110 protein-coding genes (2 of these 110 running past the window's edge) are annotated in these 111646 nt (G+C 68.4%); 62 read left to right on the forward strand and 48 right to left on the reverse strand.

The window, feature by feature from the left end; translation table 11 throughout:
- Window positions 1-1315 carry the 5' portion of an ABC-F family ATP-binding cassette domain-containing protein gene (locus ASF87_RS09480; protein WP_056375635.1) on the reverse strand. The gene continues 377 nt to the left of window position 1, outside the view, so 1315 of the gene's 1692 nt are visible here — the first part of the coding sequence; its start codon is at window positions 1313-1315; its stop codon lies off the left edge, out of view.
- 496 nt (window positions 1316-1811) lie between these two features.
- Here ASF87_RS09480 and ASF87_RS09485 point away from each other — a divergent pair, with 496 nt between their 5' ends.
- From ASF87_RS09485 to ASF87_RS09510, 6 genes are all read left to right on the forward strand, one after another.
- On the forward strand, window positions 1812-2432 hold the full coding sequence (locus ASF87_RS09485) for a VanZ family protein (protein ID WP_056375636.1): 621 nt from the start codon (window positions 1812-1814) through the stop codon (window positions 2430-2432).
- 165 nt (window positions 2433-2597) lie between these two features.
- Window positions 2598-3329 carry an ABC transporter ATP-binding protein gene (locus ASF87_RS09490; RefSeq protein WP_056375637.1) on the forward strand — a complete coding sequence of 244 codons (732 nt, stop codon included), beginning with the start codon at window positions 2598-2600 and terminating at the stop codon, window positions 3327-3329.
- Entirely contained in the window at window positions 3329-4153 is an 825-nt protein-coding gene (locus ASF87_RS09495; RefSeq protein ID WP_056375638.1) for a hypothetical protein, read from the forward strand. Before ASF87_RS09490 ends, ASF87_RS09495 begins: the two co-directional genes overlap by 1 nt.
- A gap of 41 nt (window positions 4154-4194) precedes the next feature.
- Window positions 4195-5421, forward strand: coding sequence for a serine hydrolase domain-containing protein (locus ASF87_RS09500; RefSeq protein ID WP_056375639.1), 1227 nt, complete (start codon window positions 4195-4197; stop codon window positions 5419-5421).
- Between the two features lie 68 nt (window positions 5422-5489).
- Entirely contained in the window at window positions 5490-6725 is a 1236-nt protein-coding gene (locus tag ASF87_RS09505) for a sensor histidine kinase (protein WP_162238679.1), read from the forward strand.
- Window positions 6722-7381: a response regulator gene (locus ASF87_RS09510; protein WP_056375641.1), complete on the forward strand. Its 660-nt coding sequence runs from the start codon at window positions 6722-6724 to the stop codon at window positions 7379-7381. The genes ASF87_RS09505 and ASF87_RS09510 overlap by 4 nt, the downstream gene beginning before the upstream one ends.
- A gap of 70 nt (window positions 7382-7451) precedes the next feature.
- Here the strand turns inward: ASF87_RS09510 and ASF87_RS09515 are convergent, their stop codons facing one another.
- A complete protein-coding gene (locus tag ASF87_RS09515; RefSeq protein ID WP_162238680.1) occupies window positions 7452-7892 on the reverse strand; it encodes a GNAT family N-acetyltransferase in 441 nt (146 codons plus the stop codon).
- A 31-nt stretch (window positions 7893-7923) separates the two neighbouring features.
- Between ASF87_RS09515 and ASF87_RS18125 the strand changes: the two genes are divergently transcribed.
- On the forward strand, window positions 7924-8046 hold the full coding sequence (locus tag ASF87_RS18125; RefSeq protein ID WP_268776058.1) for a hypothetical protein: 123 nt from the start codon (window positions 7924-7926) through the stop codon (window positions 8044-8046).
- A gap of 39 nt (window positions 8047-8085) precedes the next feature.
- Here ASF87_RS18125 and ASF87_RS09520 read toward each other — a convergent pair whose 3' ends face one another.
- The gene (locus ASF87_RS09520) at window positions 8086-8763 is read right to left on the reverse strand and encodes a response regulator transcription factor (protein WP_200933718.1); all 678 of its coding nucleotides are present in this window, start codon (window positions 8761-8763) and stop codon (window positions 8086-8088) included.
- On the reverse strand, window positions 8738-10030 hold the full coding sequence (locus tag ASF87_RS09525) for an ATP-binding protein (protein ID WP_082508821.1): 1293 nt from the start codon (window positions 10028-10030) through the stop codon (window positions 8738-8740). Before ASF87_RS09525 ends, ASF87_RS09520 begins: the two co-directional genes overlap by 26 nt.
- 114 nt (window positions 10031-10144) lie before the next feature.
- Between ASF87_RS09525 and ASF87_RS09530 the strand changes: the two genes are divergently transcribed.
- Together ASF87_RS09530 and ASF87_RS09535 are read left to right on the forward strand one after the other, a co-directional pair.
- Complete coding sequence (locus tag ASF87_RS09530) at window positions 10145-11689, forward strand: PspC domain-containing protein (RefSeq protein WP_056375644.1); 1545 nt, start codon at window positions 10145-10147, stop codon at window positions 11687-11689.
- Window positions 11686-12051, forward strand: coding sequence for a hypothetical protein (locus tag ASF87_RS09535; protein WP_200933719.1), 366 nt, complete (start codon window positions 11686-11688; stop codon window positions 12049-12051). The genes ASF87_RS09530 and ASF87_RS09535 overlap by 4 nt, the downstream gene beginning before the upstream one ends.
- 116 nt (window positions 12052-12167) lie before the next feature.
- On the opposite strand, the gene ASF87_RS09540 is transcribed toward ASF87_RS09535, so the two are convergent.
- From ASF87_RS09540 to ASF87_RS09550, 3 genes are read right to left on the reverse strand one after another with little or no spacing between them, the layout of a single operon-like run.
- On the reverse strand, window positions 12168-13388 hold the full coding sequence (locus ASF87_RS09540) for an acyl-CoA dehydrogenase family protein (RefSeq protein WP_056375645.1): 1221 nt from the start codon (window positions 13386-13388) through the stop codon (window positions 12168-12170).
- A complete protein-coding gene (locus tag ASF87_RS09545) occupies window positions 13388-14614 on the reverse strand; it encodes an acyl-CoA dehydrogenase family protein (RefSeq protein WP_056375646.1) in 1227 nt (408 codons plus the stop codon). The genes ASF87_RS09540 and ASF87_RS09545 overlap by 1 nt, the downstream gene beginning before the upstream one ends.
- Window positions 14611-16101, reverse strand: a complete 1491-nt coding sequence (locus tag ASF87_RS09550) for an LLM class flavin-dependent oxidoreductase (protein ID WP_082508822.1) — start codon at window positions 16099-16101, stop codon at window positions 14611-14613. The genes ASF87_RS09545 and ASF87_RS09550 overlap by 4 nt, the downstream gene beginning before the upstream one ends.
- A gap of 182 nt (window positions 16102-16283) precedes the next feature.
- Here ASF87_RS09550 and ASF87_RS09555 point away from each other — a divergent pair, with 182 nt between their 5' ends.
- From ASF87_RS09555 to ASF87_RS17790, 4 genes are all read left to right on the forward strand, one after another.
- Complete coding sequence (locus tag ASF87_RS09555) at window positions 16284-17624, forward strand: ABC transporter substrate-binding protein (protein ID WP_056375647.1); 1341 nt, start codon at window positions 16284-16286, stop codon at window positions 17622-17624.
- Window positions 17617-18543 (forward strand): carbohydrate ABC transporter permease, encoded by a 927-nt coding sequence (locus ASF87_RS09560; RefSeq protein WP_082508823.1) that lies wholly within the window; start codon window positions 17617-17619, stop codon window positions 18541-18543. The genes ASF87_RS09555 and ASF87_RS09560 overlap by 8 nt, the downstream gene beginning before the upstream one ends.
- Entirely contained in the window at window positions 18536-19354 is an 819-nt protein-coding gene (locus tag ASF87_RS09565; protein WP_056375648.1) for a carbohydrate ABC transporter permease, read from the forward strand. Before ASF87_RS09560 ends, ASF87_RS09565 begins: the two co-directional genes overlap by 8 nt.
- Window positions 19355-19491: 137 nt before the next feature.
- Window positions 19492-21126, forward strand: coding sequence for an Ig-like domain-containing protein (locus ASF87_RS17790; protein ID WP_162238681.1), 1635 nt, complete (start codon window positions 19492-19494; stop codon window positions 21124-21126).
- A gap of 66 nt (window positions 21127-21192) precedes the next feature.
- On the opposite strand, the gene ASF87_RS09575 is transcribed toward ASF87_RS17790, so the two are convergent.
- Complete coding sequence (locus ASF87_RS09575) at window positions 21193-21735, reverse strand: hypothetical protein (protein ID WP_056375650.1); 543 nt, start codon at window positions 21733-21735, stop codon at window positions 21193-21195.
- 154 nt (window positions 21736-21889) lie between these two features.
- Here ASF87_RS09575 and ASF87_RS09580 point away from each other — a divergent pair, with 154 nt between their 5' ends.
- Both ASF87_RS09580 and ASF87_RS09585 read left to right on the forward strand, forming a co-directional pair.
- Window positions 21890-23113 carry a sensor histidine kinase gene (locus ASF87_RS09580; RefSeq protein WP_056375651.1) on the forward strand — a complete coding sequence of 408 codons (1224 nt, stop codon included), beginning with the start codon at window positions 21890-21892 and terminating at the stop codon, window positions 23111-23113.
- A complete protein-coding gene (locus tag ASF87_RS09585; RefSeq protein WP_042538906.1) occupies window positions 23110-23712 on the forward strand; it encodes a response regulator transcription factor in 603 nt (200 codons plus the stop codon). The genes ASF87_RS09580 and ASF87_RS09585 overlap by 4 nt, the downstream gene beginning before the upstream one ends.
- Window positions 23713-23919: 207 nt before the next feature.
- Here ASF87_RS09585 and ASF87_RS09590 read toward each other — a convergent pair whose 3' ends face one another.
- Both ASF87_RS09590 and ASF87_RS09595 read right to left on the reverse strand, forming a co-directional pair.
- Window positions 23920-24603 carry a cation transporter gene (locus tag ASF87_RS09590; protein WP_056376440.1) on the reverse strand — a complete coding sequence of 228 codons (684 nt, stop codon included), beginning with the start codon at window positions 24601-24603 and terminating at the stop codon, window positions 23920-23922.
- Window positions 24603-24935 carry an ArsR/SmtB family transcription factor gene (locus ASF87_RS09595; protein WP_157550041.1) on the reverse strand — a complete coding sequence of 111 codons (333 nt, stop codon included), beginning with the start codon at window positions 24933-24935 and terminating at the stop codon, window positions 24603-24605. Before ASF87_RS09595 ends, ASF87_RS09590 begins: the two co-directional genes overlap by 1 nt.
- Before the next feature lie 119 nt (window positions 24936-25054).
- On the opposite strand from ASF87_RS09595, the gene ASF87_RS09600 reads away from it, so the two are divergent.
- Window positions 25055-25531, forward strand: coding sequence for a GNAT family N-acetyltransferase (locus ASF87_RS09600; RefSeq protein WP_056375653.1), 477 nt, complete (start codon window positions 25055-25057; stop codon window positions 25529-25531).
- Between the two features lie 6 nt (window positions 25532-25537).
- Here ASF87_RS09600 and treZ read toward each other — a convergent pair whose 3' ends face one another.
- From treZ to ASF87_RS09620, 4 genes are read right to left on the reverse strand one after another with little or no spacing between them, the layout of a single operon-like run.
- Window positions 25538-27295, reverse strand: a complete 1758-nt coding sequence (treZ, locus tag ASF87_RS09605) for a malto-oligosyltrehalose trehalohydrolase (protein ID WP_056375654.1) — start codon at window positions 27293-27295, stop codon at window positions 25538-25540.
- Entirely contained in the window at window positions 27292-29640 is a 2349-nt protein-coding gene (gene treY, locus ASF87_RS09610) for a malto-oligosyltrehalose synthase (RefSeq protein WP_056375655.1), read from the reverse strand. The genes treZ and treY overlap by 4 nt, the downstream gene beginning before the upstream one ends.
- Window positions 29637-31847, reverse strand: a complete 2211-nt coding sequence (gene glgX / locus ASF87_RS09615) for a glycogen debranching protein GlgX (RefSeq protein WP_056375656.1) — start codon at window positions 31845-31847, stop codon at window positions 29637-29639. Before glgX ends, treY begins: the two co-directional genes overlap by 4 nt.
- On the reverse strand, window positions 31844-32128 hold the full coding sequence (locus ASF87_RS09620; protein WP_056375657.1) for a hypothetical protein: 285 nt from the start codon (window positions 32126-32128) through the stop codon (window positions 31844-31846). Before ASF87_RS09620 ends, glgX begins: the two co-directional genes overlap by 4 nt.
- 177 nt (window positions 32129-32305) lie before the next feature.
- Here ASF87_RS09620 and thrC point away from each other — a divergent pair, with 177 nt between their 5' ends.
- Complete coding sequence (thrC, locus tag ASF87_RS09625) at window positions 32306-33709, forward strand: threonine synthase (RefSeq protein ID WP_056376441.1); 1404 nt, start codon at window positions 32306-32308, stop codon at window positions 33707-33709.
- Window positions 33710-33817: 108 nt separating this feature from the next.
- Here the strand turns inward: thrC and ASF87_RS09630 are convergent, their stop codons facing one another.
- From ASF87_RS09630 to ASF87_RS09645, 4 genes are all read right to left on the reverse strand, one after another.
- Complete coding sequence (locus ASF87_RS09630) at window positions 33818-34228, reverse strand: VOC family protein (protein WP_056375658.1); 411 nt, start codon at window positions 34226-34228, stop codon at window positions 33818-33820.
- A gap of 95 nt (window positions 34229-34323) precedes the next feature.
- Window positions 34324-34590 (reverse strand): thioredoxin domain-containing protein, encoded by a 267-nt coding sequence (locus ASF87_RS09635; protein WP_056375659.1) that lies wholly within the window; start codon window positions 34588-34590, stop codon window positions 34324-34326.
- A gap of 62 nt (window positions 34591-34652) precedes the next feature.
- Entirely contained in the window at window positions 34653-35051 is a 399-nt protein-coding gene (locus ASF87_RS09640; RefSeq protein WP_056375660.1) for a DUF1801 domain-containing protein, read from the reverse strand.
- A 38-nt stretch (window positions 35052-35089) separates the two neighbouring features.
- Window positions 35090-36100 carry an FUSC family protein gene (locus tag ASF87_RS09645; RefSeq protein WP_056375661.1) on the reverse strand — a complete coding sequence of 337 codons (1011 nt, stop codon included), beginning with the start codon at window positions 36098-36100 and terminating at the stop codon, window positions 35090-35092.
- 98 nt (window positions 36101-36198) lie between these two features.
- Between ASF87_RS09645 and ASF87_RS09650 the strand changes: the two genes are divergently transcribed.
- Both ASF87_RS09650 and ASF87_RS09655 read left to right on the forward strand, forming a co-directional pair.
- Window positions 36199-37542 (forward strand): M20/M25/M40 family metallo-hydrolase, encoded by a 1344-nt coding sequence (locus tag ASF87_RS09650; protein ID WP_056375662.1) that lies wholly within the window; start codon window positions 36199-36201, stop codon window positions 37540-37542.
- A gap of 58 nt (window positions 37543-37600) precedes the next feature.
- Window positions 37601-39055: an MFS transporter gene (locus ASF87_RS09655; RefSeq protein ID WP_056375663.1), complete on the forward strand. Its 1455-nt coding sequence runs from the start codon at window positions 37601-37603 to the stop codon at window positions 39053-39055.
- Window positions 39056-39057: 2 nt separating this feature from the next.
- Here the strand turns inward: ASF87_RS09655 and ASF87_RS09660 are convergent, their stop codons facing one another.
- From ASF87_RS09660 to ASF87_RS09680, 5 genes are all read right to left on the reverse strand, one after another.
- Window positions 39058-39873 carry an acyl-CoA thioester hydrolase/BAAT C-terminal domain-containing protein gene (locus ASF87_RS09660; protein WP_056375664.1) on the reverse strand — a complete coding sequence of 272 codons (816 nt, stop codon included), beginning with the start codon at window positions 39871-39873 and terminating at the stop codon, window positions 39058-39060.
- Window positions 39874-39890: 17 nt separating this feature from the next.
- Window positions 39891-40148, reverse strand: a complete 258-nt coding sequence (locus ASF87_RS09665) for a hypothetical protein (RefSeq protein WP_056376442.1) — start codon at window positions 40146-40148, stop codon at window positions 39891-39893.
- A 157-nt stretch (window positions 40149-40305) separates the two neighbouring features.
- A complete protein-coding gene (locus ASF87_RS09670; RefSeq protein ID WP_056375665.1) occupies window positions 40306-41475 on the reverse strand; it encodes an RtcB family protein in 1170 nt (389 codons plus the stop codon).
- Between the two features lie 276 nt (window positions 41476-41751).
- Window positions 41752-42156 (reverse strand): VOC family protein, encoded by a 405-nt coding sequence (locus tag ASF87_RS09675; RefSeq protein WP_056375666.1) that lies wholly within the window; start codon window positions 42154-42156, stop codon window positions 41752-41754.
- Between the two features lie 33 nt (window positions 42157-42189).
- Window positions 42190-42957: a siderophore-interacting protein gene (locus tag ASF87_RS09680; protein WP_056375667.1), complete on the reverse strand. Its 768-nt coding sequence runs from the start codon at window positions 42955-42957 to the stop codon at window positions 42190-42192.
- 102 nt (window positions 42958-43059) lie between these two features.
- Between ASF87_RS09680 and ASF87_RS09685 the strand changes: the two genes are divergently transcribed.
- From ASF87_RS09685 to ASF87_RS09700, 4 genes are read left to right on the forward strand one after another with little or no spacing between them, the layout of a single operon-like run.
- Complete coding sequence (locus ASF87_RS09685; RefSeq protein ID WP_056375668.1) at window positions 43060-44052, forward strand: siderophore ABC transporter substrate-binding protein; 993 nt, start codon at window positions 43060-43062, stop codon at window positions 44050-44052.
- Window positions 44053-44104: 52 nt separating this feature from the next.
- The gene (locus ASF87_RS09690) at window positions 44105-45094 is read left to right on the forward strand and encodes an iron chelate uptake ABC transporter family permease subunit (RefSeq protein WP_056375669.1); all 990 of its coding nucleotides are present in this window, start codon (window positions 44105-44107) and stop codon (window positions 45092-45094) included.
- The gene (locus ASF87_RS09695) at window positions 45087-46112 is read left to right on the forward strand and encodes an iron chelate uptake ABC transporter family permease subunit (protein WP_056375670.1); all 1026 of its coding nucleotides are present in this window, start codon (window positions 45087-45089) and stop codon (window positions 46110-46112) included. Before ASF87_RS09690 ends, ASF87_RS09695 begins: the two co-directional genes overlap by 8 nt.
- Window positions 46109-46864, forward strand: coding sequence for an iron ABC transporter ATP-binding protein (locus ASF87_RS09700; protein ID WP_056375671.1), 756 nt, complete (start codon window positions 46109-46111; stop codon window positions 46862-46864). The genes ASF87_RS09695 and ASF87_RS09700 overlap by 4 nt, the downstream gene beginning before the upstream one ends.
- Window positions 46865-46867: 3 nt before the next feature.
- Here ASF87_RS09700 and ASF87_RS09705 read toward each other — a convergent pair whose 3' ends face one another.
- From ASF87_RS09705 to ASF87_RS09715, 3 genes are read right to left on the reverse strand one after another with little or no spacing between them, the layout of a single operon-like run.
- Window positions 46868-47065: a hypothetical protein gene (locus ASF87_RS09705; RefSeq protein ID WP_056375672.1), complete on the reverse strand. Its 198-nt coding sequence runs from the start codon at window positions 47063-47065 to the stop codon at window positions 46868-46870.
- Window positions 47066-47102: 37 nt separating this feature from the next.
- Window positions 47103-48062 carry a DNA-3-methyladenine glycosylase family protein gene (locus ASF87_RS09710; protein WP_056375673.1) on the reverse strand — a complete coding sequence of 320 codons (960 nt, stop codon included), beginning with the start codon at window positions 48060-48062 and terminating at the stop codon, window positions 47103-47105.
- A gap of 35 nt (window positions 48063-48097) precedes the next feature.
- Window positions 48098-48802, reverse strand: a complete 705-nt coding sequence (locus ASF87_RS09715; protein WP_042538945.1) for a winged helix-turn-helix domain-containing protein — start codon at window positions 48800-48802, stop codon at window positions 48098-48100.
- Between the two features lie 329 nt (window positions 48803-49131).
- Between ASF87_RS09715 and ASF87_RS09720 the strand changes: the two genes are divergently transcribed.
- The 5 genes from ASF87_RS09720 to ASF87_RS09740 all read left to right on the forward strand — a co-directional run bounded on the left by ASF87_RS09720 (window position 49132) and on the right by ASF87_RS09740 (window position 56068).
- On the forward strand, window positions 49132-49440 hold the full coding sequence (locus ASF87_RS09720; RefSeq protein WP_056375674.1) for a GNAT family N-acetyltransferase: 309 nt from the start codon (window positions 49132-49134) through the stop codon (window positions 49438-49440).
- A 52-nt stretch (window positions 49441-49492) separates the two neighbouring features.
- Window positions 49493-49960, forward strand: coding sequence for a DIP1984 family protein (locus ASF87_RS09725; protein ID WP_056375675.1), 468 nt, complete (start codon window positions 49493-49495; stop codon window positions 49958-49960).
- 329 nt (window positions 49961-50289) lie between these two features.
- Window positions 50290-51735, forward strand: coding sequence for an MFS transporter (locus ASF87_RS09730; protein WP_056376443.1), 1446 nt, complete (start codon window positions 50290-50292; stop codon window positions 51733-51735).
- A 109-nt stretch (window positions 51736-51844) separates the two neighbouring features.
- Window positions 51845-52999: an exonuclease SbcCD subunit D gene (locus tag ASF87_RS09735; protein ID WP_056375676.1), complete on the forward strand. Its 1155-nt coding sequence runs from the start codon at window positions 51845-51847 to the stop codon at window positions 52997-52999.
- A gap of 72 nt (window positions 53000-53071) precedes the next feature.
- Window positions 53072-56068, forward strand: coding sequence for an AAA family ATPase (locus tag ASF87_RS09740; protein ID WP_056375677.1), 2997 nt, complete (start codon window positions 53072-53074; stop codon window positions 56066-56068).
- Between the two features lie 48 nt (window positions 56069-56116).
- Here the strand turns inward: ASF87_RS09740 and ASF87_RS09745 are convergent, their stop codons facing one another.
- On the reverse strand, window positions 56117-56674 hold the full coding sequence (locus ASF87_RS09745; RefSeq protein ID WP_042539416.1) for a phosphorylase family protein: 558 nt from the start codon (window positions 56672-56674) through the stop codon (window positions 56117-56119).
- A 112-nt stretch (window positions 56675-56786) separates the two neighbouring features.
- Between ASF87_RS09745 and nadE the strand changes: the two genes are divergently transcribed.
- The 3 genes from nadE to ASF87_RS09760 all read left to right on the forward strand — a co-directional run bounded on the left by nadE (window position 56787) and on the right by ASF87_RS09760 (window position 61949).
- The gene (gene nadE / locus ASF87_RS09750) at window positions 56787-57605 is read left to right on the forward strand and encodes an ammonia-dependent NAD(+) synthetase (protein ID WP_042538954.1); all 819 of its coding nucleotides are present in this window, start codon (window positions 56787-56789) and stop codon (window positions 57603-57605) included.
- Between the two features lie 71 nt (window positions 57606-57676).
- The gene (locus tag ASF87_RS09755; protein ID WP_082508824.1) at window positions 57677-61147 is read left to right on the forward strand and encodes a TM0106 family RecB-like putative nuclease; all 3471 of its coding nucleotides are present in this window, start codon (window positions 57677-57679) and stop codon (window positions 61145-61147) included.
- 34 nt (window positions 61148-61181) lie between these two features.
- Entirely contained in the window at window positions 61182-61949 is a 768-nt protein-coding gene (locus ASF87_RS09760; protein ID WP_235558917.1) for a hypothetical protein, read from the forward strand.
- Window positions 61950-62013: 64 nt separating this feature from the next.
- Here the strand turns inward: ASF87_RS09760 and ASF87_RS09765 are convergent, their stop codons facing one another.
- Both ASF87_RS09765 and ASF87_RS09770 read right to left on the reverse strand, forming a co-directional pair.
- Window positions 62014-63042, reverse strand: coding sequence for a methionine synthase (locus ASF87_RS09765; RefSeq protein ID WP_056376446.1), 1029 nt, complete (start codon window positions 63040-63042; stop codon window positions 62014-62016).
- A 20-nt stretch (window positions 63043-63062) separates the two neighbouring features.
- Complete coding sequence (locus ASF87_RS09770) at window positions 63063-64097, reverse strand: putative oxygenase MesX (RefSeq protein WP_056375678.1); 1035 nt, start codon at window positions 64095-64097, stop codon at window positions 63063-63065.
- A gap of 119 nt (window positions 64098-64216) precedes the next feature.
- On the opposite strand from ASF87_RS09770, the gene ASF87_RS09775 reads away from it, so the two are divergent.
- Complete coding sequence (locus ASF87_RS09775; protein ID WP_042538960.1) at window positions 64217-65158, forward strand: LysR family transcriptional regulator; 942 nt, start codon at window positions 64217-64219, stop codon at window positions 65156-65158.
- Between the two features lie 29 nt (window positions 65159-65187).
- Here the strand turns inward: ASF87_RS09775 and upp are convergent, their stop codons facing one another.
- Window positions 65188-65820: a uracil phosphoribosyltransferase gene (gene upp, locus ASF87_RS09780; protein WP_042538962.1), complete on the reverse strand. Its 633-nt coding sequence runs from the start codon at window positions 65818-65820 to the stop codon at window positions 65188-65190.
- A gap of 82 nt (window positions 65821-65902) precedes the next feature.
- On the opposite strand from upp, the gene ASF87_RS09785 reads away from it, so the two are divergent.
- A complete protein-coding gene (locus ASF87_RS09785) occupies window positions 65903-66358 on the forward strand; it encodes a nucleoside deaminase (protein WP_056375679.1) in 456 nt (151 codons plus the stop codon).
- Between the two features lie 21 nt (window positions 66359-66379).
- Here the strand turns inward: ASF87_RS09785 and ASF87_RS09790 are convergent, their stop codons facing one another.
- Window positions 66380-67351: a cation diffusion facilitator family transporter gene (locus ASF87_RS09790; protein WP_042538967.1), complete on the reverse strand. Its 972-nt coding sequence runs from the start codon at window positions 67349-67351 to the stop codon at window positions 66380-66382.
- 60 nt (window positions 67352-67411) lie between these two features.
- Between ASF87_RS09790 and proC the strand changes: the two genes are divergently transcribed.
- Both proC and ASF87_RS09800 read left to right on the forward strand, forming a co-directional pair.
- Entirely contained in the window at window positions 67412-68251 is an 840-nt protein-coding gene (proC, locus tag ASF87_RS09795; RefSeq protein ID WP_056375680.1) for a pyrroline-5-carboxylate reductase, read from the forward strand.
- A 1-nt stretch (window position 68252) separates the two neighbouring features.
- A complete protein-coding gene (locus ASF87_RS09800; RefSeq protein ID WP_056375681.1) occupies window positions 68253-68540 on the forward strand; it encodes a DUF1905 domain-containing protein in 288 nt (95 codons plus the stop codon).
- A gap of 17 nt (window positions 68541-68557) precedes the next feature.
- On the opposite strand, the gene ASF87_RS09805 is transcribed toward ASF87_RS09800, so the two are convergent.
- A complete protein-coding gene (locus tag ASF87_RS09805) occupies window positions 68558-69229 on the reverse strand; it encodes a potassium channel family protein (RefSeq protein WP_042538973.1) in 672 nt (223 codons plus the stop codon).
- Complete coding sequence (locus tag ASF87_RS09810) at window positions 69222-70652, reverse strand: TrkH family potassium uptake protein (RefSeq protein WP_056375682.1); 1431 nt, start codon at window positions 70650-70652, stop codon at window positions 69222-69224. Before ASF87_RS09810 ends, ASF87_RS09805 begins: the two co-directional genes overlap by 8 nt.
- Window positions 70653-70755: 103 nt before the next feature.
- Here ASF87_RS09810 and ASF87_RS09815 point away from each other — a divergent pair, with 103 nt between their 5' ends.
- The 8 genes from ASF87_RS09815 to ASF87_RS09845 all read left to right on the forward strand — a co-directional run bounded on the left by ASF87_RS09815 (window position 70756) and on the right by ASF87_RS09845 (window position 74505).
- Window positions 70756-71172, forward strand: coding sequence for an ArsR/SmtB family transcription factor (locus ASF87_RS09815; RefSeq protein WP_042539424.1), 417 nt, complete (start codon window positions 70756-70758; stop codon window positions 71170-71172).
- Between the two features lie 267 nt (window positions 71173-71439).
- Complete coding sequence (locus ASF87_RS09820) at window positions 71440-72366, forward strand: cyclase family protein (protein ID WP_056375683.1); 927 nt, start codon at window positions 71440-71442, stop codon at window positions 72364-72366.
- 77 nt (window positions 72367-72443) lie between these two features.
- A complete protein-coding gene (locus ASF87_RS09825; RefSeq protein ID WP_042538977.1) occupies window positions 72444-72635 on the forward strand; it encodes a helix-turn-helix domain-containing protein in 192 nt (63 codons plus the stop codon).
- A 136-nt stretch (window positions 72636-72771) separates the two neighbouring features.
- Complete coding sequence (locus tag ASF87_RS17505) at window positions 72772-72870, forward strand: 30S ribosomal protein bS22 (protein WP_003792170.1); 99 nt, start codon at window positions 72772-72774, stop codon at window positions 72868-72870.
- 81 nt (window positions 72871-72951) lie between these two features.
- Window positions 72952-73254 (forward strand): rhodanese-like domain-containing protein, encoded by a 303-nt coding sequence (locus ASF87_RS09830; protein WP_042538979.1) that lies wholly within the window; start codon window positions 72952-72954, stop codon window positions 73252-73254.
- Window positions 73251-73541 carry a glutaredoxin family protein gene (locus ASF87_RS09835; RefSeq protein WP_056375684.1) on the forward strand — a complete coding sequence of 97 codons (291 nt, stop codon included), beginning with the start codon at window positions 73251-73253 and terminating at the stop codon, window positions 73539-73541. Before ASF87_RS09830 ends, ASF87_RS09835 begins: the two co-directional genes overlap by 4 nt.
- Window positions 73538-73837 carry a Dabb family protein gene (locus ASF87_RS09840; protein WP_056375685.1) on the forward strand — a complete coding sequence of 100 codons (300 nt, stop codon included), beginning with the start codon at window positions 73538-73540 and terminating at the stop codon, window positions 73835-73837. Before ASF87_RS09835 ends, ASF87_RS09840 begins: the two co-directional genes overlap by 4 nt.
- A gap of 44 nt (window positions 73838-73881) precedes the next feature.
- Window positions 73882-74505 carry a 4'-phosphopantetheinyl transferase family protein gene (locus ASF87_RS09845; RefSeq protein WP_056375686.1) on the forward strand — a complete coding sequence of 208 codons (624 nt, stop codon included), beginning with the start codon at window positions 73882-73884 and terminating at the stop codon, window positions 74503-74505.
- A gap of 44 nt (window positions 74506-74549) precedes the next feature.
- Here the strand turns inward: ASF87_RS09845 and ASF87_RS09850 are convergent, their stop codons facing one another.
- From ASF87_RS09850 to ASF87_RS09860, 3 genes are read right to left on the reverse strand one after another with little or no spacing between them, the layout of a single operon-like run.
- The gene (locus tag ASF87_RS09850; protein WP_056375687.1) at window positions 74550-75857 is read right to left on the reverse strand and encodes a M1 family metallopeptidase; all 1308 of its coding nucleotides are present in this window, start codon (window positions 75855-75857) and stop codon (window positions 74550-74552) included.
- Entirely contained in the window at window positions 75854-79783 is a 3930-nt protein-coding gene (locus ASF87_RS09855; RefSeq protein WP_082508825.1) for a Pls/PosA family non-ribosomal peptide synthetase, read from the reverse strand. Before ASF87_RS09855 ends, ASF87_RS09850 begins: the two co-directional genes overlap by 4 nt.
- Window positions 79773-80543 carry a hypothetical protein gene (locus ASF87_RS09860; protein ID WP_056375689.1) on the reverse strand — a complete coding sequence of 257 codons (771 nt, stop codon included), beginning with the start codon at window positions 80541-80543 and terminating at the stop codon, window positions 79773-79775. Before ASF87_RS09860 ends, ASF87_RS09855 begins: the two co-directional genes overlap by 11 nt.
- Window positions 80544-80779: 236 nt before the next feature.
- Here ASF87_RS09860 and ASF87_RS09865 point away from each other — a divergent pair, with 236 nt between their 5' ends.
- The 3 genes from ASF87_RS09865 to ASF87_RS09875 are packed head-to-tail and all read left to right on the forward strand — an operon-like array spanning window position 80780 to window position 83179.
- The gene (locus ASF87_RS09865; protein WP_056375690.1) at window positions 80780-81595 is read left to right on the forward strand and encodes a transporter substrate-binding domain-containing protein; all 816 of its coding nucleotides are present in this window, start codon (window positions 80780-80782) and stop codon (window positions 81593-81595) included.
- A 34-nt stretch (window positions 81596-81629) separates the two neighbouring features.
- Entirely contained in the window at window positions 81630-82427 is a 798-nt protein-coding gene (locus ASF87_RS09870; RefSeq protein WP_056375691.1) for an amino acid ABC transporter permease, read from the forward strand.
- Window positions 82424-83179: an amino acid ABC transporter ATP-binding protein gene (locus ASF87_RS09875; protein ID WP_056375692.1), complete on the forward strand. Its 756-nt coding sequence runs from the start codon at window positions 82424-82426 to the stop codon at window positions 83177-83179. The genes ASF87_RS09870 and ASF87_RS09875 overlap by 4 nt, the downstream gene beginning before the upstream one ends.
- An 85-nt stretch (window positions 83180-83264) precedes the next feature.
- Here ASF87_RS09875 and ASF87_RS09880 read toward each other — a convergent pair whose 3' ends face one another.
- From ASF87_RS09880 to ASF87_RS09900, 5 genes are all read right to left on the reverse strand, one after another.
- On the reverse strand, window positions 83265-83444 hold the full coding sequence (locus tag ASF87_RS09880) for a YegP family protein (protein WP_042538996.1): 180 nt from the start codon (window positions 83442-83444) through the stop codon (window positions 83265-83267).
- Between the two features lie 86 nt (window positions 83445-83530).
- Window positions 83531-84610 (reverse strand): ABC transporter ATP-binding protein, encoded by a 1080-nt coding sequence (locus ASF87_RS09885; RefSeq protein ID WP_056375693.1) that lies wholly within the window; start codon window positions 84608-84610, stop codon window positions 83531-83533.
- Window positions 84607-85401: an ABC transporter permease gene (locus ASF87_RS09890; protein WP_056375694.1), complete on the reverse strand. Its 795-nt coding sequence runs from the start codon at window positions 85399-85401 to the stop codon at window positions 84607-84609. The genes ASF87_RS09885 and ASF87_RS09890 overlap by 4 nt, the downstream gene beginning before the upstream one ends.
- Window positions 85398-86345, reverse strand: a complete 948-nt coding sequence (locus ASF87_RS09895; protein ID WP_235558918.1) for an ABC transporter permease — start codon at window positions 86343-86345, stop codon at window positions 85398-85400. The genes ASF87_RS09890 and ASF87_RS09895 overlap by 4 nt, the downstream gene beginning before the upstream one ends.
- Window positions 86342-87481 (reverse strand): ABC transporter substrate-binding protein, encoded by a 1140-nt coding sequence (locus ASF87_RS09900; protein ID WP_056375696.1) that lies wholly within the window; start codon window positions 87479-87481, stop codon window positions 86342-86344. Before ASF87_RS09900 ends, ASF87_RS09895 begins: the two co-directional genes overlap by 4 nt.
- A 169-nt stretch (window positions 87482-87650) precedes the next feature.
- Between ASF87_RS09900 and ASF87_RS09905 the strand changes: the two genes are divergently transcribed.
- A complete protein-coding gene (locus ASF87_RS09905) occupies window positions 87651-88481 on the forward strand; it encodes a sulfite exporter TauE/SafE family protein (RefSeq protein ID WP_056375697.1) in 831 nt (276 codons plus the stop codon).
- 335 nt (window positions 88482-88816) lie between these two features.
- Here the strand turns inward: ASF87_RS09905 and aspS are convergent, their stop codons facing one another.
- Entirely contained in the window at window positions 88817-90598 is a 1782-nt protein-coding gene (aspS, locus tag ASF87_RS09910; RefSeq protein WP_056375698.1) for an aspartate--tRNA ligase, read from the reverse strand.
- Window positions 90599-90727: 129 nt separating this feature from the next.
- On the opposite strand from aspS, the gene ASF87_RS09915 reads away from it, so the two are divergent.
- Both ASF87_RS09915 and ASF87_RS09920 read left to right on the forward strand, forming a co-directional pair.
- Window positions 90728-91102, forward strand: coding sequence for a DUF5684 domain-containing protein (locus ASF87_RS09915; protein ID WP_042539011.1), 375 nt, complete (start codon window positions 90728-90730; stop codon window positions 91100-91102).
- 1 nt (window position 91103) lies between these two features.
- The gene (locus ASF87_RS09920) at window positions 91104-91733 is read left to right on the forward strand and encodes a histidine phosphatase family protein (protein WP_056375699.1); all 630 of its coding nucleotides are present in this window, start codon (window positions 91104-91106) and stop codon (window positions 91731-91733) included.
- Between the two features lie 88 nt (window positions 91734-91821).
- Here the strand turns inward: ASF87_RS09920 and ASF87_RS09925 are convergent, their stop codons facing one another.
- Window positions 91822-92721 carry an NAD(P)/FAD-dependent oxidoreductase gene (locus ASF87_RS09925; RefSeq protein ID WP_056375700.1) on the reverse strand — a complete coding sequence of 300 codons (900 nt, stop codon included), beginning with the start codon at window positions 92719-92721 and terminating at the stop codon, window positions 91822-91824.
- A 60-nt stretch (window positions 92722-92781) separates the two neighbouring features.
- Here ASF87_RS09925 and ASF87_RS09930 point away from each other — a divergent pair, with 60 nt between their 5' ends.
- The 5 genes from ASF87_RS09930 (at window position 92782) to ccsB (ending at window position 97504) form a co-directional block, all read left to right on the forward strand.
- Window positions 92782-93186: a MerR family transcriptional regulator gene (locus ASF87_RS09930; protein ID WP_056375701.1), complete on the forward strand. Its 405-nt coding sequence runs from the start codon at window positions 92782-92784 to the stop codon at window positions 93184-93186.
- Between the two features lie 64 nt (window positions 93187-93250).
- Window positions 93251-93904, forward strand: a complete 654-nt coding sequence (locus tag ASF87_RS09935) for a TlpA family protein disulfide reductase (RefSeq protein ID WP_056375702.1) — start codon at window positions 93251-93253, stop codon at window positions 93902-93904.
- 16 nt (window positions 93905-93920) lie between these two features.
- Window positions 93921-94697, forward strand: coding sequence for a cytochrome c biogenesis CcdA family protein (locus ASF87_RS09940; protein ID WP_056375703.1), 777 nt, complete (start codon window positions 93921-93923; stop codon window positions 94695-94697).
- A 28-nt stretch (window positions 94698-94725) separates the two neighbouring features.
- A complete protein-coding gene (gene resB / locus ASF87_RS09945; RefSeq protein ID WP_056375704.1) occupies window positions 94726-96510 on the forward strand; it encodes a cytochrome c biogenesis protein ResB in 1785 nt (594 codons plus the stop codon).
- Between the two features lie 4 nt (window positions 96511-96514).
- On the forward strand, window positions 96515-97504 hold the full coding sequence (gene ccsB / locus ASF87_RS09950) for a c-type cytochrome biogenesis protein CcsB (RefSeq protein ID WP_056375705.1): 990 nt from the start codon (window positions 96515-96517) through the stop codon (window positions 97502-97504).
- 15 nt (window positions 97505-97519) lie between these two features.
- Here ccsB and ASF87_RS09955 read toward each other — a convergent pair whose 3' ends face one another.
- The 3 genes from ASF87_RS09955 to ASF87_RS09965 form a co-directional block, all read right to left on the reverse strand.
- Window positions 97520-98116 carry a 2'-5' RNA ligase family protein gene (locus ASF87_RS09955; RefSeq protein WP_235558919.1) on the reverse strand — a complete coding sequence of 199 codons (597 nt, stop codon included), beginning with the start codon at window positions 98114-98116 and terminating at the stop codon, window positions 97520-97522.
- Between the two features lie 163 nt (window positions 98117-98279).
- On the reverse strand, window positions 98280-100163 hold the full coding sequence (locus ASF87_RS09960; protein WP_056375706.1) for a YhgE/Pip domain-containing protein: 1884 nt from the start codon (window positions 100161-100163) through the stop codon (window positions 98280-98282).
- Window positions 100160-102961, reverse strand: coding sequence for an MMPL family transporter (locus ASF87_RS09965; protein ID WP_056375707.1), 2802 nt, complete (start codon window positions 102959-102961; stop codon window positions 100160-100162). Before ASF87_RS09965 ends, ASF87_RS09960 begins: the two co-directional genes overlap by 4 nt.
- Window positions 102962-103082: 121 nt before the next feature.
- On the opposite strand from ASF87_RS09965, the gene ASF87_RS09970 reads away from it, so the two are divergent.
- The gene (locus ASF87_RS09970; protein ID WP_056375708.1) at window positions 103083-103706 is read left to right on the forward strand and encodes a TetR/AcrR family transcriptional regulator; all 624 of its coding nucleotides are present in this window, start codon (window positions 103083-103085) and stop codon (window positions 103704-103706) included.
- 9 nt (window positions 103707-103715) lie between these two features.
- Here ASF87_RS09970 and ASF87_RS09975 read toward each other — a convergent pair whose 3' ends face one another.
- Together ASF87_RS09975 and ASF87_RS09980 are read right to left on the reverse strand one after the other, a co-directional pair.
- Window positions 103716-104693 carry an o-succinylbenzoate synthase gene (locus ASF87_RS09975; protein WP_056375709.1) on the reverse strand — a complete coding sequence of 326 codons (978 nt, stop codon included), beginning with the start codon at window positions 104691-104693 and terminating at the stop codon, window positions 103716-103718.
- Between the two features lie 58 nt (window positions 104694-104751).
- Window positions 104752-105771, reverse strand: a complete 1020-nt coding sequence (locus ASF87_RS09980) for a GNAT family N-acetyltransferase (RefSeq protein WP_056375710.1) — start codon at window positions 105769-105771, stop codon at window positions 104752-104754.
- A gap of 113 nt (window positions 105772-105884) precedes the next feature.
- Here ASF87_RS09980 and ASF87_RS09985 point away from each other — a divergent pair, with 113 nt between their 5' ends.
- The 7 genes from ASF87_RS09985 to ASF87_RS10015 form a co-directional block, all read left to right on the forward strand.
- Window positions 105885-106217 (forward strand): PadR family transcriptional regulator, encoded by a 333-nt coding sequence (locus ASF87_RS09985; protein WP_042539035.1) that lies wholly within the window; start codon window positions 105885-105887, stop codon window positions 106215-106217.
- 1 nt (window position 106218) lies between these two features.
- A complete protein-coding gene (locus ASF87_RS09990; protein ID WP_056375711.1) occupies window positions 106219-107178 on the forward strand; it encodes a permease prefix domain 1-containing protein in 960 nt (319 codons plus the stop codon).
- A gap of 79 nt (window positions 107179-107257) precedes the next feature.
- Entirely contained in the window at window positions 107258-108169 is a 912-nt protein-coding gene (locus ASF87_RS09995) for a 1,4-dihydroxy-2-naphthoyl-CoA synthase (RefSeq protein WP_042539039.1), read from the forward strand.
- Window positions 108170-108185: 16 nt separating this feature from the next.
- Window positions 108186-109343 (forward strand): AMP-binding protein, encoded by a 1158-nt coding sequence (locus ASF87_RS10000; protein ID WP_056375712.1) that lies wholly within the window; start codon window positions 108186-108188, stop codon window positions 109341-109343.
- A 42-nt stretch (window positions 109344-109385) separates the two neighbouring features.
- A complete protein-coding gene (locus ASF87_RS10005) occupies window positions 109386-110177 on the forward strand; it encodes a class I SAM-dependent methyltransferase (protein ID WP_056375713.1) in 792 nt (263 codons plus the stop codon).
- Window positions 110178-110241: 64 nt separating this feature from the next.
- A complete protein-coding gene (locus tag ASF87_RS10010) occupies window positions 110242-111417 on the forward strand; it encodes a sensor histidine kinase (RefSeq protein ID WP_056375714.1) in 1176 nt (391 codons plus the stop codon).
- Window positions 111414-111646 carry the start of a response regulator gene (locus ASF87_RS10015; protein ID WP_056375715.1) on the forward strand. It continues 403 nt past the right edge of the window, so only the first 233 of its 636 coding nucleotides appear in the window; it begins with the start codon at window positions 111414-111416; its stop codon lies off the right edge, out of view. The genes ASF87_RS10010 and ASF87_RS10015 overlap by 4 nt, the downstream gene beginning before the upstream one ends.

Raw genomic sequence — 111646 nt, forward strand, 5'->3', positions numbered from 1 at the left:
GTGCGTCAACATGCGCGGCGTAGACCTCGCTCGCCCGGCGGTCCAGCGGAAGATTCGTCTCCTGACGAAGGAACCCGAGACGAGCGTTCTGCGGCATCCGCACCGCACCGGCGTCCGGGTATAGCTCGCCCGCGACCACTCCCAGCAGGGTCGACTTGCCCGCACCGTTCGGGCCCGTCACCACCAGGCGACCGCGATGCGACAGCGCAAACGACACGGAGGTCGCCAAGCGCCCGGCCACGCTCACCTGTTCGACGCTCAGTAGTACTGCGCCAGACCTCGTGGGCAGGTCCGGGAACCGAAACTGCAGTGGTGGCTCGGGCACCGTCACCGCGTGTGCTTCGAGCTGTTCCTGACGTCGATGCACGCTCTGGACCAGCCCGCCGGCACGGGTCGCACGGCCGTGCTTGTTAGTCCCCTTCTCAGGACGCCACCCGGAGACGAGCCGATTCTGTGCAGAGCTGAGGCTGTCCTGCAGGCGGGCATGCTCAGCTTGTTGCCGGTCGTACTCCTGTTCCCAGCGTTCCCGCTCGGCGTGCCGGCCCTCGCGATACCCGGCGTACCCGCTGCCGTACACCCGCACGCGATCATCCGGCGTCGGGTCAAGGTCGACGATGGTGTCGGCGACGTCCGAGAGCAGTGCCCGATCGTGCGTCACGACGACGACCCCGCCTGCACGGGAGCGGAGCTGCGCGCTCAGGAACTCGAGCCCGGACCGATCGAGGTGGTTCGTCGGCTCGTCGAGCAGCAGGAAATCATCGTCAGCACCGAGCAAGCACGCCAGACGCACTCGATACCGCTGTCCCACGGAGAGGTCACCGAGCGGCCGGTCCGGGTCGGTCTCCGCGTCGAGCGCTTCGAGTGCGATCTGCACCCGCCGTTCGGCATTCCACGCATCAAGTAATTCAGCGTGCTCCAGCGCGGCAGCGTAACGCTCATCCGCACCGACGTCCCCGGCCGACATGGCGCGGGCCGCTTCGTCGAGGGACGCCATAGCGGCGAGCGGTTCGGCGATCGCGTCGGCGACGGCCTGGCCCACGGTTCGCTCGTCGTCCGCGGACATCTCCTGTTCCGCGACGCCCAGAGTTCCCGTGCGCTGCACGGTTCCGGAATCAGGGAGCAGTGTGCCGTCGAGGACGTGTAGCAGGGTCGACTTCCCGCGGCCGTTCTCGCCGACGATCGCTATCCGCGACGCAGGAGTAACGGTGAGGTCGACGTGGTTCAGGACGCTGGTCGCTCCGCGCATCACTGAGACGTCGGAGGCGATGAGTTGGGCGCGCTGGCGCGCCGGTAGATGTTTGGTCAGGGTGAGCATTCGAATCCTTCGAGACGACGCACCGAGCACTCCAGATGAAGCGCAAAGGTACGCAGATGACGGCGACCCACGAGGGTCAGAAACGAGCGGCCGCCACAAGCTCGGAGAAACTCAACGAGCGCGGCGGGCCTTACTCAGCCTTCAAAGGAAAAACAAATGCACGTACCGATCGTACGGTGCCGACCTTCCCTGCCGCAAACGATCGTTTCTGGTTTCACCCCTGCCGTAACCTGTCGTGCCGAAACGGTCCGCCCCATCTTTTAGGCAGGGTGAGAACGCGAATACCGACAAGTTTCGTGAGACAACCGGCAGGTTCGGCAGCGCGTCACTCACCCGTCTTTCCGGGGATGTTCTGTCTCACCAACCGATAACTCTCATGAGATCGGAGACGAAGCTTCGCGCTGGTCGAGCTCGGTGAGCCTCGCGGCAGATCCGGTCCTCTGTACGATCGGGGCGGTGCTCTCGCACCGTCTCCCACAGTCTCCGGAAGCAGTGAATGAAGTTCGTCGAAGTCCCCATGCTCCCGATCGTGATCCCCTTCGGAGTCGTGATCTTCCTCGTGCTGATCTGGGTGCTCCGCTCCCGTGGGGCCGTGACGCTTCCCCGGGCGAGTGTCGCTGCGGTCCTCGCGATCTATGCGGGTGGGGTCCTCGCCAACACGGTCTTCCCGATCTTCCTCCGTGTCGGGACAGGGTTCTATGACGGGCCGCGCCCGTTGCCGCTCTACCTCGTGCCGTTCGTCGACTACGGGCTCGAGGACGCGCTCATCAACGTCGCGGTGTTCGTCCCGCTCGGTGTGCTCGTCCCCCTGCTCACCGCCCGGCCGCGCTGGTGGAAGGTGGTGGCGATCGTCGCCGGTGCGAGCCTCGCCATCGAGCTGACGCAGATGGCCACTGCCCGGCTCGCTCTCGGCGGACACCTCGCGGACATCAACGACTGGATGACGAACATCCTGGGCGGGATCATCGGCTACGGCCTGTTCGTCCTCGCGACGCGCTCGAAGGCCGTCGCGGGATTCGTCGAGCGATTCCGGTGGCCGGCGCGCGAGCGTCCCCACAGCCAGCCAGCCGGGATCCCGAAGCCGGGCCACGGGCGTGTCAACCAGAGCGAGGCCTGATGCGTCGCTGACGTAGGGGGAGGTCAGGAGCGGGGCGACGGCCCTCGCGAGGCCTCCGCTGTTCCGTTCCCGGGATCCGGATCCGACCACGACTGTCCTTTCGGACAGGGCGATCCCGTGCGGCCGGCGGGGGTGCTCGAGAGCCGCGCTGGCGAGGCTGGAGACATGAACATCTCCACATCTCCGCCGCTCCAGGCGCGCGGACTGCACAAGTCCTTCCATGGACGCTCTCGCGTCGACGGAGTCGGTTTCACGATCGCGTCAGGGAGAGTCGTCGGCCTGCTCGGGCCCAACGGCGCCGGCAAGACCACCACGATCCGCCTGCTGCTCGGACTCATCGCGGCGGACCAGGGCGAGGCGCTGGTCTTCGGGCGCCCCTACCGCGACCTCGAGCGGCCCGCCACGATGGTCGGCGCCGTTCTCGACGCCGGAGGCCTGCACCCCGCCCTCACCGGACGTGAGCACCTGCGCATCGCCGCGGCCCGCGCCGACGTCGCCCCCCAGCGCGTCGATGTGGTCCTCGCCGAGGTGGGCATGACCGCCGACGCCGACCGCAGGTCCGGCGGATATTCGCTCGGCATGAAGCAGCGCATCGCGGTCGCGGCAGCGCTTCTCGGAGAGCCGAAGCTGCTCGTGCTCGACGAGCCCTCCAACGGCCTCGACCCCGCCGGCATGCGCTGGCTGCGTGATCGCCTGCGGGCCTTCGCAGATGCCGCAGGGACGGTGCTGCTCTCCTCTCACCTGCTCTCCGATGTGCAGGACATCGCGGACGACATCGTCGTGATCGCCGAGGGGCGGGTCGTCGCCGACGTGACGCTGGCGGATGCCGTCGCCACAGCGAGTGGAGACCTCGAGGGCTACTACCTCCAGGTCACCGGAATCGCGGGGGTGCGCTGATGTTCCGTGCAGAGCTCCTCGGACTGACCACGACCACAGCGACGAAGGTGAGCGCGCTCGTCGCCGTGATCGGACTCATCCTGACGCAGCTGATGTTCGTGACCGTGCTCCCGGCGCTGGCCCGCGGCGACATCGGTCCCGGCGCAGAGGCGCTCGGTGCCGACCTCCCCGTGCTCGACCTGACATCTCCGGCGGCGCAGCTCGACGCGATCAACCCGCTCGGCGCGTCGATGGGAGGCGGGTCGATCGGCATCGCGCTCCTCGCCATCGTCCTGCTCGGCACCCTCGCCGGCACCAGTGACGACCGGTACGGCGGCATGGTCGGCGCAGCCCTCGCGTCTCCCCGTCGTGGTCGCATCGTCGCGGGCAAGGCCATGGCCGTCGCAGTCGTCGGTGTCGTCATCGGCGCCCTCATGGCGGTTGTCAGTCTCACCGCCCTGCTCGTCGCGCTCGCGACGACCGCAACGCCTTTCACCGCGGGCATCGGTGACGTCGTCGCCACCCTGGGGCGGGGTGTCGTCGCAGTCGCGGGCCTCGCACTGATCGGCCTCGCGGTCGGCATCCTCCTGCGGACGCAGCTCGCCGGCATCCTCACCATGCTCGCGGTGCTCTTCGCCGAACCGCTCGTCACCGCGATGACCTCGCTGATCGGCGGCGGCTCCGCGCCCGTCTGGACGCAGTTCCTGCCTGTCGCGCTCGCGCAGAACGTCATTCACGGCGGGTCGGCCGGGGTGCCTGTCGGAGTGGCGCTGGCGGCCCTCGCCGCCCTCTCCGCGGCGGCGCTCGCCGCGGCATCCGTCGCTCTGTCCCGGCGCGACCTCTGATGCCCGACCCATCCGACGCGACCCACGGGAAAGGACACATCATGAACGACATCCCCACACCCCAGAACCGGCCCGCCCCCAGACGCAGGATGCGGACGGTGATCGCGATCGCGGCCGCCGCCGTGCTCGTCGCGGGAGCGATCACAGCGGGCGCACTCTTCCGGGCGTCCGATCGACCGGCCTCATCCGCGGACGCGGAGACCACCAGCGCGGTCGAGACGAGATTACAGTCGCTCGTCGACGCCGGCTACCCGGCGGCCCTCGCATCGGTGACCTCGCCGGATGGTGAGGTCGAGAACGCGGTCGCCGGCGAGGGCGACATCGAGACCGGCCAGGCGCCTCCACCCGACGCAGAAGTGCGGATCGCCAGCAATACCAAGATGTTCGTCGCGACAATCGTGCTTCAGCTGGTCGACGAGGGCCTCGTCGACCTGGACGCTCCGATCGACACGTATCTTCCCGGGCTGATCAGGGGAGCGGGGATCGACGGCGCCGGCATCACAGTGCATCAGCTGCTGCAGCAGACGAGCGGTCTGCCGGAATACGCCGACCAGATCGCGGCCGATGCCTTCGGCGCGCGGGAGAAGTACATCTCTCCGCGGGACATGCTCGACATCGCCCTGACTCGCCCTGCGAGCTTCGCGCCGGGGGAGAGATGGGAGTACAGCAACACGAACTACCTGGTGCTCGGGCTGCTCATCGAGGCGGTGACCGACCGCGCGATCGCCCAGCAGATCGATGAGCGCATCGTGACGCCGCTGGGACTCGAGCACACGTACTTCCCCGCCCCCGGTGAGCTCCCGCTCCGCGGGGAGCACCCCACCGGTTACCACGCCGACGTTCCGGGAGAGCTGCGTGACATCTCTGCCATGGACACGTCATTCGCCTGGTCGGCCGGAGCCATGGTGTCCACCCCGGCAGAGCTCAACACCTTCATGCGCGCTCTGCTGAACGGCGAGCTGCTGAGCGGTGCCGGGCTCGAGACGATGAAGACCACCGTGCCGGCGGGCGATGAGCTCTGGCCCGAGGCGGAGTACGGACTCGGTCTGCAGCGGTACCCGCTCAGCTGCGGAGGATTCGCCTGGGGGCACGGGGGTGACATCCCCGGCACCCAGACGCGCAACGCCGTCGCACCCGACGGCACCGCCGTCACGATCGCAGTGACCGCGCTTCCCTGGGCGGTGGTCTCCCCGGATGACGAAGAGGTGCTGCTCGAGCAGTATCGGATCGTCGTCGAGGCGCTCGATGAGACACTGTGCGATCAATGATCACACCTCGATCGATCCCGGGTCCTGCCTCCCGACGGGGGTGGGGCCCGGCGTGGTTGACTGAGTCCATGTCCCCTGCGGAGCCGCCCTCCCGGCGCGCCGAACGCGTGCGCCGCGCGATCCCGCCGATTCTCGTGCTCGCTGCGGCGGTCGGCTACATCGGAGCCGACCTGTGGATCGACGAGCTCCCCGCAGCGGTGCCGGGCGATGTGTCGCCGTTCGCCCACGCCGCTCTGGTCGCCCTGCAGGCCGTCCTGCTCGTCTTCCGCCAGCGCGCACCGATCCTCGTCTTCGCCGGCGCCGTGCTCCTCGACGCCGTGATCCTGGCGACCTCGGCGGGGGAGCTGGGGGTCGGCTCGCTGGGCGTGATCCTCGCCGCCTATGCGATGGCTCGGCGCAGCCCGCGCAACCCGGCGCTGACGGCGCTCGCCCTCGGCGCGCTCGTGACCACCGGCGTCGGCGCGAGTGCGCTGCTCCTGGGGTCACGCGAATCGGCGCTCGTCCTGATCCTCACCGTGATCGCGCGCATCGCCCTGCAGTACGCGGCACCGGCGGCCGTCGCCGAGTACGTGCGCGGGCGCGAGCGTCTCGCGGATGCGCTGCAGGAGCAGGCCAGGATGGCCGAGCACGAGCGGCGCGAGCGCGCCGAGCGCGAGGTGCGTGCCGAGCGCGAGGCCCTCGCGCGGGAACTGCACGACATCGCCGGGCATCACCTCTCGGGCATCATCGTGAGCGCCCAGGCCGCCACCGCTCTCACCCGCAGCGATCTCGACCGGGCGCGGGAGATGATGCAGACGGTCCAGGACGATGCCCGCATCGCGCTCGCCGACCTCCGACGCACGGTCGGGCTCCTGCGCAGCGACGACGACGCACCTTCAGGTGCCCCGAGCCCGGTGCCGACCATCGCCGGCATCCCGGCGCTCGTGGACATCGCGCGGGAACGGGGCCAGCGCATCGCACTCGCCGCCGCCGGGGATGCGCGTCCGGTGGGTGCGCTTGCCGAGACCACCGCGTACCGAATGGTGCAGGAGTCGCTGGCGAACGCCGCCAGACACGCACCCGGCGCGGCGGGCGCCGTGACCGTGCGGTTCGGAGCGGATGCGGTGGAGATCACGGTCGCCAACGAGCGCTCCGCCGAAGTTCGAACACGCGAGACGACCGAGAGGTCGGGCGCCGGCTACGGACTCTCCGGCATGGCGGAGCGGGCCGAACTCATCGGGGCGCACCTGTCAGCAGGGCCCGACGACGACGGCGGATGGACCAATCGCCTGAGCATCCCCTACGACGGACGGAGCACCCCGTGATCCGTGTTCTCATCGCCGACGACCAGGCCGTCGTGCGCGCCGGGCTCTCCGTCATCCTCGGAGCCGAGGCCGACATCGAGGTGATCGGCGAAGCGGTCGACGGCGCCCACGCCGTGAGTCTCGCCCGCAGCCTCCGCCCCGACGTCGTCTGCATGGACATCCGGATGCCGGGAACAGACGGCATCGCAGCCACACGCGAGATCGTCGGAGACGCAGCCCTGGCGACCGACGTGCTCATCCTCACCACCTTCGACGTCGACGCCGACGTCTTCGCCGCTCTCGAGGCCGGCGCCGCCGGGTTCCTCCTCAAGGGCGCCGACGAGCACACGCTGCTCGCCGCGGTCCGCTCGGTGGCCGCCGGCGACGGAACCCTCGACCAACGCCTGACCCGCCGCATCCTGCACGAGTTCGCCGGCCGCCGTCGAGCGAGCAGCGCGCAGGTCCCGGCCGAGGGGCCTCCGCTCACCGAGAGAGAACTGGATGTGCTCCGACTCCTCGCCGAGGGGCTGTCGAATGCCGAGATCGCCGACCGTCTCTTCGTGGAACTGACGACCGTCAAGTACCACCTCGCCGGCATCCTCCAGAAGACCGGAGCCCGCGACCGCCTGCAGGCCGTGCTCTGGGGGATCAGGGCCGGGGTCGTCGAGGCGGGATGACTGCGGCCGCACAGTGGCCCTCAGATGAACGTGCTCAGCGCGTGCCGGTCGCTGTCCTGTCGTCCCGCGTCTATCCGTTCTGCCCATCGTCCCGCGGCGCTGGCTCGATGAGCCTGAACAGCCCGCTCATGTCGCCGGGGCCGAAACCGCGCGAGGTGTAGAGGTCGGTGCCCGCGGCGGTCGAGAACAATCCGACGAAGGCCGTTGCCGGGGAGACCATGGCGATTCGCTCTGTCAGGCGGTCCAGCATGCGCGCCCCCAGGCCGGTCCCCTGAAAGGCCGGGAGGACGGCCAGATCCTGCACGTAGAAGTACTTCACGCCATCTCCGACGACGCGCCCCATGCCTACAGCCGCGCCTCCGGCATACGCGACCACGCCGAACGTCGAGCCGGCCAGGGAATCTGCGATCGTCGCCCAGTCGAACGCGTCGTGCCAGCCCACCGATTCAGCGATCGATCGATGCTCGGCAGCCGTCGCCACCCGGTCGAGGATTGTTGTCGCTTCAGCCATCTCGGTCCGTTCGCGTGTCTGGGGTATGACGATGTCGAACTCCGATCGCCGTGGCCGAGCATCGCCGAGCATTCTGCCACGGCCAGCGCTGCATGACCTCAGCGAGCTCGAGCGTCTGCTCGGAAAGCTCACGGCCGACCCCGGCATACGCTGAGTCGCACGCTGCCCGAGGCATCCCGAGCAACAGCCCCCGCTAGAGCAGTCGACGCTGCGAGGCCCACACCGTGAGTTCGTGGCGCGACGACAGCTGCAGCTTCCTCAGCACCGATGAGACGTGCGTCTCGACCGTCTTGATCGAGATGAACAGCTCTGCGGCCACCTCCTTGTAGGCGTATCCGCGGGCGATCAGCCGCATCACCTCCTGCTCGCGTGCCGACAGTCGATCGAGTTCGTCGGTCGTCGTGGCGATCTCGCCGGCGACCGCGCCGAACGCGTCGAGCACGAACCCGGCGAGCCGCGGCGAGAACACCGCATCCCCGCCGGCGACGGCGTGCACGGCGCGGCTGACCTCCCCGCCCGATGAGCCCTTCGTGATGTAGCCGCGCGCGCCGGCGCGGATCACTCGCACGACGTCGGCTGCGGCATCCGACACGCTCAGCGCCAGGAACCGGGCCGTCGTCGGCAGCGAGCCGCGGATCACCGACTCGCCGCCCGTGGAATCGTCACCGCTGCCACCGGGAAGGTGCACGTCGAGCAGCACCACATCGGGCACGGTCTCGCGGATCATCGCAATGGCGGACGGCACGTCGGCTGCCTCCCCGATCACCTCGACGCTCGCATCGAGATCGGCGCGAAGCCCTGAGCGGAAGATCGAATGGTCGTCGACGATCACGATGCGGATGCTGTCAGCCACGAGCGTCCTCGCTTTCATCCGTGTTCGCCGGCGCGTTCGGCACCTGCGCGTTCGCCGCGCCCCGCGGCACGGTCGACAGTCGCAGATGCACCTCGGTGCCGCTCTCATCGCTGCGCACGGTGCCCGAGCCCCCGGCTCGACGCATCCGACCGATGATCGACTCCCGCACGCCCAGGCGGTCGCCTGGCACGTCGTCCAGTCGGAAGCCCGGACCCCGATCACGCACGAAGACGTCGACGTCGGTCGCATTGCCCTCGATGTAGACCGAGACCTCGCCCGTCGCGTGCCGTGCGGCATTCAGCATCGCCTCTCGCGCCGCCGCGGCGAGTTCCCCGCTCGCACGCTCGGTGGAGAGGCCGGCCGACACCACCTCGATCCGCACCGGGTAGTCGAGTTCCAGGCCCCCGGCATAGTCGCGCAGGTCGGTCGCCAGATCGCTGTCGGCCGGGGCATCGCCGTCGTACAGCCAGGCTCGCAGCTCACGCTCCTGCGCCCGTGCGAGTCGAGCCGCCTCGCTCGATGCGCCCGCCCTGTTCTGGATCAGCGCGAGGGTCTGCAGCACGGAGTCGTGCAGGTGCGCGGCCATCTCACTGCGCTGCTCCTCACGGATGCGCCGCACGCGTTCGCCCGCCAGGTCGCGCCACCGCGGAATCAGGGTCGACAGCAGCACGGCGAGGATGCCGGCGAGCGGGACCAGCACGAGTGCGACACCGGTGCTGCCGACAGGCCGGGTCAGGAGCAGGCCGAACAGCATCGCGAGGAGCGCGATCGAGAGGATCCTGACCAGCATCGTGTGTCGAGGTCCGCGGGCGGTGTCGGTGCGATCGATCAGGGTCGCCCACAGCCCGGCCCCGGTCGCCGCCCCCACGGTGCCGAACACGACCACGGCCGCCGCATCAGGCGGAATCGTTCCCGAGAGCCAGTCGCTGCCGCCGCGCCAGAAGAGCACGATGAGCATGCCGACGCTCGCAGGGGCGAGCAGCATCCAGGCCACGGGCACCCGTCGCGACGGGGTGCCGTCGCCGTCGGCCCAGGGCGTGAACGCCCAGCACCAGGCGTAGAGCAGGATGCCGGCCCCGCCGCACATCGTGAGAGCGATGAAGAGCGCACGGACCATCCACACCCGCACGCCCAGGTGACGGGCGAGACCCGCGCTGACGCCTGCGACCAGGCAGTCGCGGTCGCGTGTCAGGGCCTGACGGGGCTCGTGCTGGGGGTCTTCTCCCGCTCGCGGCGACACGGCGGAGCGAGCGGGTCGCGCAGAAGCGGTCGCGGAAGAGGACATGTCGACATCCAATCACCCGGCGTGCGGATCCGTGGCCTCCCCTGGCGAGAATCAGGGGTCGCTCAGGGGTTCACCCCATGGCAGGGAGCCGACCGGGGGAGACAGGATTGACGCATGACGATTCCGACTGTGCCGCCGCCCCCTGCCGACCAGGCCAGCCCGCCGAAGACGGTCGCTCCGCATGGAGCAGAGCGCTTCCTCCTATGGGTCGCCGGTCTCGGAGTGGTCCGCTCCGACGGATGGCTCGGTGGGGTCGCCGCCGGCATCGCCGCCCGGTTGCGGATCGACCCGCTGATCGTTCGCGGCGTCCTCGTGGTCGCAGCGCTCTTCGGCCTCCCGGTGATCTTCCTCTACGCCCTCGCCTGGGCGCTGCTGCCGGATCTGGACGGCCGGGTCCACGTCCGCGACCTGCTGCGGCGGGACTATGAGCCCGTGCAGCTCGGTCTTCTGGGCATGGCCATCGTCGGGCTGATCCCGACGGCTCCGCTCACCGGACGCCTGTTCGGGTTCGGATACGAGAGCTGGTCGGCGCTGGCGGTCTTCAGCTGGATCGTCGGGCTGGTCATCGTCGGCGGCCTGCTCTTCCTGATCGTGCGTGCTGCAAGCCGCACCCCGGGTGCTTCCGCGCCTGATCTGCCGGTGGCTTCCGCAGATCCGGCGGCCCCGGAGGCATCCGCTCCCCTCGGCGGTTCGGGTACCGCCGAGGGGGCGGATGCCACATCCGCCGCCTCGTCCGAGGTGAACGCCGCACCGGCTGCGTTCATCGACGGCGCACCGCCCGCGCCACCCGCGCCTCTTCCCTCCGGGGTGCAGGACCCGGCCGAGGTCGCCGCGTGGCGGATCCAGCACCGGGCGTGGAAGGAGCAGGACCAGGCGTGGCGCCGGCGACAGCAGGATGCCGAACGCATGGCGCGCGATCAGGTCAGACGCGAGCGTCAGGCGGAGGCAGCGGTGTTCGCCGCCGAGGCCGCGGGGCGCCGCCGCATTCGTCGCGCCTCCCGCCCGCGCGCGGGTTTCGCGATCGTCGCCTCGGTCATCGGCCTCGCCATCGTCGTCGGCGCTCTGGTCGGGCTCGGCACCGGCGACGCCGCAGTCGGCGGTGCCCTCGGCCTGCTGTCGGCCGCACTGGTGCTCGCGATCGGGATGATCGTCGCCGGTGCCCTCCGACGGCGAAGCGGTTTCCTCGCCTTCGCGACCGTGCTGACGCTCGTCGCCGGACTGGTGGCCGGCGGGTTCTCCGCCTTCCAGGGCGTGAGCATCGGCTGGGCATCGATCTCGAACAACGAGGCGGCGCACGTGCGCCAGCCGTTCGGTGACCTCTCCATCTCACTCAACCGGCATGACGACGCTCCGCGGCCGATCGTCGTGGAGAAGGGCGCCGGCAGCACCTGGATCTCCGTCGACCCCGGTGTGCAGCTGCAGCTGCGGGCGACCGTCGGAACCGCCGACGTGAGCTGGACGCGGGTCGAGGCCGGCACCGGCGCGATCATCGACAGCGGCACATGGTCGGCGACGGAACGCGACGGCGAATCGGTCGTGGCCGAGACGATCTCGGCCGAGAACGCGCCGACCACCACCGTGCAGCGTGTGACCATCGAACAGAACAGCGGCGAGATCAACATCACCCTCATCGAGGCTGAGGAAGAGGACGAGCGATGAGCACTCAGACGACCACCGAGGCGGGCACAGCAGCGGTGACCGCTGCATCCGCACCCCACGCCGAAGCGATCACCCCGCCTCGCACACGCTGGGCGGCCATCGTCTGGGGGCTGCTGTTCTCCGCCGTGGCGGCGACCTCGCTCTGGCTGATCGCCGACGATGACCGCCGCTCGGGCGTCGCCGACTGGGCGCTCACCCTCACACCCGTCACGATCAGCACTCTCATGATCCTGACCATCGGTGTGCTCCTGCTCGTCACCGGCGCGACGGCGTTGCTCCGCACGGTGCAACGCCGGACGGTGCAGCGCCGAACGAGCGCCAGCATTCCGCGGCATTCGGTCGACGATCTTCCCATCGAGTAGCTTGAGGGGCGTGGTTCACGAGGCGCCCGGCCCATGCGGCTTCGGCCAGGGAACCGGGTGCCTGTGTCGTTCCGTCCGCCTCGAGACGGGCGAGGTGGGCAGCCTCGGTGAACGTCTCAGTGCTCGGCCGTGCTCGCCTCCAGAACCTTCGCCTGCCCGACCGACCAGACGAACTCGGGCGTCCGGCCGTTCACGGCGTGGTCGCCGAGCTGTCGGGCCTTGAAGATCCACGGGTTGTGCGATGACACGGTACGAGCGTTCCGCCAGTGGCGGTCGAGAGCGGTGCCCGACCTCACGGCAGATGCGCCGAGCGTGTCGAACAGCCGAGAGGCGGCGCGGGGCACCAGGTCGGTGAGCACGATCTGCGCCTGCGCCGAGCGGAGTTCGGCCGCGATCACGGCATCCTCCGTCTCCGGTGTGCCCAGCACGTCTGCTGCGTGCTGGACCGCTCGAGCGACGTCGAGTACGAGCGCCCTGGCCGTCGCACTCGTCGCCGTCAGCTCGCCGACGATCTGCAGGATCTGAGGATCGTCGGCCACTCGTTGGGCACTGCCGTGGCTGTAGGTGCGAGTGCGTGCCCGCACCTGAGCGACGGTGTCGCGCTCGATCGCGGCGGCGATCCCGGCCAGCACCGACAGCAGCGTCAGCTGATAGACCGCCGTCTGGAACGGGAACCGTGACGTGAACGGCTCGACGTCGTCTTCATCGACCGAGGCGTCCGTGAACACGGCAGTGCCGGTGCCCGTCAGCGGCTGTCCGAAGCCGTCCCAGTCGTCGGAGATCTCCACTCCGCCCTGATGCCTGCGGATGAGCGCGGTCACGGTCGTGCCGTCGAGGTCGACGGTCGCGTCGATCCACTCCGCGAAGATGCTGCCCGTCGTGTAGAACTTGCGTCCGTCGACGCGCCAGCTTCCATCGGGGCGTCGGGTCACGCGCGTCGCGTTCGTCCCCACGGCGGCGGCACCGTTCTCCGACCACGCGTTGCCGACCAGCTCTCCGTCGGCGATGCGCTCAAGCCAACGGGAGCGCCGCTCACTCGGCGTCGCAGCCAGGATGTGCTCGACGTATGCGATGTGGCCACGGAAGATCTGCGGGAGGTTCGAGTCGGCCGCGGCGAGCTCGATCAGCACCTCGGCGAAGGATTCCCAGTCCAGCCCGAAACCGCCGTGCTCGATCGGCAGCCGGAGCCGACCGAAGCCCGCTGCGCGGAGGGCGGTGACCTGGGCGAACGGCAGCTCGTGATCCTTCTCCCGTGCGACCGTGCCCGCCGCGATCTCTGCGAAGACCGGGCGCAAGCGCTCCCGCACGGCATCGAGCCGCCGCGTCTGCTCACCCATCAGGTGTACAGCGAGATCGGCTGGAGCTCGCCGTTCAGCGTCCAGGCGCCGACCTCGAGCTTCTTGTAATCGATCGGATCGTGCAGCGAGTGCGTGCGGATGTTCCTCCAGAACAGGTCCAGGCCCACGTCCGCGCGGGCGGAGCTCGATCCGGTGATCTCGAAGATCCTGTTCGCGACCTCGATGCCGACCTCGGTCGAGACGACCTTGACCTTGGCGATCTCGATGGCGAGCTCGCCGCGGCGCTCCGCCGTGACGCCGTCGCCCTCAGCCACGACCTCGTCGAACAGACGCCCCGCGCGGTCCGTCAGCGCCTCGACCGCCGCGATCCGCGACGAGAACTCGCCGACGACGCGCTGCACGAACGGGTCATCCCGGTACGAGTCGGCCTGGCTGAGGAACCAGGCGCGCGGGCGCGCACGGACGATGTCGAGTCCCCGGGCGAGTGCTCCCTCGGCGACACCGAGGTAGAGGTTGCCGAAGGCGAGCTGGATGCCTGGCGTGATCAGCGTCGAGAAAGGCTCGTCCCCGAGCTCGCCGAGCACGTCGTCGGCAGACACGCGCACGTCTTCGAAGCGGACGGACCCGCTCGCCGACAGCCGCTGTCCCAGTGCATCCCAGTCGCCGAGATATCGGATGCCGTCGCGGTCGTGGTCCAGCACGACGAACAGCACCTGACCGTCGCGCTCGCCGCCGCGCACGAGTGCGGCCGCCAGCACGACGTCGCCGGCCGAGGCGCCGGTCGAGAAGCGCTTGAGACCGTTGAGTCGATACCCCTCGCCGTCGACGGTCAGTTCGAGGTCGGGGTCGGTCGGGTTCACGGAGTCGCCCCACACCCATCGACCCTCGGTGGTCTTGCGGTGCCATTGCTCCTGCACCGACGGTTCGGCCGCGAAGCCGATGTTGCCCGAGTTGATGTAGTGGTACGCGAGAACCTGGGCGACCGACGCATCGGCGCGCGACAGGATGCGGATGACGAGGAAGGCCGTCTCCCAGTGCGCGCCGCCACCCCCGAACTCGGCCGGCTGCAGAAGCGTCACCAGCCCCGCATCGCGGAGCAGGTCGAGCTCGACCGTCGGGTCCTGGTTCGCTCGGTCGCGCTGCAGCGCATCGCTCTCGAGCTCGGCGGCGACGCGCTCGGCGATGCCCCGCCAGTGCGCGCGCTCTTCGGCATCCGCCGTTCCCGTCCATCGGCTGCGGTGGGTGGTCTTTGCGATGACGCTCATCGGGCGCCCTCCTTCTCGGTGAGTTCTGTCAGGTCGTCGAGTTCCGCCGGAACGGAGGCGGCCGCTGCATCCACCAGCGGCCCGCCGAGCGTGCCGTCGAGAGCCGACGCGCCGCCCTCGTAGGCGCCGCGGTAGGCGTGCGCGGGATGCCACTCGGGCACCACGGGGGAGCCGTCGCCGCTGAGTCGTCCGCGCAGCGTGCCCTCGGGGTAGTCGTCCCAGGTGCGCCCGCGGCGGCGGAGCTCGGGCACGAGGTGGTCCACGATGTCCTCGAACGATCCGGGTGTCACGACGTAGGCGATGTTGAAGCCGTCGACACCGCCGACCTCGACCCATCGTTCCAGCTCGTCCGCCACGGTCTGCGGGCTGCCCACGATGACGGGACCGATGCCGCCGATTCCGACGTAGTGGGCGATGTCGCGAGGCGTCCACTTGCGCTCCGGATCGGCCTTGGTGAAGACCGAGAGGGCGGATCGTCCGGCATCCGTGTCGACGTATTCGAGGGGGACGTCGGGGTCGTATTGCGACAGGTCGAGTCCCGTCCATCCGGCATAGAGTGCCAGCGCGCCCTCGACCGAGACATAGCGGCGATACTCATCGAGCTTCGCCTGAGCCTCCTCGTCCGTCGCCGCGACGACGACCGTGACCAGGGTGAGGATCTTGACCGAATCCCGCGGGCGTCCGAGAGCCTCGGCGCGATCGCGGATGTCGTCGGTGACCGGACGCGTCGCCTCCGGACGCAGTCCGTTGATGAAGATCGCCTCGCCGTGCTTCGCGGCGAACTGGCGTCCGCGAGGGGAGGCACCCGCCTGGAACATCACCGGCGTGCGCTGCGGGCTGGGTTCGGCGAGATGGATGCCGGGAACCCGGTAATGCCGCCCCTCGTGGCCGATCGGGTGCACGCGCGACGCATCCGCGAAGACGCCGGCCTCCCGATCGCGCAGCACGGCGGTGTCCTCCCACGACCCTTCCCACAGCTTGTACGTGACGTCGAGGAACTCCTCGGCGATCTCATACCGGTCGTCGTGCGCGATCTGCGTGTCGAGCCCGAGGTTTCGGGCGGCGGAGTCGAGGTAGCTCGTCACGACGTTCCATCCCACGCGGCCGCGCGTGAAGTGGTCGAGAGTCGAGAACCGGCGCGCCAGCGCGTACGGCTGCTCGTAGGTCGTGGCGACGGTCACACCGAATCCGAGGTGCTCTGTCGCATGCGCCATGGCGGAGATCTGCACGACGGGGTCGCCGAGGGGAACCTGCGTCGCATCACCGAGCGCCGTGGCGGCCGAGTCGCGATAGACGTCGTACGTCCCGAGCACGTCAGCGATGAAGATCGCATCGAACCTGCCCCGCTCGAGGGTCTTCGCGAGATCCACCCAGTAGTCGAGATCGTGGTACCGATCGGCCTGGTTCTCAGGGTGCCGCCAGAGTCCTGGAGCCTGGTGAGTCACGCAGGTCATGTCGAAGGCGTTCAGGATGATGCGGCGAGACATGGTGCTCCTCAGGAGATCGGGGACTTCGCGACCATAGCCACTCGAGCAGTATGGCGACCCGCCGGATGACTCTTCGCGTCGCTCCACGACGAACTGTTACGTCCGCGATGCGGCGGTCGTCCCTCGGCTCCTAGCGTGAGCGCCGATCTGCTTCCCCGACCCGACGCCTTGAGGAGCCCCCCATGTCATTCCTTCCGAGCCGCCGTCGCCGCCGCGTCCTCCTCGGTGCCGCCGCTCTGACGGCCGCGACCATCGCCGTCGCCGGCTGCGCGACCCAGAGCCCCGAGTCCGGTGGTGAGGGCGCAGACGGCGACTTCTCGGGCCAGACCCTCAATGCGCTGCTCATCACGTCGCACGAGGGCGCAGGAAACTGGCTCAAGGAGCACTTCGAAGAGGAGACCGGCGCTGAGGTGAACCTCACGATCGTGCCCTACGACGAGATCGGCTCGACCCTCGCCCTCGACCAGCAGTCGGGCGCGAACACGTTCGACGTCGCCGCTCCCTGGTACGTGTCGATCGGGGACCTCGCTGAGGGCGGCTCCATCCAGGACCTCACCGACTGGATCGACGAGACCCCGTCGCTCGACACCGACGACTTCATCCCCTCGATCAACGACCCGTACACGGTGGTCGGCGACCGCCGCTACGGGCTGCCCTTCGACGGCGACACCCACGTGCTCTTCTACAACAAGGAGATCCTCGAGCGGAACGGCATCACCGAGCCGCCGGCGACCTGGGACGAGTACCTGGCCGACGTGAAGACGATCACCGAGAACGAGGGCGACGAGGGCGTCTACGGATCCGCGATCTTCGGTCAGAAGTCGCCGCTGATCCTCGGCGCCGCCTACGCGAACCGCCTGGCGGGCTTCGGCGGCGAGTTCGTCGACGAGGACGGCAAGCCCACGATCAACTCCCCGGAAGCGGTGGCCGCAGCGGAGGCGCTGGTGGATGCGGTGCCCTACGCCTTCCCGACCGCTGCCGAGACCGACTTCGGCGTCGGCAACGGCGCGTGGTACGACGGCAAGGTCGGCTTCATCGAGAACTGGACCGACCTCGGCGTGGGGTCGGAGACGAACCCCGACTCGAAGGTCGCGGGCAAGTGGGGCGTGACCACGTTGCCCGTCGGCGGCGAGAACACCGAGGCGCGCGCCTCGCTGGTGGCCGGCTTCACCTGGGTCGTCGCCGCGAACACCGAGAAGACGGACCTCGCCAAGGCCTTCATCGAGTACGCCGCGTCCAGCGAGGTCAACTCCGAACTCATCGTCGCCGACCCGCAGACGGGCATCGACCCGAACCGCGAGTCCTCGCTCGAGAGCGAGGCGTACGGCGAGACCTACCCCGACCTGCAGCGCGTGAACCGCACGACGCTCAGTGGATCGCTCGCGTGGCCCACGGGAGAGAACGCCTCGCAGGCGGCGCAGATCCTCACCGACGAGCTGGCGAAGCTCATCGCGGGTGACGGCGGCACTGCCCAGGAGACGCTCGACCGAGTGCAGGCCGAGTGGGAAGAGATCCTTGGCTGACGCCGCCGCGATCCGCGTGCGTGCCGCCCGCACGTCCGGCCGAGTGCCGAGACGGGCGGGCGGTGCCGCGCGAAACGGCACAGCACGGCTGCTGACCGCCCCGACGATCCTGTCGATCGTCGTGCTCGGTGCGTATCCGCTCGTCTTCATCCTCGCCGCGGCCCTCACCGACTCCACGCTCGGGCGGCCCTTCCAGGAGTGGGTGGGCACGGCCAACCTCGAGACGATCCTCAGGGATGCCGACGTCGTCGCGTCGTTCGCGCGGACGGTCGCCTACGCGGTGGTCGTGGCCGGTGTCAGCGTCGTGCTGGGCGTCGCGATCGCCGTCGCGCTGGAGCGGGCCACCCGCGCCGGAGCGGTCGTGCGCACTCTTCTCCTGCTCCCGTTGATCACGCCCCCGGTCGTGGTCGGCACGCTGTGGAAGCTCGTGTTCAACCCCGGCGGTGGGCTGCTCGCGACGCTTCTCCCGGGCCTCTCGCTCGCGCCGCTGTCGACCACCGCCTGGGCGCTGCCCGCGATCGGACTCGCCGACGTGTGGCAGTGGACGCCGCTCATCGTGATCCTCGTCTACGCCGCCCTGCTCACGCAGGATCCGTCGGTGCGCGAGGCCGCCTCTCTCGACGGCGCCCACGGAACAGGCCTGTTCCGGCACATCACCTGGCCGGCCATCGCGGGCACGGTGATCGCCGCACTCTTCATCCGGCTCGTCATCGCGCTGAAGGTCTTCGACCTCGTGTTCGTGATGACGTCGGGCGGACCCGGTCAGGCCTCGACCGTGACGACCTATCTCATCCAGCAGGTCGCCCTCAAGGAGTTCGACATCGGTCGGGCGTCCGCGATCACCCTGGTGTTCGCTGTCATCGTGACCGTGGTGACCCTCGTGGTGGCGATCTTCGCACGAAAGGCCCGGCATGACTGAGCGGCGCACCCGTCTGCGGCCCGTCGCGAGCAGTGTGCTCTTCGCGGCGCTCGCCGTCACCCTCGTGCCCCTTGCCTATCTGTTCTCGGTGTCGCTGATGGGGCGTGACGAGACGGTCTCGGGAGTCCTGTGGAGCGCCGCCCCGCACTGGGAGAACTGGGGCGACGTGCTGTCGACCGACATCCCGCGTTCGATCCTGAACTCCCTGGCCGCGGCTCTCGGCGGCGCCGTCGTCTCGCTCGTCATCGCAGTCCCCGGCGCGTGGGCCATCGTGCGCCACAACGCAGGTGGCCGCACGCTCGCGGCGACACTGATGAGCCCGTGGCTGCTTCCGCCGATCGTCGCCGTGGTGCCGCTGCTGACGCTTCTGCGATCCGTGGGGCTGAACAACACGCTTCTCGGACTCACGCTCGTCTACGCACTCGTCAACGTCCCCGTCGCCGTCTGGCTGCTGGAGGGCTTCATCCGCCGGCTCCCGGTCGAGATCGAGGAGGCGGCGCGCATCGACGGAGCGGGCACCCTGCGGATGCTGTGGTCGGTCGTCGTGCCGCTGCTGCTGCCGAGCCTCGTCGCGATCGGCATCATCGTCGCGATCCTCAACTACAACGAGTTCCTTCTCGCGACCTTCCTCACCCAGAGCGTGGACTCGCAGACCTTCCCGGTCGCGCTGTCTCTCTTCTACGGAGACCGCACACCGCACTTCGGCAAGATCGCGGCCGCGTCGTTCATCGGGGTGATCCCGGTCTTCGCCGCCGCGGTGTTCTTCCAGCGCTGGCTCGTGGGGGGACTGACTGCCGGGGCTGTGCGCTGAGTCGGGAACCACGCACTGCCATCAACCCATTCCGGTATATCGAAGCTGTATACCGGTTGCCACGTAATCCCCGGGCACTTTCCTGATCTCTTAGATGGGTCGCGACTGGGAGCGACTCGAATCGGATGGGGAAGACGATGACTGGGGAGCGTGGTTTCGTGCGTGCGCGCAGAAGGACGACAGGCGAGGCGAAGACGACCGGGGGAGCGAAGACGCGAGGTCGGGGCATCGCGGCGATGATCGTGGGGATGGTCATGGCGGTGACCGGACTTCTGGGGTCTGCTGTTCCGGCCACCGCGGCTCCGACGGTGACGTATCCCGGCGCGATAAGCGGTGTGTCCCTCGAGAATCAGCACGGTGGCGGGCCGCTCGTGCAGTGGCAGAACGTGAGGATCTCCGGTAAGTGGACAGTGCCGGCCGGAGCACAGGCGGGGGAGACCTTCGGGATGACGCTCCCCGCTGAGTTCAGTCGGCAGTCCGCCGGGGAGTTCGCCATCGCCGATCCCGTGACGGGTCTGGTCATGGCGAACTGCGCCGTGGCGGCGGGTGGCGGGCCCGACATGGTCTGCACTCTCACCGAAGCGGTCGAGGGTCTCGAGAAGGTCGGAGGCACGTTCTGGATGGAGGCACGGGCCTCGCAGACGACGACCAGCGAGACGGTCGAGTTCGACCTGGGCGACACGGTCGAGATCGTCGATCTCCCCGGCGACGGCGGAGTGGTGCCCGAAGACCCGGCCGAACAGGAAGAGCCCTACAAGTACGGCGGGGAGACCGCGACCGATGGACTGCTGAAGTGGGTCATCGGGATTCCGAGCGGCTATGTCGATGATGGGTCGTTCACGATCACCGACACGCTCGACGCGGGACTCACGGGGCATCACTACACCGGCGACGTGAAGCTGGTTCAGCGTGCGGTCGTGAACGGCGCGCTGGTCGGGGACGCGAGCGAGGTCGACCCTTCGGCCTACGTGATCGACCTGGCAGACGACGGGCGCTCGTTCGAGTTCGTGGCGTCCGGTCTGCCGGCCGGAGGGTTCGCATACGAGCTGGTCTACTTCACGCAGGCAGACGCACCCGTGGCCGATGGTGACATCTTCGGCAACCACGCGATCGTCGACACCTTCGAGACGTCGGCGACCCACACGGTCGTCGAGTCCGGTGGGGGCGACGGCAGCGGTGTCGCCTACACGACGTTCTCGATCACGAAGCAGATCACCGGTGCACAGGCGGACGCCGTGCGCGACGCGACCTACACGGTGCGGTACTCGGTCAAGGGATCGGATGCCCCGCCCGCCACGATGTCGGTTCCCGTGGAGCAGCCGGTGGTCAGCGCGCGTGCGCCCCTCGGATCGACCTTCGTGATCGAGGAGATCGATCTGCCGGAGATCCAGGGCGTGACGTGGGGTGAATGGACGATCGCCGGAGAGGGCGTCGTCGACGGCGGCGACGGCACCTACGAGGTGACACCGCAGACCACTGCCGGTGTCGAGCTGACCCTGACCAACATCGCCAACCCGGTGCCGGTCGTGACGCCGACGCCGACTCCGACACCGGTGGTGACGCCGACACCGGTCGTGACCCCGACTCCGACGCCGTCACCGGTGGTGACGCCGACTCCGATGCCGAGCCCGATCGCGGCCCCCGGCGGGCTGGCGCTGACGGGAGGCGAATCGGGTGCAGCGTTCCTGTCCCTCGCATTCGCGCTGATCGTCGGTGGCGGACTGGCTACAGGTATCGCCGCGAAGCGACGGTCGAGCGCCGGACGTCGCTGACGTCAGACACGCACGGAAGCCCACCCGCTCTTCGCGGGTGGGCTTCCGTGCGTGCGGCGCCGGGGATCAGCGGATCGCGTAGACGGCGCCGCCGACGATCACAGCCACGATCGTGGTCCAGCCGATGATCGCGACAGCCTGCCAGACGAGGATGCGGACTTTGCCGACGCCCGACGCGGCGAGCATCGTGGCCGTGAAATGCGTGGGCAGGAGCAGCGGGCCGAGCAGGCTGACGCCCGGCACGCCGTAGCGCTCGAAGGCCCGCTGGAACTTCTCGCGGCGGGCGCTGCCGCGGTCGGAATCCGCGGAGTCGGCGGGAACCGTCTCGACGGCTCCGCCGCCGGCGACCACAGCCTGCCGGCTGCGCGACCGGTTCACGATCGCTGTGCGCGCCCCCGAGCTGGCGATGACGAGCACAGCGACGCAGAGGAAGTTGCCGATGATCGCCGCGATCGCCGCGATCACCGGGTGGATGCCGCCGATGATGCCGATCGACACGGCACCCTCACCCTCGATGAAGGGGATTGCCCCGGCGAGGGCGACGATGAGCGGCTGGACGAGTTCGGGCACCTGGGCGACGAAGCCCTGGAAGGTCTCGATGAGATTCATGGGTGGCTCCTGCCGGTCTGAGCGACGGTGTCTCCGTCGCGATACATCCAGTCCACCGCCTTTCGCCGGACCGCGGCAGTGTCGCAGCGTCACTGCTTTCCGGGTGGTTCGCCCGCGGCATCCGTGACATGTGTCACGCCCGTACTCTGGGGGCATGAGCAGCACTTCTCCGGTCGTCGACCACTCCGGCGACCCGCCGCCCGGCGCGCGCCAACTCGCCCGCGGCATCACCGCGACCTGGTGGTACACATTCTCGGCCGTCGTCTTCCTCGAGCTGTTCCTGGTGCTGGTCTGGAGTCTGCAGGCCCTTGCCGTTCCGGGCGACACGGCGGCTCCGCTCATCGTGGGTCTGGGAGGCCTCGTCTGGTGGGCCTCGACGATGGTGCTGCTCGCCGGGTATCGCCACCGGCTCGACGCGGAGCCCGGAATCGCCTGGACGCGCATCGCGCTACCACTGCTGATGGCGGTCGGCTATGGCGTCGCAGGCGGGCTGGCGATCGACAGCTGGCTGCTCGCCATCATGCCCATTGCTCAGTCGGTGGTGCTGCTCAACTGGCCCAAGGGCATCCGCCTGCGGATCGTCGCGCTCGCCACCCTGCTGCTCGTTCTCGTCGCTTTCGTCGACGCGGCGAGGGGCGCTGCAGACATCGGCGTCGCCGGCTGGATCCCCGCGCTCTACGCGATACTCATCCCGGCGATGTCGGTCAGCTCCCTCTGGTGGTGGGATGTGCTCGTCACCGTCGACCGCGCCAGGGCATCCGAGTCGAGACTCGCTGCGACGCAGGAGCGGCTGCGCGTCGCCACGGATGTGCACGACCTGCAGGGGCACCACCTGCAGGTGATCGCCTTGCAGCTCGAACTGGCCGAGCGACTCATGGGGATCGACCCCGGTGCGGCTCTGGAGCAGCTGCAGGCAGCCAGGGTTAGTGTCGACGAAGCGCGGCAGGGCACCCGCGACCTTGCGACCCGCTTCCGTTCGGTGCCGTTGGGCGACGAGGTCGCGAATGCGCGAGATCTGCTCGCCGCGGCCGGACTCGACGTCGAGGCCGATATCGCACCGGACGCCGACGACGCGCCATCGTCGGCTCTCGGACCCGTGATCAGGGAGACCACGACCAACGTCTTGCGGCACGGCGCCGGGCGCCGCGCGCGTCTCGCCCTCCGCCGGGTCGCCGACGGCTGGCGTTACGAGGTCGCGAACGATGTGGCGGCCGGCGTCGGGGGAGAGCCGGTGGGGTCGGGGCTCGACGGGGTCAGACGACGCATCTCGGAAGCGGGCGGAACTCTGGAGATCCGCGAGGACGCCGGTGAGTTCATCGTCTCGGTGACGGTGCCGGCATCTGAGATGCAGCCTGCTGACGAGGAGGACACGCGATGATCCGGGTGCTCCTCGCGGACGATGAGGGCATGATCCGTTCGGCTCTCGCCGCGCTGCTGCGCCTCGAGGGAGACATCGAGGTGGTGGCCGAGTGCGCCGACGGAGAGCAGGCGCTCGCTGCCGCGCTCAGGTTGACCCCCGATGTCTGCCTGCTGGACCTCGAGATGCCGGGGCTCGACGGCGTCGAGGTCGCCGAGCGGCTGAACCGGGCGATCGTCACGCGCTGCGTCGTGGTCACCCGTCACGCCCGCCCAGGGGTGCTGCGGCGCGCGCTCGCATCGGGCGTCGCAGGTTTCCTCCCGAAGTCCCGAGGCGCCGATCAGGTCGCCGATGTGATCCGCAGGGTCGCGGCGGGAGCTCGCTATGTCGATCCCGAGATCGCGGCCGACGCGCTGAGCGATGAGCGTTCGCCCCTCACCGATCGTGAGCTGGACGTGCTGCGTGCGGGGCGTCGTGGTGAGACCACGACCCAGATCGCGAGGGCTTTGTCCCTCGCCCCGGGCACGGTGCGCAACCACATCTCCGCGGTGCTCGCGAAACTGTCGGTGGGCACACGGCAGCAGGCGGTGCTGATGGCCGAGGAGCGCGGCTGGATCTGACACCAGCGCGCCGAGCCCGTGACGAGCAGGAGGGCGGGTGGGGCTGTGGGAGGTGCCCCACCCGCGAGCCGCTCAACAGGGGAGAGTGCGGCTCAGACCGGAAGCGGGCTCATGTTCCCCCAGGCCGACTTCAGGTCTCATGTGCAAGACCCCGAAGTCGACCGAAAGTGACGCTGAGGTCAGGATCTCGCTGAACTTCTTCCTGAGTCAGTGCTCATGACGTGCGTCGTCGTGCGTGTGACGAGCGTGCTCGTCTTCCAGGATCATGCCGACCGAGGTCGCGCAGGCGTCGCCCTTCCATGCCTCGAGGCCCTCTCGAACGGCGAAGATCGCGATGACGAGTCCGGCGACGGCATCCGCCCACCACCAGCCGAACAGGCTGTTGAGGGCCAGTCCGATGAGCACCGCGGCCGACAGGTAGGTGCAGATCAGAGTCTGCTTCGAGTCGGCGACCGCCGTGGCGGATCCGATCTCGACACCCGCCCGTCGCTCGGCGAACGACACGAGCGGCATGATCACCACACTGAGCGCGGTCAGCACGAGACCGACAGCGCTGTGCTCGGGCCGGTCTCCGCCGAGCAGAGACAGCGCAGACGACGCAGTGACATAGACCGCGAGCGCGAAGAAAGCCACGGCGATCACTCGCAAGGTGGGCTTCTCCCAGCGCTCGGGATCGCGGCGGGTGAACTGCCAGGCGACGGCGGCGGCCGACAGCACCTCGATGCTCGAGTCGAGTCCGAACCCGATCAGCGCGGCAGACGAGGCGGCCGACCCCGCGGCGATCGCGACGACGGCCTCGATCACGTTGTAGACGATCGTGAAGGCCACGATGAGCCGGATGCGGCGATGCAGCGTCGCACGCCGATCGGGGGTGAGGGCGGTCACCGACATCAGCAGCTGCACCCGTCTCCGTCGCAGCAGCCGGGGTCGACGATCAGCATGACGCGCATCAGCTCGTCGAGGGCTGTGGCGAGGTGCGGGTCTGCGAGCGCATAGCGGCTGCGGCGTCCGTCGGCGGCGCTCTCGACGAGACCGCATCCCCGCAGACAGGCGAGGTGATTCGACAGGAGCTGACGGCTGACCCCGAGCTCGTCCGCGAGGTCGGAGGGATAGGCGGGGGCGTCTCGGAGGGCGAGCAGGATGCCTGCCCGAGTCGCGTCCGACAGTGCATGCCCGAGGCGGGCGACCGCGGCGGTATGGGTGAGCGAGGCGGTGAGGGTCACGCAACAACAGTACACAGAAATCTGAATTCAGAGAATCCTGAATCGGTGCGGATCGGCAACATCTGCGAAATCTCCCCTCGATATCGTGAACGGCGCTGGCACCGAATCGAAGGGACGACATGGACGTGACGGTCGAGCGAGTGGCGTGGTCGCATCCGGACGCAGAGCGGCTCAGAGCCGCTCAACGCAGAGAGCTGGACGCGCGGTACGGCAGCGATGACCACGAGCCGGGCGTCATCCCCTCGGCCGACGATGTGCCGGTCTTCCTCGTGGCGAGGGACGGTGGCGGTCACGCCGTCGTGTGCGGCGGTCTCAGACCCTTGCATCCGGAGGTCCTCGGATCGGATGTCGCAGAGATCAAGCGGATGTATGCGGCGCCGTCCGCGCGCGGAACAGGGGCGGCCGTCGCCCTGCTCCGCGCCCTCGAGACGGAGGCGCGACAGCTCGGCATCCGGTCTCTGGTGCTCGAGACCGGCACCGCTCAGCCGGATGCCGTGCGCTTCTACCAGCGCGAAGGGTACGTGCCGATTCCGCTGTTCGGGCACTACGTCGGCAGCGATCTCTCACTGTGCTTCGAGAAGGTGCTCGGCGCCTGAGACGGTTCAGCGCGGCGGCGCGACGATCGCCGCTGACTCGGGCGGCAGCGCGATGGTCCGTGCCACCATCCGGCCGGGTGCCGTCTCCAGCAGGATCCGCGAGTCGGGGCCGAGGTCGAACTCCACCTCCTCCGTGGTGAGGTTCACGAGCACCGCGAGCTCACCCCGCTCGATGCGGTAGGCCCGGTGCTCTGGTGCGCCCTTGAGATGAGAGACCGAGACGACGTTGTGCGACATCTCGGGGTCGGTCAGTTCGGGCACCTCCCGTCGCAGCGCGATCAGACGTCGATACAGATCGAGCATCCGAGCATGGTGCGGCGATTCGAGCTCGCTCCAGTCCAGCCGCGACCTCTCGAAGGTCGCAGGGTCCTGGGGGTCGGGCACAGCGGCCGGGTCCCATCCCATCCGCGCGAATTCGGCGATCCGGCCCTCCGCCGTGGCCCGGGCGAGCTCGGGTTCCTTGTGAGACGTGAAGAACTGCCAGGGAGTCGATGCTCCCCATTCCTCGCCCATGAACAGCATCGGGGTGCCCGGCGCTGTCAGCGTCAGCACCGCGGCGACGGCGAGCCGGTCGGATGACAGCGACGCCGTCAGCCGGTCTCCGGCCGCGCGGTTGCCGATCTGGTCATGATCCTGCGCGAACGTGACCAGACGCCAGGCGGGAACGCTCGGCGGCAGCGGGGCGCCGTGCGCTCGCCCGCGGAACGACGAATACGTGCCGTCGTGGAAGAACCCGTCCTGGGTGACCTTCGCGACAGCATCCGGTGCCGCGAAATCGGCGTAGTACCCGTCGGTCTCGCCGGTGAGCGCGACGTGCACGGCGTGGTGCCAGTCGTCCGACCACTGAGCGGTGAGACCGTATCCACCGTCCTCGCGGGGGACGACCATGACGGGGTCGTTGAGATCGGACTCGGCGATCAGGCTCAGGGGGCGGTCGACCTCACGCGCCAGCGCATCCACTCGCTCGGACAGCTCGTGCAGCAGATGCGGTGTGCTCTCGTCGTGCAGGGCGTGCACGGCGTCGAGACGCAGACCGTCGACGTGGAAGTCACGCAGCCACATCAGGGCGTTCTCGATGATGTACTCGCGCACGGCCGGTTCATCGAGGTTCACCGAGTCGCCCCACGCGGTGTGCTCGCCTTCGCGCAGGTAGGGGCCGAACTCGGGCAGGTAGTTGCCGCTCGGGCCGAGGTGGTTGTAGACCACGTCCTGGATCACCGCGATGCCGCGTGCATGAGCGGAATCGACGAGCCGCTGATACGCGGCCGGGCCCCCGTACCCCTCGTGCACGGCGTACCAGAGCACGCCGTCGTATCCCCAGTTCCACTCACCGCTGAACGCGTTGACCGGAAGAAGCTCGACATGGGTGATGCCGAGCTCGACGAGGTGATCGAGATGCCCGGCGAGCGAGTCGAGTGTCCCCTCGGGCGTGAACGTGCCGACGTGCAGCTCGTAGATCACACCGCCGTCGAGCGGCCGTCCGCTCCAGCCGGTGTCGGTCCACTCGAAGCGGGCGGGGTCGAACAGGGCCGAGGGCCCGTGCACGCCTCGAGGCTGTCGGCGCGACCGAGGGTCGGGGCGCAGCTCGGTGCTGTCGCCGAGCAGGAAGCCGTAGCGCTCGCCCTCGGCCATCGCCACATCCGTGCGCCACCACCCGGACCCGTCATCCGCCGGATCGAGATCGTGCTCCGAGATCGTCGTGCAGGCGGGGGTGAGACGCCGCAGCTGCACCCTGTCGACGCGCGGAGCCCAGACCGAGATCATCGCTCATCCACCAGGAGCGCCACCGGATAGGTGTCGAGAAGGTCGGCGAGACGGATCGGCCCACGGTCGAACCGACGCCCCGTGATCGCGTCGGTCGCGGGCAGCTCGCGCCGCAGCAGCACGGTGTCGCCCCAGCCACCTCGACGGGCGAGTCCTGCGGGCAGACGCGTCGCCACGGCGAGCACGCCGCCCCGGTCCATGGCGACCGCATGATCCGATGCCTCCCCGGCGACGCCACCGGGGCGATACCGGTAGAACAGCTCGCGGTTGTCTCTGCGCAGACGCAGCGCGCGAGAGGTGAGGAGCATCTTCGCGAGACCCGAGTCGTCGACAGGGGGGAGGACGCCGCGGGCGACGTCCTCATCGAGTCGCCGGAGCATCGCCGATCGTTCGGCGAAGTCCACGGGCCGCCGGTTGTCGGGGTCGACGAGGGAGTGATCCCACAGTTCGGTGCCCTGATAGACGTCCGGCACACCGGGGGCTGCGAGCTGCAGAAGCTTCGCGGACAGCGAGTTCACCCGGCCGTGATCGACGATCTCGCCCACGAACGCCTCGAGGGTCGCGCGGGCATCTCCGTTCGCCGCGTGCGCGATCGATTCGATGCCCTTCTCGAACTCGAGGTCGGGATGCTGCCATCCGGTCGACTCCGCGGCTTCGCGCGCCGCCTTCAGGCCGTAGGCGAGCAGTCGCTCCGATGAGATCGGCCAGGCTCCCACCGCCGCCTGCCAGAGCAGCGAATCGAGCGGGCCGTGTCCGGTCGACGCGACGGCCCGAAGATCGGTCAGGACCTCGGCCCATCGATCCGGAACCTCTGCGAGCACCGAGAGGCGTGCGCGGACGTCTTCGGATCGCTTCGTGTCGTGGGTCGACAGCGCGGTGAGAGAGTGCGGCCACGACGCCAGTCGCGCTCGCTGTGCGTCATGGAACTCGTCGACCGAGACGGAGGTGATCGACGGGTCGCCGCCGACCTCTGTCAGGGTTCCGAGCCGGGTCTGGCGGTAGAACGCGGTGTCCTCCACACCCTTGGCCATGACGGCGCCTGTCACCTGAGGAAAGCGCTCCGACACCTCGAGAGTCGTGTCGAGCAGCAGCGGGGTCAGCTCTGCGATCGAGGCCGCGAGGTCGGGGCGTCGGCGCGAGGCGTCGTCGATCGCGTGCTGCACGTGCTCGCGCCCCGCCGGCAGATACGCCCTGTAGACGGGGAAGCTCGCCACGATCTCGGCCAGCGCGTCTTCTGCGCCGACCACACCGAACGGCAGCGCCCGCACCAGGCGGCGCACCTCGGACTGCAGCAGCTCGTCGGCGATCATCCGCTTGGTCGTATGGATCAGGTCGTGCCACGGCTCCGCCGCGGGCAGACCGGTCTCCGAGCGCAACCGCTCATCGAGTCGGTCGAGGGCTGCGACTCCGTCGCCGTTGATCAGGACGCGGTCGATCTCGCCCATCGCGTCGTATCCGGTCGTGCCGTCGGTGCGCCACCACGAGGGCAGCTGCTCGCCGGGCTCGAGGATCTTCTCCACGACCGTGTATGCGCCGCCCGTGATGTCCGCGAGTCGCTCGAGGTAGCCGCCGGGGTCTGTCAGTCCGTCGGGGTGGTCGACCCGCAGGCCGTCGGCCAGACCATCGGTGATCCACCGTGCGATCTCGACATGCGACTCGTCGAAGACATCGGGGATCTCGACGCGGATGCCGGCGAGCTCCGAGACGGCGAAGAAGCGGCGGTAGTCGAGGTCGGTGTTCTGGTCTTCCCAGAACCGCAGCTCGTAGTGCTGGGTCTCCAGGAGCCTCGGCAGGTCTTCCGCGAACTCACCGGAGCCCGGCGCCAACGGCAGCACATGGTCGAAGTACGACAGCGTTCCGTCGGGGGCGTCGTCGGCGGGAGTGGTGTCGACCACGATGTCACCGGACTCGAGGACCTCTGAGAGCGACGAACCAAGGATCGGCAGACGCACCCGCCCCTCCGACAGTCGCCGGTCGATGTCGAACGCCACCGCATGACGTGACGTGCGTCCGAGTCTCAGCAGATCCCACCACCAGACGTTGGCGCGGGGGATTGCCACGCCGACGTGGTTCGGCACGATGTCGACGAGGATGCCGAGTCCGGCTTCTCGCGCGGCGGCGGCGAACCGCTTCAGGCCGTCGGGGCCGCCGCGGTCGTCATCCACTCGGGAGTGGTCGACGACGTCGTAGCCGTGGTCCGACCCGGGCACGGCGGCCAGGAGCGGCGACAGGTAGGCCCACGACGCGCCGAGATCGGCCAGGTACTTCGTGACCGATGCCGCATCGTCGAGCGTGAAGCCTGACCGGATCTGCAGACGATAGGTCGAGAGCGGGCGATACGTCATCGAGGCAGCTCCGGGGTGGGGGCCGGCGCCGGGGCCTCGGCCTGCTCGGTCTGAATGCGCAGCGACGCTTCGACCGAATTGTCCGTCGACACCACCGTCCGGTCGACGTCACGCAGCACGAGGAGCGAGTGGGCCTCGAGCGGGACCGACGCACCCGGATCCAGCGATCCGCCATCGGCTCGCTCGCCCGCGGTGTCGATCATGACCTCCCACGCATGGCCGTGCCGCTCATCGGGCAGCGCGAGCTCGACGGCATCCGTCCCACTGTTGAAGTAGACGAGGAAGTTCTGATCGGTGACGGGGCGACCCCGCCGGTCCTTCTCGCGGATCCCCTGACCGTTGAGGAAGACTCCGATCGCGAGACCGAATCCGGAATCCCAGTCCTCCGGTTCCATGCGGCGGCCATCCGGACGCAGCCAGACGACGTCGGGCACGCGCTCGCCGTCGTCCGACCGCACCGGACGCCCGTCGAAGAAGCGGCTGCGTCGGAACGTCGGGTGGTCGCGGCGAAGCCTGGCCACGGCTGCAGTGAACTCCACGAGCGGCAGGTCGGCCGATTCCCAGTCGACCCAGGTGAGCTCGTTGTCCTGTGCGTAGCCGTTGTTGTTGCCGTCCTGGGTGCGGCCGAGCTCGTCGCCGTGCGCGATCATCGGCACTCCCTGCGACAGCAGCAGAGTCGCCAGGAAGTTGCGCTGCTGACGAGCACGTATGCGGTTGATCCCCTCGTCCTCGGTAGGACCCTCCGCGCCGTGGTTGTCTGAGCGGTTGTGGGACTCTCCGTCGTTGTTGTCCTCGCCGTTCGCGTCGTTGTGCTTCTCGTTGTACGACACGAGGTCGCGCAGCGTGAAGCCGTCGTGCGCGGTCACGAAGTTGATCGACGCCACAGGGCGGCGACCGGAATGCTCGTAGAGGTCGGCCGACCCGGTGAGGCGGGAGGCGAACTCGCCGAGCGCCTGAGGCTCGCCACGCCAGAAGTCGCGCACCGTGTCGCGGTACTTGCCGTTCCACTCCGTCCACTGCGGGGGGAAGTTGCCGACCTGATATCCGCCCGGACCGACGTCCCACGGCTCGGCGATGAGCTTCACCTGCGAGACGATCGGATCCTGCTGCACGAGCTCGAAGAAGGCTGCCAGTCGATCGACGTCGTAGAACTCGCGCGCGAGGGTCGAGGCGAGGTCGAAGCGGAAGCCGTCGACGTGCATCTCGGTCACCCAGTACCGCAGCGAGTCCATGATCAGCTGCAGCGCATGCGGGTTGCCCGCGTTGAGGCTGTTCCCTGTGCCTGTGTAGTCGGTGTAATAGCGGCGGTCCTCTTCGAGGCGGTAGTACGCCTCGTTGTCGATGCCCCGCATCGAGAGCATCGGCCCCATGTGGTTTCCCTCGGCGGTGTGGTTGTAGACCACGTCGAGGATGACCTCGATGCCTGCTGCATGGAGCGCGCGCACCATGGCCTTGAACTCCTGCACCTGCTGACCGTGCTGCCCGCTGGAGGAGTAGTCGTTGTGCGGCGCGAAGAACGCGAGGGTGTTGTAGCCCCAGTAGTTCGTGAGGCCCTTCTCTTCGAGCGTCGAGTCGTAGATGAACTGGTGCACCGGCATCAGCTCGATCGCGGTGACTCCGAGGTGCACGAGATGCGCGATGACCGACGGGTGACCGATCGCCGCATATGTGCCGCGCAGCTCCTCGGGGACATCGGGGTGCAGCTGCGTGAGTCCCTTGACGTGCGCTTCGTAGATCACGGTCTGCGCGTAGGGGATCTTCGGAAGGCGGTCGCCCGCCCATTCGAAGAACGGGTTCACGACCACGCCCTTCACCATCGTCGCGGCGGAGTCCTCGTCGTTGCGGGAGTCGGGGTCGCCGAAGTCGTAGCCGAACAGCGGCTGTCCCCACTCCACACGACCTGCGACCGACTTCGCGTAGGGGTCGAGAAGGAGCTTGTTCGGGTTGAATCGCTTTCCCTGGGCGGGGTCGTAGGTGCCGTGCACGCGGTATCCGTACAGCTGCCCCGGCTGAACCGAGGGCAGATACCCGTGCCACACGTACGCGTCGACCTCTTCGAGCGCGATCCGCTCTTCGTTGCCGTCGTCATCGAACAGACACAGCTCGACCTTCTCGGCGCCTTCGCTGAACAGGGCGAAGTTCGCGCCCTGGCCATCGAAGGTCGCACCGAGCGGGTAGGGGGAACCGGGCCAGATCTCGCGGCTCACTGAGCGCGCCGCTTCGAGACGGCGCGGTGCAGAACAGTCCGCACAGCGTCGTGGAAGTCATACACCTGAGCGATCTCATCGGCGTGATGATAGGGGTGGCCCACGTAGCAGACGAAGACCGGATGCACGTGCTCGACGTATCCGACGGGACCTTCGTGGAGCACGACGTACCGATCGAGGTCGACACGTTCGTAGAGGGGCTCGGCCGGCGTGGAGGCTGTCGTGGGAGCCTGGCCGTCGGCGGGCTTGTGGTCATGCGCGGTATGGGTCTTCGCAGTCATGAGGGCTCCTGTTCTGTTGATGGGGTCCACGCTAAGAGATCCGAGCTCACAGGGAAATACCATTGCCTCCGCGCGACGAACGCGCTATGTCGTGAGTGCGCGTGGTGGCCGTGCAACCACCCCGCGGCCACCTGCGAGAATGGAAGCCCCGTGCCGATCCCGAACCGAGGAGCTCCCGTGCAGTACATCTCCACCCGAGGCGGCATGCAGCCGCTGCCGTACTGCGAGACCCTGCTCGAAGGGCTCGCGACAGACGGCGGGCTCGCCGTGCCCGAGACCATGCCGACGGTCGACGGTGAGACTCTCGAGCGCTGGCGGGCGCTGACCTACCCGCAGCTCGCGACCGAGGTGCTCGCGTTGTTCGCGACGGACATCCCCCGTGCCGATCTCGCGCGCATGACCGCGGCTGCATACGACCAGTTCCCCGAAGAGGTCGTGCCGCTGCGCTCGATCGATGACGACCTCACGCTCGTGGGTCTCTCCGAGGGCCCGACGCTGGCGTTCAAGGACATGGCCATGCAGTTCCTCGGCCAGGTCGTCGAGTACGCGCTGGAGCGCAAGGGCTCTGTCCTGAACATCCTCGGCGCGACCTCCGGAGACACGGGATCGGCTGCCGAGCACGCGCTGCGCGGCAAGGACCGCATCTCGGTCTTCATGCTGTCTCCGAAGGGACGCATGAGCGCGTTCCAGCGTGCGCAGATGTTCTCGCTCGCCGACGAGAACATCCACAACATCGTGGTCGACGGCGTGTTCGACGACTGCCAGAACCTCGTCAAGTCGCTCGCAGGCGATCTCGACTTCAAGCGGGCCCAGCACCTCGGCGCCGTCAACTCGATCAACCTCGCCCGCATCACCGCTCAGGTCGTCTACTACTTCTGGGCATGGCTGCGCGCGACGGATGCCGGCGGCTGGACCGAGGTCTCGTTCACCGTGCCGTCGGGGAACTTCGGCAACATCCTCTCGGGGTTCTTCGCGAAGCAGATGGGCCTCCCGATCCGTCGGCTCGTGCTCGCCGCCAATGAGAACAACGTGCTCGACGAGTTCTTCCGCACCGGTGTCTACCGGCCCCGCAGCGCGGCGCAGACGCTCGCCACCTCGAGCCCGTCGATGGACATCTCGAAGGCCTCGAACCTCGAGCGCTTCATCTTCGAGCTCGTCGGGCGCGATGCCGCACGCGTGGTCAAGGCCTGGCAGGATCTCGACACCCAGGGCTTCTTCGATTTCACCGCCGACCTGGCTCGTTTCGTCGACGAGTTCGGCATCGTCAGCGGCACCTCGACCCACGCCGACCGACTCGCGACCATCAAGGCGGTCTACGAGGCGACGGGCGACATCATCGACCCTCACACCGCGGACGGGGTCAAGGTCGCCCGCGAGAATCTCGAATCGGGTGTGCCGATGCTCGTGCTCGAGACCGCGAAGCCGCAGAAGTTCGCCGAGACGATCCGCGAGGCGATCGACGTCGAGCTCGAGTACTCCTCGGAGCTGCGCGCCATGCTCGATGCTCCGCAGCACCGGACCGAGATGGCAGACGACGAGCAGGAGCTCCGTGCGTTCATCGAAGCGAAGGCCCTGAGCTGAGCAAACCGCACCGTGCCGCCCCCTTGGCGACCTGACACCACGGAGACCTCCTCCTGCGGACGCCCGCAGGAGGGGGTCTTCGCAGTCAGCGGAACGGCAGCGTGCGACTCACTCGGGGTCGCCGTGCAGCATCCATGGAATCCCGAATCGATCGATGAGCATCCCGAAACTGCCGCCCCACGGCGCAGCGTCGAGCGGCATAGTGATCGCCGCGCCGTCGGACAGCGCATCCCAGACCTGCTGCGTCTTCTCCTGCGTATTGCCGCTCAGTGAGACCGAGAACCCCTGCGGCGGCTCGAACGGAATGCCGTCGGGGGTGTCCGACGCCATCAGCACCAGGCCGTCGGGCGTGGTGAGCTGCGCGTGCATCACGAGGTCGTTCTGATCGGGGTTCTGCACCATGTCGGGGAACTCGCCGAACACGGTGATCTCGAGGTCCCCGCCGAGGATGCCCTGATAGAACTCCATCGCCTGTCTCGCTTCGGTGCGGAACGAGAGATACGGATTGAGTGTTGCCATGACTGCCCCCAGCTATGTCAGGCAGGGCCCTCGTCGGCCCCGCTGGGGCTCATTCTGCGCCGGGGGTCGGACATACGCAAGAGCGGCGCCTTCGCTCAGCCGGGGAGCGCCTTCACCGCCGCGGTCAGCACCTGAGGCACCGTCGGCACGCCTTCTGCCCGGAAGACCTCCGCACCCGCGGCATCGCGGATGATGACCGTGGGGGTGAACCGGATGTCGAGCGCCTCCGCCGCATCCGGCTCCGATGCGACGTCGATCTCTGTGACGGTCGCATCGGGAAGGTAGCGCACCGCATCAGCCACGACCGCACGGGTTCGCGAGCAGGCGCCGCAGAACGCGGATGTGACCAGTGTGAGTTCCATCGCGCTCCTCTCGTCTCTCGATGTGCAACCCGGCGCCGGCCCGTCGTGTTCCCGGATCGAGGTCAGAACTCGGTGCGCTTGACGAGGCCCCGATTCGTGCGGATGTGCTCGTAGTCCCACTGCACGACCCGTGACTCCGACAGCCAGACGGCGAGACGGTGGGTGTCGATCTCCGAGACGTCGACGAACCTCGCCTCGGCCGCCTCGAACGATCCGGACGCGACGAGTCCAGGCTCGGCGAACGACTGGCCACTCCAGAACATCAGTCGCACGGCATCCTTCAACCGGTCGTATCCCACGATCGGATTGCCGTCGAGGAACCAGACGGGGTGCGCGTGCCACACCTTGGCGGCCGCCTCGGGAAGCCCCCGGTCGATCTCGTCGGCGAGGCGCTCGCAGATCTCGCGATCTTCGGGGCTGAGTCTCCGGTGGTAGTCGTCGATCTCGGGCGCGCGGGTCATGGTGCGAGTATGGCCCGTGCGGCGGCCGCCGTCGAGGGTCAGGCGCGCGACGCGGTGGCGCGAGGATGCAGCAGCCCCGAGAGCGCGCCGAGCGCGGCGCCGACGAGGGTGTCGACGATACGTTCCCACGCGACGTCCATCGAACCGATCTCGCCGGTCGCGGCGCCCGTCAGCAGCAGCACGAGCGGCGTGATGAAGACGAGCGCGAGTGCGTAGTGGCGCACCACCACGAGCTCGATCGTGAACTGCAGGGCGCCGAGAAGCAGCGCCAGCCAGAGACCCGACGGATGCAGCAGGGCGAGAAGCGCGTAGACCCCCGCGCCGACGACGGTCCCGAGCATGCGGTGCAGTCCGCGTTGCACGGCGGCGCGGCGGGCGGCTGCCACGCCGATCACGGCGACGGCCGATCCGACGATCCAGTACGTGCGAGTCGGGTCGATCACCAGCCCGAGCAGCACGCCGATGATCGCGACGATCGCGACCCGGATCAGCAGCATGCGTGAATCGGCCGTGAACGCGGGCCCCGGCAGCAGCTCACGCAGCGGCCTGGCCGAGACCGAACGCGCACGGGGGAGCAGAAGCGGTGCCATCGCGATCAGATAGGAGAACACGCATCCCGCCGCGAGCGCGGCGATGTAGACCATCGGTGCGATCGGTGAACTGACGATCACATGAGCCGAGAGGCCGAAGACCAGCACGAAGAAGAGGGGCCCCGGTGGACCGAGCCGGAAACCGAACGCCAGAGCCGCGCTGACGACCGCGACGACCACGACGCCGATGCTCACGAGCCAGGCGCTCGCGGAGGCAGCGACTCCGAGTGCGGCGCTGGCGATCAGACCCGCGGCGACGAAGGGCAGGATCCTGGCCCGTTCGACCACAGGAGCGGTGCCGGCGAAGAGGACCGTGAATGCGCCCGACGCCGCGATGTAGCCGAGCGAGGGCTGACCGATCATGGTCATGACGGCGATCGGCACCGCGATGCCCAGCGCCGCCTGGGTGGCGAGGTGCCAGCGCGGACCGCGCTTGGGCGCCAGGGCGAACAGGCTCATCCTTCTATTGTCTCGTGGTGCCGAGGACCCGCGGGACGCGGCTGAGCCGTTCCGGTGCGTCCGGAGTGCGGGTGGGAGGCAACGAGCCCGGCGCTACGATGGCCGACGTGACAGAACCGCGCCCCGGAATCGCCGAACGCCTCTCGCAGATGATCCAGCTGCCGACCGTGTCGGCGGAGCTGGAGGAACGCGGATCCGACCCGTTCGAGGCGTTCGTCGCGTTGATCGCCGACCTCTATCCGCTCGTCCACGAGCACCTCACGTTCGAACGGCATACAGATTTCGGGCTGCTCTTCCGCTGGTCGGGCAGAGATGCTGAGGCCGACGGGCCGGTCGTGCTGATGGCGCACTACGACGTCGTACCGGTGGATGAGAGCGATGCATGGACGCATCCTCCGTTCGAGGGCGTCATCGCCGACGGGGTGGTCTACGGGCGCGGGGCTCTCGACGACAAGGGTCCGCTGATCGTCGTGCTCGAGGCGGTCGAGAATCTGCTCGCCGACGGGTTCGTCCCCGCGCGAGACGTCTACCTCTCATTCGGAGGCAATGAAGAGACCTTCGGTCGAGCGGCCGAGGAGATCGCGCGGGTGCTGCGCGAGCGCGGCATCATCCCGTGGCTCGTGGTCGACGAAGGCGGCGCGGTCGTCGACGCCCCACTGCCTTTCGTACCGGGCCGAGCGGCGATGATCGGCGTCGGGGAGAAGGGTGTGATGACCCTGACCCTCTCGGCGCGCGGCGAGGGTGGCCACGCGTCGGCGCCTCCCTCTCTGACCGCCGTCCGGAGGGTGGCGAGAGCCGTCGATCGGCTCGGGCCCCGGACGTTCCGACCGCGGCCCTCGAAGGCGATCGGGAGGATGCTGTCGCAACTCGGCGCTCAGACGCCAGGCCCCGCGAGACATCTGCTGCGCCTGCTCGGATCCGCGCCGCTGCTGACCGGTCAGCTGTTCGCCGCGCTCGGCGGCGAGCCCGCCGCTCTCGTGCGCACGACCGTGGCTCCGACGATGCAGTCGGGTGGCACGGCGGCGAACGTCCTCCCCTCACAGGCGTCGGCGACCGTGAATCTGCGCATCGCTCTGGGCGAGACGACGCAGCAGACGGTGCTGCGGGTGCGTCGGCGCATCCGGGATCCGCTGGTCGCGGTCACCGTCGAGGAGGCGAGCGAACCGTCGCCCGAATCTGCGACGGACAACGCCCAGTTCGCGGTGCTCGCCGACGCGCTCGCGGTCTCGCACCCCGGAGTCCCCGCCGTGCCGTACGTGATGATGGCGGCGACGGACTCTCGCCACTTCCACCGTTTCGCGCCGGCCGTCTACCGCTTCGCACCGCTCGACATGTCGAACGCGCAGCGGGCGTCGATCCATGGCGTCGATGAGAACGTCGAGATCGCTGCGCTCGAGCGGGGAGAGCGGTTCCATCGGGCTCTCCTCGAGCGGCTAGGGTGATCTCACCCCTTCGAGGGCGTCTCGGCGCCCGAGTCAGCCCTTTCACCGAGGAGCCGCGATGACGCGCACCCGCACTCTGGGAACCCTCGCCACCGTCGTCGGCTTCCTCGCCTTCGTCGAGTTCACCAGCGGCGTGCTGCAGGGCTATTACACGCCCATGCTCACCGACATCGCGCGGCATCTGGGAATCCACGACGCCGACGTGAACTGGCTCGAGGGCACGCAGCTCATGCTCTCGGCTCTCGTCGTGCCGGCGTTCGCGAAGCTCGGCGACATGGTCGGGCACAAGCGGATGCTGTTGATCTCGACGGCGCTGACCGCCGCCGCGGCACTCGTGCTGCCGTTCACGGACTCGTTCCCCGTGTTCCTGATCGGCTGGACGCTCATGGGCTTCTACGTCGTCTGGCTGCCGCTCGAGATCGCGCTCATCTGGTCGCGCTCCCGCCGGATGGAGGGACGCTCCTCGATCACGGCGAAAGCGGCAGGGCTGCTGGTGGCGGCGCTCGAAGGCGGCGCGATCATCGGTGCTCTCGTCGGCGGCGCGCTGATCGATGTCCTCCCGCTGACGGTCGTGCTCCTCATTCCCGCGGTGCTGATCGTCGTCTGCTTCTTCGTGATCCTGTTCGGGGTGAAGGAGTCGCCCGATCCGACCGGCGGCGTGTTCGACACGGTCGGCGTCGTGCTGATCTCGCTCGCCCTGATCTGCTTCACCGGCGGGCTGAGCCTGCTCCGTCTCGAGGGCGGACTCGTCAACCCCTGGTCATGGGCGGTGGTCGTGCTCGGCCTCCTGCTGGTCATCCCGTTCGTGCTCTGGGAGCTGCGCTGCGATGACCCTCTCATCGACGTGCGCATGTTCCGCTCACCGGCCCTCGGGCCTGTGTTCCTCACCGCCGGCCTGTTCGGAGTGAGCGTGCTCGGGGCCCAGGCGCCGCTGTCGACGTTCGCGCGCACCGATCCGGGTGTCTACGGCTATGGGCTCGGAACGACGGGTTTCGCGACGTCGCTGATCATCGGGCTGTATCTGATCGCGATGATCGCAGGTGCGCTGCTGTTCCCGCTCGTCGCTCGACTGGTGAGCCCGCGGATCACTCTCATGGGCGCGTCTCTGCTCGTCGGCATCGGGTTCCTGCTGTTCCTGCCTTTCCATGACTCCTATGTGCAGGTGGTGACCAACATGGTCATCGTCGGACTCGGCTCCGGCGCTCTCGTGGCGGCTCTCCCCGCGGCGGCTGCGTCGGCGGCTCCCGCGACGCAGACCGGTGTGGCGACGGGACTCACCAACTCGGTCAAGACGGTCGGCGGAGCGATCGCCTCGTGCATCTTCGGGATCGCACTGCTCAACGGCGTGAGCGGAGCGGTCGAGGGCACCGCAGGGTCATTCGCCGGCTACGTCACGGTCTGGGTGGTCTGCGGCGTGACGGCGCTCGTCGCCGCCGCGATCCTCGTCTTCGTTCCGAAAGAGGCTTTCACCGACCGGACGGATGCCGAGGCCGTCGCCACGCCGATCGCCTGACGTCAGCTGGGATCGAGGCCGAGAACCCGGGAGATCTGAGGCCAGGCGTGCGCGCCGAGCGCTGCATCCGCGCGCGGTGTGCCGCCCCGAGCCATGTGCACGCCGCCGGCCGCGGGGGCCTCGCCGGGCAGGAGCAGACGATGCCCTGCATCCGGATGCTGGACGATCGTCGTGCCGCTGCCATGGGCATGGCGGCGCTGTGAGATCGCCGTCGTGAACGCGGCGCTCGGCCAGACGCGGTCGTCGCCTCCGGCGATCAGCAGCAGATCGCCGGAGATCCGCTCGACTGGGATCGTCGCCGCCGCAGTGAGTGCCGGGTCGAGGGTCAGGCTCGTCGAGTACAGCGAGAGGTACTCCGGCGGATCGCTCATCGGCGTCCATGCCGGGTCGAACACGACCGCCGGCAGCGGAGAACCACCCAGAGTCCAGTGCGAGGACCAGCGGCCCTCCGCCAGCCCGGACCAGACGACGGACGACGGGGAGACGGCGATGGTCGCCTCGATCTCGACGGTGGAAGCGGTGACGAGGGCCGCCTCGGCGCCGAACGACGTTCCGAAGATCGCCACGCGATCGTGATCTCGTCGCAGCAGCTCGATCTGATCGATGAACATCTCGATCGGGACCTCATGGGGCGCCGGTCGCTGGCCGATGCCGCCGAACCAGCGGATCGCGCGCACCCGAGCGCCGCGATGGCTGAGCAGATCGGCGCGAGCGGACTCGAGGCGCCCACTCGAACCCGCGAGCAGCAGCACCGCTGCGCCGCAGGGTCGCTCGGGGAATGCGTCGTAGACGTCATCCGAGGCGATGGACGAAGGCATGTTGTGGTGGGCCGATGTCAGTCGCGGTCGAGCCCGAACGAGCGCTTGACCACGGCCTGCATGTCGCGGTCGAGTCCGTCGATGCGCGTGTTCACGGTGTCGAAGCGGGCGTTCATCTCGCCGCGGAGGCCCCCGATCTGGGCGTTCATCTCGTTGCGGAGGCCACCGATCTCGGTGCGGACGACCCGGATGAACAGTGTGGAGACGACGGTCAGCATGCCGAACATGAGCGCGGTGAAACACCCGATCATGGTCCAGATCTGAGCGTCGGTCATGAGGTGCACCATGTCATCCTCGCATCGTTCCACGTCGAGCAGCGGAATCGTGGTCGCTGTATACCGTCATCCCGAGCAGTGTGAGGAACTGCGAGTTGCAGGGTGGTCGTGCAGGAGGGGTGGGCGGGGATTCCTCATCACTCGCCCACCCCCGTGCTCAGTCGCCCTTGACGTTGACGAGCTGACGCAGCGTGTGCCTGATCTCGACCAGGCTCGCGGCATCCGTCATCACCTGATCGATCGGCTTGTACGCCTGCGGGATCTCATCGATGAAGGCGCTCGTGTCGCGGAACTCGATCCCCTCCATCGCCTCACGCAGCTGCTCGTGCGAGAACGTGCGCCGAGCCGCCGACCGCGAGTACTCCCGGCCGGCGCCGTGCGGTGACGAGTTCAGCGACTGCGGGTCGCCGAGGCCCTCGACCACGTACGACGCGGTGCCCATCGAGCCCGGGATGAGTCCGGGGCGACCGGCATCCGCCTGGATCGCGCCCTTTCTCGACACCCACACCTGCTTGCCGTAGTGCTTCTCCGACTCGGTGAAGTTGTGGTGGCAGTTGATGCGCTCCTGCTCGTCGACCGGGGCGCCGAGAAACTCCGATACCTGCCGTGCGACCCGGTCCATCATCTCCTCGCGGTTGAGCAGCGCGAAGTGCTGGGCCCACCGCAGCTCGCGGATGTACCGGGTGAACTCGGGAGTGCCTTCGACGAGGTACGCGAGGTCGGGGTCGGGCAGCTCGATCCACCACTGCTTCGCCAGCCGCTGCGCGACGGCGATGTGGTGACCGGCGATCCGGTTGCCGACGCCTCGAGAACCCGAGTGCAGGAAGAGCCACACGCGGTCGAGCTCGTCCACCGACACCTCGATGAAGTGGTTGCCGGAGCCGAGCGTTCCGAGCTGCAGTCGCCAGTTCCTGGCGTACTTCTCAGGGTCAAACTCGCTCTGCTCAGCGAGCGTCTCGAGCTCTGCGATGCGCGGTTCGGCACTCGCGACGATCTTGTTGTTGTAGCGCCCCGCCGACAGCGGGATCGCGCGCTCGATCTGCTCGCGCACCTCGGCGAGATCGCGACCGGCGAGGTCACCCTTCGTGAACTGGGTGCGAACCGCGATCATGCCGCAGCCGATGTCGACACCGACTGCGGCGGGGATGATCGCGCCGAGCGTCGGGATGACCGAGCCGACCGTCGCTCCCTTGCCGAGGTGCGCATCGGGCATCAGAGCCACGTGCGGGTGGATGAACGGCATGCGCGCGGTGGTGTGCGCCTGATCGAGTGTCTTCTCATCGATCATCGACGCCCACGAGAGCAGCCGTGTGGAGAGCCTCTCCATGATTCCTTTCCTTGTGTGATGTTCAGCCACAGGTCGGGAGTCTCGTGAGAAACGGAAATGCCCCGAACCTGACGGTGCGGGGCATGAGAACAGCGGATGCTGTCACATGGCGCGCGCCGGAGGGTACGACTCGTAGCGGTCATTGCGCTTCTGCTGAAGCGGCAAGACCGCGGCGAAGGGGAAGTTCCGCAGGGCGGTCATCCGTCGTCTCCTCGGCGTGAATGCTGTGCGCGATCGGCACAGCTTTGCCACACTAGGGCGCGACACGCCCGGGAGTCAAGCGGAATCGTGCGGGGGGTTGTGCATGAACTCGACGCGGATGCCGTCGGCGTCCTCGACGAAGGAGGCGTAGTAGCGGTCGGTGTACCGCGGATACTCCTTCGGGTCTCGGACGGCCGTCCATCCGGCATCGAGCGCCACTGCATGCAGGCGATCCACCTCATCGCGCGAGGGCATGGCGAACGCGATGTGCTGCCAGCCGACCCGGCCGTGGCGGTGAGGGCCGGAGTCCTCATCCCATGCGTACAGGATGATCTCTGTCTCGTCGCCGTTGTTCCATGAGATGGAATGGTCGTCTTCGCCGCCGCTCTCGTAGCCGAGCGCCATGAGCACGGGGTGGAACTGGGCTCTGCCCCGTTCGAGGTCGTCGACGGTGATTCCCAGATGATCCAGAAGTGCCATGCGTTCAGTCTTCCAGTCGAGGCACGCGCTGCACTAGTGCGGCGCGTGGTACTCGGCTTCGCCGCGCTTCCAATAGCCCTTGACCACGGCGTTCGCGGAGTCGATGCCCCAGCGGTCCAGCAACGCGCGCCCCGGTTTGACGATCGACTGTTCGGCCGCGATGAAGACGAACGGGTCGTCGCCGATCGCATCTTCCGCTGCCAGGTCGTCGAGGAACGCGATGAGCGCGGAGCCAGAGGGAGCATCGCCGCGATGCAGCCATTCGATGTCGACAGGGGCTTCGATGTCGATCTCACGCCCGGCCGAGACCGTCTCGACCACGATTCGAGCGGCGACGCCGGCGGGGATCAGCGCCGCGAAACGTCGGATGGCGGGGATGGCCGTCTCGTCTCCGACGAGCAGCCAGGAGCCGGGGGTGCCGTTCAGCACCGCCGACCCGCGGGGCCCGCCGACGCCGATCGATGACCCGAGAGCAGCAGTCGCCGCCCAGGGGGCTGCGACACCCGAGTCGCCGTGCACAGCGAACTCGACGTCCAACCAGTCCGCGCCCCAGGCCAGAGGTGTGTACTCACGACTCGGTGCAGCCCGCATCTCCTCGACCGATCCCACCGGGCCGGAGGGGAAGAACAGACGCATGTGGTCGTCGGAGCCCGGGGAGTCGAAGCCCTCGAGGTCGCCGCCCGTGAGGCGCACACGCACGAAGTCGGGTGCCAGCCATTCCCGGGCGCTCAGCGTGACGGTGCGGAAGCGCAGATCGAGGCCTCGGCGCTCGATGGAGAAGCCGGATTTCGTATCGCTCATAAAGTAAGGCTAACCTATCTTGGAGGTGGAGTTAGGGGAGCCTAACTCCACCTGTCCTGCGCCGCCCGCGCGCACTCACCACCGCAGAACAGGAGTCTCTCCATGTCCATGCCCAGAATCCTCAGCGCCACGAGCGTCGGTCTCGTCGGCCTTCTCGCCCTCGCCGGCTGCGCCTCCGGAGCCGAAGCCGAGCCGGCCGAAACCGCGCCGGCCGCCGACTCGGTCACGATCGAGGACAACACCGGATCGCACGAGATCGCCACGCCTCCCGCATCCGTCGTCGCACTGGACAACCGCACGTTCCAGACGCTCTCCGACTGGGGAGTCGAGCTCTCGGCCGGTGCGGTCGCGCTCATGCCCGACACGGTGTCGTACCTCGACGACGACTCGATCGTCGACATCGGCCTGCACAGCGAGCCCGACCTCGAGGCGATCGTCGCCGTCGAACCCGACCTCATCATCAGCGGACAGCGCTTCACGCAGCACAACGAGGCCGTCGCCGAACTCGTGCCTGAGGCGACGATCATCGATCTCGAGCCTCGCGAGGGCGAGCCCTTCGACGACGAGCTCAAACGACAGGTGACCGTGCTCGGCGAGATCTTCGGCAAGCAGGACGAGGCGCAGTCACTGGTCGACGATTTCGACGCGGCGGTGGAGCGGGCGAAGGCCGCCTATGACGACGCCGACACCGTCATGGCCGTGAACACCTCGGGCGGCGAGATCGGATATCTGGCACCGACCGTGGGCCGCTCGCTCGGACCGATCTATGACATCCTCGGCCTGACCCCGGCGCTCGAGGTCGCCGATGCCTCCGACGACCATCAGGGCGACGACATCTCGGTCGAGGCGATCGCCGCCTCGAACCCCGACTGGCTTCTCGTGCTCGACCGCGACGCCGTGTTCGCCGCAGAGACCCCCGACTACGTGCAGGCATCCGAGATCCTCGAGAGCTCCGAGGCGCTCGCCGGCGTCACGGCAGTCGCTGACGAGCAGATCGTCTACATGCCCACCGACACGTACCTCAACGAGGGCATCCAGACGTACACGACGTTCCTGAACGACCTCGCCGACGCCCTCGAGGCCGCCCAGAAGTAGTCCGCTCGGCGGCATCCGCTCGAGGGCGGATGCCGCCGGCCGGCGTCTCACGATGTCTCGCACCGCGTTCTCCACCGAGCCGCCCCGGTCTGTCGGGCGGCTCTTCGACGTCAAGCTCCTCGTCGGCATCCTCGTCGTCCTCGCACTTCTCGTCGTGTCCCTGTTCACAGGCGTCTACGACATCGCGGGAGCCGCCGACGGTGCCGAGATGTTCCAGATCACCCGGGTCCCGCGCACGATAGCCCTCGTCCTCGCGGGCGCCGCCATGGCGATGGCGGGGCTGGTGATGCAGCTCCTCACTCAGAACCGCTTCGTCGAGCCGACCACCACCGGCACCACCGAATGGGCGGGCCTCGGTCTGCTGACGGTCATGGTGCTCGTGCCGAACCCCTCGATCCCGCTGAGGATGGCAGGCGCCATCATCGCGGCCTTCATCGGCACCATGGTGTTCTTCGCCTTCCTGCGCCGCGTCTCGCTGAAGTCGTCTCTCATCGTCCCGATCGTCGGCATCATGCTGGGTGCCGTCGTCGGATCGGTGTCGACCTACTTCGCACTCGTGACCGACTCGCTGCAGGCCATCGGCGTCTGGTTCGCGGGCAGCTTCACATCGGTGCTCCGAGGGCAGTACGAGATGCTCTGGATCGTGGCGATCGTCGGAGTCGTCGTGTTCGTCGTCGCCGACCGTCTCACGATCGCCGGGCTGGGGGAGGAGATCGCGACGAACGTCGGGGTCGACTACAACCGGGTGATCCTGCTCGGAACAGTGCTCATCGCCGTCACCACGGGGGTGGTCACGGTCATCGTCGGCAACCTTCCCTTCCTCGGGCTGATCGTGCCGAACATCGTCTCGATGGTCCGCGGCGACGATCTGCGCAGCAACCTGCCGTGGGTCTGCCTGCTCGGCATCGCGATCGTCACCGTCTGCGACATCATCGGACGGACGATCATCATGCCGTTCGAGGTGCCGGTGTCGCTGATCCTCGGCATCGTCGGCGCGATCGTCTTCATCCTGCTCCTGCTGAGGCAGCGTCGTCGTGGCTGAGGCGATCGCGGCCGGCACCCGCAGCTCCGGATCCTTCACGACTCCGCGCGCACGACGGCGATATGTCATCGTGCTCGGCATCCTCGTCGCCCTGTCCGTGGCCTTCGCCTTCGCTCTGCTCGCGTGGGAGAACCCGATGCCGATCGGATCACCCGGATTCTGGCGCATCGCGAAGCTGCGCGTGACGAACGTGACCGTGATGGCCGTGGTCGCCGTGGCGCAGGCGATCGCCACCGTGAGCTTCCAGACGGTCACCAACAACCGCATCATCACGCCGTCGATCATGGGATTCGAGTCGCTGTATCGCGTCGTGCAGACCACCACGGTGTATCTGTTCGGCGTCGCCGGTCTCGTGGCGATCCAGGGCGTCTGGCAGTTCGGCCTGCAGGTCGTCATCATGGTGGGGCTTGCGATGGCGCTCTACGGATGGCTGCTGTCCGGGCGCTACGGCAACCTGCAGATCATGCTGCTCATCGGGATCATCATCGGCGGCGGTCTCGGAGCGATCTCGACCTTCATGCAGCGGCTGCTCACGCCCAGCGAGTTCGACGTGCTCGCGGCGCGACTGTTCGGCAACGTCTCGAACGCCGACGCGTCGTACCTGCCGCTCGCCATTCCGCTGTGCATCGCGGCCTCGGCGCTGCTCTGGATGAGGTCCCGGAGGCTGAACCTGCTCGCGCTCGGGCCCGACGTGTCGCGTTCGCTCGGCCTCGACCACAAGCGCGAGCTCTTCATCGTGCTCTTCCTCGTCGCCGTGCTGATGGCGACATCGACCGCGCTGGTCGGTCCGATGACGTTCCTCGGATTCCTCGTCGCGACTCTCGCGTACCAGTTCGCCGACACGTACGATCATCGACTCATCTTCCCGGTGGCCGTGCTCACGGCCTTCACGATCCTCGCCGGGGCCTATTTCGTCATGAAGAACGTCTTCTACGCGCAGGGGATGGTCTCGATCCTCATCGAGCTCGTCGGCGGAACCGTCTTCCTCATCGTCATCCTCAGAAAGGGCAGGCTGTGATCACACTCGAGGGCGCCCGCCGCGACTACAGCGACCAGGTCGCGATCGGCCCCGTGGATCTCCGGATCCCCGCCGGGGGCATCACGGCGCTGATCGGTCCCAACGGCGCGGGCAAGTCGACGCTGCTGACGATGATCGGTCGGCTCGGCGGCATGGACGCCGGGGCGATCGAGATCGCCGGATACGACGTCGCGACCACGAAGTCGAAGGACCTCGCCAAGATCGTCTCGGTGCTCCGCCAGGAGAACCACTTCGTCACGCGGCTCACCGTGCGCCAGCTCGTCGGTTTCGGGCGCTTCCCGCACTCGCAGGGCCGCTTGACCCGCGCTGACGAGGAGATCATCAGCAGGGCGATCGACTTCCTCGACCTCGGCGACCTGGAAGGGCGCTACCTCGACGAGCTCTCCGGAGGCCAGCGGCAGCGAGCCTACGTCGCGATGGTTCTGGCGCAGGACACCGAGTTCGTGCTGCTCGACGAGCCGCTCAACAACCTCGACATGAAGTATGCCGTGCAGATGATGAAGCACCTGCGTCGTGCGGCTGAAGAGCTCGGGCGCACGATCGTCATCGTCCTGCACGACATCAACTTCGCAGGTCATTACGCCGACCATATCTGTGCCATGAAAGACGGTGAGGTGGTGGAGTTCGGCCCTCCCTCCGCGATCATGACCGGTGAGGTGCTCACCCGCGTGTTCGACACGTCCGTGCAGGTGGTCGAGGGGCCCTCCGGTCCTCTCGCCGTCTACTACTGATGCTCAGAGCTCGACGCCGTGGTCCTCGTCGTTGACGCCGGCATTGCGGCCCCGGCGGGATTCGTAGCCGATGAACCAGCCCAGCCAGACGATCGCGGCGAGCAGGATGCCGAGCCAGACGTTCTGGAAGATCAGGCCGATCACGACACCGAGGATGAGAAGACCTGCGGTGACGGAGAAGCGGAGTGCGTTGCGCGACATGGGCTCAGCCTAAAGGCGATCCGCCCGCCACGGGAGGTCAGCGAGTGCGGTGATCTTCGGGGGAGAGCCGTGGCCCTCGTCGGGGCTCGCTCACTCTGCTCGCGAAGATGAGGCGGATCACACGCTGCCGGTGCCCCGCCCACGGGGCGAGCAGGTCGAGCATCCCTTCGTCATCGGTGCGGTGGCCGGTGAGGGCGTATCCCACCTGATGTGCGAGGTGGTAGTCGCCGACGCTCACCGCATCCGGATCGCCGAGTGCCCGGATGCGCGTCTCGGCCGAGGTCCACACACCCACGCCGGGGAAGCTCGTCAGGACGCGGTCACGCTCGTCGCCGCCGGGTGCTGCCAGAAGCGCGCGCGAGATGCTGTCCGCCCGCTCGGCGACGCGCACGACGGTCTTCGACTGCGGCGGCTGCACCGCGACCCGATGCCAGTCCCACGAGGGGATGCGACGCCATTGCTCTGCGGTCGGGGCGGCGTGCATCGGCCGCGGGGTCGGACCGGGTGCGCGCTCGCCGAACTTCGTGACGAGCAGCCTCCAGGCGCGGAACGCCTCGAGACCCGTCACCTTCTGCTCGATGATGGCGCAGGCGAGAGCGTCGAAAACGACGCCGGTGCGAGCCAGGCGGATGCCGGGCGCACGGCGGGCCACCTCGGAGATCAGGGGATGGAGCGAGGGATCGAAACCCGACGGGTCGTCTCGGGCGCCGCACAGGTCGGGCACGGTGTCGAGTGCGTGCTCGGCTCCGCGGCCCCACGCGGTGGCCTTGATCTCTCCGCTCTGCGCGCGCAGGGCCAGCGTCGCAGGGCCGAGCGGAGTTCGGAGAGTGCGCCAGATCACCGGACCGTCGAAGACCATGGTGGGGTCCCCGGGGCCTCGCCGCAGCATGCCGACCGTCGCGCGGAGATCGACGGGTGCGGTCGGCCGATACACAGTCTCCCGCGGTGCGCTCTGAGAAGCCGCGTCGGCGGCTCCGGCATCCGCGGTCAGGGTCATGCGCCCCACGATACGTGGCGGGGCTGACACTCGGATCAGAAGCGGTCGGGCGAGGGTGTGCCGTGGCCGTAGCGGATGACGACGTCGGCGTGACGGTCGAAGCGGTAGCCGATGCCGCGCACGGTTCGGACGATGTCCTCGTAGCGGCCGAGCTTCGCGCGCAGACGCCGAACATGCACGTCGATGGTGCGCTCGCCGGGGGTCTCGTCGTCCTGCGCCTGCCACAGAGCGGAGACGAGTTCGCTGCGCTCGATCGTGCGTCCTTCGCGGAGCACGAGGTACTGCAGCAGCTCGAACTCCTTGTAGGTGAAGGCTGCGGATTCTCCGTCGATCAGGACGCGCTTGCGCGAGATGTCGACGACGACGCCGCCCTCCTCGTCGGTGGTCTCCTCCTCTGCGGCGGCCTTGGTGCGGGCGATCGCACCGGGCTCGTGCAGTGCGAGACGCACGACGTCGAGGTCGCGACCCCCCGAGCCGTGCGGGGCGAGCGCGACGGTGGCGTGCGTCTCGGCGCCGGGAGCGAGCTCGGCGAGAGTGCGACGCAGCGCGTCGACGAGGAGCGGGAGGCTGACTCCGGCTTCTGCGGCCTTGATCTCGTCGAGGCCGACGTAGAGGGCGAAGCCGCGGGGCGAGCGGACAGCGGGAAGATCTGCATCGAGCGGGGCTGCGGCGGGCGCCGGAGCGGCGGTGCGGACGGCGGCGGTGGCGGCGGGACGCTCGAGAAGTGCGGTGTTCGACATGATGATGAAGTCCTCAGGACGTGAGCCGGGAAGAGGCTCTGATGCGTTGCATGAATGACCGGGCGAGCCGGAAGAGCGAGCAAAGGGTGGATGCTCGATGACCCATACCTCGCAGATCGCGAGAAGTCAGGTCAGACGGAGTGGCTGTTCGTTCAGCGACACATTCGGCAACACATGCCAACGCGACCGGGCATCATCATCCCGGCAGTCCTGTTCGCCTCCTGGGCGGACAAAGGGCTTGCGTTGGTAGTCATGGGGGGATTATGTCGGAAGAAGTCCGGGCGTGTCAAAACGGCCGACCGTGCCGGAGGCGGGCGTAACGTGGAGAGATGACCACTTCGACCCTCGCCGCAGGCTTCCTCCTCACCGATGAGAAGGACGCATCGCGGTACACGTTGATGAGAGACGGGCAGCTCGTGAGCGTGCTCGACTACCGCGACGACGGACACACGATCGCCCTGACGAGAGCCTTCACGATCCCCACTTTCCGCGGCCACGGCTATGCGGGTGTCGTCGTCGAGGGCGCTGTCGCCGACATCGAGGAACGCGGAGATCGCAAGGTCGATGCGGTGTGCTGGTACGTCTCCGACTGGTTCCAGGCGCACCCGGAGCACTCGGCTCTCCTGCGCTCTCGCTGACGCAGCTCGTGTGACGCTGTGTTACACGGTGGCGCCCTGACAGGATGAAGTCATGAAACTCGCAGAGGCACTCACCGCCCGCGCAGACCTGCAGCGCCGCATAGAGCAGCTGCGTGCGCGCATCACCGCGAACGCCAGGTACCAGGAGGGCGAGGAGCCCGCCGAGGATGCCGCCGCGCTTCTCGTTCAGGCGGACGCCGATCTGCTGCTGCTCCGAGACCTCATCAGGCGGATCAACGCGACGAACTCGCGTCTGGATCTGGGTACCGACGGAACCATGACCGATGCCCTCGCCGCCCGCGACGTGCTCCGGCTGCAGCACTCGCTGCTCGCGGACGCCGCCGCGGCGGCATCCGGGGCGAACGACCAGTTCCTGCGTCAGATGCGGTCGGAGCTGCGTCAGATCTCCGCGCTTCCCGTCGCCGAGCTGCGCTCGCGCGCGGATGGGGTCGCGCAGGAGCTGCGCGAACTCGACAATCGGATCCAGCAGGCGAACTGGCTCCACGATCTGGAGGAGTAGAGCGGAAGTCGGTAGTCACGACGAGGCGGGCACACCCCCAGCCGGAGGGGCAATTCCGGCTCATGTTGGGCGGAGGGCAGCCCGGATCCGCATCGCGCAGCCCCGCACGCCGCACATGTGATCGCGCATCGCGCATCTCGCATCACCACGTGTCGATCATCGTGACGAGGGGGGGTCAGGGGACCTTCCGCTCGCGATCCCACAGCCTCATCTCGGGTAATATGGTTTCTCTGCTCAGCCCCGTCGGCTGAGGTGGTCAGGCGCTCATGAAGCGCGCTGGTCCGAGGCTCGAAACCTCCGGCATCGTCCCCGACACCGGAGGTTCTTCCATGTCATCGTCCTTGCGCGCCCGCCCCCAGACCCGGTGGTGGGCGCTCGTCGTCATCTCCCTCACGCAGCTGATCGTCGTCTTCGACGGCACGATCGTGAGCATCGCCCTGCCTCAGGCCCAGGCGTCCCTCGGCTTGACCGACGGCCAGCGTCAGTGGGTCGTCACGGCCTACGCCCTGGCCTTCGGCGCACTGCTCCTGCTCGGTGGTCGCATCGCCGACTACGTCGGGCGCAAGCGTGTCTTCATGATCGGGATGGTGGGCTTCGGCGCTGCATCCCTCTATGGCGGCCTCGCGCAGTCGGGCTGGGAGCTCATCCTCGCCCGCGGCCTGCAGGGCGTCTTCGCCGCACTTCTCGCACCGGCGGCTCTCGCGCTGCTCACCGTGACCTTCCCCTCGGGCCGCGAGCGCAACACGGCGTTCGCCGTGTTCGGGACCGTCGCGGGAACCGGCGCAGCGGTCGGCCTGCTGCTGGGCGGATTCCTCACCGAGTTCACCGATTGGCGCTGGTGCCTGCTGGTCAATCTGTTCTTCGTCGCGATCGGCCTCGTCGGCGGAGCGCTCTTCCTCACCGAGAGCAAGGCCGAGGGCGACAACCGGTACGACGTCTGGGGTGCGATCACCGTGACTCTCGGTCTCGGATCGCTCGTCTACGGCTTCAGCCTCGCCGAGAACGGCTGGGGCGATCCGCTGACGATCACGTTCCTCGCTCTGGGGGTCGTGCTGCTCGGCGTGTTCGTGTGGGTCGAGAGTCGTGTGTCGCAGCCGCTCCTCCCGCTGCGGGTGGTGGCCGATCGAGTGCGAGGGGGAGCGTTCCTCATCCAGGGCGTGGCCGGGGCGATCATGATCGGCGCGACGCTCTACCTGACCTTCCACCTCCAGTTCGTGCTCGGCATGGGCGCGCTCCCGGCGGGAGCGGCGACCCTGCCGCTGCCGATCGCGACGATGATCATCGCCCCGATCGCGACGAAGCTCCTCACGGTGATCGGGCCGCGGCCGATGCTGATCGTGGGGCCGCTCGTCGCGGCGGCCGGTCTGTTCCTCCTCTCCGGGATCACCCCCGATGGGGCGTACATCGTGCAGATCGCGCCGGCGCTTCTGCTCCTCGGCATCGGCATGGGCTTCGTGTTCATCCCGCTGCAGAACCTGGCGCTCACCGGAGTCGCACCGCATGACGCGGGCATCGCATCGGCCGTCGCCAACTCGGCCATGCAGATCGGCGGATCGATCGGGCTGTCCGTGTTCACGGCCGTGTACGCGGCGTCCGTGGGCGGGCACGCGCAGACGGAGGTCTCCCCGACGCAGCTGACCGACGCCTACGGCTGGGTGTTCATCGTCGCGTCGATCCTCATGGTCGGCGCTGCCGTGATCGCCGCCGTCATGGTGCGCGGTTCGAAGGACGAGCTGATGCCGTCGCAGCCGGGGTTCGCGGTCGGCGCGCACTGAGACGCTCGCGGCATCCGTTCCGCCCGGAATCCCACGGATTCCGGGCCCAGGAACGGATGCCGCGGCACGCCTGAGGCCGAATGTCGGTGGGGGTTCGTAGCGTGTGAGTATGCGAATCCTGCACACCTCCGACTGGCACATCGGCCGCACCTTCCATGGCAACTCGACCATGGACGCGCTGGCCGAGGTCCTCGGAGCGCTCACGGTGCAGGTTCGTGAGAACGCGGTCGACGTCGTCATCGTCGCCGGTGACGTCTTCGATTCGGCGACGCCGGCCGGCCCCGCGTACACGCTTCTCGGCGACGTGCTCGTCGCGCTGCATGAGACGGGTGCCCGTGTGATCGTCACGAGCGGCAACCACGACTCCGCTGCGCGTCTCGGGTTCCAGGCGCGGCTGCTCCGTGACGGCATCCACGTGCTGACCGATCCGCTCGCGATCGGCACGCCGGTGACGCTGGCAGACGCCGATGGTCCGGTGCATTTCTACGGCATCCCGTACCTCGAGCCCGCCATCGTGCGTCAGCACTGGATCGGCGCCGATCTGCGCACGCAGGCGCAGACGCTGTCTCATGCGATGGATCTCGTCCGGGTGGGGATGCAGGCCCACCCGGGGCGATCCGTCGCGATCGCGCACTGCTTCTCCGCCGGAGTCGACGCCACGGTCGGTCTCGAGCGCGAGGTGCGGCAGGGGGGTCTCGACGTCGTGCCGCTGTCGGTCTTCGACGGTCCTGATTACGTCGCTCTCGGGCACATCCACGGGCGCCAGAAGATCAGCGAACGGGTGCGCTATTCGGGCGCTCCGCTGCACTACAGCTTCGGCGAGCAGAGCAAGCCGCGCGGTTCTTGGCTGGTCGACCTCGATGCCACCGGCCTCGCATCGGTCGAGTGGCTCGATCTTCCCGTCCCTCGTCGCCTGGTCACCCTCACCGGCACCCTCGATGAGATCCTGTCTCCCGAGAACATCGCGGCGCACGCCGACGACTGGGTCTGTGCGGTGTACACCGACGCGCTCGCCCAGACCGAGCCCATGCGTCGACTCCGAGAGCGCTATCCGCACTGCGCGATGGTGCAGCATCAGCCCTCCGACACATCCGCGGCAGTCGAGCGCTCCTATGTCGATCGGCTGAGCGGTGCCGTCAGTGACCCCGAGCGCATCGAGGCCTTCCTCGAGCACGTCCGCGCGGGCCACGGGGCGACCGAGCGCGAGCGCGAGCTGATCCGCGAGGTCCTCGATGACCGCGTCCGCGCCGAAGCCCTCATCTGATCCGGTGACGACTCGATCCAGCCCGGCGATGCGTCACCGCGATCATGCTCCGACAGTGAAGAAGACTCTCTGATGCAGTTGCACCGACTGGAGGTCGAAGGGTTCGGCCCGTTCCGCGAGCGGCAGACCGTCGACTTCGATGCGTTCGCCGACGACGGCATCTTCCTGATCGCCGGTCGCACGGGCGCCGGCAAGTCCAGCATCCTCGATGCCGTCTGCTTCGGTCTCTACGGCGGAGTCCCGCGCTACGAGGGTGGCGAGAAGCGGCTGCGCAGCGATCACTGCGAGCCCGACGACGTGACTGAGGTCGTGGTGGAGTTCAGCACTCCGGCGGGCCGATTCCGCGTCAGGCGTTCACCGGAATACGAGCGCCCCAAGAAGCGCGGCGGCGGCATGACGGTGCAGCCGGCGGCCGTGCAGCTCGACACCTCGGTCGGCGGCGAATGGATCGGTCTCGCCGCGAAAGAGCGCGAGGCGGCCTTCGAGCTCGACGAGATCCTGCAGCTCAGTCGCGAGCAGTTCCTCCAGGTGATCCTGCTCGCGCAGAATCGGTTCTCGGAGTTCCTGCTGGCGGGGAGCAAAGAGAGACAGTCGCTGCTGCGGCGGCTGTTCGGCACCGAGCGTTTCGAAGACGTGCAGGCGCGTTTCGATGAACGACGCAAGGCGGCCGAGCAGAGTCTCGGGGCACGCCTCGCAACGGTGTCTGCCCGCCTCGACGAGGGCGAGAGGCTCGTCGGCAGCGCCGGCCTCGGGCACGACGGCGAGGTGCAGGGAGAAGACGCGGGCGCGGCCGACTCAGAGCCTGTCGCGGTGACGACAGAGGAGCGCCTCGACGGTCTGCGTCGCGCGAAGGCTCGTGCGGATTACCGCGCAGAACGTCGAGCGGCTGAGCGCATCGAGGCGGAGAAGCAGTCGGACGCAGCAGACGCGGCCCTCGCGATCGCGCGTGAGGAGCAGCGGGCGCAGCTCGAGCGGGATCGGGCCAGAGCCGCGCTCGCACGTCTCGAGGCTGATGAGCCGCACATCGCCGCTGCGCGCGGTGAACTGCAGAACGCCAGGGCCGCGGAGCTGCTGCGGGGCCCGATCTCCGCCGCGACGACGGCGACATCGGCGCTCGACGCCGCGATCGAGGCCGAGACACGCGCACGAGCGGCCTGGGAGGCTCACGGCATCGTCGCGGACGATCTCACGGAGTGGGCGGCCGAGCGCACGGCGCAGACCGGTCTGTGGCAGCGTGCGGCAGAGCTGGAACGCTCCGCATCGGCGCTCGATGCCGAGCTTGCGGCGACGTCCGATGCCGTGGCGGCGGCGACCGCTCGCATCGACGCGGCCGAGGCCGATCGTGTCGCGCTTCCCGCAGAGCTCGAACAGCTCACACTCGCGCGCGACGCGGCGAGGCAGCTCGCTGATCGCGCCGGAGATCTGGCCGCAGCACGGGATGCTGCCGCAGCGCGGCATGCGGCGGCGGTCGAGACAGTCCGTCTCAGAGCCGCTCATGACGACGCCGAACGGCAACTCGCTGACGCCAGCGCCGCGCTCGCTGCAGCTCAGACCGCGCTCGCTCAGCTCACACAGCGCCGACTCGACGGATTCGCGGGGGAGTTGGCGACCTCGCTGCACGAGGGCGAGGCGTGCCCGGTATGCGGATCGCACGAACATCCGGCTCCCGCCGTGCATGCCGACCCCGTCTCGGCGGAAGACGTCGACGAGGCTGAAGCCGCACGTGATGTCCTCGCGCAGCGCGAGCGAGATGCGGCAGAACGGACATCCTCACTGCGCGCCGACCTCGCCGCGGCGATCAGCCGCGCCGACGGTCGAGAGGTCGACGAGGCTGTCGCAGAGCTCGACACCGCGACAGCGGCACACGCACAGAGCACAGATGCAGCCGACCAGCTGGTCACGCTCGATCAGCAGCGCGAAGCCCTCCTCGCGCGCATCCGCCGTCTCGACAGCGACCGCGACCGTGATTCCACAGCGCTGGCCGCGGCGCGCGAAGCGCACTCGCTCGTGGCGCAGCGGGTCGCCGATACGCGAGAGACGATCGCAGAAGCGAAAGGGCACTACGAGTCCGTGGCCGAGAGGCTCACGGCGACGCGTGTCGAAGTCCAGGCTGCTCTCGCGCTCGTCGAGGCGGCGGCAGAGCGGGCACGCAAGGCTGAGGCCGCGACAGCTGCGAAGGCCGAACTGGATGCGGCGCTGGAAGCATCCGAGTTCGACGGCATCGCGGCGGTCGAGCTGTCGCTCCTCACGGCCGCAGCGCAGGCGGCTCTCGAGAATCGAGTCACCCAGCACGCCGTCCAGCGCGAGAAGGAGCGCGCGATCCTCCTCGACCTCGAGCTCCGCACGCTCCCGGAGGAGACGATCGATCTCGGTCCTGCCGAGCAGTCTTCCCTCGCCGCGCGGCAGCGCTGGTCCGTCGCGGTCGACGAGGCGGGGCGGGCGGCAGGGGTGTCAGAGCAGCTCGCCGCGGTCATCGAGGCCGCGACATCAGAGCACGCCCGCATCGCAGACGACGCCGCCGACTACGAGGTTCTGCGAGGACTCGCCGACGCGATCGCCGGTCGCGGGGCGAACGCCCGCAAGATGACGCTCGAGACGTTCGTCCTCGCCGCCGAACTCGAAGAGATCGTCGACGCCGCGAACCGCCGGCTCAGCGACATGTCGACGGGGCGCTATCAGCTCCGCCACTCAGACGCGCTCGCCGCCCGCGGGGCAGCGTCTGGGCTCGGCATCGTCGTGTTCGACGCATTCACGGGCCAGACCCGGCCGGCGCAGTCGCTCTCGGGGGGCGAGACCTTCCTGAGCTCCCTCGCCCTTGCGCTCGGACTCGCCGAGGTGGTCACGGCGCGAGCCGGCGGCATCCGTCTCGACACCCTGTTCATCGACGAGGGCTTCGGCTCGCTCGACGGCGACACCCTCGACGTCGCCATGCGCACCCTCGACGAGCTGCGCCAGGGCGGTCGCACCGTCGGCGTCATCAGCCACGTCGAGGCGATGCAGGAGCAGATCCCTGCGCAGCTGCGGGTGCGTGCGACGTCGAGCGGTCCGAGCGTGATCGAAGCGCGCTGAGACCCAGCGCGCCCCTCGCCGGAGCAGCGGGTTCAGAGGATGCTGTCCTCAGACGCCGTACTCCCGGCGGATCACTTCACGCAGCTGCACGCTGCACCGTGCGATCGCCTCGCGGAAGTCGACGAGCGCGCCATCCTCCGCCCGGTCGGAGATCGCGCGGAACGCGCGGATCGGCACTCCGAACTGCTCGGCGACCCAGATGTACGCATAGGTCTCCATGTCGACCAGACCCGCACCCGAGGGGCGGATGACGGCGGTGATCCCGGCATCGCCGACGAAGCTGTCGCCGGTCGCGATCAGCACGCCCTCGCGGCCGGTAGACACGCGCGCGGGCAGCGACACGTGCTGCCCTGCGACGCCGTCGAGGTCGAACACGTCGTGCTGCAGTGCGCTGCCGATCTCGTGCACGGTCGCATCGAGCTCAGGGTCGATGCCGCCGGCGGTCCCGACGACCACCACCTCGGAGTACTCCTTGGCGTCGAGCGCACGGGTGAGGGCGTACACGGCCTGCATCTTGCCCTCGCCGGTGACGAGCTGGTCGAATCCCTCGAGCTCGTCCGGGAACGCTGCGAGTTCGGATGCCATGGCTGCGACGAGAAGTTTCACTCCGCCATCCTGCCAGGTGGATCGATCGCCGCGAAGCCGAGCGCGTGCGACCGACGTCATCTCGATGTAACACTGGGGGAGGATACTGGCGTCGGGCAGACCGGAGGAACAAATGACCCTGCAGCAGCAGATCTCTGAAGCGCTTGGTGTGAAGGCCGAGATCGACCCCGAGGTCGAGGTGGAACGCCGAGTGGCGTTCCTGGTCGACTACCTGCGGGTGACCGGAGCGAAGGGCTTCGTGCTCGGGATCTCCGGCGGACAGGACTCGACACTCGCGGGGCGACTCGCACAGCTCGCCGTCGAGCGCGTGCGCGCCGAGGGCGGAGAGGCGAAGTTCCTCGCCGTGCGGCTGCCGTACCGGGTGCAGAAGGACGCCGCTGATGCCGAGGCCGCGCTCGAGTTCATCGCACCGGACTCCTCGGTCGAGGTGAACATCCAGAACGGCGTCGACGGCGTCGAGGAGGACATCGAGTTCGCGGTCACGAGCGACATCAGCGACTTCAACCGCGGCAACATCAAGGCGCGCGTGCGCATGGTGACGCAGTACGCGCTCGCCGGACACGACGGTCTCATCGTCATCGGCACCGACCATGCAGCTGAGGCGGTCACGGGTTTCTACACGAAGTTCGGCGACGGCGCGGCCGACATCCTTCCCCTCTCGGGTCTCAGCAAGCGGCAGGGCCGGTCACTGCTGCTGCTGCTCGGGGCGCCGGATCGTCTCGCCTACAAGGTGCCGACGGCCGACCTCCTGGACGGCCAGCCCGGCCGAGCCGACGAAGACGAGCTGGGGCTCACGTACGAGCAGATCGACGACTTCCTCGAGGGGCGTGAGGTCGACCCCGATGTCGCGGGGCGGATCGAGTCCCGATACCTCGCCACGCAGCACAAGCGTCACCTCCCGGTGACCCCCGACGACACGTGGTGGCGCTGACACGCCTCTCGCCGTGATCCCGTGTCGGATGCCGCGGCTAGTGTCGAAGCATCCGAGGGAACGGGAGAATCGTGCGGATCGACACTCAGGCGCAGCGCGTCATCTGGAGCGCGAGCGACCTCAAGGCGGCCGCCGAATGCGAGTTCGCCTGGTGCCGCGCGATCGATGCGAAGCTGGGCCGCGTCCCGGCCGTGGAGGAGCCTGAAGACGCGACGCTCGCCAGGGCTGCGCTGCTCGGAGACGTCCACGAGCAGAACGTCCTCGCGCGCTACATCGACGACCTCGGGAGCGATCAGGTGCACCGGGTCGAGAAGGTGTCGTCGATCGACGCCGATGCGCTCGCAGCTGCGGTCGACGAGACGGTGTGTGCTCTCGGATCCGATGCGCTGATCGTGTTCCAGGCGGCGTTCGCGACACCCGAGTTCGTCGGGTTCGCCGATTTTCTCAAGCGCGACGACGACGGGCGATGGCGCGTGCAGGATTCCAAGCTCGCCCGCAAGGCGCGGGTCACCGCCCTCATGCAGCTCGCGGCATATGTCGATCAGCTCGACCGGCTGGGCATTCCGCGGTCCGACGAGGTCGACCTCATCCTCGGCGACGGAACGCTGAGCACCCACTCGGTGGACGACCTCCTTCCGCTGTTCCAGGTGCGTCGAGCGCGCCTGCGCGCCCTCATCGCCGATCGCCGAGTCGGAGACGGCTCCAGCGGCGCCCCGCTGGCATGGGGCGACGACCGCGGCGACCTCGAGGTCGTGGCCTGCGGGCGATGCGCGACCTGCGAGGAGCAGGTGATCGCGCATCGCGACCTGCTGATGGTCGCGCGCATGCGGCCCGTGCAGCGCGCCCGGCTGCGGGCAGCCGGGATCGAGACCATCGACGCGCTGGCCGACGCCGATACGCCTCCTGACGGCATGAACACCGACACGTTCGAGACGCTGCGGGCGCAGGCGAGGCTGCAGATCCGCGCGGATGCCGAGGGTGCGCCGACATACGACGTGCACTACGCCGCGGCGATCCACACCCTCCCCGTGCCCAGTCACGGCGACATCTTCTTCGACTTCGAGGGCGACCCGCTCTACACCGAGCCGGCGCCTGACGGCGAGGCTCGTTGGGGCATCGACTACCTCTTCGGATGGGTCGACAACGCCGACCAGTACACGGCGCTGTGGGCCCACGACTTCGCTGCGGAGCGAGAGGCGTTCGAGCGATTCCTCGACTTCGTGAAGGTGCGCAGAGCAGCGCACCCCGGCATGCACATCTATCACTACGCGCCATACGAGACCTCGCACCTGGTGGCGATGGCGGCACGCCACGGCGTGCGCGAGGGCGAGATCGACCGCCTGCTGCGCGAGGGCGTGTTCGTCGACCTGTATCCGCTGGTGCTGCGCACCGTGCGCGTGGGGTCGCGGTCGTACTCGATCAAGAAGCTCGAGCCGCTCTACATGGGTGAGGACGTGCGCACCAGTGACGTTCAGAAGGGCGACGACTCGATCGTGCAGTACGTGGCGGCCCGCGAGTTCGCGGCGGCGGGGGAGCAGGACGAGGCCGACGCGGTCTTCGCCGATCTCGCCGACTACAACCGCTACGACTGCGTGTCGACGAGGCGCCTTCGCAACTGGCTGATCGACATCGCCCGGAAGGAGGGGGTGAACCCCGCCCCGCCCGACGAGGCCGACGAGGTGATCTACGAGCCGTCGCCGCGGTCGGTGGCGCTCCTCGCCGACGCCGAGCGGGCCGTCGCGGCGGGTGGCGACGGGCAGGTGCATCGTCTCGCTGCGGCCGCCATCGACTACTTCCCTCGCGAGGCGAAGAGCTTCTGGGTGTCGCACTTCCAGCGGCTGCGCGAGCCCGTGACGATGTGGGACGGCACTCGCGATGTCGTGCGCGTCGACAGCATGTCGTCTACCGTTCAGCGCGACTGGAGCGTCGGCGAGGGTCGTCGGGTGATGTCGCGCGACATCGAGATCCGCGGAGAGGTGTCACCCGGCACCACTCTCGGAGCAGGGTCGCAGCCGTTCGCGCTCTATCCCGTGCCGGCTCCCTTCGACACCGAGGCCCCGTCACGCGCGGTGCACGTCCCGCACACGGTCACGGTCACCGAGCTGCTCGACGACGGCTATCTGATCACCGAGACGGCGATCCAGGGACAGACGTGGGACGAACTTCCTCTCGCTCTCACCCCCGCGGCTCCGCCACGTGTCGTCTCGCTGCAGGGCGCGATCGACGAATGGGCCGACACGGTCCACACGGCAGCACCCGGGTTCCCGTCCGATGCGGCCACCGACATCCTGCGCCGGATCCCCCCGCGGACCCTCTCGGGCCGCCCCCTGCCTGAGCAGGGAGACGACACGATCGATGCGATCGTGCGAGCTGTCCTCGACCTCGATCGCAGCTACCTCGCGGTCCAGGGCCCACCAGGCACCGGCAAGACCTACACGGGCTCCCAGGTGATCGCGCGGCTCGTGAAGGATCACGGCTTCAGAATCGGCGTCGTCGCGCAGTCCCACGCGATCATCGAGAATCTGCTCGAACGCGTGGTGGCCGACGGCGTTCCCGCCGCGCAGGTCGGGAAGGCGCCGAAGGATCCGTCGTCCGATCCCTCGTACACGGCGATTCCCAAGAACGGCATGGCCGCGTTCCTCGGCGAGCATGCCGAGCACGGAGCGGTCGTCGGCGGCACGGCCTGGGATTTCAGCAACACCGCACGCGTGGAGCGCGGGGGCCTCGACCTGCTCGTGGTCGATGAAGCGGGTCAGTTCTCCCTCGCCTCCACGATCGCCGTCGCCGCGGGCGCGCAGCGTCTGCTGCTGCTCGGTGACCCGCAGCAGCTGCCCCAAGTCAGCCAGGGAGCGCACCCCGAGCCCGTCGACACGTCGGCGCTCGGATGGGTCATGGACGGCGATGCGGTGGTCCGACCTGACTACGGCTATTTCCTGGCCCGTTCGTGGCGCATGCATCCTCGGCTCGCCGCGCCGGTGTCGAAGCTCGCATACGCCGGGCAGCTCGCGTCGGCCCCCGGCACCGAGCGGCGCGCGCTCGAAGGCATCGATCCTGGTCTGCACATCGTCCCGCTCCGGCACCGCGGCAACGCCACGCAGTCGCCGGAGGAGGCGCACGAGGTGGTGGCACTCGTGCGAGACCTCGTCGGACGCGCGTTCACCGACAACGATGCCGATGCCACGGTCAGGCCGCTCGTGCAGCGCGACATCATCGTCGTCGCGCCCTACAACGCACAGCGTCAGACCGTGCGCGACGCACTCGCCGAGGCAGGCTTCCCCGACGTCCCGGTCGGCACGGTCGACAACTTCCAGGGCAAGGAGGCGGTGGTCTCGATCACGTCCCTTGCGGCATCCAGCGGACGCGATGCCCCACGGGGTCCCGAATTCCTGCTGCTGCAGAACCGATTGAACGTGGCGATCTCGAGAGCGCAGGTAGCGGCCTACCTGATCCACTCACCGGCACTGCTCGACGACCTGCCCCGCACGCCCGAGGGGGTCGCTCGGATGAGCGCCTTCGCGCGGCTGGTCGGTGCGGCGAGCTGAGCGACGACCGGATCCAGAGCGAGGAACAGCCATCGTGCACACGACAGACGACATCCTTCGCGCCTCGGCGGCATGGGTGTGGTTCCCCCGTGACAGCGATCACGAGAAGACGGAGCTGCAGCTGGTGCGGTACCCCGAACGGTTCGGTGGCGGGGTGCGTGGATCGCAGGTCGACTCGGACGCCGATGGGGAGGCGGTTCTCGACCACGCGATCGAGCGCACCAGATCCTGGGGGGAGCGCGAGCTGCGCTTCTGGACCAACGCGTCCGATCGCCCCGACCTCGAAGCGGAGCTGCGCAGACGCGGCGCCGAGCACATAGACACGGTCGCGGTGTTCGCCTGTGCAATCGACCGTGCGTCGATCGACGTCCCCCCGGAGGCCGCCGCAGAGGTCGTACGCACGCTCGAGCAGGTCCGCGAGGTCGACGCCATCAACGTGCCGGTGTGGCAGCAGCAGCCCCTCGATGAAGAAGGGCTCCGGATCGAGTTCGAAGAGATCACGTCGACGCTCGACGCGGGTACGCACGCCCGTGTTCTTGCGCGGCTCGACGGCCGGGCCGTCAGCACCGGCGGGTGCACGATCGTCGACGGATTCGCCCGCTTGTGGGGTGCCGCCACGCTCGAGCACGCGCGGGGCAGAGGCGCTTACCGGGCGGTCCTCGCCGAGCGGCTGCGGGTGAGCGCATCACTCGGGGCGGAGACGGCACTCGTCAAGGGGCGCACAGCGACGTCCGCACCGATCCTCGAGCGGGCAGGTTTCACATACTACGGAGACGAGCGCGGCTACCGCCTGGGCGTGTGAGTCGCCCTGACGGGGCGTCGCAGCCGGTGGCCACGCGCGGCGATGTTCAGGGGCGTGGCGCCGGTCAGGCGCCGAGCTCCTCGCGGACCAGTCGTGCTCCCGCCGACAGCGCGCTCAGCTTGCCGAGCGCGACATGCCTCGGCAGGGGTGCCATGCCGCAGTTCGAGCTGGCGATGAGAAGCTCGGCGTCGACGAATTCGAGCGCGCGGCGCAGGGTGTCGGCGACTTCCTCCGGAGTCTCGACCTGCTCGCTCGCCACATCGATCGCCCCGAGCATGACCTTCTTGCCGCGGATGAGCTCGATGAGGTCCATAGGAACGTGAGAGTGGTGGCTCTCCAGCGAGATGATGTCGACGGAGGACCGCTGCAGAAGGGGGAACGACTCCTCGTACTGCCTCCACTCCGCGCCGAGAGTCGCCTTCCACTCGTTATTCGCCTTGATCCCGTAGCCGTAGCAGATGTGCACAGCCGTCTCGGCGCTCAGCCCTTCGACTGCGCGCTCGAGGGCCGCGATGCCCCAGTCCTTCATCTCGTCGAAGAAGACGTTGAACGCGGGCTCGTCGAACTGGATGATGTCCACTCCCGCAGCCTCGAGCTCCCTCGCCTCCTGGTTGAGGATGGTCGCGAACTCCCACGCCAGCTTCTCGCGGCTGCGATAGTGACGGTCGGCCAGGGTGTCGATCATCGTCATCGGGCCAGGGAGCGCCCATTTGATCGGCTGATCGGTCTGCCGACGCAGGAACGTCGCGTCGTCCACGAACACGGGCTTCGGACGGCTCACCGCACCCACCACGGTGGGCACGCTCGCGTCGTAGCGGTCGCGGATGCGGACCGTCTCGCGCTTCTCGAAATCGACGCCGTCGAGATGCTCGATGAAGGTGGTGACGAAGTGCTGGCGAGTCTGCTCCCCGTCGCTGACGATGTCGATGCCGCGCCGCCGCTGTTCGTGCACCGCGGCGCGCAGCGCATCATGCTTGCCCTCGACGAGCGCATCCCCCTGCAACTCCCACGGCGACCAGAGCACCTCAGGCCTCGCGAGCCATGCCGGCTTGGGCAGGCTTCCGACGATCGAGGTGGGGAGGAGGGTTTCCAAGGTCGTCGAGCCGGCGCCGGTCATCGGACCGGAGCGGGGGAGGTCGGGGTGAGGGCGGACGGAGCCGGGTAGGCGGCGGCCCATTCATCCAGCACGCGCCGGTGGGGAGTCACGAAGTGCTCATCCGCGTAGCGTCCCTGGACGACCGCGAGCTGGCTGCGCTCCTCGCGGTCGTAGGTGATCTCGGTCTGCTGGAAGTCTTCGTGCGCCAGGCTCGGACGGTAGACGCTCTCGGCGGGTGTGTTCGCGTTGTAGATCTCGGGGCGGTAGATCTTCTGGAACGTCTCCATGGTGCTGATCGTGCCGATGAGCTGCAGATCGGAGTAGTCGCTCAGAAGGTCGCCGCGGAAGTAGAAGGCGAGCGGGGCAGAGCTGCCTCGCGGCATGAAGTACCGCACCTGCAGGCCCATCTTCCCGAAGTACTCGTCGGTGAGCGAAAAGGAGTCCTGGACGTATTCGATGCCGAGCACGGGGTGGACGTTGCCGTTGCGGCGATACGTCCTGCTGGTCGAGACGCTGATGCAGATCACCGGCAGCGTCGAGAACCGCTCCTGATACGCGTCGGACTCGAGGAAGTGCTGGAAGAGCTTGCCGTGCAGCTCACCGAAGTCGTCGGGTGTCGCGAATCCGCCGGCGGCTGCGCTCGCCGCGGGCAGGACGACGCTGAAATCGTAGTCGCGCAGGTAGGAGGAGAAGTTGTTCCCCACGATGCCCTGGTGGCGTTCTCCGGTCAGCCGGTCGACGATGTGGATGTCCAGCACTTCGAGGACGGGGAACTCCCGGTCCTCGCCGTCGGCGAATCGCAGCTGCACCGAGACGATGTCGAGCTCCACCGAGTAGCGGCCGCCGTCTGGGCCGTCGCCGTCGAGTCCGTCACCGCGTGCGAGATCGTTGAACCGTCGGTCGATCATCGTGAGGGCATCGCGGAGGTTCTGCTGGCGACGCTCGCCGCGAGCGAGGTTGGCGAAGTTCGTGGTGATCCGCGAACTGTCCGACGGGGCGTAGTCCTCGTCGAAGCGCGTGGTGGTGATGCTGAACGTGATCTCGTTCGCCATGAGGGGCCAATCCGGGAAAGAGGCTGACAGGGCCTCGCGAATGCTGTGTTCTCATGGTGCTGCCGAACGAGGGTCATCGGGTAATTCAGCTCCACTATGCGGTGCTATAGCCTTCTCCTATGCCCAGGCGATCGAGCGGTATCACGCTGCAACAGCTCCAGTACTTCATCGAGGTCGCCGCGGAAGGATCCATCACCGCCGCGGCCGACATGCTCTACGTGGCACAGCCCACGATGTCCGCGGCGATGAAAGACCTCGAGAGTCGGGTGGGTCGTGCCCTTCTGGCCCGCTCGGCCCGGGGCGTCACGCTCACCAGTGACGGCTCGGAGTTCCTCGGGTACGCCAGACAGATCGTCGAGCAGGCCGAGCTGCTCGAGCAGCGCTACCTGGGGCGGCCGCCGTCGCGCCGACTCCTCGGGGTGTCGACGCAGCACTACTCGTTCGCTGTCGATGCGTTCGTGCGGATGGTCAAGGGCTCGAGCGCGGCCGAGTACGAGTTCTCACTGCGGGAGACCCGCACCTGGGACATCATCGAAGACGTGCGGACGCTGCGCAGCGAACTCGGCATCCTCTTCCGCAACGACTTCAACCGGAACGTCATCGACAAGCTGCTGCGGGACTCGGGCCTCGCGTTCCATCCGCTTTTCGTCGCCGAGCCGCACATCTTCGTCTCGCGACGGAACGCGCTCGCCTCCCGCGAGCGGGCGACCCTCGACGATCTCGTCGGCCTGCCGCGCCTCACCTTCGATCAGGGGGCGAACAACTCGTTCTACTTCGCCGAGGAGATCCTCTCGACCCTCTCGAGCGCTCGCGAGATCAGGGTCTCCGACCGAGCGACGATCTTCAACCTGATGATCGGACTCGACGGGTACACGATCTCGACGGGCATCATCAGCGACGACCTCGATCCTGAGATCGTCGCGGTGCCTCTCGACGTCGACGATCACATCGAGATCGGATGGGTCGGACGCACCGCCATCCCTCTGACCGAGCAGGCGCAGCGATATCTCGCCGAGGTCCGCGACGTCGTCGCGGGGTTCGGCGTGGCGCTGCTCGGCTAGCGCGAGCAGCCGATGCGTCAGCCGATGCGTCAGACGGTGCCGTAGAGCCGATCGCCGGCGTCGCCGAGTCCGGGGACGATGTAGCCCTTCTCGTTGAGACGCTCGTCGAGCGCGCCGAGCACGATGGTCACATCGCGGTCTCCGACGAGCGCCTCGATCGCGGCGAGACCCTCCGGCGTGCCGAGCAGGCAGATCGCCGTGACGTCCTTGGCCCCGCGGTCGAAGAGGAACTGGATGGCCGCAGCCAGCGAGCCACCGGTTGCGAGCATCGGGTCGATGGCGAAGCACTGGCGATCGCTCAGGTCATCGGGGAGGCGCTCGGCGTAGGTCGTCGGCTCGAAGGTCTCTTCGTCGCGGACCATCCCGAGGAATCCGACCTCGGCGGTCGGCAGAAGCTTGACGAGTCCCTCGAGCATGCCGAGTCCTGCGCGCAGAATCGGCACGACGATCGGGCGAGGCTCCGAGATCTTCACGCCCATCGTCGTGGTCACGGGAGTGGTGATCTCGACCGGGCTGACCTTCACGTTGCGGGTCGCCTCGTACGCGAGCAGCGTCACGAGTTCTTCGGTCAGTTGGCGGAAGACCGGCGACGGTGTGCGATGGTCGCGCAGCACCGAGAGCTTGTGAGTGACGAGAGGGTGGTCGGCGACGTGAACACGCATGCCTACAGGCTAATGCGCCGGACGCTCGCGTACGACATCGGCTGCACGGGAGTGGCTTCTGCGGCTGTCGTAGGCTCGACCCATGACCGCCGCCGACCTCATCGCGATGCAACGCGCACTCGCTCTCGCGGCAGACGCGGCGGACGCCGCGGAGATCCCGGTGGGTGCCGTGGTGCTCGATGCCGAAGGGCGCATCATCGCCGAGGGGCGCAACAACCGCGAGGCGACCGGCGACCCGACCGGTCACGCCGAGGTCGAGGCGCTGCGTGCGGCCGCGGCATCGGCCGGCTCGTGGAATCTCGAGGGCCACACCCTCGTCGTCACGCTCGAGCCCTGCCTCATGTGCGCGGGGGCGATCCTGCAGGCGAGGATCACTCGGGTCGTCTTCGGAGCCTGGGACGACAAGGCGGGGGCCGCCGGATCCATGTACGACGTGCTGCGTGATCGTCGGCTGCCGTATCGCGCCGAGGTCATCGGCGGGGTCGAGGCAGACGCCGCCAAGGCGCTGCTGCGGGACTTCTTCGAGCAGCGCCGCTGACGGTCGCGGACCTCGGGGGAGTCAGTCCGAGGACTTGAGCACGAACACGTCGGTCGACGGCTCAGGGTCGAGTGACGGCCGGTACACGTCGGGCTCGATGTAGATGACCCTGGCCGTCGGCACGGCCTCGCGGATGCGGGCCTCGATCGCGTCGATGTCGACCGCGGCCTCGCGCAGCGGCTTGTCGGCATTGAGCGCGATCTTCGCCGCCACCATCAACTCGTCCGGTCCGAGGTAGAGCGTCTTCATGTGGATGATCTTCTCGATCTCGTCGCCGGCGTTGATCGCATCGACGATGCGATCGTGATCGGCCGGGGTGGCTCCCTCGCCCACGAGGAGGCTCTTGGTCTCGACTCCGAGCACGATCGCGATGAGCACGAGCAGGATGCCGATCATCAGCGTTCCGAGTGCGTCGAACACGGGGTTGCCGGTGATGATGGTCAATCCCACACCGAGCAGTGCGAAGGTGAGACCGGTCAGCGCCCCGACATCCTCGAGCAGCACGACGGGCAGCTCCGGCGCCTTGGCGCGGCGCACGAACGACACCCACGACTGGCCCTCATCGCGCACGAGGTTGCTCTCCTTGACGGCCGTGCGCAGCGAGAACGACTCGAGGCCGATCGCGACCACGAGCACGACGAGCGGCAGCCACCACCAGGTCTTGTCGAGTTCGTGCGGGTGGGTGAGCTTGTCGATCGCCTCGTAGATCGCGAACAGGCCTCCGACGGAGAACAGGATGATCGACACGACGAACGCGTAGACGTAACGCTCTCGGCCATAGCCGAACGGGTGCGCTCGGTCGGCCTCGCGCTTCGCCTTGCGGCCGCCCAGCATGAGCAGCAGCTGGTTGCCGGAATCGGCGACCGAGTGGATCGCCTCGGCGAGCATCGACGCGGATCCTGAGAGCGCCCAGGCGATGAACTTCGCCAGGGCGATGCCCAGGTTCGCCAGGAACGCCGCGAGAATGGCCTTGCCGCCGCCGGATGCACTCATGCGTCGAGTCTAGATCGGCTCGCCCGCGGTCGCCCGGTGCGCCCGCCGTAGGATGACGACATGGCTGAATCTCTTCCCGCTCTCGCGTTCCTCGGTGCCGGTTCCATGGGCGGTGCGATCCTCCGAGGGGTCGTCGCATCCGGGATTCCCGTCGACGGAGGCATCACTGCGACGAACCGCACCCCCGAGAAGGCAGGGGCCTTCGCCGACCTCGACGGCGTCACGAGCATCGCGCTTTCCGAGACGCCGGACGGCAATGCACAGTCCGTCCAGTCGGCTCGTATCGTCCTGGTCGGGGTGAAGCCGGCGATGGTCCCCGATCTGCTGCGCGAGATCGCTCCCTCCCTGCCCGAAGACGCGATCGTGGTGAGTCTCGCGGCCGGGGTCACCCTGCAGACCTTCGCCGACAACCTCGGCGCCGATGTCCGTGTCATCCGCTCGATGCCGAACACGCCGTCGACCGTCGGCAAGGGCGTCACCGGTCTCGCGGCGGGGGCGGCCGCATCCGCCGACGACCTCGCCCTCGTGCACCGCCTCTTCGCGACCGTGGGCGCTGTCGTCGAGGTTCCCGAGTCGCAGATCGACGCGCTGTCGACGATCTCGGGTTCGGGCCCCGCCTACGTCTACCTGCTCATCGAGGAGCTCACGAAGGCCGCCGTCGGCATGGGGTTCAGCGAGAGCGACGCGCGAGTCATGGTGGAGCAGACCTTCATCGGTGCGACCGCGCTGCTCGACGCGTCGGGGGAGGAGCCGTCTGAGCTCCGTCGCAGGGTCACGAGTCCGAAGGGCACCACCGAGCGGGCCGTCGCTGTGCTGCAGGAGGCGCACCTCGACCGGACGTTCGCGCAGGCCGCCGACGCGGCGCTGGCGCGGGCGAAGGAACTTGCCGCAGGAGGATGACATGCAGCTGCGGTTCTCGGGAGAGATCTGGTTCTGGCGCGGACCGGCGCCGTTCCACTTCGTCACCGTGCCGCCGGCCGAGAGCGAGATGATCGGCGAGATAGCCAGCGTCGTCACCTACGGGTGGGGGATGATCCCCGCATCCGTGACGATCGGGCGCACGACCGTGACCACGGCGCTGTGGCCGAAGGATGGCGGGTACATCGTGCCGATCAAGAAGGCGCTGCAGGATCGGGAGGGCGTCGGCATCGACGACGTCGTCGAGATCACGCTCGACATCGACGCCTGAACTCGCGGGGCTGCCGCTCAGCGGTCGAGCGCGGCGAAGCGCTCGATGTCGCTGTTGGTTCCCGAGACGATGATGAGGTCGTGGTTGGTGACGATCGTGTTCGCCTCGGCGTAGCGGAACGGCTTGCCCGGACTCTTCACGCCGACGACGGTGACCTTGTACTTGCTGCGCACGCCGGATTCGTTCAAGCCCACGCCACGGATGAACTTCGGCGGGTACATCTTCGCCAGCACGAAGTCGTCGTCGAAGCGGATGAAGTCGAGCATCCGGCCGGAGACGAGGTGAGCGACGCGCTCGCCGGCTTCGCGCTCGGGGTAGATGACGTGGTTGGCACCCACGCGGGCGAGGATCTTCCCGTGGGACTGCGAGACGGCCTTCGCCCAGATCTGCGGCACCTTGAGGTCGACGAGGTTCGCGGTGATCAGCACGGAGGCCTCGATCGACGAGCCGACCGCGACGACGGCGACCTGGAAGTCCTGCGCGCCGATCTGACGCAGGGCGTCGATGTTCTTGGCGTCGGCCTGCACGGTGTGCGTGACGCGGTCGGACCACTTCTGCACGAGCTCCAGATTGCCGTCGATCGCGAGCACCTCGCGGTCGAGGCGGTCGAGCTCTCCTGCGCACGCGGCGCCGAAGCGGCCCAGGCCGATGACGAGTACGGGAGCGTCGCCCCGGAGCACTTCAACCAACGATCGGCCTTTCCACGGGCAGCGAGTAATACTGCGATCGCGACGTCGCGGCGACTGCCGCGGCGAGAGTCACTGTACCAACGCGCCCCATGAAGATGGTGGTCGCGAGCACGTACGAGGCGGAATCGGGGAGCTCGGCGGTGAGACCCGTCGAGAGGCCGACGGTGCCGAACGCCGAGATCACGTCGAACAGCACATGGCTGATGTCTGCCTTGGTGATCTGGGCGATGATGATCGTCGACAGCGCGACGATCGTGGCGCCCCAGGCGACGACGCTGAGCGCCACCCGCTGCACGTCGCTGGGGATGCGGCGGCCGAAGACCTCGACCGACTGACGTCCCTTCGCCTCCGACCACACGGCGATGGCGAGCACGGCGAGAGTGGTGACCTTGATTCCTCCGGCGGTGGATGCCGAACCGCCGCCGACGAACATCAGCATGCTCGCGGCCAGCAGCGACGAGCCGTTCAGGTCGTCCATCTCGATCACGTTGAAGCCGCCCGAACGCGTCATCGCCGAGAGGAAGAAGGCTTGGAACGTGGTGTCTGCGGCGTCCATCGACCCGAACGTCTTCGGGTTCGCGTACTCGAGGATCAGGAACACCGCGGCACCCAGCACGAACAGGAGCACGGTGGTGACGAGGGTGAGTTTGGTGTGCAGCGACCACTTCTTCACGTGCCACACGTGCTTGGCCAAGGTGTAGATCACGGGGAAGCCGATGCTGCCGAGGAAGACGCCCACCATCAGCAGCGACAGCACGAGGTAGTCGTCGGCGAAGACGGCCACGCCGCCGTCGTTGGGAGCGAACCCGGTGTTCGTGAATGCCATGGCGGCGAAGTACGGCGCCTCCCACAGGGCGGCGATCGGGTCGACCTCCGCCAGGACCAGCGCGGGGTAGAGGAGGATCGCGAGGGCGCCCTCGATGATGAGCGACGACACCGCGACGGTGCGCAGGAGCTGGCCGACCTCGCCCAATCGAACGGTCTGGCTCTCGTTCACGACGCCGCCGTGCGCTCGCAGCGGGTTCGTGTCTCCGGCGGCCATGAGCTTGGCCCGCAGCCCGAGGCGCTTCGAGATGACCAGGCCCATCAGCGACGCCAGGGTGAGCACGCCGAGTCCGCCGATGTTCACGCCGACGAAGATCAGCACATGTCCGAACGGAGACCAGTGGTTCGCCATGTCGACGGTGGCGAGGCCTGTGACGCAGATGGTCGACACAGCCGTGAACAGTGCATCCGCCAGCGGCGTGACCGTGCGCGATGCCGACGCGATCGGCAGCGACAGCAGAACGGTGAAGACGAGGATGAGCATCGCGAAGATGACGATCGCGAAGCGCGAGGGCGACGAGGTGACGATGTGCTTGCCCCAGGAGGCGGCGTTCTCAAGACGCTGTCGAGGTGACGACGCCGAAGCGATGCCCGACATCGAGTCCCCCTTCGCTTCCCCTCGCCGCGCACCGCGGCTGCACGACGCCGATCGCCGAGCCTTCGTCATGGTACTCCGTGCCGGGGACGACTACCCTGATCACATGACGGACATCTTCGACGTGATCGCAGACGGTACGAGGCGCGACATCCTCCAGCTCCTCCTGCGACGCACCACCGAAGGGGACGCCGGTACGAGCGTGAGCCATATCGTCGCCGAGCTCGGCATCAGCCAGCCCACCGTCTCGAAGCACCTCAAGGTGCTCCGCGAGGCTGAACTGGTCAGCGTGCGCGAAGACGGCCAGCGGCGCTTCTACAGCCTCGCCGTCGAGCCGCTGGAGGTCGTCGACGACTGGCTCGTCCCGTTCCTCATGGATGCCTACGGCGACGATGCGCCGGACATCGACTACCCCGGACTGCCGCTTCCCGACGGAGCCGCGCACGCGGCCGAGGTCGTCGGTCGTGCCGCCGCGTCGGCGAGGCACGTCGTCACCACCGCGCTCAAGCGCCTCGGCGGCTGACGCCCCCGGACGCACTTCGCCCCCGCTGACAGTGGGGGGTCTGTCATCGGGGGCGTGGCCGCGGGCCCCAGCCCGCGTGACTCGGACGGTGCCATCGTGAGTCGTGCATTCAGCATCCCAGTGCAGTCTGAACGGTTGCGGCACACGTCCTATGTCTCCGCTGTGACCCGCATGCTCCGCTCGTGAAAGGCGCCGAGTCAGGAGTGCACGAACGGCGAGAACGAACAGGTCTCGCCGATCGCGTCTCGCGCTTGCCATGATGTGAGCATGACGACAGCTTCGCCCTCGTACCGAGCGCACTTCGACTTCACGATCTCGTTCGCCAATGGCGGGGGAATGACGGGAGAAGGCTTCCGTCTCGACCTTCCCGGTCCGGACATCGACTCCGAAGCGATCGGAGCGCTGCTGGTGCGGCATCTCGGTCTTGCTCTCGTGAGCGCCGTCGAGCTGCACCGGCTCCGCATCGTGGAAGAGGCGCACCGCGGCAGTCGAGGCGTGGAGGGGAGCGCTCCGTCACCGCGGGTCATCGATCTCAGCCACACGATCGAAGCGGGGCTCGTGACCTACCCCGGCCTCCCTGCCCCCACGATCACTCCGCACCTCACGCGTGAGGACTCCCGCTCGAAGTACGCACAGGGCACGGAGTTCGCGATGGACATCATCACGATGATCGGCAACACGGGCACCTACCTCGACTCGCCGTTCCACCGGTACGAGGACGGAGGGGACCTGGCCTCGCTCGAGCTCAGCTCGCTCGTCGGCCTACGCGCCGAGGTCTTCCACCTGCACGACGCGTGGAGCGCCGAGCGCCGGGGGATCGAAGCGGTGACGCTCGCGGACCGTGAGCTCCGAGGCGCCGCGGTGCTGCTCGACACCGGGTGGAGTGAGCACTTCGGCACTCCGGAATACGGCCGCGGGGCACCGTTCCTCACCGAAGAAGGAGCGCGGTTCCTGGCTGACGCCGGGGTCGCACTCGTCGGCATCGATTCGCTCAACATCGACGACACGGAGAGCGGCGGCGAGCGGCCGGCCCACAGCATCCTGCTGGCCGCCGGCATCCATGTGGTCGAGCACCTGACCCGCCTGTCCGCGGTGCCCGCCCGTGGTGCGCGGTTCACGGCGGCTCCTCCGGCCGTGCGTGGATTCGGGACGTTCCCGGTGCGTGCCTTCGCCACGGTCGGCGATGCTCACTGATCACACAGGCCACATGGGTTTACACGCGTCCCAGATTCCCCCTAGAGTGTGCACAAATCGAGAAAGGGGTACGTGGGATGCCCGAGGTTCCAGATGTCCGGTTCCTTACGGTGGCTGAGGTCGCCGAACTCATGCGCGTGTCGAAGATGACCGTCTATCGAATGGTGCACGCTGGGGAGCTGCCAGCCATTCGCTTCGGTCGAAGTTTCCGGGTTCCGGAATCTGCGGTGGCCGATGCTCTGCAGCGACCGATAGCCGACGTCGGCTGACGCTCTCCGCTCGGTCCCGTGAGCGCGTGCAGCGAGAGCTTCACTGTTTGCTAGACTGATCCGAGGCATTTTTTCCGTGCCCGTACCCGGGTGTCCGTCACCGACGACACCCAGCCACTGACTTAGTGAGGTTTCCGTGGGTTCTGTCATCAAGAAGCGCCGCAAGCGCATGGCGAAGAAGAAGCACCGCAAGCTGCTTCGTAAGACTCGCCACCAGCGTCGCAACAAGAAGTAAGCGACCAGACACGAGCGCCTGTCTCCGGACGGGCGCTTTGTGTCTCTGCCCCCGGTTTCCCACTCGTCGCAGGAGCATGCCATGAAGTCGATCACCGTCACCGAACTCGCCGAGCGTTCGAACACTCCGCTCATCGATGTCCGCGAGGTGGATGAGTACGCCGCCGGACACGTCCCCGGCGCGGTCAACATCCCGATGTCCGAGATCGGCAACCGACTCGAAGAGCTCCCGGCGGAGTCGTTCGACGTCATCTGCCAGGCCGGCGGACGGTCGGCGCGCGTCGTCGAGGCGCTCGAATCCCGCGGGTACGACGCGACCAACGTCGAGGGCGGCACGGGCGAGTGGATCGCTCAGGGCCGCGAGGTCGAGGTGCCGTCGGCGTGACCACGCTGACCCTCATCGGCAAGCCCGACTGCCACCTGTGCGACGTCGCGTCCGAGATCATCGACTCCGTCGTCGCCGAACTCCCTGACGCGGCTGCCGAGCGGATCGAGATCGTCGAGGCGTCGATCAAGGACGACCCCGCGCTCTACGAGCTGTGGTGGGAGAAGATCCCGGTCGTCCTCATCGACGGGGAGCTGCACGCGCACTGGCGCCTGTCGGCCGACCGACTGCGCGATGCTCTCGAAGCCGCTGTGCAGCAGGACGCACTGAAGAAGGAAGCGCGATGATTCGTCACGTCGTCACCTGGAAGCTCGCCGCAGACGACGCGGCGACGCGCTCCGAACAGGCCTCCGAGGTGGCCCGCAGGCTGAACGCACTCGAGGGCGTCGTGCCGCAGCTTCGCTCGATCTCTGCGGGCGCGAACATCGCATATCCGGACGCGAACTGGGACGTCACGCTCGTCGCGGACGTCGATTCCATCGAGGCCCTGGAGGAGTACCAGGTGCACCCCGCTCATGAAGAGGTCGTGGCATACGTGCGCTCGGTGGTCGCGTCGCGCGTGGCTGTCGACTTCGAGGTCTGAGCCGCCGGGCTGCAGCTGCCGATCCGACGGGAGCAGGCGGAGTCATGGGCGAGACCATCTGGCACGACGTGACCGTCGCGTGGGCGCGGCCCTCGGACCTTCAGGGGTTCACCGAGATCGATGCTGCCGCGATGGGGCAGGAGCAGGTCGACCGCGTCCGCCAGCTGAGTGGCAGCCGCGCTCAGGGCTTCCTGGCGGGGAGGGCGCTGATCCGCACACTCGTGCGCAGGATCCGAGGCTCCGACGAGGTCTTGCTCTCCAGCCGCTGCGACAGATGCGGAGCCGACCACGGCCGACCGCGCTCGGCCGACGTGTCGCTCAGCGTGAGCCACGCGGAGGATCTTGTCGTGGTCGCGGCGACAGCGGGGTCCATCCTGCTGGGCGTGGATGTCGAGGATGCGGCGGCGGCCGGACGCCTCCACGGACTGGGGTCGATGTTCCCCGACGGCGCCGCCCCCGATCTCGCGGCGTGGACGCGCATCGAAGCGGCCGTCAAGGCGGATGGTCGAGGTTTCGAGATCGACCCGTCGGAGGTGCTCCTGCATCCGAGCGCCGATGACATGGACCCGTGCGCGTGGTCAGCAGTGCTTCCCGGGCGTGCGAGTCCTTTGGAGATCGCGACGCTCGTCGGGCCCCCCGGATTCGTGCTGAGCGTCGCCGTCGGCTGATCCTCCACCGTCAGCGCGGCGTCAGCGTCAGCGCGGCGTCAGCGTCAGCGCCGGGGTCGCGCAGCAGGAAGGGCGGGCAGCGGGAGCTCGTCGATCCAGGTCCGCACAAGCGCGCGCGCCTGGCCGTCGGCGATCTCGTCGACCAGCCCGAGGAAGTCGTCACTCGTCACCGCGAGCCCGGCGAAGCGCGACGTCCACTCGCGCGTCAGAGCGAAGAACCGCTCATCGCCGATCGTCAGACGCAGAGCATGCAGGGTGAGTGCGCCGCGCTTGTACACGCGGTCGTCGAACATGTCGGTGGGGCCGGGATCCGAGAGCACGAGATCCTGGGGGAGGAGGCGGAGGCTGGCGTGATGCGACCGGGCCTTCGCATGGGCGGTGGGGCCTCCGGCGGCCTCCGACCACAGCCACTCCGAGTAGCACGCGTATCCCTCATTCAGCCAGATGTCCTGCCAGCGGGCGACGCCGACGCTGTTGCCGAACCACTGGTGTGCCAGCTCGTGCGCGATCAGCCGCTCGCTGCCGCCCGACCCGTCGACGTGGTTCGCGCCGAAGATCGCCATGCCCTGCGCCTCGAGCGGGATCTCGAGGACGTCCGGGGTGACGACGATCTTGTACGACTCATAGGGGTACGGGCCGAAGGCCTCGACGAACGTCTCCATCATCTGCGGCAGCGCGGCGAAGTCCGAGCGCACCCGGGGTGCGAGCGCCCGGGGGTGGAACAGACGCCCCGGCGTCGCACCGAGCTCGACCCTGTCGTCGTCGTACTGACCGAGCTGCACGGTCATCAGATACGTCGCTGTCGGCACCGGCTGGTCGAAGGTCCAGCGCGTGCGGCCTCGCTGCGTCGACCGGGTGGCTGCGCCGCCGCTCACGACGGTGTACTCGGGGTCGGCCGTGAACTCCAGACGATAGGTCGCCTTGTCGGAGGGGATGTCATTGCAGGGGAACCAGGTCGGGGCACCCGTGGGCTGCGACGCGACCAGCACGCCGTCTTCCAGCTCTTCCCAGCCGAGGAGTCCCCACCGGGTGCGGCGCGGCGAGGGCGCCCCCGAGTACTCGACCGTGACGGTGAGTTCCTGACCGCTTGCGCGCTCGCCGCCGAAGGCCACCTTGAGCCGCCGGTCGTCCTGACGGAACGAGGCGGCTCGGTCACCGCTCACCCGCACCTTCGTGGCCTTGAGCCCGACGAGATCGAAGGACACGTGCTTGGCCGTCTCCTGCATCCGCAGTCGGATCGTCGCGATGCCGGCGAGCCGGTTCGTGGTCACCCGATAGTCGATGGCGAGATCGTAGTGCAGCACCGCGTAGCGGCGATCGCCGCTGTGCGGGGTGTAGGGGTCGACGTTCATGCGTCCGACGCCTGGTAGGAGCGCACCTTGACCGCGCGCCAGGGGCCGATGGGATTTCCGCTCCATCGGCTGCCTACGGGCACGAACTCGCCGCGCATCACGAGCGACGCGGGGCCGACCGTCGCATCCGCACCGATCGTCGCCGCGGGGAGGATCACGCTGTGCGGCCCGAGGGTCGCACCGTTCTCGAGGGTCACTGCGTCGATGCTCATCACTCGATCATGGAACAGATGCGTCTGAACCACACATCCGCGGTTCACCGTGGCGCCGTCGCCGAGCGTCACGAGATCAGGTTCGGGCAGCCAGTAACTGTCGGTCCATACGCCTCGACCGATCCTGGCTCCGAGCGTGCGCAGCCAGATGGCGAGGGCGGGCGTGCCGGAGGCCGCGTTCGCGAACCAGGGGGCGGCGACCATCTCGGTGAACGTGTCGGATACCTCGGTGCGCCAGACGAAGCTCGACCAGAGCGGATGCTCTCCCGCGCGAATCGGCCCGACGATGATCCATTTCGCTGCTGTCGTGACGAGGGCGGCGATCGCGCCGGCGGCGAGCATGACGGCGCTGGAGAGCACGACCGCCCATCCGAGCCCCCACGCGTCGACCACGGCGGCGAGCGTGAGCATCACGGCCAGTCCGATCGCGCAGGTCACGAACACCGGGATGATGCGGCCCAGCTCCCACAATGCTCGCGCCACCCGCAGACCGGTGCGGGGGCGGTAGGTGCGCTCGAGATCGGAGTCGTTCACGACACGACGCAGTCGAGCGGCGGGCGAGCCCAACCACGACGACCCGGCCTTCGCCTTGGGCGGCGCGACGGACAGCACGGCCACCAGGCCGTCTCGGGGCACGTTGTGCCCACCGGCCGCCATGCCGGAGTTGCCGAGGAAGGCGCGCTTGCCGATCCGCGCAGTGCCCAGTCGCATCCACCCGCCCTGCAGCTCGTATGTGGCGACCATGGTGTCGTCGGCGAGGAACGCGCCGTCGGCGATCGTCGTGAGCTTCGGGATGAGCAGCACCGTCGACGCCTCGACATCGCGACCGACGTCGGCGCCGAGGGCACGCAGCCAGAACGGGGTGAAGCTGCTGGAGTACAGCGGGAAGAGGAAGGTGCGCGCGGAATCCAGCAGGCGTTCGGTCGTCCACGCCTGCCACGCGACGCGAGAGCGCACCGGGTACACGCCTTCGCCGAGGCCCACCCCGAGCACGCGCACGAGAACCAGCACGAGGGCGGCGAAGACCACGCCCGAGAGAAGCACAGCAGGAACGAGCAGCGCCAGGATGCCGGGAACGGCGGCGGTGAGGGAGTCTGCTCCTCGGATGCCGAGCGCCACCACCCACGCTCCGGTCGCCAGAGAGATGACCGGCAGGATGCCGAGGAAAGCCGAGGACGCGGCGTAGGCCCACAACCAACGGGTGCGGCTCGGCGGACGACCGGCCGCGAACGGCTTCGAGACGCCGCCGACGCGGGCCGCCGGGGATCCGGCCCAGCGCTGCCCCGACCGCACGCGGCCGAACACGGCTGAACCGGGTGCGATCTCGGCGCCGCGGCCGATCTTCGTGCCGGGGGCGAGGGTGCTTCGTGCGCCGATCGTCGAGTCCGCGCCGATGCGGATGCCGCCGATGCGCACGGTGTCGCCGTCGATCCAGTACCCGGTGAGGTCGACCTCGGGCTCGATCGAGGCGCCGGACCCGATGTCGAGCATGCCCGTGATCGGGGGCACCGTGTGCAGATCGACGTCCTTGTGGATGCGCGCGCCGAGCGCCCTGGCGTAGTACACGACCCAGGGCGCGCCTGCGAGTCCCACCGGGTCGACCTGCTGCGCGATCTGCTCGGCGAGCCACAGGCGCAGGTGCACGCCGCCACCCCGCGGGTAGTCGCCGGGCCGGAGTCCCGCGAGCAGCAGGCGGGCGGCGACCGCGGCGATCGTCATCTTGCCCAGCGGGGTCACGAAGATCACCAGGCCGACGATGATCGTCCACACCGGGACGGCGGGAAGGAACTCGAATCCGGGTGACAGGCGCAGGATCCAGCTCGCGGTGAGCAGGAAGAGCAGCCAGCGGATGCCGGTGAACACGAACAGCGGCAACCCGGCGATGGTCTGCACCCACTGCATCCGCCGCGGTGTGGGTGCCTGCTGGCTGAAGACCCGTTCCGCGGCGTCCTCATCGTCGGCCTCTTCGTCGACGGCATCGGCCATCTGACGCAGTCTCGGCAGGTCGTAGACGTCGGTCATCGTGAACTCGGGTGCGCGGGTGCGCAGGCGCGAGACCAGCTGGGCGGCGGCGAGCGAGCCTCCGCCCAGCTGGAAGAAGTCGGCGTCCTCATCGCTCGGGCGGATGCCGAGCACGGCGAACCACTGCTCGGCGAGCCACGCGGCGGTTCCAGAGAGCGAGGATTCGCCCGCGTCGCCGGAGTGGAGGGGCCACGGAAGAGCCGCCTTGTCGACCTTGCCCGACGTGCGCACGGGCAGATCGTCGACGATCGCGAGCAGCGGGATCAGAGGAGCCGGCAGCATCTCGGCGAGCTCGCCGCGCGCCACCTGCCGGTCGAAGCCCTCGTCGGGGACCACATAGCCGACGAGGATCGGCATGCCGGCATCGGTCTTCTGCACGACCACGGTCGCCGCCGAGACCGAGCTCAGCCCCTGCAGCGCTGCCTCGACCTCGCCGAGCTCGATGCGGCGACCGCCGATCTTGACTTGGTCGTCGGCACGGCCCTGGAAAATCAGGCCCTCGGGCTCGACGCGCACGACGTCGCCGGAGCGATAGGCGCGGTCCCAGCCGAGCGTCGGCATCGGGGCGTACTTCTCGGCGTCCTTGACCGGGTCGAGGTAGCGGGCGAGGCCGACGCCGCCGATGATGAGCTCGCCCGCTTCGCCGTCGGCGACGCGCTGACCTTCTGCATCGACCACGGCCAGCGACCAGCCGTCCAGAGGCAGTCCGATGCGCACGGGGCCGGTGCCGTCCATCAGAGAAGCGCAGGCGACGACGGTGGCCTCGGTCGGGCCGTACGTGTTCCAGATCTCGCGACCATCGGATGCCAGCCGGGCGACCAGTTCTGGTGGGCAGGCCTCGCCTCCGAAGATCAGCAGCCGCACGTTCTCGATCGCATCCTGGGGCCATAGGGCTGCGAGCGTGGGAACCGTCGAGACGACGGTGATCCCGTGCCCGAGCAGCCAGGGGCCCAGATCCTCGCCCGACCGGACCAGAGCCCTCGGTGCCGGAACGAGGCATGCGCCGTGGCCCCATGCGAGCCACATCTCTTCGCACGATGCGTCGAACGCGACCGAGAGGCCCGCGAGCACGCGGTCGCCGGGGCCCAGTGGGGCATCCTGCAGGAACAGGCGCGCCTCGGCGTCGACGAAGGCCGCTGCGGAACGGTGTGAGACGGCGACGCCCTTAGGGACCCCCGTCGAGCCGGAGGTGAAGATGATCCAGGCGTCGTCGTCGACGGTCGGAGGGGCGACGACGGGCACCGCCGACGTGCTCGGGTGGGGTGTCGCGCTGGAGAACAGCTGTCTCGCATCAGAGGTGTCCGCGGGGAGGTATCCCGCATCGGTGATCATGCCGACGATGCGCGCCTCACGGAAGACGAGATCGGCCCGCTCCTGGGGGTCGTCCGCGTCGACCGGGACGTATGCCGCGCCGGCCGCCATCGCGCCGAGGATCGCGATATAGAGGTCACGGCGACCAGACGTCATCCTGATGCCGACGCGATCGCCCTGGCTCACGCCCTGCTCTCGCAGCACGGCAGCCGTGCGCCACACCTGCGCCAGCAGTTCCGCGTAGCTCACCGCACCGTCGGCGTCTTCGATAGCTGACGCATCGGGATGCTGTTCGGTGGTGTCGCGGAGGATATCGATCAGTGTGCGGGGGAGTGGCGCCTCGGCAGCGCGGTCGAGCGCCTCCTGCACGTCAGTTCGCAAGGAGGTCGAGCAGCGCGGCCTTCGACAGTCGCGGGTATCCGCTGCGGCCCTCGGCGCGGGCACGGGCCCGGAGCTCGACGACCGTGAGATCGCTCAGCTCGGACTCCGGGGATGACGACGGTGCGGCGGACTTCGGCGTCGCGGTCCTCGCGGTGGCCGTCTTCTTCGCCGGACGAGCGGCAGCCGTCGCCGTGGTCGTGGAGGGGACCGCGGGAGCAGGGGCGACCTTCGTCGTCGCTGGCGTCACTGCGGTCGCCGGCTTCGCTGCCTTCGGTGCGACCGGGGCTGTCTTCGCCTCGGTGGTCGTCACTGCGGGCGACGAGAGAGCGTCGGACGTCGTGGCGTCAGCCTTCTTCGAGGGCGAGGTGTTCTTTGTCTCGGACTTGTTCGCGTCGCCCTTCTTCGCCCCGGGCTTCTTCGCCCCGGGCTTCTTCGTCTCGGCTTTCTTGGCGTCGGACTTCTTCGCGTCCTTCTTGTCGCCCTTCTTCGTGTCGGCCTTCTTCGGCGCCTGCAGGCGCGCGGCGGCCTCCTGAAGTCGCTCGGTGGCGGCGGTGGCCGACTTCGCGACCTTCTTGGGCCGGTCGGCGATCTTCTTCTTCGAGGCGCTCGCCGCGTCCTTCGCGTCCTCGACGAGAGGCTTGAGCTTCTTGGCCGCCTTCTTCGGAAGGGTCTTGATCAGCTTCTTCGCATCTTTCGCGGCATCCTTGGCGGCATCGAGTGCTGCCTCGGCATTCCGGTGGGCTGGGCTATTCTTGGCCATGGTCGATCCTCCTGTGCGACCCGAGCGCGTCCGCCCGGGAGTTGGCACAGAGGATACTCAGGCAAGGTGAACAATCGGTGCCGCGCCGGTCCCGGGCCATGTCATATCCCGTCACACTTGCAACACAAATGTGATCCGCGGAAGGCGGCTGGCGACCGGTCGGGCCCGGTGGTGCATGTTTAGATGTTCTCCTACCCGTCCGTGGGCACTCACACCCTCGTCGTTCAGGAGCTGACATGCGCCGTCGCAACATCATCGCCGGGATCGCGCTCGCCGCGACCGCCACTCTCGCCCTCGCCGGCTGTGCGACGGGCAGCGGAGACGCAGGCTCGGGAGAGCCGGCGGCCGGCGACGAGTACGGCCTCATCGAGGCGGGCACTCTGACGGTCTGCTCCGACATCCCCTACGCTCCGTTCGAATTCGAGGGCGGCGACAACGGCACCGGCTACACCGGCTTCGACATCGACCTGCTCGATGCGATCGCCAAGGAGCTCGACCTCGAGCTCGCCGTTCAGGACGTCGGATTCGACGCTCTGCAGTCGGGCACGACCCTCGCCGCAGGCCAGTGCGACGTCGGCGCCTCCGCGATGACCATCACCGACGAGCGCAAGGCGAACATCGACTTCTCCGAGCCGTACTACGAGTCGCTGCAGTCGCTGCTCGTGCGCACCGACTCGGGTATCGAGTCGATCGACGACCTCTCGGGCAAGAACGTCGGCGTGCAGCAGGGCACCACTGGCGAGGCGTACGCGACCGAGAACGCCGAGGGCGCGCAGCTCGTGCAGTACCCGTCCGACGGCGAGCTGTGGCCCGCTATGCAGGCCGGTCAGATCGATGCGATCCTGCAGGACCAGCCGGTGAACCTCGAGCACGAGAAGGCCGACAGCGCCTACAAGATCGTCGAGGAGTACGAGACCGGTGAGTCCTACGGCTTCGCCTACGCGAAGGGCGAGAAGGACGCGCTGCGCGAGGCGATCGACGGTGCGCTGCAGGATCTGCGCGACAGCGGCGACTACCAGACGATCTACGACACCTACTTCACCGCGAAGTAATCGGCGAGCGACGTAGGACAGGGAGACCTTGACAATGGCGTTGAGGCGCACCACGAAGAGCAAGCTCTACCGGTACACCGTCTATGCGGTGCTGATTGCAGTCGTCGTCTGGCTGATCGTCAGCACCGACTGGGCACGCATCGCGCAGCTGTACTTCAACCCCGAGGTCGCGGCGAAGATGCTCCCGGGCATCATCACCACGGCACTCGTCAACACGCTGTGGTTCACCGCCGTCGCGTTCGCCGGTGGTCTGCTGCTCGGCATCGTGCTGGCGCTGCTCAAGCTGTCGAGCATCGGGCCCTTCCGGTGGATCGCGACGGCGTGGATCGAGCTGTTCCGCGGGCTTCCCGCGATCCTCACGATCTTCGCGATCGCGTTCATCCTGCCGATCGGACTCGGCGTGCCGGGCACGAAGCTGGGTGGACCGGTGGTGCTCGGTCTGATCGGTCTGATCCTGGTGGCGTCGGCCTACATGGCCGAGACCATCCGGGCGGGGATCCAGGCGGTTCCGAAAGGGCAGACCGAGGCCGCGCGCTCGCTCGGCATGTCGCCCATGAAGACGACCTTCTGGATCGTGGTTCCGCAGGGCTTCCGCATCATCATCCCGCCGCTGACCAATGAGTTCGTGCTGCTGCTGAAGGACACCTCGCTGCTCTTCGTCGCTGGTTCCTTCATCTGGTCGAAGGAGCTCACGAACTTCGCGCGTGATGCGAGCACGCAGAATGCGAACGGAACGCCGCTGATCATGGCCGCGGCGCTCTACCTGATCGTGACGATCCCCCTCACGCGCTTCAGCGCGTACCTGGAACGAAGGATGTCGAGGCAGCGATGATCACCGATCTGATTGACGTCCACGCGCCAGCGATCGACCTGCAGGGGCTCGTGAAGAGCTTCGGCGACAACGAGGTGCTCAAGGGCATCGATCTCACCGTCACCGCCGGCGAGGTCGTCTGCATCATCGGCCCGTCGGGCTCCGGCAAGTCGACGCTGCTGCGCTCGGTGAACCTGCTCGAGGAGCCGACCGGCGGCAAGGTGCTCATCGAGGGCATCGACATCACCGATCCCGACGTCGACATCGACCGCGTGCGCACGCGCATCGGCATGGTGTTCCAGAGCTTCAACCTGTTCCCCCACCTCGACGTGATGGGCAACCTCATGATCGCGCAGCAGCGCGTGAAGAAGCGGTCGAAGGCCGAGGCTGAGCGGGTCGCGAAGGAGATGCTCGGACGCGTCGGTCTCGCCGAGAAGGCGGACGCCTTTCCCGGACACCTCTCGGGCGGTCAGCAGCAGCGCGTCGCCATCGCGCGTGCGCTGTGCATGAACCCCGACATGATGCTGTTCGACGAGCCCACGTCGGCGCTCGACCCGGAGCTCGTCGGCGAGGTGCTGCAGGTGATGCGCTCACTCGCGGATGAGGGAATGACGATGCTCGTCGTCACGCACGAGATGGGCTTCGCCCGCGAGGTCGGGTCGCGACTGATCTTCATGGACGGCGGACACATCGTCGAAGAGGGCGACCCGCGCGAGGTGCTCGCCAACCCGCAGCATCCGCGTACGCAGGACTTCCTGGCCCGCGTGCTCTGATCCCAGGATCACCGCCGCGCGCAGCGACCCCCTCCTGCTGAATCAGCAGGAGGGGGTCTCTGTGTGTGAAGCGCGAACTCGGAAGTCAGTCGACGTCGACGACTTCTGCGCCCGGGGCGTTGGTCTTCACCGACTCGATCCCGTTCTTGGCGGCGGCCTTCGTGGTGTAGCTTTCGCTGGTCGCGATGACTTCACCGTTTCCGGCTTTGAGGCGGAACCTGTACCCACCTGAGCGGTCGGCGTACAGCTCGAACTTGCCTGCCATGAGGCGTCCTTTCTCTGTCATGTCGGAGGGGCGGCGCCCCTCGGGTCACGGTATCCCGGAGTGCTGGCCCAGCGATAGAGCGCGATTCAGCCGCGCGGATGCACGGCCACGGGCTCGGGTGCGACGGCGATCCGCACACGATCTCCGAACGCCGGATGGATGCCGGGGGCGTGCTGCAGACGCACCAGCTCGCCCGATTCGGTGCGGACGAGCGTGCGGCGCATGCTGCCGAGGAACGTGCTCTCCTGCACGAGCGCATCGGTCGCGGCATCCGCCTCGGACGCGAAGTGCACGTTCTCCGGGCGCAGGTAGACGTCGACCGGTCCGTCGGCCGGAGCCTGCAGCGGCAGCTTCTGTCCCCACACCACGACGTGGTCGCCCTCGGCGACGCCCGAGACGATACTCGAGAGACCGACGAAGGCGGCGACACCTGCGGTCGACGGCGTCGTGTACAGCTGCTCGGGGGTGCCGATCTGCTCGATGGTCCCGGCGTTCATCACGGCGATCCGGTCGGAGACCGCCAGCGCCTCCTCCTGGTCGTGCGTCACGAAGACGGTGGTGATGCCGAGCCGCAGCTGGATGCGGCGGATCTCGTCACGCAGCTGCACACGCACCTTCGCGTCGAGGGCCGACAGCGGCTCGTCGAGCAGCAGCACCTTCGGCTCGGTCACGAGTGCACGGGCCAGCGCCACGCGCTGCTGCTGGCCACCGGAGAGCTGATGCGGAAAGCGGTCGGCGAAGTCGGCGAGCCCCACCAGGGCCAGGGCGTCGAGAGCACGCTTCGAGGCCTCTGCCTTGCCGAGTCCACGGCGGCGCAACCCGAACGCGGTGTTGTCCGCGACGCGCAGATGCGGGAACAGCGAATAGGACTGGAAGACCATGCCGATGTCACGCTTGTTCGTCGGGACGCGGGAGACGTCGCTCCCGCCGAGAAGCACCGCGCCGCTGTCGAGACCTTCGAGCCCCGCGAGCACTCGCAGCAGCGTGGTCTTGCCGCAGCCCGACGGACCGAGCAGCGAGACGAACTCGCCGGGAGCGATGTCGAGGTCGACTCCGTGCAGCACCGTGTTGCCCGAGTAGCTCTTCACGATGCTCTGCAGCTGCACACGCGTGCCCTCGCCGGCCTCGGCGAGGAGCATGTTGTCGGCGGTCTGGGGGAGGGTCATGAGCGGGCCTTTCCGTTGCCGCGCGCGACGCGGCCGATGAGGAGGAGCAGGAGGAACACGAACAGCAGCGCCAGCAGGGTGAAGATGGCCGGCGCATACGGGTCCTGCTTCTGGACGACGACCATGGCGGTCTGGAACACCTGGCGGTTGAGGAGCGACGCGATCGTGAACTCGCCGAGCACGACGGCGATCGAGATGAGCGAAGCCGCGAGCAGCCCCTGGCGCAGGTTCGGCGCGAGCACCTTGAGCACGACGGTCGGCCAGCTCGCACCGAGTGATCGGGCGGCCTCGGCGAGGGTGCGCAGGTCGGCGGCGTCGATGGAGGCCTGGATCGAACGGTAGGCGAACGGCAGCACGGTGATGCCGTAGGCGAAGGCCAGCGTCCAGGTGCCGGTGCCGAGGGTGCGTCCGATCTGCAGGTAGATCGGCGCGAGCCCGACGACCAGCACGATCGCGGGGATCGAGATCGGCAGAAGCACCGCGAACTCGAACACCGGCTTGAGCTTCGCGAAGCGCAGGTTGACCAGAATCATCGTCGGCGCGAGCAGGAGGAGCACGATCGCGACCGTCACGACGGCCAGGATCAGCGAGTTGCCGAGCCCCATCCAGATCGGCTTGATCGCCGCCGACTTCGCGGGGTCGAACAGCGCGAACCAGCGCTCGAGGCCGAGGCTCCCGTCGGTCTGGCGAAGCGTGTAGAGGAAGGTCGAGATCAGCGGGATCGCGAAGAATGCGCCGACGGCGATGCCGATGACCCAGCGGGTCGCGAGAGAGGGGCCGAGACGGTTCATGACTGCCACCTCGCGGCTCGTCGCTGGATGATCGAGTACAGGCCCATGACGACTCCGACGATCACGATCATGCCCAGCGCGAGAGCGCCGGCGAGGTTCTCGCGGCCGAGTACGGTCTCGCTGGTGAGCGCGGCCCGGATCTGCAGCGGGACGATCTGCGCGCCCTGGCTGGCGAGTGCTGCGGCCGTGGCGTAGGACGAGAAGGCGTTCGCGAACAGCAGCAGAAGGCTCGCGAGAAACGAGGGCGCCAGCACCGGGATCCCGATGCGCAGCCAGAAGCTCGAGCGTGTGCCGCCGAGCGTGACGTTCGCCTCGGCCCACTGCGGCTTGAGTGCGGCGAGGGCGGGCATGAACGTGATCACCATGAGGGGGATCTGGAAGTAGATGTACGGCAGGATCAGGCCGGGGAGCTCGTAGAGCCAGGTGCCGTTCGCGAAGATGTCGACGCCGAGGTCGTCCTTGAGGAAGAGCGTGACGACGCCCTGGATGCCGATTGTCGCGATGAAGGCGAACGCGAGCATCACACCACCGAACTGAGCCAGCACGCCGGCCGCCGCATCCACGGTCGACCGCACCGCTCCATCGGGGTTCATGCCGAGGAGGGCATAGCAGACGAGGGCACCGACGAACGCGCCGACGACGGCGGTCAGCAGCGACAGCCCCGCGGAGTTCGCGAATGTCGCGAGCACGACGGGGTCGGCGAGCGCAGAGACGTTCGACCAGGTGAACGAGCCGTCCTTGGTGACGAAGCCGGACCCGATCGCGAGAATGGTCGGCACCGCGAGGAAGAGCAGCACGTAGGCGGCGAAGGGCACGAGACCGAGCCAGGCCGCGGACGGCGCCGAGCGACGGGCCCCCGAGACGACGGGCCCGGCGCCGGCCGGAGGGAGGGGGACGGGGGCGGATGCCGCGGCATCCGCCCCCGTCGTGGTGGCAGTGGTCACTGGACCGCCGCTGCCCACTTCTCGCCGAGCAGCGTGCCGGCGTTCGTCGACTGCTCCTCGGTCGGGACGACCGTCTCGCTCGGGACCTCAGGAAGAGCCGCGGCCAGGTCGGCGTCGATCGTGCCGGCCTCGGTCATGGCCTCCATACGAGCCGGACGTGCGCCGCCCTTGAGCCACAGGTTCTGCACCTCGTCGCTGTAGAGGAACTCCTGCCAGAGGCGTGCGGCTGCCGGGTTCGGGGCATCCTTGTTGATCGCCTGGTTGTAGTAGCCGGCGTAACCGGTGCCGTCGAGCACGACGACCTTCCAGTCCTTGTTGTCGGCGGTGTGCGAGGCGTTCAGGTAGTCCCAGTCGAAGACGACGGGAGTCTCGCCGCTCGCGACGGTCGCCGTGGTGACGTCGACCTTGAGCAGGTTTCCGGCCTTCTGCAGCTCTGAGAAGAAGTCGATACCCGGCTGGAAGTCGTCGAGCGTGCCGTCGGACTGCACCGTGGCGAGGCCCACAGCGGCGAACGCCGCACCGGCCTGCGTCGGGTCGCCGTTGATGGCGACGGCACCCTTGTAGGCGGCGTCCTTCAGGTCGTCGAGCGACTCGGGGGCGTCGAACTTCGATGAGTCGTAGCCGATCGACATGTATCCGCCGTAGTCGCCGACGAAGAGCCCGGTCGGCTCCTTCAGCGCGTCGGGGATCTCGTCCCACGTCTGCACCTGGTACGGCGCGAACGTGTCGGTGTTCTGCAGAGCGACCGTGAGGCCGAGGTCGAAGACGTCGGGTGCGGTGTCGAGCCCCTCGTTGGTCTTCGCTGCCTGGATCTCTTCGGCGCTCGACACGTCGGGCGATGCCTCGTTGATCGTGATCTCGGGGTACTTCTCGGCGAAGAGGTCGAGGATCTCACCGTAGTTCGCCCAGTCGCGCGGAAGCGCGATGACGTTGAGCTGGCCTTCGGCCTTCGCTGCCTCTTCGAGGTCGGCGAACGATCCGAAGTCCTCGACGGAGGTCGCGGCTGTGGCGTCGACGTCGTCGCTGCCGGCGGCGGGGGTCTCAGCACCCGTGGCGCAGGCGGTCAGTCCGAGCGCGGCGGTGGTGAACAGGGCGATGCCGGCGCCGATGCGCGCGCGGCGGTGGAAGTTGGTCATCAGGGTCCTCTCGGTGTCCGGCGCTGTGAGCCGGATTCGGGTTGCGAGAGGACACTATGAGCCGAGGGTTGCCGATCATCGCGGTCCCGGTGAACGTGAGGTGTCCGCAGTGTGGCGTGTCAGGCCGCGATGGTGCTCGGGGCGCCACGCCGTCTGACATCCTGGACGGATGGACATCGGCAGTGTGCTCGGGCTCGAGCAGCTCACCTGGGGCACGCTGATCCTCATCGTCATTGCGGCCTTCGCCGCCGGCTGGATCGACGCCGTCGTAGGCGGCGGAGGGCTGCTGCAGCTTCCCGCCCTGCTGCTGATCCCCGGCATCTCACCGATCCAGGCACTCGCCACCAATAAGCTCGCCTCGGTCTTCGGCACGGCCACGAGCAGCGTGACCTACTACCGCCGAGCGAAACCCGACATCCGCACGGCGCTGCCGATGGCGGTGATCGCCCTCGTCGGCTCATTCGGCGGAGCCGCCGTCGCCACGGTGCTGCCGGCCGCGGCGTTCAAGCCGATCATCGTGATCGCCCTGCTCGTCGTGGCGCTCTTCACGGCGTTCCGCCCGCAGATGGGCGCGGCCACCCGTCTGCGTTTCAAGGGCCACAAGCACCACATCATGGCGGGGCTCGCCGGTCTCGTGATCGGGTTCTACGACGGGCTGATCGGGCCGGGCACCGGGACGTTCCTGGTGATCTCGCTCGTCGCGCTGCTGGGGTACGACTTCCTGCAGGCGAGTGCGAAGGCGAAGATCGTGAACCTCGCCACGAACACCGGTGCGCTGCTGCTCTTCATCCCGCACGGTGCCGTGCTGTGGCTGCTCGGCGGGATCCTCGCCGTGGCGAACGTCGCGGGCAGCTATCTCGGCTCGCGCATGGCGATCTCACGCGGCACGACCTTCATCCGCGTCGTGTTCCTCGTCGTGGTGGTCGCCCTGATCGCCAAGCTCGGCGTCGACGTGTGGAACGAGAACATCGCTCCCGCGCTCGCGCAGATCGGTGGTTGAGCGAGGCCGGGTCGCAACGCTTCGTCTCAGTCGACTTCGTCGTCTTCGCTCAGCGAACGGGGGGGGTGAGCGGGGCGGGCGCTCGCGCAGATCGGTCGTTGAGCGAGGCCGGGTCGCAACGCTTCGTCTCAGTCGACTTCGTCGTCTTCGCTCAGCGAACGGGGGGGTGAGCGGGGCGGGCGCTCGCACTGATCGGTCGTTGAGCGAGGCCGGCGGAGCCGCCCGAGACGAAACGTGGTGAGGTCGAGTCGCGTCGCATCGTTCCGGCCGAACGACCGGGGTACGCGAAGAGGCCCCCTCCTGCGTGAGCGGGAGAGGGCCTCTTCGTGCGAAGGTCAGGACTCGTCGTCCTCCGGCTCGAAGTCGACGCCGGCCTCGGCGCGCTGCTCGGCCGTGATGGGCGCAGGAGCCGCCGTCAGCGGGTCGAAACCGTTGCCCGACTTCGGGAACGCGATGACGTCGCGGATCGATTCAGTCTTCGCCAGGTGCTGCAGCACGCGGTCCATGCCGAGCGCGATTCCACCGTGGGGCGGTGCGCCGAACTTGAACGCGTCGAGCAGGAAGCCGAACTGCTCCTGCGCGACCTCGTCGCTGATGCCCATGACCTCGAACACGCGCTTCTGCACGTCTTCGCGGTGGATGCGGATCGATCCGCCGCCGAGCTCGGAGCCGTTGCACACGATGTCGTAGGCGTAGGCGAGAGCCGAACCGGGGTCGGTGTCGAACGTGTCCTGGAACTCGGGCTTGGGCCCCGTGAACGCGTGGTGCACGGCGGTCCAGGCTCCGGCGCCGACGGCGACGTCACCGGATGCCACGGCATCCGCGGCCGGCTCGAACATCGGGGCGTCGACGACCCACGTGAACGCGAACTCGTCAGGGTTCAGGTAGCCCAGGCGGCGGCCGATCTCGACGCGTGCGGCGCCGAGAAGAGCGCGGCTCTCCTTGGTCGATCCGGCGGCGAAGAACACGCAGTCACCCGCGGATGCGCCGACGAACTCGGCGAGACCTGCCTGCTCGGCCTCGGACAGGTTCTTGGCGGCGGGGCCGCCGAGCGAGCCGTCCTCGTTGAAGAGCACGTAGGCGAGGCCACGGGCACCGCGCTGCTTGGCCCAGTCCTGCCACGCGTCGAGCTGCTTGCGCGGCTGGCTCGCGCCACCGGGCATGACGACAGCGCCGACGTACTCGGCCTGGAAGACGCGGAACGGGGTGTCCTTGAAGTACTCGGTCGCCTCGACGAGCTCGAGTCCGAAGCGCAGATCGGGCTTGTCGGAGCCGTACTTCGCCATGGCGTCGGCATAGGTCAGGCGCGGCAGCGGGGTCTGCACCTCGACGCCGATGGTCTTCCACATCGCCCGGATGAGCGACTCCATCAGCGTGATGACGTCTTCCTGGTCGACGAAGCTCATCTCGATGTCGAGCTGCGTGAACTCCGGCTGACGGTCGGCGCGGAAGTCCTCATCGCGGTAGCAGCGGGCGATCTGGTAGTACTTCTCGACGCCGCCGACCATGAGCAGCTGCTTGAACAGCTGCGGCGACTGCGGCAGGGCATACCAGCTGCCCGGGTGCAGACGTGCGGGCACCACGAAGTCGCGGGCGCCCTCGGGGGTCGAGCGCGTGAGGGTCGGGGTCTCGACCTCGGTGAAGTCCTCACCGTGCAACACGTCGCGGACGGCCTTGTAGACGTTCGAGCGCAGACGCAGAGCGGATGCCGCTGCAGGGCGACGCAGGTCGAGGTAGCGGTACTTGAGGCGGGCCTCTTCGCCGACGGTCTCGGTGTCGGCGACAGCGGTCGACACCTGGAACGGCAGGGGAGCGGACTCGCTCAGCACCTCGACGTCGGTCGCGATGAGCTCGATCTCGCCGGTCGGCAGGTTCGGGTTCGCGTTGCCGTCGGGGCGGCGCGAGACCTCGCCGGTGACCTTGAGGACGAACTCGTTGCGCAGCGGGTGCGCCACCTCTTCGTCGCGGATGACGACCTGGGCGATGCCCGATGCATCCCGAAGATCGATGAACGCGACTCCTCCGTGATCACGACGGCGATCGACCCAACCCGAGAGGGTGACGGTCTGACCGATTTGCTCGGCTCGCAGTGAGCCTGCCGAGTGGGTGCGAAGCACGGAGGATTCCTCCTGATCTGGGAAATGATGAACCCGCCCATTCTACGGGGGCGGTGTCGCCTCCTCCGCCGGTGGCATATCGGTCAGTAGGATCGCCACGACAGCCGCTCGACCAGCGAAAGGGTCATCATGGACTCCAACGGCATCTCGGATCTCTACGCATCGATCTTCTCCGGCACGACGGGCCTGATCGCCCTCGTCTTCTACGTCCTCGTCGTCATCGGCCTGTGGAAGGTGTTCACGAAGGCCGGCTACCCCGGCATCCTCGCGATCATCCCCATCGTGAACGTCGTCTTCCTCGTCAAGATCGCCGGGATGTCCGGCTGGCTCGCGCTGCTCTACCTCATCCCGATCGTCGGTTTCATCTTCGGGATCATCGTCGCGATCAAGCTGGGTGAGCGCTTCGGCAAGGGCGGGCTCTTCTCGTTCTTCCTGCTCTTCGTCTTCCCCTACATCGGGTATCTGATCATCGGCTTCGGCGAGTCCCGCTACCGCGCGGTCTGACGTGGTGGCGTCCCGACTGCACCTCGTCCGACACGGTGAGGTGCACAATCCGAAGCGCGTGCTCTACGGCCGACTGCCCGATTACCACCTGAGCAGGGCCGGGCGGGAGATGGCGCAGGCGGCCGCCGATCACGTCGCCTCGCTCGACAGGCCGGTAGCTGCGCTGTACTCCTCGCCGCTCGAGCGGGCACAGGAGTCGGCGGAGCCGTTCTCCGAGCGCTTCGGACTCGCACCCGAGATCGACATCCGCCTGATCGAGCCGACCAATGTGTTCGAGGGCACGCAGATGCGTCGCTCGCTCATGAACCCGCTCAAGTGGTGGCACCTGCGTCAGCCGTCGCTGCCGAGCTGGGGCGAGCCGTACGCATCGATCGCCGAGCGGATGCTGGGCATGATGGCCGAGGCATGGCGATCCGTCGAGGACGGCGACCTCGTGATGGTCTCGCACCAGGCACCGATCTGGATCACCCACCTTCGCGTCGCGGGCCTGCCGCTGCAGCACGACCCGCGCACTCGGCGCTGCGCGCTGTCGAGCGTCACGTCTTTCGAGCTCGTCGGCGATGTGTGGCGCGAGGTCGCATACGCCGAACCCGCGGCCACCGGGGGCGCGGTCGACGTCGGGGCGGTCTGAAGTCTGAGCTAGCGGCTCTGGTTGCAGTGATGGTCGCTCCCCGAGTCGGGAAGCGACCATCACTGCGCTGCGGCGAAGATGCTCGCGATCACGGAGCCATCAGCGACTGGATGACCCCGACCGCCGCGAGCTGACCGGCCGCGGCGGCCAGCAGCACCGAGGCCATCGGTCCCGGAAGCGACGCACGGTGTGCGAGGTCGCCCGCGGCGAAGACGCCGGCGAGTGAGGTGCGACCGAAGTCGTCGATCTCGATCGACCCGGACGGCAGCATGCGCAGCCCGAGCTGGTCGGCGAACGGCGCACGGTGGCGGAGCGAGCCCGATGCCACGAAGACGCCGGCCACAGTCCGATCGCCGGCATCGGTGGTGACACGCACATCGTCGCCGTCCGGCGCTAGCGCGGTCACGAGCTCCACGCTCACCCGTGCTCCCAGCCCTTCGAGCGTCTGTGCCTCTTCTGCGGAGAACGACTGATCGACGGGGAAGACAGTGATGTCTCCTGCGATGCGACCCAGAAGCCCGATCAGGTGCTCGGCCCGAGGCGTGGGCCCGAGAATGGCGATGGAGCGCCCCGCATGCTCGTGGCCGTCGCAGAACGGGCAGCTGAAGGCCTTCACTCCCCACAGCTCCTGCAGACCGGGCACGGATGGCAGATCGTCGGCGACGCCGGTCGCGAGGATGACGCTCTTCGCCTCGACGGAGACTCCGTTCGCGAGCAGCACGGTGAACGCGCCCTCCGCACCCGAGACCGACTGTGCTCCGACGTCACGGATCTCGACGTCGGCATACTCGGCGAGCTGGGTGCGCGCGGTCGCGCGGAACTCCGCCGGGGGAGTTCCGTCGCTCGCGACGACGTTGTGCATGTGCAGCACCGTGCCGTTGCGATACTCACCGGAATCCAGCAGCAGCGTCGAGCGGTGCATCCGTCCCAGGGTCAGTGCCGCCTGCAGGCCGGCGGGGCCTGCTCCGATCACGATCGCGTCGTACATGTGGTGTCCTTCCGAGGGGCGGAGGTTGCTTTCGTCCTCAGTCTGTGACTTCATGTCAACATGAAGTCAAGCGTCGAGAATCCCTGGTCCGTCGGTGAGGTGGCTGCCCGTTTCGAGCTGCCCACGAACGTGCTGAGGCACTGGGAGGCGGTCGGGCTGCTGCGACCCGCACGCGACTCCGCCGGGAGGCGCCGATACGGGCAGGACGAGGTGGTGCGCATCGCGGTGATCCAGCGCAGCAAGGCGGCCGGAATGACCCTCGACCAGATCGCGGTGCTGCTCGACGACGGCAGCGCCGGCCGGCACGAGGTGCTGCAGCAGCACCTCGACGATCTCGACCGGCGGATGGAGGACATGCGCCGATCACGCGATATGACCGAGCATGCGATGGGATGCCGTTCGCACGACATCGCCACGTGTCCTCGCTTCCGCGCGAGTGTGGCCGACGTGCTCGCCCGGCTCTGACAGCGGGCTTCTACGGCCGGGGCGTCCGGCCCATGCATAGGAAGCCCCGCGTAAACTGGGAATCGTGCCACTCGCCTCGACGGTTCTTCCGATCCGCAGCGGCCGCCCCTCCCGCATCCGGCCTTCTCGCCGTGCGGTCGGTGCCGCGCTCGCCGCGGTACTCGCCATCGGTCTGAGCGCCTGCGCTCCCGATCCCGTGAACGACTCGTTCCTGAGCGGAGACAATCCCGGATACGTCGCGGCCGACGGGGCGATCGTCGAGATCCCGGTCGCCGAGCGCGGCGAACCCGTCGTCGACTTCGGCGGCGTGACCGAGAACGGCGACGACTTCAGCAGCTCCGAGCTCGCGGGCAAGGTGACGGTCGTCAACTTCTGGTACGCGGGCTGCGCACCGTGTCGGCTCGAGGCAGAAGACCTCGAGAGCGTGTGGCAGGAGCACGGCGGAGACGACGTGGCCTTCCTGGGCATCAACACCCGCGATCAGGCCGACACCGCCAAGGCGTTCTCGGCGGAGTTCGGCGTGACCTACCCGAGCCTCATCGATGTCGACACCGCCGAGGCGAAGCTCGCCTTCGCGTCGTCGGTGCCGATCCAGGCGACGCCGACCACTCTGGTGCTCGACAAGCAGGGCCGGGTCGCCGCCCGCATCATCGGGCCGATCGACGGCACCTCGATCCTCTCGACGCTCGTCAAGGACGCGCTCGCGGAGGACTCATGAGTCTTGCGGAAGCGGCATGAACCCCGGGACGATCATCGACTCAGGCGCACTGTGGCTCGCGATCCCGGTAGCGATGCTCGCTGGGCTCATCTCCTTCCTCTCACCGTGCGTGCTTCCGCTGGTGCCGGGCTACCTCGGGTTTCTCGGGGGAGCGGTCTCCCCTCGACGAGAGCGGTCGGAGAACGGCAGCGGCGTCGCGACGGCCGAAGCTCCCGCTCGCGGCCGACTCGTGTTCGGTGTGCTGCTGTTCATCCTGGGCTTCAGTCTCGTGTTCGTCTCGCTGACAGCGCTCGGCGGGCTCGCCAACGTCTTCCTGCTGCAGTGGGGTGAGCTGATCACCCGCATCCTCGGCGGCGTGATCATCCTGATGGGGCTCGTGTTCCTCGGTCTCTTCGGCTTCGCCCAGCGCGAGCTGCGCTTCCACGTCGACTCCAAGGCCGGCCTGATCGGCGCACCGCTGCTGGGAATCGCGCTCGGAATCGGCTGGGCTCCGTGCATGGGGCCGACGCTCGCGGCGATCTTCGCCCTCTCGTTCAACCAGGGCGACCCGGTGCGTGCCGGCATGCTCGGCCTGGCGTACTCGCTCGGCCTGGGCCTGCCGTTCCTGCTGGTCGCGCTCGGCTTCGGGTGGGCCACCAAGACGATCGGGTTCCTCCGTCGCCACATCCGCGTCGTGAACGTCATCGGCGGAGTGCTGCTGATCGTGCTCGGCCTGCTGATGCTGACCGGCCTCTGGACCGACATCATGTCTCGCCTGACGGTGGTGATCGGCAGTGTCCCCCTCCCGTTCTGATGAGAACACGACGCATCGGAAGGATGACGTGAGCAGCACAACCGAGAGGTCCAGCGATCCGCTCCGGCCGTCAGACCACGTCGACGGTGAGGAGTCGATCACCCAGCCGCGCCTCGGCTTCGTGGGCTGGCTGCGCTGGGGCTGGCGTCAGCTGACCTCGATGCGCACCGCGCTGATCCTGCTGCTCGTGCTCGCGATCGCGGCGATCCCCGGCTCGATCTTCCCCCAGCGGATGGCCGACCCCAACGGCGTCACTCAGTGGGAGCGCGACAACCCCGATCTCTTCCCCGTGCTCGACGGGCTGAAGATGTTCGACGTCTACCTGTCGCCGTGGTTCTCGGCCATCTACCTGCTGCTGTTCGCCTCACTCGTCGGTTGTGTCATCCCGCGCATCCGCCATCACGCCAAGGCGCTGCAGGCACGGCCCCCTCGCACCCCTGCGCGTCTGAAGCGACTCGCCGACTTCCGTGCCGTCGATCGCGCGTCCACGGACGCGACAGCCGACGCTGCGGCGACGATCGACATCGCGACGAAGCAGCTCAAAGCGCTCGGATACCGCGTCGAGCGCTACGACTCGGGCCGCACCGCGTCGGTCTCGGCCGAGCGCGGCTACTGGCGCGAGTCGGGCAACCTGCTCTTCCACCTCGCCCTCGTCGGCGTGCTGATCACCGTGGGTGTCGGGGGAGGGTTCGCCTACACCGGCCAGCGCGTGCTGGTCGAGGGAGAGACGTTCGCGAACACGCTGCTCGACTACGACTCGATGAACCGCGGCCGCTTCGTCGGCGACGGGGCGCTCGCGCCGTACTCGATGCGCCTCGACAGCTTCGACGTCACCTACCAGCCCTTCGGCGAGCCCGGCTCGGGTCAGGCCGGCGACTTCTCGGCCAACGTCACAGTGCAGGAGAACGGCGAGGAGCGCACCGGCTCGGTCAAGGTCAACGAGCCTCTCGGCGTCGCCGACGACAACGTCTTCCTTCTCGGCAACGGCTATGCGCCGACGATCACCGTGCGCGACCCCGACGGGGAGATCGTGTTCACGAACAGCACGCCCTTCCTGCCGCAGGACAACAACATGACGTCGCTCGGCGTCATCAAGATCCCCGACGGTCTCAGCGAGCAGGTCGGCCTCGTCGGCTTCTTCTACCCGACCACGGGTGTGCTCGACACCGGCGCGTTCTTCTCCGGCTTCGGAGACCTCACCAACCCGACTCTCACCCTCGACGTCTACACGGGCGACCTGGGCATCAACGAGGGCATCCCCCGCTCGGTCTACGTGCTCGACACCACCGGCATGACCAAGGTCACCGGACGGACGACAGACCTCGAATCGATCGAGCTCGCGCCCGGACAGACGGCCGATCTGCCGAACGGCATGGGAACCGTGACCTTCGAGGACGAATCGCCGGCGGGGGCCACCGATGCCTCGCAGTCGGTCAAGCGCTTCGCCTCGCTGCAGATCCACCGCGACGCGTCGGGCCCCTGGGTTCTCGGCTTCGCGCTCCTCGCGCTGGGCGGACTCATGCTCGCCCTGTTCATCCCTCGGCGCCGAGTGTGGGTCAAGGCGACGGGGCAGGACGGCATCGTCTCTCTCGAGTACGCCGGTCTCGCGCGCGGCGAGGATCCGACTCTCGCCACGGCTGTCGACGACCTCGTGGCCGGTCACACGCGTCTGATGGACGCCGCGGGAGTGACGACGGCGGTCGAGGCACCGGCCCCGACCGTCGACGACTCCGACCAGGCCGCGACGGCGCCCGAGGCCGTCCCCGACGGTGACCCCGAGCAGCCCGCATCCGACATCCCGAAAGTAGACTGACACCATGTTCGATCTCGAAGTGATCTCGCCGATCCTGCTCTGGACGGCGATCGCGATCTATGCGGCAGCCTTCGTGGCCTACGCCTTCGACCTCGCCCGCCGGTCGCAGCTGTCGGCCGACGCGGCGAGCGTGCGGGAGTTCGAACTGGTCGGCGCCGGCGCCGGCGCCGGCGCGGGTTCGCGCGGCGCCAAGGGTGCTTCGGCATCCGGCTCGGATGTCGCCCCGCAGCGCTTCGTGATGGCGCGCATCGGCACCTCGCTCACCGTGCTCGCGTTCATCTTCCACCTCGCAGCCACGGTGACGCGTGGTCTCGCGGCCGGGCGAGTGCCGTGGGCCAACCTCTACGAGTTCGCGATGATGGGCACGCTGCTGATCGTCGCGGTGTTCCTCGTGGTGCTGACGCGAATCGATCTGCGCTTCCTCGGCACGTTCATCACCGGTCTCGTCGTCGTGCTGCTGGGTCTCTCGGCCACGAACTTCTACGTCGAGGTCTCGCCCCTGATGGACCCGCTCAAGAGCGTATGGCTGGTGATCCACGTCTTCGTGGCCTCCCTCGGCACCGCGTTCTTCGCCCTGGCCTTCGCTCTCTCGGTGATCCAGCTGATGCAGTCTCGCCGGGAGCGCCTCATCTCCGAAGGCGCCGAGAAGACCGGCCCCGGGTTCCTGCGCACCTTCCCCGGGTCGGAGCGCCTCGAGAGCATGGCCTACCGCTTCACGATCATCGGCTTCATCCTCTGGACGTTCACGCTCATCGCGGGTTCGATCTGGGCCTACTACGCCTGGAGCCGCTTCTGGGGCTTCGACGTCAAGGAGACGTGGACCTTCGTGATCTGGGTGCTCTACGCGGGGTACATCCACGCGCGCGCGACGCGCGGCTGGCGCGGCAACCCCTCGGCCTGGCTGGCGATCGTCGGTTTCTCGGCCGTGCTCTTCAACTTCACGATCGTCAACGTGTTCTTCAAGGGTCTGCACGCCTACTCGGGCCTCAGCTGAGCGCCCGAGCGGATCTCATCTGAACGAACGCAGTCCGAACGGGATGACTTCGGAGTGTTCGGCGCCGTCTTCGTACCAGACGAGCTCGGCCTCGCTGATGGTCTCGGCGGGGCGTGAGCTGAGCGAGCGACGGGACTTGTGCGACAGCTCCGTCCATGCCGCGGGGGCGAGCGTCTTCGCGTAGATCACCGACAGGTGGAACGTCCAGTCCTCCGTGCTGCGCTCGTCGAGTCGACGCAGGTCGGTGCCCTCGAGAGCTTCGCTGAGGTTCGCGTAGGCCGACACGAGCGAGGGGGTTCGTCTCAGGCGCAGGATGACGACCTGCCACGGAGCCGGGAACACGTCGACGGCCTCGGCGACGACCTCGATCGGGCGCTGCGCCACGGCCCATTCGCGGATCAGGGTGAGCACCTCTTCTCGGCGTGCGGGCTCGTGGAATGCACGAAGCGTGACGTGCTCGGTATGCGGGTGCGGAGCGTCCATGCGGCCGAGTGCCGATCTCTGCTCGGCCCGGTAGACGTCAGACACCGCTCTCGTCGGGCGCAGCACGAGATACTGCTGCCCCTCGAGTGACTCGAGCTGGGCGGGAGAGGTCATGAACGGGCGACGCATCTTCTGATCGTACGTGCGTCGGCGAGTATGCGAGTACCGCCTCTGCCTAGACGAGCACGGCTTCGGAGCTGAACGACGACGCGCCGCGCATCGAGAACGATGCACGGCGCGAGCTCGGATGAGATCCGAAGGTGTGCCAGGGCTGCGTGCCCGGGGAGAACGCTCAGGCGGTCGCCACGGCCGCCTTCACAGACGTCGTGCGACGCAGGGCGACCGCGATGGTGGTCACGACGAGCGACAGCACACCCCACACGATGAGGCCGGCGGCTGCGCCTCCGTTCGCGGAGATCAGTCCGGCGAACGCGGGGGAGGTCGGCAGAGACGCACCGAGATCCGCGAGCCAGCCGGGCACCGTCGAGATCAGTCCGGTCGCGATCGCGAGCACCCCGACGAGAGCACTGATCCAGCGTCCGATGCCGCCGAAGACGGCGACGAGCGCCTGGTTGACCGCGGCGAAGACGATTCCCGCCAGCACCGCGATTCCGGCGAATGCCCACCAGGTGGCGGCGTCGTAGCTCGCGACGATCTGCACGATCAGCGAGACCAGCAGGCCTTGAGCGGCACCTATGGCGGCTGCCGGGGCGAAGGCGCGCAGCGCGAGTCCGGCAGAGGAGCGCCGCGACGTGAGCGTGCGCGCGGTGTGCGCCCGCATCACGAGGAACGAGGCGAGAGCGCCGAACCACAGCACCACGGCAGTGAGCAGCGGAATCGCCGTCGGTCCGAAGATCGTGGCACCGTCGGCTCCCTTCGACGCCACAGGATCGGCGATCACCGAGGCGAGCGAGGTCGACTCCGAGTCGCTGAACGAGGGGAGGGAGTCGGATGCGGTGCGCAGGCCCCCGGCGAGGTCACCCGTTCCGGTGGCGAGGGTGTCGAGGCCGGTCGCGAGGTCGGCGGCGCCGGTCGCGAGCTCGGTCGTCCCATCGGAGAGCTGAACGGCGCCCGTCGACAGCGCACGTGCGCCGGCCGCGGATTCGTCGAGGCCCTGGGACGCCAGCTGGTTCAGGCCGTCTGCAAGAGTCGTCGCGCCGGCGCCGGCTTCGCCGAGCTGGGTCGCGAGAGTTGCGGGGAGCACAGCGAGTTGCTGCACTCCTGCATCCGTCTGCGTGGCACCTGACGAGAGTGCGGCGATCTGGTCGCAGTACTCCTGAGGGAATCCACTAGGTACGCAGGTCTCGGCGAGCTGCTGCAGACCGGTGGCCACCTGTGCGGACCCTGCTGCGAGCTGCTGGGCCCCGGCGACCTGGTTCTGAAGCTCCGCGGCCCCTGCGGTCAGCCCCGTGCCGATCTGACTCGCTCCACCCGCAGCCTCGCGGGTCTTCGCCGCGAGCGTGTCGAGCCCGGACGCGAGTGAGGACGCACCGTTTCCGAGTTCGGCGGCACCCGAGGCGAGCTGTGTCGCGCCGTCGGGGATCGCGGCCGCGCCTGTCGCCGCGTCCCGTGCGCCGGTGGCGAGCTCGGTGGCGCCGTCGGCTGCCTCTCCGATCTGATCCCCGATCGTGGTGAAGCCGACGAGGATGTTCTCGGTCGTCGCCTCCGACAGCAGCGTGCCCATGCTCGACGCGGCCACATTCGCGATCTGACCGGTGATGAGATCGTCGGCCACGAGTCCGTCGTCCGGCGTGGTGACCTGGATGGTGGCCTGCTCGGCGTCGCCTCCGCCGTCCGAGATCGCCTGCCCTGCAGAGGTCGCGGCAGCCGAGAACTCCTCGGGGATCGTGATCACGGCCTGATACGACCCGTCGGCGAGCCCGTCGGCCGCGTCATCCTCGTTCGAGATCACCCAGGTGAGGTTGGAGTCGAGTTCGTCCGATCCTTCGACGAGCCCTGATGCGAGCTGCCGACCCAGCGGCGTCAGCTGTCCGTCGATCTCCACCGGCTCGTCGAGGTTGACGATCGCGGCGGTCATCGAGTCGAGGCGCTCGGTCGGGTTCTGCAGCGCAGCGACCAGGATGCCGCCGACGGCTGCGGGCAGCAGCAGGATGCCGAGGATCGTCAGCCACGTGATGGGCTTGCGCGAGCGTGCGCGTTCGATGGGGAGGGTCATGCGTTCACCTCGGTCGATTCGGTGGTGCCGTCGGCGGTGCGGGGCGCCGAGGACTCGGGTCGTGTCTGTGCTGAGGGCGCGTCGACGTCGATCACGTCGGCGGGGGAGCGGCCGGCGTCTGCGAGGATCTCGAGGCCGATCTGCGCGTCGAGCGCGGTGAGCAGGATCGCGGTCGTGCTGCGAGAGTCGCGCAGTCGCGCCGCCAGCTGATCGCGTTCGGGGCGCGAGAGCCGGTCTGCTCCATCGATCACCACGAGTGCAGGCCGCCCGCGCAGAGCTTCGGAGAGGTCGGCAGACAGGCTTGCGGCATCGGCGGTCATGACTGCTCCGACATGAGCGCGCACCCACGCCGCTCGACCTGGCAGCAGGTGGCCGGCGACCCGGAGGCGTCCGTCGTCGGGCGTCGCGCGGCCGGCGATCGTCAGAGCCAGCGCACGCAGCGCACCGGCGGAGGAGCCGGTGAGCACGGCGGATCCACCGGGAGCGAGGCGAAGGTGGAGGCGGTCGATGCCGGCATCCGTCACCGAGAGATCGTCGGCGGCCACGACCGAGTCGTCTTCCGGCCAACCGGCCAGGTGACGCTCGCGTTCGACCGCTTCACCCTCGATGTCGACGCGGGGGAGGATCTTCTCGAGCCACGCCGGGATCTCCCACGCCCGCTCGCCGAGGATGGCCATGAGAGCGGGGATCAGGGTCATCCGCACCAGGAACGCGTCGATCGCGATGCCGGCTGCGAGGCCCAGTGCGATGGGCTTGAGCGACGAGTCGCCCTCGGGGACGAACGCGACGAACACCGCGAACATGATGAGTCCCGCCGCGGTGACTACCTTCGCGGACCCCGTGAAGCCGCTGCGCACGGCGCGCAGCGCGGCGGCGCGGCGGACAGCTCGGTCAGGGCTCTTCGCGTCGGGGTCGTGCACGAAGTCCTCGCGCATGCGCGACACCAGGAAGACCTGATAGTCCATCGCGAGCCCGAACAGCACTCCCATCAGGATGATCGGCATGAAGCTGATGATCGGGCCCACCTTCGCGACGTGCAGGGCATCGGCGAACCAGCCCCACTCGAACACCCCGCCGACGATGCCGAACGCGGCCACGATCGACAGCAGGTATCCGGCGGCGGCGGTGATCGGCACCCAGAGCGAGCGGAACACGATCGTCAGCAGGATCAGCGAGAGACCGATCACGAAGATGCCGAAGGGCAGCAGGGCATTGCCCAGCTGGTCGGAGATGTCGATGCCCACCGCGGTGAATCCGGTCACCTTGAGGTCGATTCCGAACTCGTCGAGCCATTCGTCGTGGTGCGACCGCAGCTCGCGCACGAGATCGGCCGTGGCGGGGTCGTCGGGTGCCGTCTCGGGGATGATCTGCACGATGCCGGTGTCGGCCGTCTCGTTCGGCGTCGAGAGGGCCACCTCCTTGACGCCGTCGATCTTCGCGACCTCGTCGCCGAGATCCTCCATGAGCGTGAGCGGATCGGTCGACGTGACGATCGTGCCCGTGAGGATCATCGGTCCGTTGAAGCCGGGGCCGAACTCCTCGGCCACGAGGTCGTAGCTCTGCCGCGCCTCGGAGTCCTTCGGCAGCACGCCGGCGTTCGGCAGTGCGAGGTTCAGGCTCAGGGCAGGCACGGCGATGATTCCGAGGCCGATCACGACCGCGAGTGAGACGAGTATCGGGCGTCTGGTGACGCCGGTCACCCAGCGCTCGCTGAATCGCACACGCGGAGCGGGAGCAGGCTTGCCCTTCTTCGTCTTCGGAGCCTTGCGCGGCCGACCCGCCACCCGGCCCTTCATGAAGCCCAGGAGCGCAGGGGTGAGCGTCACCGCGATCGCGACGGCGACCGCGACGGCGGCGGACGCCGCGATGCCCATGGTCGTGAGGAACGGGATGCCGGCGAAGCCGAGTCCGATCAGGGCGATCAGCACCGTCACGCCCGCGAACACGACGGCGGAGCCGGCCGTGCCGACGGCGCGGGCGGTGGATTCCTCGGGGTCGACCCCGTCGCGCACCTGATCCTGATGCCTGGCCATGATGAACAGCGCGTAGTCGATGCCCACCGCGAGCCCGAGCATGAGGGCGAGGAGAGGGGTGGTCGACGAGACCGTGGCGAAGGCGGTCGCCGCGAAGATGCCGGCCATCGAGATGCCCACGCCGAGCACGGCCGTGAGCAGCGGGAGCCCTGCGACGACGAACGAGCGGAAGGTCACGATCAGCACGAGCAACGCGATGAGAAGACCTACGGCCTCGGTCAGCGTGACACCGGGGATGGAGGTGGCGAACAGTTCGCCACCGAGAGAGGTCTGCGATCCGTCCGGAAGCTCTTCGGCGAGTTCTGCCACGACGGCTCGCAGGTCGTCCTGTGTCTCGTCCGAGACTTCGCTCGCCTGACCGTCGAACTGCAGGCGGATGATGCCGGCGGTCTCGTCGTCGTTGACCATGCCGCTGACCATCTCGTCGAACGGGGAGGTGGCCGAGAGCACGGAATCGTCGAGATCGGCGAGCTGGTCGACGGCGTCGTCGATGTCGTTCCGATACGTGTCATCCGTGATCGAGTCGCCGTCCGCGGCGACCACGATGATCTGCGCGCTGGTCCCGCTGACTGCGGGGAACGAGCGGTTGAGCTGCTCGAGACCCGCCTGCGACTCGGTTCCGGGAATCGAGAAGGAGTTGTCCGTGCCGGCTCCGAGAACGAGCGCGCCCGCGCCTGCGATGCCGAGTGCGAGGAGCCAGGAGACGAGGACGCGCCACGGGTGCCGGTAAGACCAGCGGCCGAGCGAGGACAGGAGTGTGGACACGAGGCTCCTCAGGGAATGCGGGCTGGATACACAGGTGTATCCAATACATAGATGTATCGTAAGGTGATCCGAGCCCCGGAGTCTGTGTGCGGGGTGTGAGAATGAGAGGCAGGAGGATTCGATGACGACACCCGCCACGCGAAGCCGAGAGAACACGCGCGCCAGGCTTCTGGATGCCGCCGCGCAGGTCTTCGCCGAGGTCGGACTCGACGGCGCCTCCGTCGAAGCGGTCTGCGATCGCGCCGGTTTCACGCGTGGAGCGTTCTATTCGAACTTCGAGTCGAAGGACGAGCTGTTCCTGATGCTCGCCGGCAGCGTCGGCGAGCAGCGCGTCAACGGGGTGCGTGCCCGCGTCGAGGAGATCGCCGCTGAGGGCGGCCTCTCAGAGGGGTGCGACCCGGTCGAGCTCGTCCAGCGCATCATGGATGCGGGAGGCGACGACCGGCTCGGTGTGATGCTGATGAGTGAGATCCGCATCCGCGCGCTGCGCGATCATCAGTTCGGCTCGGCCTACCTCGTGCAGGAGCGCGAGATGGTCTCGAGCATCGCGGTGATCATCACGGACATCGTCTCGGTGAGCTCACTCGAGCTGAAGATTCCGGCCGAGGAGGCCGCGCGCATGCTGATGATCCTCTGGGAGGGCATGACCGTTCGCGGTGCGATGGCGGGCCAGGACTCCGATCAGCTGCGGCACTCGGGCAGCGAGGAGCTGGGCAGGCTCGTGCAGCTGCTGCTCGCGGAGTGACGTCGCCGCTCAGCGCGCGGCGAGCACCTCGTAACAGCGGCTGAGGCGATCGAGCCACCAGTCGCGACGATCGTCGTCTGCGGCGAGTCGAGCAACTGCCGCGGCGTCCGGCGTCACGCGTCCAGCGGGGATCGAGCCGTCGACCGGGCGCAGGTCGGCGACGTCGTCGAGGAACAGGGATGCGGTGCCGAGCCCGCAGTCGTAGTCGAGCATCGGCAGCGCGGCGGCGAGCGCCGCACCCTGCGAGAGTCCGATCGCGGTGTCGAGCGCACTCGAGACGACCACGGGGAGGCCGGCGGCGGTGACGATCTGCAGAGCGTGAGTGATGCCTCCGAGGGGCTGCGCTTTGATCACGAGCAGGTCGGCGGCTTTCTCCCGAGCGACCGCGAGCGGGTCGGACGACTTGCGGATGCTCTCGTCTGCCGCGACCGGGATGCCCATGTACTTCACGCGCGTGCGCAGCTCGGCGAGTTCGGGCACCGTGGCGCAGGGCTGCTCGACGTACTCGAGATCGAACTCGTTGAGCGCGTGCACCGCATGCTCGGCCTCGTCGACGTTCCAGGCTCCGTTGGCATCCACACGGATGCGTCCCTCCGGTCCCATCGCCTCGCGCACGGCTCGCACGCGAGCGACGTCGTCCGCCAGTGTCTGGCCGGGCTCTGCGACCTTGACCTTCGCCGTGCGGCACCCGGCGAACCTGGCCAGCACGTCGGCGACCCGTGACGCCTCGATGGCGGGGATCGTGGCGTTCACGCCGATGCGCTCGCGCAGGGGTGCCGGTTGCGGCCGCCACGCGAAGTCGATCGCCGCCGCGAGCCAGGTCGCCGCTTCGGCATCGTCGTACTCGAGGAACGGAGAGAACTCGGCCCATCCCTCCGGGCCCTCGAAGAGCAGCGCCTCGCGAGTGTCGACCCCGCGGAAGCGGGTGTGCATCGGAAGAGAGACGACCCTGGCCGAGCCGAGCAGATCTGCGAGCGGTGGGAGCATGTGCTCATTCTGCTCTGTCGGAGCTGCCTCCGGGATCCGCCGTGCCGACGGATGCTCCTCAGATCAAGCGCTTCTGCAGTTCGCCCAGTCGTTCGCTCGGGCGGAAGCCGAGCAGCGTGTTCACGGCGAGCATGTGCGCGTTCGATTCCGCGTTGTAGGTGTAGACGGCGCGTGCCCGAGGGGCCTCGCGGTGCAGCATCCGCAGGTTGGCGACCTTGACCGCGATGCCGAGCCGGTGGCCTCGGTCGGCGGCGCGCACGAGGGTTCCCCACTGATACGCGTTGCCGTCGTCGGTCGACACGACGAGCTGCGAATAGGCGGCGGCGTCGCCGTCCGGGGAGAGGGCGATCGTGCCGAACGAGATGCGGCCCTGCAGATCGAGCAGCTCCTCGCTCTCGCGGATGCTGTCGACGTCGGGCTTCTGCGGTTCGATGTCGAGCTCGCCGGTCGGCGCCTCGGTCTCGAGCGTGGCGTCGAGGATGGTCCAGGGCTCCACGACGTCGTCGGGGATGCGGCCGACCCAGCTGCGGATCTCGTACTGCGAGATGGCCGAGGCGATGTCGTTCTCGATCCGGTCGAGCAGCGAGGGGTCGACCGGAAGGGGCAGTCTGCTCTGTACGTCGCCGAGAGCGAGGGTGTAGCCGTGCCGCCTCGCGAACTCGCGGCCGGGGGAGCCGGCCCCCTCCGATCCGAGCTCGTAGGGCCACGACGCCGAGCCCTGCGCGGTCGTGCGGTCGGATGTCACGGCTTCGCTCTCGAGGCGGGCCAGCGCCTCCGTGCCGATGCCGCGTCGTCGGTACCGGGGTGGCACGCTGATCGCGAGGTGGGCGACGTGCGTGTTGTCCTTGAGCGGCAGCGCGAGGCTCGCGGATCCGACGATGTCTTCGCCGTCGCGGAGCAGAAATGCGCGCCGATCGACGACGGCCGATTGCTGCTGCAGCTCGCTGCGGCACTCGGCCCGAGACCAGACGACGGCGTCCGCGCCACGGTCGGCTCGTTCGGCTGCGGCGTAGCAACCCCACCATGCATCCACCTCGTCGTCGTCGAAGGGATCGACGCGGGAGATCTCGATCGTCATGCACCCACGGTAGTTGCTCGATCGGGAAGGCTGACGGCTCGGATGGAAGCTCGTGGCGCGTCACACCTATGTGTAATTGACAATGGTGTGTGACGCACAGTAATGTGACGGACATGAACGAGACCCTCGACACGCATCTGCAGGAACTGCGCCGCGGCACCGTGGTGCTGGCCTGCCTGCAGTTGCTGCGCACTGCGGGGTACGGCTACGGACTGCTCGAAGACCTGGAGCGCCGCGGCTTCGCCACCGATGCGAACACGCTGTACCCGCTGCTTCGCAGGCTCGAGAAGCAGGAGTACCTCACGAGCGAGTGGAACACCGACGAGGCGCGACCTCGCAAGTTCTACCGCACATCGGACGCCGGCATCCGGCTCGCCGACACCCTGACCGAAGAATGGCGATCGCTCACCGCGGCGATCGCGACCCTCACAGTCGAGGAGCACTGACATGACCACGACAGCCACGCTCACCGAGCGCTACATCAGCGCCACGATCCGCAGCCTCACGCCCGAGGTGCAGGACGACGTCCGGGCAGAGCTCGAAGCGTCGATCGCCGATGCGATCGACGCGAAACTCGAACAGGGGGAGACCCCTTCAGCCGCCGAGCGCGCCGTCCTCTCCGAGCTCGGCGACCCCGGCATCCTCGCGGCGGGCTACGCCGACCGTCCACTGCATCTGATCGGGCCGAAGTACTACCTCGTCTGGTGGCGGCTGCTCAAGCTGCTGCTGTGGATCGTCCCGGTGTGCGTCTTCGGAGGAGTGGTCCTCGGGCAGCTGCTCGACGGTGCTCCGACCGGCGAGATCATCGGCACCGCAGTCGTCGCGACACTCGGCTCGGTCGTGCACATCGGATTCTGGGTGACGCTGGTCTTCGTCATCCTGGAGCGCGCCGGCACGGACACCGGCGTGAAGTGGAGCGTCGACCAGCTCCCCGAGCCGACGCAGAACGGCGCGGGGCGGGCCGATGCGATCGCATCGATCATCTTCCTGCTGCTCGGCGTGGGCGCGGTGTTCTGGGACGCACTCCTCGGCTTCTTCCCGACCGGCGGTGATCCGATCGCGATTCTCGACCCGGGGCTCTGGCCGTGGGGCATCACGTTCTTCTTCGTGCTGTTCGCCGCAGAGGCGCTGCTGGCGGTCGTGGTCTACGCGAAGCGACGGTGGACGGTCGGTGCTGCGGTGGTCAACACACTGCTCGCCGCGGTCTTCGCCGCCTGGTCGATCACGCTGCTGCTGCAGGGAGCACTGATCAACCCCGAGTTCCTGAGCTTCGTCTTCACCGACAACGGGGTGACCGACGAGACCATGCGGATCCTCACAGTGATCACGGGCTTCTGCCTGATTGCCTTCCCGATCTGGGACATCGTGGACGGATGGATCAAGACGGCTCGTGCCCGCCGACCCTGACCGCAGATCCCAGACGGCGTCGCCTCTTCGGGGCGACGCCGTCTGCGTCTGCAACCCCGGCGGGAATAGGCTGGATGCTGTGACCAGCACATTCGTCTCAGACCTGTTCGACCCGGACGAATGGGTGCTCGCGCCCGGTGCCGAGGACTACACCGACATCACCGCCCACGTCAGCACGGACGGCGGAGTCGCCCGCATCGCGTTCAACCGCCCAGAGGTGCGCAACGCCTTCCGCCCGCACACCGTCGACGAGCTCTACCGCGCGCTCGATGACGCACGGCAGAACCCCCGCATCGGCGCGGTGCTGCTGACGGGCAACGGTCCGAGTCCGAAGGACGGCGGCTGGGCGTTCTGCTCCGGCGGCGATCAGCGCATCCGCGGCCGCGACGGCTACAAGTACTCCGACGACGAGACGACCGTGCACGACCCCGCGCGGGCCGGTCGCCTGCACATCCTCGAGGTCCAGCGCCTCATCCGCTTCATGCCCAAGGTCGTCATCGCCGTCGTCCCCGGGTGGGCGGCGGGCGGCGGGCACTCGCTGCACGTGGTCTGCGACCTCACGATCGCCTCGGCCGAGGAGGCGCGGTTCAAGCAGACCGATGCCGACGTGGGCAGCTTCGACGCCGGCTACGGTTCGGCGTACATGGCGAGGCAGACCGGGCAGAAGTTCGCACGCGAGGTGTTCTTCCTCGCGGAGGAGTACTCGGCTCAGCGCGCCTACGAAGCAGGAGCCGTGAACAGGGTCGTTCCGCACGCCGAGCTCGAGCGCGAGGCGTTGAAGATGGCGCGCACCGTGCTCACCAAGTCGCCCACGGCGATCCGCATGCTGAAGTTCGCATTCAACGCGGTGGACGACGGGCTCGTCGGGCAGCAGGTGTTCGCGGGCGAGGCCACGCGTCTCGCCTACGGCACCGACGAGGCGGTCGAGGGCCGCGACTCGTTCCTCGAGAAGCGCGACGCCGACTGGTCGTCGTTCCCCTGGCATTACTGAGCGGATCGAGACGCACATGGTCGCGCTGACGCCGACGGATGCCGAGGATCCGGCCGAACTGCGCGACGCCCTGGCGCGGGCGCTCGACGGCGGGCCGGCGCTCGGCTTCGGGATGCTCGGTGACGCGCCGAGATCGGTGCCGGACGGCACGGCCGTGGTGATCGCGACCTCCGGCTCCAGCGGCGTCCCCAAGCGTGTGGCATTGAGCGGCGAGGCGCTGCGGGCGAGCGTCGAGGCCACTACCGCGAGGGTCGGCGGCGGACGCTGGCTGCTCGCGCTCCCGGCCGGATATGTGGCGGGGCTGCAGGTTCTGGTGAGGTCGCTGATCGCCGGTACGCACCCGGTCGCGCTCGGCGGTCGGTTCTCACCCGAGTCCTTCGCCGATGCGACGCTGTCGATGCTCCGTCCGTCGGGAGGCTCCGCAGCGATCCCCGAGCTGTACACGTCTCTCGTGCCCGCGCAGCTGTCGACACTGCTCGACGCCGCCGACGACCGACCGGTGCGGGCCGCGCTGCAGGCCTACCGCGCGATCCTCGTCGGAGGGCAGTCCCTGCCCGAGCCGCTGCGGGAGCGGGCCGCCGATCTCGGCGTCCGGCTCGTCCGCACGTACGGTTCCACCGAGACCTGCGGCGGATGCGTGTACGACGGCGTTCCCCTCGATACGGTCGCGGTGCGCACGGTGGACGGGGAGCTGCGCATCGCCGGTCCGATGCTCGCCGACGGGTACCTCGGCGACGGGGAGCTGACCGCGAAGAACTTCTCGCGCGACGAGCACGGCATCAGGTGGTACCACACGGGCGATCTCGGGCTCTTCGACGACGGAGTGGTGCGGGTGCACGGTCGCGCGGACAACGTGATCGTCTCGGGCGGCATCAACATCTCCCTCGACCGCGTCGAACGGCTGGTCCGCAGCGTTCCAGGACTCACGGGCGCCGTGGTCGTCGGCGTGCCGGATGAGCGATGGGGCGAGGCTTCGGTGATCGTCGCGCCGCGCGGCGAGGTGCTGCGGCGCAGCGAGGCCGAGCAGCTCTCGCACGCGCGGGATCTCGTGGCGGAGGAGCTCGGCAAGCATGCGCGTCCCGTGCGGCTGATCATGGTCGACGAGCTCGCCGTGCTGGCCTCCGGCAAGCCGGATCGCGAGTCGATCAGACGGGCCGTCCTCGAACTGCACTGACGGTCGATTCGGTCGGACGAGGGTTTCTTGCCAGACTGAGGCATGGCCACCTACACCCACGGGCATCACGAGACCGTCCTCCGCTCCCACAGCAGCCGCGACATCTCCAACTCCGCGGAGTACCTCCGTCCGCACCTCGCCGAGACCACCACGCTTCTCGACGTCGGAGCGGGGCCCGGCAGCATCACGGTCGACTTCGCCGGCGTCGTCGCCCACGTGACGGCGACCGAGATCGATGAGAGCGCGCTCTCACTCTCGCGCGATCTCGCGTCGAGCAGAGGTCTGCACAACCTCGACTTCGCGGTCGAAGACGTGCATGCGCTGAGCTTCGCCGACGACACCTTCGACGTCGTGCACGCGCACCAGGTGCTCCAGCACGTCGGCGATCCCGTGCAGGCGCTGCGCGAGATGCGTCGGGTCGCGGCACCCGGCGGTGTCGTGGCGGCACGCGACGCCGACTATGCGGGCTTCATCTGGTTCCCCATGCTCCCGGAGCTCGACCACTGGCTCGACCTGTATCGCCGCGCCGCACGAGCAAACGGCGGCGAGCCCGATGCAGGGCGTCGCCTCCTCGCCTGGGCGCGGGCGGCCGGCTTCGACGACATCACGGTGACGACCTCCAACTGGACGTACGCGAACCCGGAGGATCGAGCCTGGTGGGGCGGAATGTGGGCAGACCGCATCCTCGAGTCGGCGCTCGCGCGGCAGCTGGTCGACAGCGGGATGGCGACGTCGAGCGACCTGCAGGCGATCAGCGACGCGTGGAAGCGCTGGGCCGCCGACGGCGACGGGTGGTACCTCGTGCCGCACGGCGAGATCATCGCCCGCGCCTGACGCGCTCCGCGGATACATCTGCAGGCGGATGCGAGGCGGACGCCGTGCCGCGTAGCGTGGGGGAGTGATCCGCCCGCTCTCCCGCACGGCGCTCGTGCTCGACATCGTCGGGGCGACGCTGCTCTTCAGCATCCTCACTCCTTTCTCCGTCGTGTTCTACGGTCCTGGGACGATCGGCCAGGGAATCGACGGTGCCGCGGTCGCGGCGATTGTGATCGCGGGCATCCTGATGTTCGGCGGCGTCGCGATCGGCAGGCTCGCTCCCGGGCTCGCTCTCGCCGCGGCCTGGGCAGGGGCGATCGTGCAGATGCTCTCCGGATTCGGGCCGCTGCCGATCGACGTCGCCATCCTCCTCGTGCTCTATGCGACCGCCGCGTGGGGATCGCGGGTCGTGCTGTGGTGGGGATTCGGCTCGGCGCTGTTCGGCGCCTTCGTGTCAGCGGTCTACCTGGTGGTCGTCACCGGCGTGACCTCCGGAACCAGCGGCTGGGATCAGCTGACCACCGGCACGCTGCTCCTCGTCGTCTCGGTGCTCGCTCTCGGCTTCGCGTGGGTCTGCGGCCTGCTGTGGCGCGTCATCCTCCGCGCCCGACGCACACGGTCCGCCCAGCTGGAGGCGGAGTCGCTCGCGGCTGAGGAGCAGGAGCGAGTGCGAATCGCCCGAGACATGCACGACATCGTCGCGCACTCGCTTGCCGTGGTGATCGCCCAGGCAGACGGGGCGAGGTACGCGGCGGTCACGAAGCCCGAGATGGCCACCGAGGCGCTGGGAACGATCGCGCAGACCGCTCGCAGCGCCCTGAGCGACGTGCGTCTGCTGCTCACCCAGCTGCGCCACCGACAGGGCGACGGCCCGCAGCCGACGCTCGCAGATCTCGAAGCGCTGTTCGCGCAGGTGCGACAGGCAGGCGTCGAGCCTCGCATCACCGTCGACCCGATGCCTCCCGGCGAGCCGCCGGGGGCGATCCAGCTCGCGGTGTACCGCATCCTGCAAGAGGCGCTCACCAATGCCATCCGACACGGCGACGGGGCGGTCGATGTGCATCTCGCCTGGCTTCCTGATCGCGTCGACATCGGGGTGCGCAACATCGTGGGCAGCGAGCAGCCGCAGATCGGCGTCGGCCACGGAGTGATCGGCATGCGCGAACGGGCTCAGCTCGTCGGAGGTAGCCTTCAGGCGGAGCGTCAGGGCGCACAGTTCGTCGTCGCCGCCTCGCTCCCGATCGGAGAAGTCGCATGATCAGGGTCGTCCTCGTCGATGATCAGGCGCTGTTCCGCGCCGGAGTCCGCATGCTGCTCGCCTCGCAGCCCGACCTCGACGTCGTCGGAGAGGCGGGAGACGGCCGCGAGGGAGTCGCTCTCGTGCGCGCGACTCGACCCGACGTGGTGCTGATGGACATCAGGATGCCTGTCATGGACGGTCTCGCCGCGACCGCCGAGATCCTCGCTCAGCCCGACCCGCCGCGCAT

Source organism: Microbacterium sp. Leaf161 (assembly GCF_001423645.1).
Taxonomy (GTDB): Bacteria; Actinomycetota; Actinomycetes; order Actinomycetales; family Microbacteriaceae; genus Microbacterium; species Microbacterium forte.

What these genes read in the sequence shown, in the direction of transcription:
- ASF87_RS09730 (WP_056376443.1), top strand. Translation starts at nt 50,290, where the DNA reads ATGTCATCGTCCTTGCGCGCCCGCCCCCAGACCCGGTGGTGGGCGCTC.
- ASF87_RS09575 (WP_056375650.1), bottom strand. Translation starts at nt 21,735, where the DNA reads ATGAATCTCATCGAGACCTTCCAGGGCTTCGTCGCCCAGGTGCCCGAA.
- ASF87_RS09640 (WP_056375660.1), bottom strand. Translation starts at nt 35,051, where the DNA reads ATGACCCGCGCGCCCGAGATCGACGACTACCACCGGAGACTCAGCCCC.
- ASF87_RS09710 (WP_056375673.1), bottom strand. Translation starts at nt 48,062, where the DNA reads ATGACCCTGACCGCGGATGCCGGAGCCGCCGACGCGGCTTCTCAGAGC.
- ASF87_RS09490 (WP_056375637.1), top strand. Translation starts at nt 2,598, where the DNA reads ATGAACATCTCCACATCTCCGCCGCTCCAGGCGCGCGGACTGCACAAG.
- ASF87_RS09810 (WP_056375682.1), bottom strand. Translation starts at nt 70,652, where the DNA reads ATGTCGGGCATCGCTTCGGCGTCGTCACCTCGACAGCGTCTTGAGAAC.
- ASF87_RS09930 (WP_056375701.1), top strand. Translation starts at nt 92,782, where the DNA reads ATGAAGTCAAGCGTCGAGAATCCCTGGTCCGTCGGTGAGGTGGCTGCC.
- ASF87_RS09690 (WP_056375669.1), top strand. Translation starts at nt 44,105, where the DNA reads ATGTCTCGCACCGCGTTCTCCACCGAGCCGCCCCGGTCTGTCGGGCGG.
- ASF87_RS09585 (WP_042538906.1), top strand. Translation starts at nt 23,110, where the DNA reads ATGATCCGGGTGCTCCTCGCGGACGATGAGGGCATGATCCGTTCGGCT.
- ASF87_RS09820 (WP_056375683.1), top strand. Translation starts at nt 71,440, where the DNA reads ATGACGACAGCTTCGCCCTCGTACCGAGCGCACTTCGACTTCACGATC.
- ASF87_RS09645 (WP_056375661.1), bottom strand. Translation starts at nt 36,100, where the DNA reads ATGAGCCTGTTCGCCCTGGCGCCCAAGCGCGGTCCGCGCTGGCACCTC.
- ASF87_RS09520 (WP_200933718.1), bottom strand. Translation starts at nt 8,763, where the DNA reads ATGAAAGCGAGGACGCTCGTGGCTGACAGCATCCGCATCGTGATCGTC.
- ASF87_RS09525 (WP_082508821.1), bottom strand. Translation starts at nt 10,030, where the DNA reads ATGTCCTCTTCCGCGACCGCTTCTGCGCGACCCGCTCGCTCCGCCGTG.
- ASF87_RS09530 (WP_056375644.1), top strand. Translation starts at nt 10,145, where the DNA reads ATGACGATTCCGACTGTGCCGCCGCCCCCTGCCGACCAGGCCAGCCCG.
- ASF87_RS09970 (WP_056375708.1), top strand. Translation starts at nt 103,083, where the DNA reads ATGACGACACCCGCCACGCGAAGCCGAGAGAACACGCGCGCCAGGCTT.
- ASF87_RS09885 (WP_056375693.1), bottom strand. Translation starts at nt 84,610, where the DNA reads ATGACCCTCCCCCAGACCGCCGACAACATGCTCCTCGCCGAGGCCGGC.
- ASF87_RS09500 (WP_056375639.1), top strand. Translation starts at nt 4,195, where the DNA reads ATGAACGACATCCCCACACCCCAGAACCGGCCCGCCCCCAGACGCAGG.
- ASF87_RS09495 (WP_056375638.1), top strand. Translation starts at nt 3,329, where the DNA reads ATGTTCCGTGCAGAGCTCCTCGGACTGACCACGACCACAGCGACGAAG.
- ASF87_RS09875 (WP_056375692.1), top strand. Translation starts at nt 82,424, where the DNA reads ATGATCACCGATCTGATTGACGTCCACGCGCCAGCGATCGACCTGCAG.
- ASF87_RS09540 (WP_056375645.1), bottom strand. Translation starts at nt 13,388, where the DNA reads ATGGGTGAGCAGACGCGGCGGCTCGATGCCGTGCGGGAGCGCTTGCGC.
- ASF87_RS09620 (WP_056375657.1), bottom strand. Translation starts at nt 32,128, where the DNA reads ATGACTGCGAAGACCCATACCGCGCATGACCACAAGCCCGCCGACGGC.
- ASF87_RS09720 (WP_056375674.1), top strand. Translation starts at nt 49,132, where the DNA reads ATGACCACTTCGACCCTCGCCGCAGGCTTCCTCCTCACCGATGAGAAG.
- treY (WP_056375655.1), bottom strand. Translation starts at nt 29,640, where the DNA reads ATGACGTATCGCCCGCTCTCGACCTATCGTCTGCAGATCCGGTCAGGC.
- nadE (WP_042538954.1), top strand. Translation starts at nt 56,787, where the DNA reads ATGACCCTGCAGCAGCAGATCTCTGAAGCGCTTGGTGTGAAGGCCGAG.
- treZ (WP_056375654.1), bottom strand. Translation starts at nt 27,295, where the DNA reads ATGATCTCGGTCTGGGCTCCGCGCGTCGACAGGGTGCAGCTGCGGCGT.
- ASF87_RS09865 (WP_056375690.1), top strand. Translation starts at nt 80,780, where the DNA reads ATGCGCCGTCGCAACATCATCGCCGGGATCGCGCTCGCCGCGACCGCC.
- ASF87_RS09740 (WP_056375677.1), top strand. Translation starts at nt 53,072, where the DNA reads ATGCAGTTGCACCGACTGGAGGTCGAAGGGTTCGGCCCGTTCCGCGAG.
- ASF87_RS09985 (WP_042539035.1), top strand. Translation starts at nt 105,885, where the DNA reads ATGAACGAGACCCTCGACACGCATCTGCAGGAACTGCGCCGCGGCACC.
- ASF87_RS09990 (WP_056375711.1), top strand. Translation starts at nt 106,219, where the DNA reads ATGACCACGACAGCCACGCTCACCGAGCGCTACATCAGCGCCACGATC.
- ASF87_RS09660 (WP_056375664.1), bottom strand. Translation starts at nt 39,873, where the DNA reads ATGCCTTCGTCCATCGCCTCGGATGACGTCTACGACGCATTCCCCGAG.
- ASF87_RS09565 (WP_056375648.1), top strand. Translation starts at nt 18,536, where the DNA reads ATGACTGAGCGGCGCACCCGTCTGCGGCCCGTCGCGAGCAGTGTGCTC.
- ASF87_RS09925 (WP_056375700.1), bottom strand. Translation starts at nt 92,721, where the DNA reads ATGTACGACGCGATCGTGATCGGAGCAGGCCCCGCCGGCCTGCAGGCG.
- ASF87_RS09915 (WP_042539011.1), top strand. Translation starts at nt 90,728, where the DNA reads ATGGACTCCAACGGCATCTCGGATCTCTACGCATCGATCTTCTCCGGC.
- ASF87_RS09790 (WP_042538967.1), bottom strand. Translation starts at nt 67,351, where the DNA reads ATGAGTGCATCCGGCGGCGGCAAGGCCATTCTCGCGGCGTTCCTGGCG.
- ASF87_RS09870 (WP_056375691.1), top strand. Translation starts at nt 81,630, where the DNA reads ATGGCGTTGAGGCGCACCACGAAGAGCAAGCTCTACCGGTACACCGTC.
- ASF87_RS09890 (WP_056375694.1), bottom strand. Translation starts at nt 85,401, where the DNA reads ATGAACCGTCTCGGCCCCTCTCTCGCGACCCGCTGGGTCATCGGCATC.
- ASF87_RS09830 (WP_042538979.1), top strand. Translation starts at nt 72,952, where the DNA reads ATGAAGTCGATCACCGTCACCGAACTCGCCGAGCGTTCGAACACTCCG.
- ASF87_RS09680 (WP_056375667.1), bottom strand. Translation starts at nt 42,957, where the DNA reads ATGAGCGATACGAAATCCGGCTTCTCCATCGAGCGCCGAGGCCTCGAT.
- ASF87_RS09785 (WP_056375679.1), top strand. Translation starts at nt 65,903, where the DNA reads ATGACCGCCGCCGACCTCATCGCGATGCAACGCGCACTCGCTCTCGCG.
- ASF87_RS09550 (WP_082508822.1), bottom strand. Translation starts at nt 16,101, where the DNA reads ATGTCTCGCCGCATCATCCTGAACGCCTTCGACATGACCTGCGTGACT.
- ASF87_RS10005 (WP_056375713.1), top strand. Translation starts at nt 109,386, where the DNA reads ATGGCCACCTACACCCACGGGCATCACGAGACCGTCCTCCGCTCCCAC.
- ASF87_RS09685 (WP_056375668.1), top strand. Translation starts at nt 43,060, where the DNA reads ATGTCCATGCCCAGAATCCTCAGCGCCACGAGCGTCGGTCTCGTCGGC.
- ASF87_RS18125 (WP_268776058.1), top strand. Translation starts at nt 7,924, where the DNA reads ATGTCGAACTCCGATCGCCGTGGCCGAGCATCGCCGAGCATTCTGCCA.
- ASF87_RS09900 (WP_056375696.1), bottom strand. Translation starts at nt 87,481, where the DNA reads ATGACCAACTTCCACCGCCGCGCGCGCATCGGCGCCGGCATCGCCCTG.
- ASF87_RS09665 (WP_056376442.1), bottom strand. Translation starts at nt 40,148, where the DNA reads ATGACCGACGCTCAGATCTGGACCATGATCGGGTGTTTCACCGCGCTC.
- ASF87_RS09670 (WP_056375665.1), bottom strand. Translation starts at nt 41,475, where the DNA reads ATGGAGAGGCTCTCCACACGGCTGCTCTCGTGGGCGTCGATGATCGAT.
- ASF87_RS09675 (WP_056375666.1), bottom strand. Translation starts at nt 42,156, where the DNA reads ATGGCACTTCTGGATCATCTGGGAATCACCGTCGACGACCTCGAACGG.
- ASF87_RS09535 (WP_200933719.1), top strand. Translation starts at nt 11,686, where the DNA reads ATGAGCACTCAGACGACCACCGAGGCGGGCACAGCAGCGGTGACCGCT.
- ASF87_RS09715 (WP_042538945.1), bottom strand. Translation starts at nt 48,802, where the DNA reads ATGTCGAACACCGCACTTCTCGAGCGTCCCGCCGCCACCGCCGCCGTC.
- ASF87_RS09600 (WP_056375653.1), top strand. Translation starts at nt 25,055, where the DNA reads ATGGACGTGACGGTCGAGCGAGTGGCGTGGTCGCATCCGGACGCAGAG.
- ASF87_RS09515 (WP_162238680.1), bottom strand. Translation starts at nt 7,892, where the DNA reads ATGGCTGAAGCGACAACAATCCTCGACCGGGTGGCGACGGCTGCCGAG.
- ASF87_RS09735 (WP_056375676.1), top strand. Translation starts at nt 51,845, where the DNA reads ATGCGAATCCTGCACACCTCCGACTGGCACATCGGCCGCACCTTCCAT.
- ASF87_RS09650 (WP_056375662.1), top strand. Translation starts at nt 36,199, where the DNA reads ATGGCCGACGTGACAGAACCGCGCCCCGGAATCGCCGAACGCCTCTCG.
- ASF87_RS09800 (WP_056375681.1), top strand. Translation starts at nt 68,253, where the DNA reads ATGCAGCTGCGGTTCTCGGGAGAGATCTGGTTCTGGCGCGGACCGGCG.
- proC (WP_056375680.1), top strand. Translation starts at nt 67,412, where the DNA reads ATGGCTGAATCTCTTCCCGCTCTCGCGTTCCTCGGTGCCGGTTCCATG.
- ASF87_RS09775 (WP_042538960.1), top strand. Translation starts at nt 64,217, where the DNA reads ATGCCCAGGCGATCGAGCGGTATCACGCTGCAACAGCTCCAGTACTTC.
- ASF87_RS09770 (WP_056375678.1), bottom strand. Translation starts at nt 64,097, where the DNA reads ATGGCGAACGAGATCACGTTCAGCATCACCACCACGCGCTTCGACGAG.
- ASF87_RS09545 (WP_056375646.1), bottom strand. Translation starts at nt 14,614, where the DNA reads ATGAGCGTCATCGCAAAGACCACCCACCGCAGCCGATGGACGGGAACG.
- ASF87_RS09590 (WP_056376440.1), bottom strand. Translation starts at nt 24,603, where the DNA reads ATGTCGGTGACCGCCCTCACCCCCGATCGGCGTGCGACGCTGCATCGC.
- ASF87_RS09505 (WP_162238679.1), top strand. Translation starts at nt 5,490, where the DNA reads ATGTCCCCTGCGGAGCCGCCCTCCCGGCGCGCCGAACGCGTGCGCCGC.
- ASF87_RS09555 (WP_056375647.1), top strand. Translation starts at nt 16,284, where the DNA reads ATGTCATTCCTTCCGAGCCGCCGTCGCCGCCGCGTCCTCCTCGGTGCC.
- ASF87_RS09980 (WP_056375710.1), bottom strand. Translation starts at nt 105,771, where the DNA reads ATGACGATCGAGATCTCCCGCGTCGATCCCTTCGACGACGACGAGGTG.
- ASF87_RS09975 (WP_056375709.1), bottom strand. Translation starts at nt 104,693, where the DNA reads ATGCTCCCACCGCTCGCAGATCTGCTCGGCTCGGCCAGGGTCGTCTCT.
- ccsB (WP_056375705.1), top strand. Translation starts at nt 96,515, where the DNA reads ATGTTCGATCTCGAAGTGATCTCGCCGATCCTGCTCTGGACGGCGATC.
- ASF87_RS09880 (WP_042538996.1), bottom strand. Translation starts at nt 83,444, where the DNA reads ATGGCAGGCAAGTTCGAGCTGTACGCCGACCGCTCAGGTGGGTACAGG.
- ASF87_RS10000 (WP_056375712.1), top strand. Translation starts at nt 108,186, where the DNA reads ATGGTCGCGCTGACGCCGACGGATGCCGAGGATCCGGCCGAACTGCGC.
- ASF87_RS09705 (WP_056375672.1), bottom strand. Translation starts at nt 47,065, where the DNA reads ATGTCGCGCAACGCACTCCGCTTCTCCGTCACCGCAGGTCTTCTCATC.
- ASF87_RS09580 (WP_056375651.1), top strand. Translation starts at nt 21,890, where the DNA reads ATGAGCAGCACTTCTCCGGTCGTCGACCACTCCGGCGACCCGCCGCCC.
- ASF87_RS09955 (WP_235558919.1), bottom strand. Translation starts at nt 98,116, where the DNA reads ATGCGTCGCCCGTTCATGACCTCTCCCGCCCAGCTCGAGTCACTCGAG.
- ASF87_RS09905 (WP_056375697.1), top strand. Translation starts at nt 87,651, where the DNA reads ATGGACATCGGCAGTGTGCTCGGGCTCGAGCAGCTCACCTGGGGCACG.
- ASF87_RS17790 (WP_162238681.1), top strand. Translation starts at nt 19,492, where the DNA reads ATGACTGGGGAGCGTGGTTTCGTGCGTGCGCGCAGAAGGACGACAGGC.
- ASF87_RS09485 (WP_056375636.1), top strand. Translation starts at nt 1,812, where the DNA reads ATGAAGTTCGTCGAAGTCCCCATGCTCCCGATCGTGATCCCCTTCGGA.
- ASF87_RS09960 (WP_056375706.1), bottom strand. Translation starts at nt 100,163, where the DNA reads ATGACCCTCCCCATCGAACGCGCACGCTCGCGCAAGCCCATCACGTGG.
- ASF87_RS09655 (WP_056375663.1), top strand. Translation starts at nt 37,601, where the DNA reads ATGACGCGCACCCGCACTCTGGGAACCCTCGCCACCGTCGTCGGCTTC.
- ASF87_RS09725 (WP_056375675.1), top strand. Translation starts at nt 49,493, where the DNA reads ATGAAACTCGCAGAGGCACTCACCGCCCGCGCAGACCTGCAGCGCCGC.
- ASF87_RS09845 (WP_056375686.1), top strand. Translation starts at nt 73,882, where the DNA reads ATGGGCGAGACCATCTGGCACGACGTGACCGTCGCGTGGGCGCGGCCC.
- ASF87_RS09860 (WP_056375689.1), bottom strand. Translation starts at nt 80,543, where the DNA reads ATGGCCAAGAATAGCCCAGCCCACCGGAATGCCGAGGCAGCACTCGAT.
- upp (WP_042538962.1), bottom strand. Translation starts at nt 65,820, where the DNA reads ATGCGTGTTCACGTCGCCGACCACCCTCTCGTCACTCACAAGCTCTCG.
- ASF87_RS09815 (WP_042539424.1), top strand. Translation starts at nt 70,756, where the DNA reads ATGACGGACATCTTCGACGTGATCGCAGACGGTACGAGGCGCGACATC.
- ASF87_RS09840 (WP_056375685.1), top strand. Translation starts at nt 73,538, where the DNA reads ATGATTCGTCACGTCGTCACCTGGAAGCTCGCCGCAGACGACGCGGCG.
- ASF87_RS09635 (WP_056375659.1), bottom strand. Translation starts at nt 34,590, where the DNA reads ATGGAACTCACACTGGTCACATCCGCGTTCTGCGGCGCCTGCTCGCGA.
- ASF87_RS09630 (WP_056375658.1), bottom strand. Translation starts at nt 34,228, where the DNA reads ATGGCAACACTCAATCCGTATCTCTCGTTCCGCACCGAAGCGAGACAG.
- ASF87_RS09825 (WP_042538977.1), top strand. Translation starts at nt 72,444, where the DNA reads ATGCCCGAGGTTCCAGATGTCCGGTTCCTTACGGTGGCTGAGGTCGCC.
- ASF87_RS09940 (WP_056375703.1), top strand. Translation starts at nt 93,921, where the DNA reads ATGAACCCCGGGACGATCATCGACTCAGGCGCACTGTGGCTCGCGATC.
- ASF87_RS09850 (WP_056375687.1), bottom strand. Translation starts at nt 75,857, where the DNA reads ATGAACGTCGACCCCTACACCCCGCACAGCGGCGATCGCCGCTACGCG.